Here is a 112099-nt window from a genome sequence, read left to right as displayed (position 1 = left end):
AGATCGGCTACAAGCGCCGACCGGGGAAGTATGGCGGCAAACCCTCGATGGTCATCGACAACACACTGGACCGGCAGTTTGAAGTGGCGACACCGGACAGCGTTTGGGTGACCGACATCACCTACATCCGCACGCAGGAAGGCTTTGCCTATCTCGCCGTGGCCATCGATCTGTTCTCGCGTCGTGTCGTCGGCTGGGCAATGCAGAGCCGCCAGACGACAGACGTTGTCCTGCAAGCGCTGCTGGTGGCGACGTGGCGAAGAAAGCCCAAGGAGAAGGTCCTGATACATTCGGACCAGGGCAGCCAGTTTACCAGCATGGACTGGGCGGCATTCCTGCGGGCCCACAATCTGGAGCACTCGATGAGCCGCCGAGGGAACTGTCATGACAACGCGGTCGCCGAGAGCTTCTTCAACCTATTGAAGCGTGAACGGATCAGGCGACGGACCTACCGAACACGCGAAGAAGCCAGGCAGGATGTGTTCGATTACATTGAGATGTTCTACAACCCGAAGCGCAAACACGCCCGGAACGGAATGCTGTCGCCCGTCGACTTCGAGCGGGAGCAGAAACTGAGACACGAAGGCGTCTAAGAAACGCGGGGCTATTCAGGGAGAAGGCGATGTTTGGTCCAGACAACATGGCACGGTTTTTTGCCGTCATTTAGGCGTCCCAGCACTAAAAGGGATCTCCTCGCCTGCGCTCTCATGGTGGAGGGCTCGATCTTCGGCTGCTTCTACGCCGCGAGACGCACGACATGCAGAGCCCGCAGGTGTCGTGGCGGGCCGCGTCATGACAGCGGCCCGCGACAGCGATGGTCAGCCGCCCTCTTCGGAGCGCATGTCCGCAACGGCGCCTGCCTCGACAGCTCCAGACGCTTCGTTGTTCCAGGCGCTCCGCAGGAAGGTGGCGAGGGTAGCCACCTCTTCGTCCGAAAGACGGTCGGCGAAGCCCGGCATGCGCAGAGCGTAGGGGCGCGCCTCGGTTGAGGGAAGAGCGCCACCGTGGAGGATCATCGAGATGAGGCCGGTGGGCTCTCCCGCCTGGACGATCGAGCTTCCATCAAGCTCGGGAAAGACCTCGTCCGCGCCCTTGCCGTCGACGAAATGGCAGGCCCCGCAATTGTCCAGGTAGAGCCGCGCGCCCTCGGGCATGCCCGGATCTGCAGACGCAAGTATCCGTTCGGTCTCGGTTGCCGGATCGTCGGAGAGGCGTTCGGCAAGGCCGCCCGACGGCGTTTCCTGCGTTTGTGCCGTTTCCGCGCCATTGTCGTCAAGACGGACGAGGTAGCGCGACATCGCCGTCATGTCGTCTTCGGTGAAGTACTGCGTGCTGTCCTCGACCACCAAGGCCATCTCACCGTTAATCGCGGCGTGGGCATTGCGTCCGGTGCCGAGGATCTGCGCCACCTCTTCGGCCGTCCAGCCGGCGATGGCGCTGTCCTCTCCGCGGAGGGCGGGCGCAGTCCAGCCCGCGATGACGCCACCGGTCAGGAAACCGGCATCATCGGCCGTGTAGCCGTCCTGCACGAAGAGCGTGTTGCGCGGGCTGTGGCAGGCGCCGCAATGACCCGGACCTTCGACAAGATACGCTCCGCGTTCGATCTGGTCGTCCGAGGCTGCGCCCGAGACAAAGCCGACGTCGGGCATCGCAACCCATTTCCACGCCCGCAGGCCCCAGCGTTGGTCGAAGGGGAAGGGCAGGTCGTTTGCGGGCACATCGTTGCGCACCGGCTCGAGGTCTTCGATGAAGTAGTGGTGCAGCCCGGCAATGTCGGTTTCGGTCAGCCCGCGGTAGTTTGTGTAGGGCATCGCCGGATAGAGATGGTGCCCCTCGTCGTCGAGCCCGTCGATCAGCGCCCCCCGGAACTCGGCCAGGGTCCAGCCGCCGATGCCGGTTTCGGAGTCCGGGGTGATGTTGGCCGAGTAGATGGTGCCTACCGGACTTTCGATGGGCCGCCCACCGGCGAAGGGCTCGCCGCCCTCGGCGGTATGGCAGGCCGCGCAATCAGCGAGGCGCATCGCGTATTCGCCATGTTCCGCCGGTTCCGGAGCGCTGGCGGCCACCTGCTGCGGAGCGCTGCGCGACACCGGCCAGAAGATGAACGCCAGAAGGGCGACGACGCCGACGATCACCAGCGCGCCGAGGATGCGAAGGAAGGTCTTCATGGTGTCATCTCCTCAGACCAGGGGCCCTGGGTTCGGCAGGTATTGGTTCACGATGGCGTCGGTCGTCCAGTAGGCCAGTGCCCCCACCGCGCCGGTCGGGTTGTACTGGATGTTCTGCGGGAAGGAGGACGCGCCAAGCACGAAGACGTTGTGTTGCCCCCACGCCTGCTGGAAGCGGTTGATCGAAGAGGTCTGCGGGTTCTCGCCCATGATCGCGCCGCCGACGTTGTGGGTCGTCTGGTAGGGACGCACGTCGTAGGTGGCCCCGTCTTCCTTGTAGCTCGACTGCCAGCTGTCAGGTTCCATGGCCTCTACGATCTCCTCGATGCGCTGGCGCATGAACTGGGTCATGCAGATGTCGTTGTCCTTCCAGTCGAAGGTCAGCCGCAGCAGTGGCCGACCATGCGGGTCCGTATAGGTCGGGTCGAGATCGAGGTAACAGTCGCGGTACGACATGTTCGACCCGTGCGAGCCGAGCGAGGTGGAATGGCCGTAATGTTCGCCGACCGCCTGCTTCCAACCCGCGCCCCAGTTCGGCGTGCCCTCGGGCACCGCGATGCCGCGAATGGGCTGGCCGTTGGAATGGCCGCAGGTCATGTAGCTGCCACCGATGAAGCCCTCTGCGGCGTAGTCGATCTGTTCCATGCCGAAATCGTTGATCGACATGCCAGACGAGCCCGCCGCCACGAAGGGATTGAACTGGCGGTCGTTGAAGAACATCGTGGTGCCGCCGTTCATCTGGTAGCTGTAGTTCTTGCCCGTCGTGCCGGTACCGGTCTGCGGGTTGTAGGGTTCGCCGATCCCCGACAGCAGCATCAGGTGGACGTTGTGGATCGAGTAGGCGGCGAGGATCACGATGTCGGCGGGCTGGGTCACCTCTTCCTCGGCCTCGGCATCCCAGTAGGTGACGCCGGTCGCGGTCTGCCCGTCCTCGGCCAGGTTAACGCGCAGCACCTCGGAATTCACCCGGTACTTGAAGTTCTCATACCGCTTCAGCGCATCCAAGACGCAGGTCTGCGGCGAGGATTTCGAATAGTTCAGGCAGCCGTAGCGCGCGCAGAACCCGCAGTAATTGCACGGTCCCAGCTGCATGCCGTATTCGTTCACATGCGGGGCCGAGGCATTGGCCGCCGGACGCGGGAAGGGGTGATAGCCCATCTGCCGCGCCACGTCGGCGAAATGCAGGCTGTCGGGCTGCTGGGCCAGCGGTGGTAGCGGGTAGTCGCGGGACCGGTTCGGCTCAAAGGGGTTACCGCCCTCGATCGTCTCGCCGTTCACCACGCCGGCCTGACCGGAAATCCCGGCCATGTATTCGAACCGATCATAGTAGGGTTCCAGCTCCTCGGCGGTGACGCCCCAGTCCTGAATGGTCATGTCCTCGGGGATGGCATCGGCGCCGAAGGTTTCCTCGACATAGGACCGCAGACGGTACTCCTGCGCCTGCGGGCGCCAGGTCTGGCCGTTCCAGTGGATGCCCGCGCCGCCCACGCCATCACCGGGCAGGAAGGAGCCGAGCCGCCGGTAGGGCATGGCTTCTTCGTCCAGGCTGCGGCGGATGGTCAGCGTGGATTTTTTGGGGCGCTGCATATAGCCGTAACGGATGCCGAAGCGCAGCTCGTCGATGACATCGGGATATTTGAAGTCGGGCACGGTGGATCGGTCCGGCCCGCGTTCCAGCGCGAGGATGTCGAGGCCTTCCTTGGCCAGCTCGATCCCGGCGATGGCGCCGGTCCAGCCGAGGCCGACGATGACCACATCGCGTTTCGTGTCGGTTCTTGCCATGGGTTACGCCCTTTCGCCGGAGATGGAGACGGGGCCGAGCGGGTAGTCTTCCTCGCGTCCGACCCATTCGGCATAGCTGCCCCGCGCACCGGGAAAGCCGATATAGCTCCAGGCGGCCATGCCCGCGTTGCCGCCGTACATGGGGTCGGCGAAATAGCCTTCCTTAGTGTTCTGCACGAGCAGCGAGAAGAATTCCTTCAACTCGGGCGTGAGGCCGAAGGCGGTGCTGCCGTCCGTGTTCGGGGCGGCGCCGCCGGCGTCCTCGGCCATGTCGGAGGTGTTGCCGCTGGTCGAGGGGCCTTCCTCGAGGGCGCTCAGCACCTCGTCCTGCTGGGTGGGGGCGAGATCGGCAAAGACGCTGCCATAGTCATCGGTGCAGGCGGCGTCGATGCGCTCGATGGCGCCACGGTAGATCTCGGCGGGGGTCAGCGGGCTTTGCGGACCCAGCGTGTCGGGGGCATCCGGTTTGAACGGGCCTTCCATGTAGAGATCGGCGGCATTGCCGAAATCCCCAGCCAGCTGCAGATCGATGAAGACCGGTACCCGCGTTTCGATCGCGCCGGGGCCGTCACCGTCCGAAGGGATAATCCGCGCCGTGGCGGCCATGACGAAGGCCCATTCGGCCGCGCTCAGGTACTCTGGGGTGTACTCTTCCAGCGCCGGCGCGTCTTGCGCTCGGGCGCGCGCTCCGAGGGCGAGTGCCGATGCTGCGGCAGTGCCGCCGAGAAAGCCCCGGCGCGTGGTGTTCAGATAGGTTGGATGGCTCATCGCGTCTGCCTCTCCCAAGGGGTTGGCAAGCACGGCGCGAGGGGTGCGTCCCCCCGGGGCCGGCACTTGCAAGCGAATGCTCTCTTGCGTGCCCTTTGACCCTAGGGTGGTGATATTGGTTATCAAATATATTCAGGGTTGTGAACCTGTGGTCCGGCGCGGTCAGGCTGCTTACTCCCTCGGGCCACGCCGGTCGATAAGAGCACGGATCTCCTGAAATTCCTCGGCGATCCCAAGAGGCAGAACGGCAACCTCTGTGGGCAGTGCCGCAGGGTCTTCCTGCCCGTCCCGCAGAATCTCTCGATCTTTGATCCAAGCCGTGAGCGAGCCCTTTTCCTCCGGCCCAAGCAATTCCACGAGCCGGGCGAGCAGCTTGCGATGGGCAATCAGGCGGGCCTCAATGGTGGTAAGGCGTGTTTCGATATCCGGCATGGGGACCTCCTGTCAGACAGGGACCGGACCGGGGGGAATGTCGGGATCGGGCGTCTCACCGGGCTGATCTGGCGGAAGCTCAGGGTCTGGCTCCGGCGGCGCTTCCGGGGGCAGGTCAGGCTCGGGAGCCATCTCGCGCGGCGGTTCGAGAGGGATGTCGGGGCCCGGCGTGGGTGGCACCTCGGCGGGAGGCATATCAGCCGGCGGCGTAGTCGGCGGTTCGGGAGGGGTTGCAGGGACAGGCATGGAACCTCCTTTCTGTCGAGTCCAACGCAAAGCGACGGGGGCAGTTCCCGCACCGGCAGCCGCGGGTGGGAACGTCTGCTGATGCAGTTTGTTGATGCCCTGAGGCAGCGGTTTTGCGACTGCGCGCCGAAGCTGACCTGATCTACACTGGAGGTCCCATGTCAAAGACCGAGGAAAGCAAAGAGCGTACGCTGTTCTCAGAGCGAGCAGAGCCGGATCGCCCGGGCGGTTTTCACGGGGTGAGGCAACCCATGGAGCCTGACCCCGCCGTGCCGGTCCCCGGTGGCGAGCCCGCCACCGACGCCGCTCTCGCCCAGGGCGTAGAACGTGCGCTTGGGGCAGACGGCAGGCTCGAGGATGAGCAAATCGCGGTTCGTGTGTCCGGCGGTGTCGTAGAAATGGACGGCGCGGTTGCGCTGGAATTCCAGCGGACACTCGCTGACGGCATCGCCCGTTCGGTGCCCGGCGTGCTTAGCGTTCAGAACCGCCTCGCCGTAGCCGAGCAATGACGCCGCGCCGACCGGCGCCGCGGGCCTGACCGGCGAAGGCTCGCGGGGGGATGGAAGTTTCATCTTCCGGATCAGCTGGTCAGCACCGCGAAGCTTTCATAGGGGGCGAGCCGCAGTTGCCGCGGCAGCTCACCGCGTTTGTCATGAGATGCGATAAGGCAGACGCCCGCTCCCGCCGCGATATCTTCGGGCAGCTCGACATCCTGCTCCTGGCCGGTGAAATTGCCCAGCACCACCAGCCTCTGCGCGCCAAGGCGGCGCTGGTAAGCCATGACCGAAGGACTGTTTGCAAGAAAGGACTCGGTCTCACCAAAGGCCACGATGTCGCGCTCTCGGCGCAGGGCGACCAGCTTGCGATAGTGAGCAAGGATACCGTCCGGCTGCGCACTGTCCTGTTCGACATTGATTTCTGAGGCGTTGGCGTTCACCTCGATCCACGGCGTGCCGGTGGTGAACCCGGCGTGCGGCCCTGGGCTCCATTGCATTGGAGTGCGGGAATTGTCGCGGCTGTTGCGCCGTGCCCCGGCGATAAACTCTTCAAGCGGCACGCCCGCCGCGATCTGTGCCTCGAAATGGTTCAGCGTCTCGAGATCGCGGTATTGGTCGATGCGCTCGAAGGCGGCATTCGTCATGCCGATCTCTTCGCCCTGGTAGACGAACGGGGTGCCCTTGAGCAGATGCAGCACGGTCGCAAGCATCTTTGCGGCCTCGCGGCGGTAGGGGCCGTCGTCGGCGTAGAAGGAGACTTGTCGCGGTAGGTCATGGTTGCTCAGGAACAGCGATGTCCAGCCGTCATGCCGCGTCAGATCCTGCCAAGCGAACAGCTCGCGCTTGAACCCGCGCAAGTCGAATGGTCGGGGTGCGAACTTGCCGCGTTCGGGGTCCCAGCCTTCCCGGATGTGGCTGAACTCGAAAACCATGTCGAGTTCCCTCCGGTCGCGACCGCAATAGAGCAAACCGGTTTCAGGAGACACCGACCAACTTTCGCCTATGGTCACGATGTCCCGGCCCGCCAGCACCTCGCGGTGCATTTCCTGAAGATGGTCGTGCAGGGTCGGGCCTTCTTCGTAGACGCGCGCATCGACATCTTTGCCGATGAGACTGATGACATCCATCCGGAACCCCGCGATGCCGCGATCCAGCCACCAGCGCATCATGTCGTAGATTTCGGTTCGAAGCGCCGGGTTGGCCCAGTTCAGGTCAGGCTGTGCAGGGCTGAAATAGTGGAAGTAATACTGGGCCACCTCTTCGACCCAAGACCAGGCCGGTCCACCGAAGGCAGCCTGCTGATCATCGGGAGGGCCGCCGTCCGGCGCTGCATCACGCCAGATATAATAATCGTGCTCGGGAGCCTCGCGGGAAGCGCGCGCCGCGCGGAACCAGTCATGCAGTGATGAGCTGTGGTTGACGACGAGATCCATGACGATGCCGATGCCGCGCTCCCGGGCCTCGGCGATCAGGCGGTCCATATCCTCCAGCGTGCCATATTCGGGGGCGATGGCACGGTAGTCGGCAATGTCATAGCCGTTGTCGACCATCGGCGAGGCGTAGACCGGCGAAAGCCAGATAAAGCCGATCCCGAGGTCTGCCAGATGCCCGAGCCGCGAGATGATCCCGGGAATGTCGCCGACACCGTCGCCATTGCTGTCGGCAAAGCTGCGTGGGTAGATCTGGTAGCCGGTGGCCCGGTGCCACCACATCTCGCGCTGCTCTCGGGCGGCTGCCGGCGCGGAGATCGAGCGTTGGGGAAGGGGCATGATGTCCTCTCCTTGTCTGTCGGCTTGGATGAGTCAGGCCAGCGCGACCGCGCCGAGACCGCCGAGGGTGAGCCTGTCACCCTCCACCGTCGCCGTACCAGTGGCAAACAGGGCTTTCAGCCCGGCTTGCGGAAGTGTGATCTTTTCGGAGCCGAGGCCGAAGTTGACGTAGCAATTCAGGTGCGTGTCGCCATACTCGCGGCGGTAGCCGATGACGTTCCCGGGCAGGTCCTGCAAAGTGACCTCGCGCGCGATGCGCAGCATGGGGAGGCTTCGTCGCCAAGCCAGCAGGTCTCGGGTGTAGCGCAGGACCGACGCGGGGTCTGCCTCCTGCACATCGACCGCCATGGCGCGTTGCCCGTCGCGGGCCCGTTTCCAGGGCGTGTCCGCGTCGGAAAATCCGGCGGAGGCAGCGTCCTCCTCCCACGGGATGGGGCATCGCACGCCGTCGCGTCCCTCGAAATCCGGCCAGAGCGCTTTCGCCCAAGGGTCGGTGATCTCGTCCGCTGACAGGTTGGGCTGCTCGAGCCCTAACTCTTCCCCTTGGAACAGGATCATACCCCCCGAGAGCGTGGCTTGCAGGAACAAAAGCATCTTCGCTGCCTCGGCGCTGCGTCCGGCGGCGCATGCCTCGGGCATCAGGTTCGAGACCGCGCGTGGGCTGTCATGGTTGGTGAAGACGTTCAGGCTCGCCCCCGGTACGAGGTAGCGCGAGCGGATGTCGAGCATGCGCCTCCAGTCCCAGATCGTCTCGCCACGATTGATGAGGTCGAAATCGTAGACCGCGTGCAGGCGGTCGTCGCCCACGGTGTATTTCGGCGCGAGGCGTGAGCTGTCCACGTCGGCCAACTCGCCGATGAGAGCGCGGGGCGGATCGTATTCGTCAGCGACACGGCGAATGTGATGCAGCAATGGGATGGCCTCAGGTACGTCGCGGTCGAATAGATGCATCTGTCCCTTGAAAGGGTTGTTCGGCCCGCCTCCTACCGAGGGGTTCTCGGCATCCCGCGCCGGCGGGTTGGACCGCAGCGCCCCGTCAAAGGAGAGGCACTGGATCGCGTCCAGTCGGAAGCCGTCAATACCGAGGTCCAGCCAGAAGCGCATCACGTCCAGCATCTCGGCCATCACCTGCTGGTTGGCGAGGTTGAGCGCTGGCTGGCTGCGCAGGAAGGGGCGATAGCAATACTGGGCCCGCCGCGGCTCCCACCTCCAGGCGCGGCCGCCGAACGAGCTGATCCAGTTGTTGGGCGGCCCGCCATCTGGGGCGGGGTCGGCCCAGACGTACCAGTCCGCCTTATCCCCGTCGCGTGATGCGGCGCTTTCCTCGAACCAAGCGTGCTGATCCGAGCTGTGCCCCAGAACGAGGTCGAGTAGGATGCGCAGCCCCCTGTCATGGCAGGCGGCAATCAGCTCGTTCATGTCGTCCATCGTGCCGAAGGGTGGATGGATTGCGCGAAAGTCTGACACGTCATACCCATTGTCATCCTGCGGCGAGGCGTAGGGCGGCGTGAGCCAGATCCCGTCGACACCGAGCGAGGTGATGTAATCCAGCCGCTCGGTCACGCCGCGAAGGTCGCCCAGCCCGTCACCAGACGCATCATTGAATGAGTGCAGGTACACTTCGTAGAAGGCCGCTCCGCGCCACCATTCCGGCGGGTCGGGCGGTGCCTCGAGGTGGGTAATCGCGTAGACGAGATCCGCATCGCCTTCCTGTCCGGACATCCAAAGGCCTCCTTCCCATGAGTGGATCATAAAGTGGAAGAACAACGTTTGGGTGATTAGGGTTCCGATCCGTGCAAGTTCCTGCGGGTGACGTCCCGGTGCGTGGTTTAGCTGTCGGGGGCCATCGTGTTTCTCAGTAGGGTCGGCTTGCTGACACCAACTTGAACCGAGGGATAGACCCGATGACCGGACCGATGATGACCTTCGCGCGCTCGTCGAGAAGAGCGGCGATGCGGACCTGATGCGCGAGATGATCGGCTTTGCCGCCGAGCAGCTGATGGAGCTGGAGGTCGGCGCCAAGAGCACCAAGCGGTTGGCGCAACGGAATGGCTACTGCGACAGGGATTGGCAAACCCGTGCGGACAGTGGCCAGTTACGCATCCGACTTCTGCGGACCGGCTCCTACGTGCCCTTGTTCCTCGAGCCCCGTCGCTCGGCGGAACAGGCGCTGACGGCCGTCATCCAAGAGGCCTAGGTCTATGGGGTTTCGACGCGGTCGATGCCTTCCTCACCCGACCGATCGAGGGAGAATGGCCCTGCCTATGGATCGAGGCGACCTATCTCAAGGTCCGCCAGGGCGGTCGGATCGTGTCCGTCGCTGTGACGATCGCGGTGTGCGTGAACACCGACGGCCGACGCGAAGTGATGGGCATCGCGATCAGTGCTTCCGAAGCCGAGCCCTTCTGGACAGAATTTTTGCGCGACCTCGTGCGCCGCTGCCTTTCCGGCGTGAAGCTGGTAATTAGCGATGCGCGTGCGGGCATCAAGGCGGTCACGGCGCGGGGGCTGGCGACCTCATGGCAGCGCTGCCGGGTTCATTTCCAATGCAATGCGCTCGCCCATGCAGGCAAGAGCAGCCGCAGGGTAGCCTCGGCTTTTATCACCACCGCCTTTGCTCAGCTCGACCACGACGCGGTAAGACCCGTCGCCAAGGCGACCCACTGGTAGCGGACGAGATGCGGTTCAAGCTGCTGAAACTGGCCATGCTCGTGGGTGCGGCGGAGGAAGACGTACTGTCCTACCTGACCTTCCCGGCCCAGCATTGCGCCAAATTGAATTCCACGAAACCAATTGAGCTCCTGAATGGTGAGATCAAGCGACGCACGTACGTCGTCGTGATCTTCCTTAACAAACCCTCGATCTGGATATTGGTAGGGGCAGTCCCGATGGAGCAGACTGAGGAATGCACAGTCCAGCGCGGGCGATACATGACACTTCCGTCTTGGGGCCCCTGCCGTCAATCCGGAATTTGCACGGCGAGGCAGCCGCAATTGCCGGGCTGGCTGCGGAACGCGAGGCGCGGGCGGCGCGGAGACATCAGATATCGGAGCGCCGCCCGCGCCGACAGCCGCGTTGGTCCTGGGCAAAACCATGTGCTCCTTCTGCAGCGCCATCGCCTCCACTCCCAGTCCCATACCGGTGTCATGCTTCCGTCCGTGGTCGGCGCGCTGGCCGCCTACATGATGTCGGTGAGATCGGTTCCCGGGCGCCCATCTGGAAAACGCGCTCGGATGGAACGTCCGGCGGCAGCGTCATATCCGGCGTCGCCGGGAACCGCGTCCCGGTGGGGACTTCTTCGTGGCGGGGCAGACCCTGCCAGAAGTTGATCTTCTCCTTCTTGCCGTGTCGATGATCGTCTCAGGCTGTAGTCGGGACCGGCTTGCGCTGCGGGCGGAAGTCGGTTCCGTCCAGCCACATCCGATGAAGCACGACGCCGATCCGCCGTGCGACGGCCACTGTGGCGCGCTTCGATCCGCGGCGTCTGGCAACCTGCATGCCCCATGCCTTGAGCCAGCATGGCCTCGCATTATGCATCATCACGGTGGCGGCATTGAAGAGCGCCGTCCGCAGCGCTGCATCTCCTGCCTTGGTGATCCTGCCGGTGACATCGCGCTCGCCTGACTGTTCCCGCCGCGGCGTCAGGCCGACCCATGGTCCTACATCCCGAGACGACCGGAACCGCGCCGGATCGTCGATCGCCGAGCGCACGGTCAATGCGACCACGGCGCCGACTCCGGGCATCGTCATCATCAGTCGGCAGGCATCGTCCTGCCGGGCAAGCTCGAGCACCCTGCGGACCAGCGCCGATAGCCTGTCGCGCAGCACCATCCGGGCATCGAGGATGGCCGAGGCTGCTGCCTCCAGCGCGGCATTCCCGGCAACCAGCTCTCGGACCCGTGATTCATAGCGCCCCTTGCCCTTGCCGACAGGACCGAGCTTCATCCCGAAATTGCGCAGGACCCCGCGCAAGGACTGCTCGATGTCCAGTGCCGCCTTCTGGACCGCCTTGCGGGCGCTCAGCAAAGCGCGCATCTCCTGAGCGGACACCGACTTGCAGTGGACCGGCCTGAACCAGCCCATGCGGAGCAGCCTGGCAATGCCCTCGGCATCGCGGCGGTCGGTTTTGACGGGCATGGCCTTCAGGACCGCCTTGACCTGCCGGGTCTCCATCAGGACCAGTTCGAAGCCCGCTTCACCCAGGCCGCGATGAAGCCACTGCGACAGCGGCCCTGCCTCCAGTCCGATTGCCTCGATGGTAAAGGGCAGGTCCCGCAGGAAGGCGATAAGCGCCTCGGGCTCGCTGTCGATCTGCGCCCGCTTCACGACCTGCCCATGTTCGTCTTGGTCATCGGGGTCTCCGTGTGATCCGTGGTTGAAGTCGCCAAACTCCACCTCGATCATACACCTCGGTGACCACCCGGGATTACACCTTCGACGGCGCTGAAATTACACCACGTGCGTGGACGCTACCTCTGGAAACGGTCACGCCGGTCTGCGATGAGGTCGTGGTCAGCCTACCTGCTGCGCAGCACGACCGAGCTGCTCGGCCTGACAGTGTGCGTGAGGCCCATGAGGAGCTACACCACTTGGGACATTATCTGGTTCTCGCATATTGAGGCATCGGTCTGCTGCTGCAGACGTCTTCCGGCATCCGTAAAAGGGGATGGTACGGTCTTACTACATCGGTTCCGGGGTGTGGTCGTCTGACGTTCCGGGTATCTCAACATCCACCTCCCCGAACTTCTTGCGCCAGCCTTCGGTGAACTGGGTGACTTCACCTTCCTCACCCGCGTTGACCAGGATGCCGCCGATCACCTCGGCAACGCTTCCATCCCGGAACGTTACCTGAATCGCTGATTTGTCCGAACGGCGCCAGCGCCAGCCACTGAAGCCCGCGTGAAGGAAACGGAGAAGCTGCCTGAGCTGCTGACCGAAGGTCAGTCGACCGGACTGAACATCAGGCCGTGGATCTCGGAGATCTGCTGCTTCAAGCTGCGGTTCTCCGCCCGAATCTCCTGAAGCTGCCCCGAGATGGCCTTGAGCATCTGTGACAGTGCGGCATTGGTCTCGCTCGCCTGATCCAAGCCTGCGCGGTGCTCTTCCCGGAGGCTTGTTGCTTGCCGTAGATCCTCCGAGATCCTCTGAAGCACCTCGATCAGGGCTTTGCCCAGTTCGGACATCGGGTGATCGGGGTCGTTCAGTAGATCGAGCAGCGGGAGCAGCTGATCCACCTTGTCGTCCATGGTGAGCATCGTTTTCAGCAACACTTCGTGTTCCTGAGGTGGGGTCAGGGTTGTCATCTTTTTTTGCATGTTCGAATTCCATGAGTGGTTTCGCGTGAGGCAGGAGGGCTGCGATAAAGATCTGGGTGCTCAGGCGCAGTCGAAGGCGGTGAAGGGCATTTGCATGAGCGAGGCGCCTCTCAAGGTGTCGCGGCTCCCAGGCTGGCCCCAACTCGCCTCCGAAGATTTTGGCTCCATCCAAGTTGAACAGGTGGCTCGTGGTCCCATGCGTATTCTGCGTCTTGGTGCGTCGGATGGCCGGGGATTGCCGCGCCAGAGCATCATCGAGGGCGTCGAGGGTTCTTGGGCGCTCGGTTGTGAAGATGGATCTGAGGGCCTCGCTCAGCCTTATCTTGGGCGCCGTGGTCAGCCGGCGGGAAATGACCGGTGGGTCGAGGCGCGGGATCTGAGCGTTGAAGTAGTCTGGTACGGGCAAGCCGAGGCGCCGGGCCAGCATCTGGTGATTGCGACTTGTCCTGATGTCGCCGGTCTCGGGGCGCAGGCGGGATCCGTCAAAGCCACGCAGGGCGATGGCAACATGCACATGGTCGCAGTTGGCATCCGTATGACGGGCCGCGACCCACGGAGTGCGCCTGGCGGGCAGGCCCATAAGGTGGAGCTGCGCCATGACAATCGCATGCCACGTTTCGCGACTGGCCCGCAGTCCTACGGGCAGCGACAATGTCATGTGCATCACTCCCGCACCATCCGCGAGGTTGTCCAAGCGGTCGCGCATGAAAACGGGATCTGCGCGGGGGATTGTGCCACCGATGAATTCCGCACCGTCGCGCAGGTCATAGTCGGGCAGGACGCCGGCCGTTTTGTGGAAGGTGTTATGCGCGCGCATCGATCAGCTTTTCTTAACCCTGCGGAGCTCTTGCGTGAGCCCGTCGAGGAGAAGCGCCAAGTGGTCGAGCTGTTTGGGAGCGATATCTTCGGTGTTCAGCGTCACACCGACCTGACCGATAAGATCCGCGATCGCCCGTGTGCCGATTTCGGGTTCCAGAGTCCGTCTGCGGATGAATACAGAGCGGCCCTCCGATCCCGCGGTCCGGCGCAGCGTTTCCAGCAGCGCAAACTCCTCCTGTGAGAAGCGCACCTTCACGAGCTTGTCCCGCCGGGCGGTCATGCGCGCCCCCCGTCAGGGTGACCGATGATCTGGGGGAACGTAGGGCCGGTGCGGGCGCAGATGATGGCCTGGTTGTCAGTCAACGTGGTTGTTCCTTTGGCAGCTATTCTGTCCGACATTGTAATTGCTGCAGGATTCCCCAGCACGCCCGAATGCTAGCACGAGGCCGTCTCATGTCGCTATTATGTGGATAACCGTGCGGGCCTGGTGCGCCGAGTGGACTGTGAAGCGCCTGCCAAGCACCGGCTGAGTTGACCTTGACGGGAATTCCGTACTTTCCGCCCAAGGGGCTCGGAGACCAGACTGGCCATGCCTAACATGTTTATCGGATCGCAATTGTCGCTTCGGGTCGAGCAAGGAACACTTGCGCGCGACCCACGGGAGACTTGCGCGCGAAAGAACCTAGGGCGGAGGGCCCCCCGGGCGGGCAATCACGAGCCGAAGCATCCGATATGTCGAAAATGGTTTTCTGATCCTGATGCGACGATCCGCGCCATTCGTAATCATGTTCGGTAGGCCCGCCAGGCAGTGATCTCGTCAGCGCGTCAGAACAATCGCGGAAGCTTCGCGACCACGCCACTCATCACGGTCATCGACGTGGCGACATCATATTGCTCGTCATGCACGTCACCGCCGCTGTGCCCGACCAGGTCACGGCGCTGCTTCTCGCTGACCTCGGGCAACTCCTTCAGGTGGGCAATGGCATAATGGCGGAACGAGTGGAAGCAGAGTTCCCTGGGGTTGCCGTCCAGCTGCAACACCAGCGCCTTCGCCCAGTTGTAATAGATCTTGTCACCGAAGGACTGGCTATCATTTGTCGCGATCAATTCGGGGAAGAGGGCCGTGGCACCGCGCATGCGCATGTCGTCGACATGCCTGAGAAAGCCCAGTTCGATCAGATGCGCGTGAATCGGAACCAGGCGCTCCGAACTGAAGGTCTTGACCCCGCGGTGCATGTTGTCGCGGATGTGGTAGCAGGGAATGCCGTCGACGGACACGACATCGCGGGGTTCCAGCCCGAGAACCTCCTCCCGCCGGGCGCCACTGTAGCCAGCCAGGATAGGTCCCCAGTAGAGCCCATCCGCCTTCACGATGTTGCCGCGCTCATGGCGCCGCGATGTTGACCTGCACCCCGTCCAGATCGGATGCCGGAAGACCTGCTGGAGTTCCGGCAGGGTGAAGGCTTCGCGCTTGTCGCGGTTGCGCTTTTCTTCCCGCACGCGGAGCAGGCCGAGTTCGATCGAGTCCGAAATCGCGATGCTTTCGCTTTTGGCGAACTGGAAGATGAGCTTGAACCGGTCCAGGTGGCCGTTGATCGTTCGAGGCGAGAGGCCGACTTTCTTTTCGGGAAGATCCTCGGCGCGTGCAAGAAGCTCATCGATAGTCCTGTCTGCATCCCTTGCGCTTTTCCCGTAGCTCGTCGGAAGGCGTTGCAGGACCGATTTGTAGAACTTGAGATGGCCCTGCGTAATATCCCGAACATCGGTGATGCCCGTAGCCTTGACGAAGAGGTGCGCCTGCGATGAAAGCTGCTTTCTGGTGTCTTCCTTGATATGCTCGCGGTCCTTCTCGGCGTTGATGCGCTCTACGAGCGCGACAATGTCCGGATCGAAACTGAAATCTGGCCTTTGGGCTGAGACTTGAGGTGGGGTAGGTGCCTCGATCAGTGTGGTTTCCCCGGAGATGTGAAGGGGCTCTCCGGGTTCGGTGTTCTCGGCAGGCGTACCGTCGAGGATTTCCCGCGCAAGGGCGCGCGCTTGTTCAAGGCTCGGATCTTCCCGACCTTCAGATGCGGACCAGGCCGCGGCCTTTCCGGCCAGCAGCAGTTGCCGAAGAGAGAGAATCGTCTCGGCCGTAGGGTTCAAGGTCTCGCCTGTAGCCGTTTGAATGCTGTCCCGCGCGGCGCGAAGCATCTTGTTGACGCCCGCTTCGGACAGCACATCGCGCGACAGGACGCCAAGCATGGTCTCTAGAGACGCGATATCTGCTTCGCTTGAACCTTCGTTAAGTACGGTGCGTCGGTCGTGAGCGGAGAGCTCCGGATGCAGTCCCTTGCTCGCCAGGTGGGACCAGGCGCGCGCCGTCGCCCAATCGAGACGCCGGTCCTCTTCGGATGAGCCCACCGGGTCCATCCGGCTGATCATGCGCTGACGCTCGATGCGGTCAAGCTCGCTGCGCACAACTGAGGTCAGCCAGGCCTTGGCCTGGGCGGTGGTCAGCTTTCCATCGGTGATTGCATCCAGCATCCGGTCGCACTCGTAGTTCAATCTGCGTGCGATGATACACGCGATCGACCGGTCCTTGGTGCGCAGAGACAGCTGCCAATGTCGGGTTTTTGTGGAAAACTCAGGCACACGCCGACGCCAGCTCCAGGTGGAGCCGCGTTGTAGGAGGTAAGGGGTGGTCGCCAAGATGGGGCCTCCAGGAGTGGAGACGAGCGACCCGCATTTCAGGAACTTGTGCTACAGTGCTGTGTGACACCGTACTTGCCAAATTCAGCCTATGCCTTGATTATCAACGGCTTAGTGGGTGAATTGGCTCCGGCGGTAGGGATCGAACCTACGACCAATTGATTAACAGTCAACTGCTCTACCGCTGAGCTACGCCGGAACTTTTGCGTTGGAGCGCTTTGCCGTGTGATCCGTGAGGGTCCGTGGCGCCGCGTCCTGCGGTGTGTGGGGCGTATAGCAATCGGGTTCAGGGGCGTCCAGAGGGTTTTCGAACTTTTTTGAATGTTTTTCGATTTTCCTCTCAAGTCACCGTAAAGCGGGCATTTTCTCCCAGTTGCTCAACGCAGCGGACGGCACCGCGGGCGTGCAGATCAAGCAGATGCGCCAAGACATTGCGGCTCGCGGCCGGCAGCAGGGCCGGGGGCGTTTCAGTGTAGATCGCAGTCGCGAGTTCGGAGGCGGTTGCTGGCCGCTCGGTCAGGGCCCTGAGTATCTGGGCACCGCGCTTCTCGCGGTGCAACAGCAGTTCGGTGATCCGGGCCCGGGGACGGGAGACCGGAGCGCCGTGGCCGGGGTGTAGGATGCGCCAGTTGCGCGACCGCAGGCGCTCGAGCGATGACATGAAGGCCGTGAGGTCTCCGTCCGGAGGCGATACCAGGGACGTGGCCCAGCCCATCACGAGATCTCCACAGAACAGGGTGTCGTTCCACGCAAAAGCCATGTGGTTGCCGAAGTGGCCAGGTGTGTACAGTGCTTCAAGGCACCAGCCATCTCCTTCGACGACCTGGCCATCAACGAGCAGCCGGTCAGGCGCGAATGCGTGATCGACGCCTTCGCCACCTCCGACAAGGCCGCTGCGGGACAGCTTCTCCATGGCCGCAGAGCGACCCGCGCGCGCATCGCCGTAGGCCAATACCGGCGCACCGGCGGCTTGCGACAGACGGGCGGCCAGCGGGGAATGGTCGAGATGGGCATGGCTGACGAAGATGTGGCTCACGTGCTGGCCCGGACCTAGGGCCGCGAGGATCGCGCCCAGATGCTCCGGCAGGTCGGGGCCGGGATCGATCACCGCGACGGCGCGCTCTCCGACAAGGTAGGTGTTGGTCCCGCGGAAGGTCATCGCCGACGGGTTCGGGGCCAGAATACGCCTCAGCCCGGGGGCAAGCTCTTGAGCAATGCCGGGCATGGGGGCGAAATCGGGTTGCGGGTCCTGCATCTTCGGGTCTTTCCTGCGTCCTGTCATCGAAGAGGTAGCCAACATGTTCCAATGGCTCAAACGCTATATGCCGCGCGGGCTCTATGGTCGGGCCGCGCTGATCCTGCTGCTGCCGGTCGTCACGCTGCAGCTCGTGGTGTCCGTGGTCTTCGTGCAGCGCCACTTCGAGGACGTCTCGAGCCAGATGAGCCGCGAGCTGGCGCGGGAGATCACCCTCGCGCTGTCGCGGCCCGAACTGGCACGGCCGCTCGACCTTGATGTCAGGCAGGTGACCGAAGCGGCGCTGCCCGCGGCGGACGAGCGGAGGTGGTACGATTTCTCGGGTCTCGTGGTACGGCGCACGCTGGATCGGTCCATTGCCGGAACCGAACGTATCATGTTGCCCGATGACACGGCACTTGCGGTTTACGTGCGCCGGGCGGACGGGATCTGGCTGGTCGAGACGGCGCGGCGCAGGGCGTCCCCCACCAATGCGCACCAGCTTTTCGTGAACATGATGGTGTTCGGCGTGGTGATGACGGTGATCGCCTTTCTCTACCTGCGCAACCAGCTGCGGCCCATAACCCGGCTTGCCGAAGCCGCCGAAGCCTTTGGACGGGGGCGGCAGATCCCCTATTCACCCTCGGGTGCGGTCGAAGTGCGGGCGGCGGGCAGTGCGTTTCTCGACATGCGCAACCGGATCGAGCGGCAGATTGAACAGCGCACGATGATGCTGTCCGGGGTAAGTCATGATCTGCGCACCCCGATCACCCGGCTGCGGCTGGGGCTGTCGATGCTCGACGACGAAGATCGCGAGCCGCTGGAGCGTGACGTGGAGGACATGCAGCGGCTGATCGACGCGTTTCTCGATTTCGCGCGTGGGGATGGTCAGTCGGGGCCGGCCGAAATGGTGTCTCCGGTGTCACTGGTCCAGGCGGTGGTCGAGGACCGCCAGCGCGCCGGGCAGGACGTGACGCTGGCGCAGGTGGAGGGCGAGGGGCAGGTGATGCTGAAGCCCACCTCCATGCGCCGGGCTCTCGACAACCTCATCGGCAATGCGGTGCGGTACGGCACACACTGCGAAGTGTCGGTGACACTCACCGACAAGAGCCTGCGCCTGAGGGTCGAGGATGACGGACCCGGCATTGCGCATGAACAGCGCGAGGACGCGTTGCGGCCATTCGTGCGGCTCGACCCGTCGCGCAATCAGGACAAGGGAAGCGGCGTGGGACTGGGGCTCGCCATCGCGGCGGACATCGCCCGCTCGCATGGCGGGGTTTTGCGGCTTGGACAAAGCGAGACACTGGGTGGGCTGCGCGCGGATATCGTCATGGCGGTATGACCGCCGCACAGGCCCCGGGCGATCAGGGGCTTCGCGCGCAATGCCAACCGGGTTTTGACTTAAATCGTCCGAGACGGTCATCCTTGTGCCAAGGTGCGACCGGATTTCCGGCACCGCCAGGACAGCAAGATCACTGCACCGGTACGATTGTGCAATGTTTCGGGCTGCCCTCAAGGAATGGCGCCCCGCTGCCTTTGGCCCGCCGCCGGGCGCCTTTCCCGTCTTTCCGCACGGAACGGGCCGGGGCTGCTGCCGTATCGCAAAGGCGTTCAGTCGTTGGCCCCGGCGGTGCGTCGCAGCCAGGCCATGGTGTAACGCCGTCCTCTTCCGCTCATACCGCCGCTTGCGAGCGCGCGAGCCATGATTTATAGGGCCGGTAAGGACGCCGGGCCGATTGCTCAGGCTGTTGCGAAAGGATTCTCATGGCACGCCGCAAGAAGATCTACGAAGGCAAGGCGAAGATTCTGTATGAAGGCCCCGAACCGGGGACCATCGTGCAGTACTTCAAGGACGATGCGACCGCCTTCAACGCCCAGAAGAAGGACGTGATCGAAGGCAAGGGCGTGCTCAACAACCGCCTGTCCGAGTTCTTCATGACCGGGCTGAACACCATCGGTGTTCCCACCCACTTCATCAAGCGCCTCAACATGCGCGAGCAGCTGGTCCGCGCCTGCGAGATCGTTCCGCTCGAGGTGATCGTGCGCAACATCGCGGCCGGTTCGATGGCCAAGCGCCTTGGGCTCGAGGAAGGCATGCCGCTGCCGCGTCCCATCGTGGAATACTGCTACAAGGACGACAAGCTGGGCGATCCGCTGGTCACCGAAGAGCATATCGCTGCCTTCGGCTGGGCCAGCCAGCAGGACATGGACGACATCCTGAGCCTGTCGCTGCGCGTCAACGACTATCTGTCGGGCCTGATGTATGGCGTCGGTATCAAGCTGGTGGACTTCAAGATCGAGATCGGCCGCGTCTACGATGGTGATTACCAGCGCCTGATCCTCGCGGACGAGATTTCGCCCGACTCCATGCGCCTTTGGGACATGGAAACCGGCCAGAAGCTCGACAAGGACGTGTTCCGCCGCGATCTGGGCTCGCTCACCGACGCCTATACGGAAGTGGCGCAGCGCCTTGGCGTGATGCCGAAACAGGCGACCCACGCGGTCAAGCCCAAGCTCATCAACTGACTTGAGGCCCGTTCGTCATTGATACGGCGGACGGGCAATTATCGGAAAGACGAGGGGCAGGGGTCCTTCGCAGGGATTACGGAGAGAACGCCATGAAGGCACGGGTGCATGTGATGCTCAAGGACGGGGTCCTCGATCCGCAGGGAGAGGCCGTGAAGCACGCCCTGCACGGGCTGGGCTTCGACGGCGTCAGCGGTGTTCGGCAGGGCAAGGTCATTGAGCTCGATCTTGCGGACGGCTCCAGCGAGGCGGACGTGGCCGAGATGTGCGAGAAGCTGCTCGCCAACACGGTCATCGAAAGCTACCGGATCGAATTGCTCTGATCCGTGCCGGATCGGACGGCTCCAATCTTCTGAAACGGCCCGCGCGCAGGTGCGGGCCGTTTTGCTCGTGGTGGCTAGTGGTAAAGCGGACGGAATTTTCCTTAGAAGGCTGAATCTTCAGCTTCCATTCATGGCTTGGCGTTACCCAGCAGGAAAACCACCTGCCCAGGAGCGCGCCAGCCCATGAAACTCCTCCGGACCTCCATCAAGGCAAGGCTTATGGCCAGCCTGACGTTTCTGTTGCTCGTGACCTGCCTGTCCTTGCTGTTCGTGTTCGACAGGGCCGAGCGGCAGGCAGCGTCGGAATCCGCACAAGCGCAACAGGATGTATCCCTTAGAATCCTGATCGATCAGTTCCAGTCGCAGTTCCCCGGGGTGGAGGTCGATTATGATGACGCTGGCCGGATCGAGGAGGTGCGTTGGAATGCCATTGCCGATCTGGCCGGCCATGCCCTGATCGACAGGGTGGGCCAGATCTCGGGTGAAACGGCAACGGTGTTCGGCTGGGTCCCCGAAGAAGGTGATTTCATCCGTCTTTCCACCAACATCATCAAGCCCGATGGCAACCGTGCCGTTGGAACTTGGCTTGGCACCTCCAACCCGGTCCACGCCTCGATGATGAACGAAGAAACCTTCCGCGGCGAAGCGGTGATCCTCGGCAATCCCTACTACACTGTGTACGAGCCGATCTTGTCGGGCAGCGGTGATGTCATTGGTATTTTCTATGTCGGCGTCGATCGCAGTGTCGTCGATGCACAGCTGTGGTCAACGCGGCTGACCGGCCTGATTGCCGCCGGCGTGGCGATGTTCCTTGGGGCAGCCATCCTTTGGTGGCTACTGAGCCGCAATGTCAGCCCTCTACACCAGATCTCAGAGCGTATCCGCGAGATGTCCGAGGGTGAGCTTATGGAGGACGTGCCTTGCCGCCACCGTGCCGACGAGCTCGGCACCGTGGCGCGGGCAGTGGACAGCTTTCGCTCCCAGTTGATCCAGTCGCGGCAGAAGGACGCGGAACTCGAACAGCGTCGTGCGTCGCAGGAAGTCGCCGTTCGGGTCCTTCGTGAAGGTCTCGAACAGCTGGCGGCCCGGGATCTGAGCGCGCGCATCGGCGAAGATGTCAGTCTGCCGCCCGAATATGCCGAACTGCGGGCCGACTTCAACGCTGGGGTGGAAAGCCTCCAACAGGCGATGGACGCGGTTGGCGCAGTTGCCTTCGGGGTGCGTGGGGCAGCCTCGGAAATCGGGTCTACCTCCGACGATCTTGCCCGCCGGGTCGAAGAGCAGGCTGCCACACTCGAGAAATCCGCCGGGTCTCTCGATGCGCTGGCAAGCACTGGCACCGAGATCGCCAACAATGCCGAAAAGGCGGACAAGGTTGCCACGAACAGCCGCCGGCTTTCTGCCGAAAGCGAACAGGTCCTCGGCCGTGCCATCGAAGCCATCGCCCGCATCGAAGATGCTTCGTCCAAGATCAACAATATCATCATCGCGATCGATGATATCGCATTCCAGACCAACCTTCTGGCGCTGAACGCCGGGGTCGAAGCGGCGCGTGCCGGCGACGCCGGGCGCGGTTTTGCAGTTGTGGCATCCGAAGTGCGAAGCCTCGCTCAGACCGCCGCCGAAGCGGCGCAGGAAATCAAGACCCTTATTCGCGCCAGCAACGACGAGGTACGGGAAGGCAGCAACCTCGTTCAGCAGACCGGCGCATCGCTCGGGCAGATGCTCGAACAGGTGGACCTTTTGGGCAGCCTTATTTCCCATATTGCGGTTTCGGTCCGCAGCCAGACCGACGGCCTGAGCGAGATCAACAGCGGGATGCAGCAGCTTGAAGCCATGACACAGCACAATGCGGCCGTGGTTGAAGAGCTGAATGCAGCCGGCCAGAGCCTCAACAGCGAAGCGCAGCGCCTGTCTGAAACGCTCGATGTGTTCGATAGCGCAGGGGGGGCTACCGGTCCGTCGGCAGAGGTTGCCACTTCGAAGAACCTGCTGGAACAGGCGCCCGTGGCAAGCTCCTGGTCGGATGAGATGAAGGCTTGGGACGCAAAGAGCGCCAAGGTCAGCCCCGGTCCGAAGGTCGCGGTCGCTGCAAACGGCGATGGCTGGGCAGACTTCTGAGATGGCAGCGCAGTGGGGGGGCTTGCGTGCAATAGAAGGTCCTGAGACGCCTTTCCGCAAGCCGCAAGCCGCAAGCCGCAAGCCGCAAGCCGCAAGCCGCAAGCCGCAAGCCGCAAGCCGCAAGCCGCAAGCCGCAAGCCGCAAGCCGCAAGCCGCAAGCCGCAAGCCCCATGATGCCAGTTGTGCAACCGAGCAGCCGACAGAAGAACGATGAAGGAGCTTGGCGACAGGGTACAAAGCTTGGATGCAAGATTGCACCGCAGATTGAAAGCCGCTATGCGATGCGGCGACACGCCTCTCCGCCAGCCTAGGGAGTTCCTCATGAAAGCTGCCGTCATCGTCTTCCCTGGTTCCAACTGCGACCGGGATCTCGCCGAAGGGTTCCGTAAAGCGGGTCTCGATGTAGAGATGGTCTGGCACAAGGATACGGCCCTGCCGTCCGGCATCGACATCGTGGGCATCCCCGGCGGCTTTTCCTTCGGAGATTACCTGCGCTGCGGCGCCATCGCTGCCAACTCCCCGATCTGTCACGAAGTGAAATCGCACGCTGAACGTGGCGGATATGTTCTTGGGATCTGCAATGGCTTCCAGGTTCTGACGGAAACCAAGATCCTGCCCGGCGCTTTGCTGCGCAACGGCGGGCTCAAGTACATCTGCCGGACCGTCGGCCTCGAGCTGCGCGAAAACCAGTCGATCTTTACCCGTGGCTACGAAGCGGGCGAGACCATCGGAATTCCGATCGCCCACCACGACGGCAACTACACTGCCGACGATGCGACGCTCGACATGCTTGAGGGCGAGGGCCGGGTGGCGTTCCGCTACACCGACAACCCCAACGGGTCCGACCGCGACATTGCCGGCATCCTGTCGGACAACCGCCGCGTGCTGGGTATGATGCCGCACCCGGAACGCGCCTGCGATCCGTCCCAGGGCAACGAGGACGGTGCGCGCCTTTTCGCCAATCTGACCTCGGCACTGGCAGAAGCTTGACTTGAGCCTCCGACACGTGGCGCGTAACCTGCGCCGCATGTCGGGAAAGAGCACAGAGACCTCAAGACACAATCGCAAATCCGGGCCATTGGGCTGGCGGGTTCGCGTTGCGCTTGGCGTCCTTGTCCTGCTCGCGGTGACCACGGTGTGGATCACCAACCTGATGCTCACCGACAGGTTTACCGAAAGTACACGAAACCGGGCCGAGCTGCGCCTTGCGCTGTACTCCGGCAATATCCTGTCGGAACTGCGCCGCAACGCCATCGTGCCTCAGCTCCTGTCGCGCGACCCGGCTTTGATCGGGGCCTTGAATTCAGGCGATTTCAGCCAGTCTTCTCAACGGCTTATCTCTTACGTGGATGAAATTGGTGCGGCCTCGTTGATCCTGCTGGATCGCGATGGGCGTATCGTTGCCGCCACCGACCGCAACCGGCTTGGCGAGCAGCATCGCAACGCACCGCATTTTGTTGACGCGCTGCGTTCGAACACGACGGTCTTCACCACGCAGGCCCGTGAGGCAGGCGGCTATAGCTTCACCTATTCACGCCGGCTCGAGGTGCAGAACTCCGTCATCGGCGTGATCGTCGTCGAGGTGGACCTGGCCAAGTTTGAACGGGCCTGGGCCGGCATCACGGACGCTGTCGCCGTGCTGAATTCCGAAGGTACGATCGTGCTTGCCACCGAGCCGCGCTGGCGCGGACGGACCATTGCCGAGGCGCTTGCCCGGCAAAGCCCCGAGGGTGCCATCGAGCGCGCCATCAAGGCAACCGCAGATTGGACTGCCTTGCCGCCCGACGCTTACGTGGCGGGCGAGGCGGTGATGCGCGTCGATGGCCGTATACCGTTCCGTGGCTGGACCATGGCGACCTTCACCACCTATGCCTCGGTGCGCGAGAAGGTGAACGCGGTGCTCGCGCTCGAGATCATGGGCTTTGCCCTGTTGGCCGCGCTGGCGTTTTACGCGCTATCGCGCCGGACCGCCCTGCGCATGGCGCTGTTCCAGCGGGAATCCCTTGAATTGCGCCGTCTCAACGCGCGGCTGCAGCGTGAGATCGCGGAACGCGAGAGGGTTCAGCAGAACCTTGCTTCCGCCGAGCAAACGCTTGAACAAAGTAGCAAACTTGCCGCCTTGGGTGAGATGTCAGCCGCCGTGAGCCACGAGCTGAACCAGCCGCTTGCGGCGATGAAGACCTATCTTGCGGGCGCGCGGCTCTTGTTGCGCCGCAACCGCCCGGAAGAGGCGATGACCGCCTTCCACCGCATCGATGACCTGATCGAACGCATGGGCGCCATCACCCGGCAGCTCAAATCCTATGCCCGCAAGGGGCAGGAGCAACTTAGCCCGGTGGACATGGCCGATGCGCTTGCCTCGGCGCTGTCGATGATGGAGCCGCAGCTGAAAACGCGTCGCGTGCGGATTTCCAAGATCCTGCCCGACGTGCCGGTGCGCGTGATGGGCGACCGTATGCGGATCGAACAGGTGCTCGTGAACCTGTTGCGCAATGCCATCGATGCCACGAAATCCGAAGCACACCCGGAGATCGAGATCATTCTCGCCAGCGGCGAAACCGCCGTTCTGAGCGTGCGCGACAACGGTCACGGCATCGAGGATCTCGATGAGTTGTTCGAACCGTTCTACACCACGAAGCAGCCCGGCGATGGCACGGGCCTCGGGCTTGCGATCAGTTCTGGCATCGTCGCGGACCTTGGCGGCAGGCTCACGGCGCGGAACGGAACCGACGGAGGGGCTGTTTTTGAGATGCAGCTCCCTATCTTGAATGAAAGCGCTGACGCCGCAGAATGACGGCGCGGCCATGCGAAGGCTTGGAAAAGGCGAAAGACACGAATGACAAAAGCCATGAAGATTGCCATCGTTGATGATGAAAAGGACATGCGCCAGTCCATCAGCCAGTGGCTAGCGCTGTCCGGTTACGACACCGAGAGCTTTGGCAGTGCCGAAGAGGCACTGTCCACCCTGAGCCCGGATTATCCCGGGATCGTCATTTCGGACATCCGCATGCCGGGCATGGACGGGATACAGTTTCTCAAGAAGCTCATGGGCAATGATAGCACGTTGCCGGTCATCATGATTACCGGCCATGGCGACGTTCCCATGGCGGTCGAGGCCATGCGCCTCGGCGCCTATGATTTCCTTGAAAAGCCGTTCAACCCCGACCGCATGTCCGAACTGGCCAAGAAGGCGACCAACGCGCGCCGCCTGACGCTGGACAACCGTGCCCTGCGCAAGGAGCTGTCGGACGGTGGCCAGATCATGTCAAAGCTGATCGGCCAGAGCCCGGCGATGGAGCGTCTGCGTGAAGATGTGCTGGACCTCGGCCAGGCGGACGGTCATGTGCTGATCGACGGTGAAACCGGCACCGGCAAGACGCTGATCGCCCATGCGCTGCACGCGGTCGGCAGCCGGGCAGGGAAGAAGTTCGTGCTGCTGTCCTGTGCCGCCATGGATGAGGACGCGCTGATGCAGCGCCTCTTTGGCCCGATGCAACCCGAGGACACGCGCCTTCCGGCCATGGAAGAGGCCCGCGGCGGTACGCTTGTTCTCGAGGACGTGGAGAGCCTTACCGACAGTGCGCAGGCGCGGTTGCTGTCGGTCATCAACGATCAGGGCAATCCGCCCGAAACCCGCATCGTCGCGATCTGCAACCTGCAGGACGAGGGCCGTACCTGTGAAAGCGCACTGCGCCCGGATCTCTATTACCGGCTTGCGGCGCTCAAGATCACCGTGCCGCCGCTGCGGTCGCGCGGCGAGGACATCCTGACGCTGTTCACACGTCTGTCCGAGGATTTCGCCGACGAATACGGCTGCGATGCACCGCAGGTCAGCGCGCAGGAGGCGGCTCAGCTGCTTCAGGCGCCGTGGCCCGGCAACGTGCGCCAGCTCATCAATCTTGCCGAGCGGGCGGTGCTGCAATCGCGGCGGGGGCAGGGTACTATCGCGTCCCTGCTGATGAACGACCACGAAGACATGCAGCCGGTGATGACCACCGAGGGCAAGCCGCTCAAGGAATATGTCGAGGCGTTTGAGCGCATGCTCATCGACAACACCATGCGGCGCCACAAGGGGGCGATTTCGTCGGTGATGGACGAGCTGTGCCTGCCGCGCCGGACCCTCAACGAGAAGATGGCCAAGTATGGCCTGCAGCGCGCCGATTACCTCTGATCCGCGCGCGGCTGCTGTCGCAAAGCTGTTGCAGAAGGTTCATGGAACCGAATCCGGTCTGACCTAATCCATGGGTCGGGCCGGGTTCTATGCCCTGCCGTCCACGGATCACGTGTCAAACGGAGAGTGCTGCGCCATGATGATCATCAACCCGCTCCGCTTCGTACTTGCCTGCTGCTTCCTACCGGCGCGCAATGGTCTGGTTCAGGAGATCTTGCGCCGTCGCAGTGTCTACTGAGACCGGCGCTGCGTTGGCCCTCGTGCACCCGTGGCGCTTACCTGTCAGAATGCTTCCCGAGGATTGTTGTTGTTGGAGCGAGGCCTGTCTGGTGTGACGGCGCCTTACAGCCGAGGCCCACGCGGGGAGCATAAGGCTCATCATCAACCGGCGCTGACACGCCTTCGGTCACCCAGCTGGCCGGCCTGCTGAAGCGCAAACCGCCGTGACTGGTACGCTTGACCTCTATCCCTTCCTTGCTCTCTGCGTATGTGCGACCAGGCAGCAATGGGGCGGATTGAGCGAGCCCTGCTATCGACCCACGCAAAGCCCTCTTATACCCAAAGAGGGAACGCAGCGGTAAGCATGATGGTGCACGAGGGCACCAAGCGTTGAACGGGCTCCCACACTCGGCGCCATGGAAGCCTCGCTATTTATCCGCGGCCGCGCATCGCGCGTGACAGGCGGCGGATGCGTATCGCCCGGTTGAGCTCTCCGCCAAAAATGAGAACCAGCGCAGCCAAATACATGAAGTACAGGGCCGCAATGATCCCCGCGAGGCCGCCGTAGTAGCTTGCGTAGGAGGCAAAATGCGCGAGGTAGAACGAGAAGGCGACTGTCAGCAGGATCCACGACGCAACCGTGAACAGCACGCCCGGATAGATCGACGAAAAGCGCGTGCGCCGGGCCGGGAGGAGCACGTGGGCCAGAAACAGGGACGCGATCAGAATGAGCGCGGCCGAAGGGTAGCGCACGAGGCTCACCGTCACGGAGGCCGGGTCGAAACTGGGGAACAGGACGTGCAGCCACGAGCCGGCGCGGGGGGCGAGCACAAGGAGGTAGCCCACCAGGACCAGGACCAGGCTGGCGATCAGCACCATCAGCGCCATCAGCGGATAGAGCACGTACCAGGGGCGCGTCTCGCGGATCCCGTAGGCCCGGTTGAGGCCCACCCGGATGCCGTCGACACCGCCCAGTGCAAACCAGATGGTAAGCAGGATGCCGAGCGACAGCACCCCGCCGCGCTGCACCGTCATCACCTGGCGGACCTCGGAGACGATGGGTTCGATCAAGGTATCCGGCACGATCGCGATCAGGAACGAGATCAGGTCTTCGGCCATGCTCTGATTTCCGAAGAAGGCGGTCAGGGAAGACGTGAAGATCAGGAACGGGAAGACGGCCATGAGGACGCGGAAGGCGACATTTCCGGCCAGCCCGAAGGCGTCATCGCTCCAGAGCCGCAAGCCGCCCTCGCGAAAGATCGCCCATACAACGCGCCATCCTGTGCCGCGAAGCAATGCTTCCGGGTTGTCTGTGACGATGCCTTGGGTGATGACGGCATCACGACCTGCTTCGGTCGGTGGGCGTTCGGCCATTCCGTGTCTCTCGTGTTGGACTCACGTCTTACTTAGGCGCTTATGCCGGCCCGGCCACACCGACCGGCGGGGGGACTCGTTGCTGCGGATCATTTGACCTTTAGTGGGTACCGCAGCTGGATCCCCATCGGCATTCCGGTGGCCAAGGACCTGATAATCCATGACGGTGTGGGCGGCCTCGTCTGTTGACGCCATCTTTCAGCGCCGCCGCCTGGTCTGGATTGACGGCGTCTGCGCCACAAAGAGACTGCGGATCGCAATGAACCTTTCCGAGACGCAACCTTGTCGCGTCAAAGGGGGGCCGGCTGGATCGCGGCTGCCACAAGCTGATGCACCCTTGGCATCATGCCGCTCGCACCTGCGCCGGAACCTGTTGTGAGCGAAGCCTGCCGCCAAAAAGGCGTGGCCTTTCGCATCAAGCTGACGGAGCTTGCTTTGGCTCGGGACCGCATGAGACATCCGAGGGAGGGACCGCCTTGTGACCACACAGCCTGGTGGTTGGTTTGTTCGGGACGGCCAGCCATATGAACAGCCGATGGCGCGTCTTAGCCCTCCATCTTGATGCCGGTGCTGACTGTCACCCGGCAGGGCATCCCGGAGTGATGTTCCGAGAGGGCGCAATCAGATTTGCAGCCGCTATACGAGACCGTCACGTTCAAGTTTTTCCGGACCCTCTCGGCTGCATCTTGCAATCGCGCCTGCCGGGCAGCGGACGTGACAGAGTGTTGACGTCCGTCCCGGACCAATCGAGCCCGGACGGTTCGGGCAGGCTCGCCACGAAACCGCGCCAGTGTCGAAGGACCAATGGCACGCCTTGGCGAAACGTCGGCCTCAAGAGGGCCTTGAAAATGAGGCATGCTTGGATCGCAGCGCCGGCACAGGCCTTCTGACGGGGGCGACGGCCCAACAGGATGGCGTCCCACTGCATTGAGGGATCGACCCAAACGATCAGTGGTCCGCGCGGCCTCGGCGGCTTGTCGTCAGTTTGCCAACTGGCCGTCTTGGAAGGCGTCTTTGGAGGTCTGCTCATACCTTGCGGTGACCATATTGGAGGCCCGGGGACCCCTCACCCTCGTGCGCGACAACGCCCATCATCTTCAATGAAGCCATCAAGCGCGCTGGCGTTGTCATGGTGGGCCGCCCGATCGGAACACCTTTTCCCGCGTGATAGGCCACAACTCAGACATGATTAAGGACCGCCTGCTCGGCGGCCACGGCCCGGCGGAGGCCGACGCCTTCAGCCATCATTAGGGCAGGGCGCTCAACGCGCTCATTGAGAGGCTGCAGGCGGCGGATGGGCCGGGCCTGAAGATCCTGGGCCACAACCAGCCCGCGGTGAAAGACGGTTCCAGGCTCTCGATGCCGGTGCGGCTTAGTGCGCACCGGGGCCAGCCCGCGGCCAGGGACGACCCGGCGACCATCACGACCCGCCACCGCTGGCGCTTTGCCCGAGCCCGCAACCGGACGGACGTCGTCCTCGTTCAGGCCTTAGGGTTAAAACTTTCCCACACCCCACGCGGACGCGTGCCGCTTAATTCTGGAAGGATGTGACCAAGAAAAAGGGTCACCGCTGTTGCGCCCGTTCATAATGCTGCCGCTTGCGGGCCTCGCCGTTACGCTGGTGCGGGCCTATGACAAGGCACAGGGCCTCGTCGCGAACGAGATCGGCAGCACCTCAAGCCTCAGCGGATTTTGCTCTATGGCCCTTGCAGCAGTGGCACCTTTGGGTGATCGCGTTGGGTGATGAGGCCTGGGAGGAGCATCTGAGAAATGATGCGCTTTGCTTGCATGCAATGCTGAGTTCTCGAAACAGCAATGCGACCTCCCCTTAAATCGGTTGCTTGAAAAGCCGGCGTGTATTATCTTAGGTTGTGTGGCATCCCAATGTCACCATCCTGATCACGTTGCGATGCTTGATCGGTTTGGCCGCAAAGCTCGACGGGGCTTTGCGGCCCTCTCTCTCGAAAGGCGTAGGTGTGAAGGTGCGATAGATTGCTCGCGTCTCTGTGGCGTGCTCGACGGAAAAGGGCCCGTTGCGATATCTCACCCATCGCAAGCAGCAAACTCACCACCATCGGTGGCAATGTCGCTTGCGAGATCCTGTGCTTGGGTGCGGTCGCCGGGCGCTTTTCCGAGAGGAACCGCAGCCCTTATCTGGGCCGCACAGCATAGCCCGGCACGCCGTTCAGATGCCGCAGTGTCCGACGGCTCAGAGATGGTCTGGGATACATCACGCCCCAATGGTCTGATAAATATAGATGGAATGGGAGGGATTGGAGCGGGTGAAGGGATACTGAAAATCCGGATTTTCGCCGGGAAATCAGTGAAGAGGTGTCCCACATGTCGGCATTTTGCGACTGAGCGAAATCAAGAGGTTAAGCGACAGGTGTCCCACGGAAAATGACGCTGGTCCGTTGCCTCGCTTATGACCTCGAGCCTGCGGATCTGACCCTCGATGAAGCGCCGTCCGATCGCCTCGAGCAGTTCAGCCCACCGATCCCCCGCAGCACCTATCCCTACCGTGACTTTGGCGTCGCGCAGCGCGAGCGGTTCCTCGACAAGGGCGGGCAGGTGGTCTTTGAGGTCGCGAAGGACGGCCTTGATACGCCGCTGGACGGCAAGGTGACTTGAGCCTCTTGGAATACGTCCGGCTCGTTTCAGGGAGACGAGCTCAGCGGGAAGGCTCTTTCGTCCGCTCAAACTCTACGCAGTCAGTAAATTCGGACATGGTGAGTGCCAAGCCCGAATTTCGGATACTTGGCATCTCTTGGGGCGTCCAAGCCTGTTGCAAAGGACGGATAGGGAAACGTCAGCTCACGGCGATTAGCGCGAGAAAGTCAGTCTCGCCGATGATTCTCAGCTCGCACCCTTTGGCAATTAGCGCCTCAGCCTTCCGATGCTTTGCGCTCTTGCTTTCATCCTCCGCCAGCGCTGAGAGGTCTTGGTCGCCAACGACCAGAAGATGAACGTTCTTCGACACGCTTTGCGCCGTGGTGATGCCCGCACGCGACGCGACCTCGGCAGTCTCCCGGCGAGTCATGGTGAGAGCCCCTGTAAATACCGCGATCTTGCCGGACAGCGGTGCGTCAGTGCAGCCGGTGCGTGCGACCGATGCCTTCCTGGTCGGCCGTGTTTGGCTTGGGCCGAGGATGTCCTGGTAAGGCATGCCCATCTGCGCCTCCGCCAGCAACACGATCTCGGCCGAAGCGCGGGCATCCTCGCCGGCGTCGTGATGCCGGAAATCCAGCCCCAGCGCAGTCTTGAGATGGCTGAGCCCATGCCCCCCGTTGCCCTTGAATTCAGGCCAGGCGCGTCGGGCGATCTTGACGCTGTCGTTCCATTGCAGGGGTGCGGAGATACGGTTGCAGGCCTCGGTCGCGCTTTTGATGGCCCGGGAGTCGAACGAGCTGTGCTGGAACAGGGCGTGCCGCTCGAGGAAGTCACCAACCGCGTCCAGGAAGTCCTCGAACAGGGGCTCACCCGAGACATGCTCGGGGCGGATGCCGTGGATCTGGATGTTCATTGCCCCGAAGTGGCACTGCGGATTGATCAGAAGCGTAACAACTTCTTCCACATAATTATCGCCGACGCAGGCGAGACCGATCTGGCAGATGCTGCCAGCGTCAGAGTTGGCTGTCTCAACATCGATCGCGATGAACCTGTAGCTCTTCGAAAGAACAGCCTCGAGGGCACTGAAGGCGTTCGATGTTGACGTGCGAAGAGTATGGTTGACCATGTTGGAGCCAGTCCGGAGGTAGTAGATTGCGGCTGCATTGCAGCGTTTTGGCTATGCAGAGTCAACCTGCTGCCATGGCTCAGCCATGCGGGGTAGGTCGGCGCACTGGGTTGCTGTCGGGGTGGCGGGATCCGTCCGACACAGCGGTTCTACAGACGCCGCCCGTTGGCGACATTCTTAAAGCGCTAAGCGTGACACCAGGCGCTGTCAGAAAGGGCGGGGAGCGGACCTTCGCTGCGGACGCCAAGGTGCCCCGGTCGACCCGAGGAAGCGGACATTCAGTGAGGAACATGGGGCAGTAGCCGCCTGGACGACACGAAGGGCGGAATACCGATCTTCGTTGCTATGACCCGCTAAGCGAGAAGGAACGACAAGCGGCCGACCTACTTCTTAGCTGCATCAAAGTTCTGGATGGGCGATCGGGCATAGGTAACCACTTGAAATACAGCTTCAAACCACCCTACGTCACTTAAAGTAAGATAGTTCAGCCTTGCGCGCGCACAAGGTAGTCCACTAGCTTGATCTGGAGGACGCGAAGAACTTGCGCTGAGAAAGCTCACAACGTACATGCCGCGCTGCACAACGTAACTTTTCAGTTGGCCGACTTATAGATGAAGAAGCTCACCCCTCGTTATAAGGCCATATTGGCGCATCGATCAGTGAGAGCGCAGAGACACCACGTTCGTCGGGCTCGTAGATTGACGGCCATTCGGAGTTTCTCGTCGCAAGGCGTCCCTAATCCCAAGGCCTTTAAGGTACGCATTTGGGACGGTCAGCAAGAGCGCACAGCACTCTGTATGAAACCTCCAATGAACCCGCCTCATCTCATAAATTTTGAGGATGGAATTGAAGATACTCTCCTCTTCCTAAAGTCTATTAGAGAAAAGATGGGGAGAAAAAGATCTCCATCATCTAATCGTGTAAATTGGGTGAAAGAGATTCCCAATCGCTTGCCACGTATTTCTACGTTCTATGATTTCTCTAAGATTGAATCTATATCTGTATCGGCTGCACTTGTCATCGCATCATGCTATGACCGAGCACGACGTATGTCCGGTATAACACCCCCAGCCATTAATTACGGTGAGTGGCCTCAAGACGTTTTTCAGGTTTTACATGATGTGGGATTCTTTGAGTTCGTTGGGCATGTGGGGGTTGGCTCTGGAATACCTGTCCACATTGGAGGTGTTTCTGGTCGAAAAGTGACTAGTGCTGTGTCCGGGACTAATGCAAATGGTCTGGAAGAATGTTCGGACCGTGTATTGGAACTGCTAAGGTTCCTTTCGGTTGATGACGAGTATGCTGAACAGCTGCTGATAGATATCAATAGCGTTGTTAGCGAAGCTATGATCAATGTCGCTCGTCATGCATACCCCAAAGAATTTGTCGAAAACTCAGAGTACGACACGATTGGACAGTGGTGGTTTGCGGCGCAAGCTGATCGCGATAAACGCGAAATTCGAGTGGTGGTATATGATCAAGGGGCTACAATCCCTGGAACTCTTCCACAGCGGGAATGGTTTAAACATGCAGTCGAAACCATAATGCGATCGGTAGTGCCAGATTTCGATTACGATCGCGATAAGGCTGAACGTATCGGCACGCACGATCAGCACTATATTAACTATTCTATGAAAAAAGGAAAAACTCAGACGCAAGATCCTCAGCGAGGTCTTGGCCTGCCGCAGATGCAATCTTTAATTGATCTTTGTGATGATGGGTCCATCAGCATCGTCAGTAGGTACGGCTTTTATCGATATAGTAAGGGAACTGGCATCACCAAGAGCGGGTTGTCTACCGAGCTAGAAGGCACTTTAGTGGAGTGGCGCCTGTCGCTCCCGGCTGGAGTTGAAACGAATGAGTGAAAATATTATGCTAAAGCTTTCCGACTTTTCAAAATTCCCGTCGGGGCGTGATGACAACGATGGGGATTACAACGGGCAGAAATATAGAGATTCTGTTCTGACCCCCGCATTTCAAACGGCAGTACGTGAGGATAGAATTGTTGAGATCTCTTTAGAAGGCGTTTTGAACTTTGGATCTTCCTTCCTTGAGGAAGCCTTCGGGGGGCTAGTGCGTAAGGGGATAATTCCAAAAAATGAAATTAAGAAGCGGCTGAGTTTAGTGCCTAAAACCCCCTACTATGATAGATATAGCGCTAGCATCTTTGAGCACATTGGGGACGCAAAGGTCGAAAGGTGAGTTCAGGGATATAAAGAGATTATTTCCGTATGCTTTCTATATTTCTGTGGTCCTCTGTCTCGCCTACACCAACTTACCACACATATCTAAGCGCGCTAGCAGCGGTTGGTTTCGGGGCGCTCCTCGCCTTTACTTACACACTGATATTGAACAAAAGGGTCTCGAAGAGAGAGGTTTTACTTGAATTCAGTTCTGACCTTAGGGAAGTTCTGGATCTTTGTGAAGCGTGTTGGCTCGGGAAGTGGGATGATCAAGGGAAGATTCATGAATTGAAGTCTGCAGAGCATAAGCTAGCAAGTAGATTGGCCGCAACAGCTGAGTACCGAGAGGTAATGGCGAAACTGCTCGGAAAAAGGTTTAGCGAGTTTGATAACTTGGATGTAAAACTTTTCACTCGGGCGACAGGTGGAAAATTTCAAACAAAAGATATGGAGGCATCTCCAGAAACGTTTCGAGAGATTTGTCACATTATTTTTAAAATCGAGGCAATCTTACGGCACACCCGTTGTGGGTATTGAAACATTTGTGGGCATTTGGAGAGTTGCCAAGGTCTAGTTCGAGATGCTGCAGTAAAGCTTTTACAAGGCTTGCGAACGGCAGCTTCGGGCCGAGAGCCACGGTCGCCGCTGCCTGCGTGGAGCAGGATTCGCCGCGGCACCGCATGTCTGCTCCGAGCCCCTCTTGCAGCTCGCTGCATATATTGCGGAGTACCGCAGTCCATCTCGCTCCACTTAGTGGCGACACTGGATCGGACAACTAACTCGCAGACCGTTTCGCCTGCATTTCCGCCAACATGCGAACGCGCGGTTCGTGTCGCTTGCGATACAGAAACCGCGCCCAGGCAGCGAAGACCCACGACATCCGGCCCGCGTCGATCTCAATAATGTCACGCAGCCGGGATCCTGATTGGTGCGGTTCAACGGTCAGAGTGTGGCGCCACGACTTGACTCCTGCGCCCTTTTCAAAAGACCGCAATATCATTGCGTCGTCGTCACATTCCAAGACTTCCATGAAATACGGCTGAGCCGGCAACCTTCCAAACAGCGATACCTGGACGGTCATCTTCTGGCCCCGATAGACGCGACCGTTCGGCAAGCCCTCGAAGGTGACAACGCCATCCATAATCTCCCTGAGAGCATCAAGGTCCGTTGCCAACGCCCAGACATCCTTTGCCGGTGAGGCATATTCGTGCTCCAGTTTCACGGTCTTCATGGAAAGTCCTTTGGCTCAAAAAGCTGTACCTGCTTGATTTACCAAACCAGACGTTGGCGCAACCTCAGCGAAAGCCCACTTTGTCCGCACTGCCGACATCGGATCGTAGGAAATGCTGCGCGAAGGCCTGAATGGCCGGTTCGGGCAAGCTGCAGCGCGGCGGGCCCCAACCTGGCGAATGTCCGGAGAGGGCCGGACGCGTGGGGCGAGGCCCCGGCGTAGTCTCGCGGGGCGACCATTCATTTTCTGCGCTAAATTGCTTGACCAAAGCCGAACCGAGGCCGAGCTGATAAACTCGCTTGCCCGAACACCTTGGAGCTCGCCCTCGTGTGATGTCGTCTTTCGGAAAAGACCGGACTATGCCACGATCCTGAGGGCTTCTGGCCTGAGGAATGGACGAAGGAGCAACCATGGGTCTCGATGCGGCAGGGGCGTTCCTGGACGGTGGTGGCAGGATGGGGCAACTCATCCGGGACTACGACTGGGCATCTACGCCTCTTGGCCCGGTGCAGACGTGGCCGCAGTCGCTCCGGTCGGCGCTGTCGATCAGCCTCAACTCCAGCTTCCCGACGGCAATCTACTGGGGGCCCGAGCTTCGGTTGCTCTACAACGATGCCTGGTCACCGATCCCCGCCGAGCGCCATCCCTGGGCGCTTGGCCGTCCGGCGGCGGAAGTCTGGGGTGACATCTGGGAGGTGGTGGGGCCGCAATTCGCGAAGGTACTCGAAACTGGCGAAGGATTCTCCGCCTACGATCAGATGTTGCCGATAAAGCGCGGCGGGATCGTTCAGGAAACCTATTGGAACTACAGCTTCACCGCAATCCGGGGCGAGGACAATCGCATTTCCGGAATATTCAACCAGGGGAACGAGACGACCCAGATCGTACAGGCGCGTCTGAACGCCGCGAAAGAAGTCTCCCGCCTGTCGAGAATGTTTCGGCAAGCCCCTGGCGCGATCGCCATCCTTCGGGGCCCCGACCATGTGTTCGACATTGCCAACCCGGCCTACCTTGATCTTGTTGGGAAGCAGGACCTTCTCGGCAAGGCGGTCAGGGATGTCTTGCCTGAGGTGGTCGATCAGGGCTTCACGGATCTGCTCGACCAAGTTTACTGCACCGGAGAACCCCATGTCGGGCGCGCCGTACCAGTCGCCTTCAACCGAAGCGGCCACACAGAGCAGCGACATGTCGATTTCGTGTTCCAGCCGATTTCTGATGAGGTTGGAGCGCGGCAGGGAATCTTTGTCCAGGCGACAGACGTTACCGAGACGATGCGCGCCCTGACGGCCGTGCGCGACAGCGAGCAGAAATACCATGCGATCGCGAACTCGATCGACCAGATGATCTGGTCGACACGGCCTGACGGGTATCATGACTACTTCAACGACCGGTGGTACGACTTCACGGGTGTTCCGCAGGGCTCGACCGACGGACAGGCATGGAAGGGGATGTTCCATCCCGAGGATCAGGACCGCACGACGGAAGTCTGGGCAGGCAGCTTGGCAACGGGCAAGCCCTACCACATCGAATACCGCCTGCGGCACCGCTCTGGAGAGTATCGCTGGATGATCGGGCGGGCTCAATGCGTGCGCGACGAGAGCGGCCAGATCGTCCGCTGGTACGGAACCTGTACGGATATTCACGCCATCAAGATGGCTGAGGAAAGTCGGCAACTGCTTCTTGACGAGTTGAACCACCGCGTGAAGAACCTGTTCACGCTCGTCGGTGGCATCGTGTCGATGGCGGCGCGCACGAGCGAAACCCCTGCGGAGATGGCCGCCTCGGTTCAGGGGCGCATGCAGGCGTTGGCGCAAGCCCACAACCTGATCCGGTTCAGCGGTCAGGGGACCATCACATCGGGCACCGTGTCGCTCAGCGATCTGGTCGACCAGATCCTGGCGCCGCACCTCGGTGGGGATCTCGTCGGTGCAAGTCTTTGTGACGGACCGCAGATGCAGCTTGGCGAACGGGCCGCGACCGGTATGGCCCTGATCTTGCACGAGCTTGCGACCAACGCTGCAAAGTATGGTGCGCTGCTCCAGCCGGGCGGCCACCTTACGATCCGCTGGACGGTCTCCGGGTCTACACTGACGATCACATGGGCCGAGGAATGCCCCACGCCGAAACCAGATGTGGTCTCGGGATCGGGTTTCGGCAGCCGTTTGATCAAGGCAACGGTCGAGGGGCAGTTCATGGGCCGGGTCGACTTTGCATCGACCGCATCCGGCTTCGTTATCCAGATGGAGCTGGAACTGGAGCAGCTTTTGGCCTGAAGGCGACGCGTGGGGTGTATCGGTTTCCTAGTCATTCAGCGTGGCCCTGATCGGCGCAAAATTGGCGGTCAGCAGTGCGGTTTCCTGCGAATGCTGCATGATGTCGCGAAGGCCGGTTCGGCGAAGCTGCGTCGCAGTGACGAGACCCACATGAAAGGCAGCTTTGGGCCGGAAGCGCCAACCCCCGAGCTTGGTACGAACGACAGCTCTGGGCTCGGACCAGCGGCACGCGATCTCTGGCTGAGGTCTCGGCCGCAGCGTTGCCGCAGGTCCCGCCCCCAGTGAGCTTAGGATTGCGAAGCAGGCCAAATCGCAGTGGTGTGGTGGGGGAGTGAGATGAGCAGTCGTTGCCGCACCGCGTATCTGCCGATCGCCCTCCTTCAGGTCTTGGCGCGTATCGCGCTGTGCGCGAAGGCGGCAATCAGGTCCGTTCGGGTGACGATGCCGACAATTTTGCCGTATTCAAGCACAGGCACGGCATCTGTCGCACCATCAGCCATCATCGGTAACAATGCGCCGATCGGTGTATTGCTTGTCGCCCGCGGAACCGCGACGTTCATGACGTCTCCGGCCCTGACTGGCTTCGTCCGCTCGCGATCCAGCAGCCTCTTAAGGGACGCAAGGTATCCCCGATCCAGCCGCAAGGCATCGGAGCGTGCTTGGGTGATGAGGTTCATCTGGAAGATAATACCGAGAAACGTCCTGTCGCTCGCAATCACCGGAATGGAGGTGAAGCGGTGCTGTCGAAACAGGTCCGCTATATCGCCCAGGGCCTTTTCCTGACCGACCGTCACGAGGTCACGGGACATGATATCCTTGGCCGTCAAGGGCCCGGAAGCCTGCGTGGCGGCCTGTAATTCAGCCGCGCCGATCAGTCTCGCCAGATCCTCGACACCAAGATTGAAAGACTGGCTGTAGCGTTTGAGAATATTGCTAAGCCCTTCTTCGGACAGTCCAAGGCGTTCGATCGGATTGCGATCCTCTGTCCCATGCGTGCTGGAGCTATCGAATTGCCGAAACGGATAGTGGCGGCCGGTCAGACGCGCGTAGACCGTGGCCAGCAGGACAAGCATCAAAGTGCCCACGGCTATCGGGCTCAGGGCAAACCAGAACCCGAGATGCGAGATGGCCTCGGGCGACATGGCCGCGGTCATCGCGACCGCGCCCGCCGGCGGGTGAACCGCGCGGCACAGGATGGTCGCCGTGATCGCGAGACCTACGGCGAGCGCGATCCGCAGGGTGGGATCTGAAACTGCAAGGCAGACAGCGACCCCGACGAGTGCCGCGACGGTGTTGCCGACGATGGCCGACCAAGGTTGCGCAAGCGGGCTGTTCGGCACCGCGAAAAGCAGCACAGAAGACGCGCCAAAGGGTGCGACAAGGTAAAGACCCAGCTGGGTGTCCATACTGGGCGACAGAAGGAACAGCCCGGTCGTTCCAAGGCCGATCAATGCGCCTAGTCCGGCGCGAAGGGCTTCCATCATTGAGACGCGTGCAACAGCGGGACCAAGTGACTTTAATATGTGCAAATCGATCTGCTCCGCCAATTTTTGCACGGTATTTCATCACTATGTGAACGATTCAAGTCCTGCCAGCTATGACGTCCAGACCGGCCCTCCACAGCCAAGGCCATCGTTGATCGCCTAATGGACCCGTTCAGAGACTTCGTGGCAGACATCCTACTGAGGTCTCTGGACATGGCGTCAGCTCTGACCTGCTCAAAGCTGATGATCAACGACAGCTTTGTTCGCGCCGAGGGCACTGGGCGGTTGGAACGGGCTGCGCGATACACGAATGGTCGGTTAAAGGAAGCTGCGCTGCAGCGCTGACCAGTCTGGCGAACGACGGCAATTGTCCGTCTCGGCCGGGAGCGCCGGTCCATCTGGCCATCCAGCAAGCGCGTCGCCCGATGTCCACACTGAGCCCGAACTGGCATGAGCTGCGGATAGAGTGAATAGCTGCTTGGCAGCGCCGCCTCCGCGGCATAACCTACAGGAGATAATCATCTTGGAAGATGAAGCTTCTGTCTGACGCAAAGCGTTATGTCTGGGAATGTCCTTCTTCAGTAAAACTGTGGAGGGACCAGATTTGGACCACGCGCTGCAAACTCGCTTTGTTCCCGGACGCTATGCTGTTTCTCGACTTCCAGCCGATGCGGACCTACCCGGCTGGATGAACGGCCCAGGCTTCAAAGCGGTCATCACCTCCGATGACGAAACAACCATAGTCTGCCTGGAAGACCGGGTTCCCGCTCACGTGACATCAGAAAGAGGTTGGGCCTGCCTGCGCACGATTGGGCCGTTCCCGTTCGATGCTTCTGGAATTGTCCTCTCCCTTATCGAACCTCTTTCAGCCAATGATATAGGTGTTTTTGTCGTCTGCACGTACGACGGCGAGCATGTGCTTGTATCTAACTCAGACGCTGAAAAAGCAGTGCAATGCCTAGAAGCCGCGGGACATGTTTGCATCGGGTAATGCCCGATGCACCTAAGGCATCCGCGCCATTCGCCACCTGACGAACCTAACCAACCGGGCGACCGCAGCGAAAGCTCACTTCAGTCCCCGCTATGGGTTTCGGGGCCCTGGACCATGGTGGCAGGTGCAGAAAGGTCCGGCATGGGGAAGCTGCTCTGAGGCAATTGAGATTCCGGCCAACAGCTCCTTTGGGCCGGAATGACCTCGCCAAACACAATAGGGCCGAGGGTCTTTGCCTGAACTTTCTGCCTCGCGGCCTTACCCCGTCACTTTCTTTACGAACTGGGATTTGAGGCCCATCTGGCCGACGCCGGGGATCTTGCAATCGATGTCGTGGTCGCCGTCGACCAACCGGATGCCGCGCACCTTGGTCCCGACCTTGACCACGAGGGAGGAGCCTTTGACCTTCAGGTCCTTGATCACGGTGACTGTGTCGCCGTCCTTGAGGACATTGCCGACGCTGTCACGCACGTCGGATGCGGTTTCGGTCGGCGCGTCGGACACCCATTCATGTCCGCATTCCGGGCAGTTGAAGAGGGCGCCAACCTGATAGGCATAGGGTGACGAGCATTCGGGGCATGGGGGTACAATATCGTTCATGGATGACACCGATAGTTAGAAGCGAGGTCGGGGGATAGCCTCGTTTTTTGCCGCGAGCAATTCGTGGCCCGAAGCTGCCTGTGACGCACGTTCCCAAGGATAACAGGGTCAGTCCGACAGCCCCTTGCTCGAAAGCTCGAAGCGGAGGAGGCCGGCCTCACCATTCCATGCCTTCCAGTGCCGCCATGGCTGCCTGCGCCATCTTCCAGCGCTCGACGCCTTTGGTGTAGATCTCGGAGGTCTGCGCCTGAGTGTGTCCATGGATCGTCATGATCTGGTATTGCGAGCAGCCTTCCTGTGCCAGGAGGTGACCCGCTGCCTTGCGGACACCATGGGCCGAGCGCCCTTCGAGGCCCGCCGCGATGCACCAGCGTCGGAACATGTTGCCCAGGGAGTCGGGGGACGAAAAGGCGCGGCCCTTCGCATTGAGAAGGTAGGTCTTTCCCCGGACCGGCGCCGCGCGTGTGGCGCGGTATAGGGGCGGCAGCATTGGAATGGTGACCTCGGCCGAGCCGCGCTTGGACGGTTGCCAGCGCAGCGCCTTGACGCCTTGCACCGTCGTTTCATTGCTGGGGCCAAGCCAGATTGCGTCGCCAATCCTGCAGGCCGTGAACATGAGCAGCGTCAGGCAGAGGTGGGGCGTAGTCCCGGCGGGATGCGCGGCCCGGAACCTTCGGAGATCATCCGCGGTCCAGGGCAGGGCGCCACCTCGGCCGGTGTCGATCCTGGCAATCCCGGCGGCCGGGTTGGTCTCGCACAGCCCGCGCTCACAGGCCCAGCGATACATCGAACGAATGCCCTCGATGATGCTGTCCGCCCGGGCGGGCGTCGCGATGAACTCGTCGCGCAGTTCGATCAGCTTGGCCTGCGGCATGACCATCGCGTAATCGGCGTAGCGCTCGGTCAGCACCTTCATCACGCCGACGCGCTTCTTGAGCGTGAGGGGCGAGGTCGCGCCTGCCTCCACGTCGCGTTCCATCGCGGCAAGGTGCTTGGCGGCGATCCAGCCGATGGAATAGCGGATGGCGCGGTCCTCGGGTGAGCTTTCCGGGGTTAGGACCAGCCCGGCCCGTGCGGCGCGGTAGATCTCCATGAACTGCGGGTGATCCGGCGCGACCGACAGCGGGATGCGCCGTGTCTTGTCGCCCTCGACGCGGACCCTGTAGCGAGTGGCGCCGGATGGTAGCTTCTCTGCCAGCAGGCCGGGAAATCTGATCTTCATGTCGTCACGTCCAAGCGATGGGTGCCCGCTTGTCTGTTGTCGTGGCCTGGCCGGGCGCGGCCGTTCCATCGGCATAGTCGAACTTCACGCCGTCAGGGCCGACCGAGACGATCCGCGCGCCGGGGTGGAGCGCTCTGACCGCCTCGAAGGCGTCCTGGATCTGGCGTGGCGTGGGCATGGATGGGGCGGTTGCTTTAGCCATGTCGAGCCTTCCTGTGGTGTTTCATCAGGCGATCTTCCAGACGATGAGCCCGGCGATCATGCAGGCTCCGGAGAGGATGCTCCACCTCACAGTGGTGCGGCACCGGTGAAGCCGCGCATCGGCAAGCCACCTGCGGAGTGGATCTCCGCTTTGATACGAGGTCAGGCTTTCGGCGGTGCGAGGCAGATTCTCAAGCTTCATGCCGCATCCCCGCCGCTGCGGCGCGCAGTGATGGCAGCGCGGATGAGGCGCGTGCGGCGCTGGAAGGCTGTTTCCGGCTCGGGCTGCGCGGGGGCAGGTGGCGTGGGGTCGGGATCGCCCTGCGGGTCCACCACCACGAAGTCCGACCGGCCGGTGATGCGCTGGTCGAGGTCATGCAGGCGGTTGCCTGCCTCGGCGGTGATGGGGTGCCCTTGGCGGGCCTTCGCCTGAAGCCAGATGTCCAAGCGTTTGACGTGGTCGGACGTGGCGGCATCCGGATCGGTCAGAAAGGCGGCTTCTTCGGGGTGGATGACTTTACGCGGCATGCTTGCCTCCATCGGTTTCGATAGAGGTAAGATTGTGGGAAAGTATTCCCATGTCAACCAAAAGTAGGAAAGTTTTCCGGTTACGTCCGGTGGTGCAGCCAGCACCGGTCTAGCTTGGGCCTTACGCGCTATCGGATTTGGGGCTGGGTTCTTGGTTGGCTTCGTCGCTTTTCACTGCCTGCACGCCAGTACGGGTCTTTATCCGCACCAGCTCGGCGGGCCAATGTAGTCGTATTCTCGACGTCCACTCTACGGCCTTGTCGAGCTCGTGCAGTGCATTCGGCGTTAGAGCGATGAGATTTACCCTTCCGGCGGTCTCGGTCGGTTTTATCTGGCGGATCGAAATCGCACCTTTTTCGTCTTTGACGACGCAGCGATGGCCAAACATCTCAGCAGGCGCTCCGCTGCTCGTGGATTTGTCGTAGAGCAGAATATCGCCCTTGCTGAATACCGGCTCACAACTCGTGTCAGCGACCTCGAGGGCTTCGAGCTTATCGAGCGCTAGTCCCGGCGGACACAGGACGCCAGGGGCTTGAAGTTTCTCATGATTGCTCAGCCACTCGACCGATCCGCCATTACGTATCCGCCCCATAAGTGGGAAAGTAGGCCGCAGACGGCTCAGGCCGGCAGGTGTGCTCGATGTCACCTCTTCAACGCTCATGCCAAGAACGCCGGAGATCTTCGTCGCTGTCGAGATCTTCGGCGAGGCTCCAGGGTTCTGGAACATCTTCCTGATTGCGGAGTCGCTGAGGCCTGCCTGTTTCGAGACTGAGGATGGCTTCAGTTGCGGGTTGCGCCTGAAGACCTCCATCAACCCCATCACGAACGGATCGCTTTCTGTCATGGGTATACTTTCCCACAAGGTGCCAGAACTGGCGACGGGAAAAAATTCCTAGTCATGTTCGGAAAACTTTCCTATATGTCCGGCATGGAGCAGTTAATCGCAGACGTGGAGGCTTACGCGGCCTCGGTAGACAGGAAGCCGCAAGCGGTCCTCAGGGCCGCCATCGGTGCTGGCTGGAATGAGTGGGACTCCTGGAAGGATGGCCGCTCGAGTCCAACCATGGCCCGAGCCGATCGCCTGCGTGATTTCATGAAGAAACATCCGGCCAAGGAGGACGCGGCATGAGCGATCATCTGAAACTGGTCGTATCGAATGGGTCATGCGCTGACCTTGCCGCGCCGAGGGCAGGGCGGTCGCGGTCCAAACTTCTGGACCGTTACCGCCTGCGCATGATCTCGGCCGAGCTCTGGGCCGCGTACCTTCGGCAGCATTTCCGCAACCCCGAGGACGTCGCCGCGCATTTCGAGGTGCGCTGCAGCACCGCGTGGAACTGGTGGGGTGCCGTGAGCCGCCCCAGCGCCGACAAGGTGATGTTGGCGCTGCTCGAGGATGACGGCTTTGCGCCCTGGCTGCACGCCGCAGTCCAGTGCGCGCAAAGGGGGGCCGCATGAGCTCCCGCGATGATATCCTTGGCCGTCCGCCCAAGATGCGCCGCCTGCCACGGCATGACCAGGACACGCGGGCGGGTCTCAGGCACGAGATCCGGGGCGGCAAGCATGTGGTCACCATGACCGTGTCGAGCGGCAAGGGCGACGTGCTGTCGCTGGCGCAGGTGAGCCTGCCCGCCGCACCTTGGGAGGCGCCGCGATGAGCGCCCCCGATCCCCATACCGGCCCATGTCCCTCGGGGCTGGTTCCGCGCGAGGCGGTTCATTCCAATCCGAAGCCCGGCCGTCTCGCGCGCCTTTCCAACACCAGCAAGCGGGGCAGGCGCACATGACCGCGACATCGACCATCACGCTGGCACGGGACAACACAAGCCTGCCGGAGTACCCGCTGCCGCACGGCACGCGGCTCGAGTCCCATTCCTACTTCAAGTTCCACTATGATCGCTGGCTCAACAGCGACTTCTACACCCGCGCTACCCAGCGCGGCGAATGGGCGGTCCTCGCCATCTCGCAGGCGCTGTGGTGCAAGTCGCGCTACCAGAACCCGGTGGGCACGCTGCCCAACGACGACAACCTGCTGGCCGGTCTCGTGGGCATGTCCGTCGAGACATGGCAGGGCTGGGCCCGGCGGGATCTGTCGCCGCTCTATGGCTGGCACCTGTGCCAGGTCCCCGACACCGGCGAGGTGCGCCTGATGCACGACGTGGTGGTCGAGGTGGTCCTCGATGCCATCGCCGCTCGCGACAAGAGCGATGACCGCGCAGCCGCAGAACGCGAGCGCACCGCCATCAATCGCCTGCGCAAGAGCGTGGCGGATCTCGGTGACGAGCGGATCGCGGGCAACCCGCAGTACATCGTGTCGCTGCACCGCTGGCTGACTGACGCCTACCCGACCGGCAACCGCACGGTTTCCCGCATTATCGAAGGCATGGAAGCGCTCGGCACGACTGCCTGGCGCCGCTGACGTTCTGTCCGTTTCCGTTCGTTTCTGTCCGCGGGACAGAACTGGACGCTTTCGGACAGAATGCGGACAGAACCGCCGACATTCTGTCGGCTGCATGAGAGGAAAGGAGAAAGAAATGAAAACGAGAAAGACAGGAGAGAACATTCTCGCCTCATTCCTCTTGTCCTGCTTGTGGATAAGTCGGCGCTCAGAAGGTGCTGAGAGGGGGGGGAGGGCATGACCGCCGAGCAGACCTCGACCACCGAGACCAAGCGGGATCGGGTGCGCCGGCTGCTGATCGCGCCGCTGACCGACTGGGGCTTTCGCAAGCCCGGCGACGTGCGCGAGGAGCGGCACAAGAAGTTCCTGACCGACCTAGCGGATGGGCTGGCCTACCTGAGCGACGAGCAGCTGGTCACGCTGCGCAACTTCCTGAAGTATCGGGGCGAGGGGAAGGACAAACGCGGTTGGCCGCGCATGGCCACCATCGTTCCACTGGCGGAAATCGTGGCGCCACGCTCGCTCGAGGAGATCCCGGTCATCGCGAGCTGGTTCGGCTCGGCGCGGGGTCCGAAGGCCTATGCCGAGGGCACGCTGGTCGCGGAGTTCCTGTACCTCGAGAAGTTCAAGCGCCCGCCGCACAAGGACGGTGAATGGCGCATGGTACGGAGCAAGGCGCAGTCGCTCGACAGCGACCGGCGCGTGCGCTCGGACCGGGAGCGCCGGGGCGTCGCCAGTGCTGATGACCTGCAATTCCTCACATGGATCAACGACCTGGAGGCGCGGGCCATGGCCCTGTTGCCGGAAGACTTCCGAGAAGGAACAGTATGATGAACATGGCGCACGAGTTCAGCGTTGCACGGGTTCGGCCCGGCCGGGCAGGCAAGACCCCGGTGTCAATCTGGGATCTGCTCACATGGGCCTTCCAGGTCGAGAAGGTGCAGCTGGACTTCGACGAGATGGGCAGCACCGCAGGGGAGCGCCCCGGCGTCAGCATGGAATACATCCTGATGAAGCGCGGAGATCTCGGCTGTTCGGTCGACGGTGGTGGTCGGTCTGAGCCGCACCCGGATGCTGATCTCGTGGCCTCGGCGTTGGCCGCGCTGCCCGAGGGCTGCGGCGGGCGGCGCACGGCGGTGTGGCTTGCGGATCTCGCGCGGCGCGGCAGCTGGCCGGACTGGGGGCAGGGCATCCGGCCTCGCTGTGAGCCGGTCGAGTGGCGGAACTGCAAGCACGGGCGGTACGCGGTGCGCGAAGTCTGGCGTGGTCCGGGTCGCTGGCCTGCACCCCTGCTGGGCAAGGGCGACGGCTATGCCTGCCGGGTGGTCTTTGAGGGCGGCGCGCGCGAGGTGGCGGCGGCCCGCAGGGCATGGCTCGGCTGGTGGTCGGCGCTGCTCGAGCTGCAGACCACCTTCCGGATCCGCTGCGATCTGACTGGCTTCGAGGTGACCGCCGACATGCCGCCGATGAAGCCCTGGCAGAAACCGGGTTGACGGATTCTCACTTCGTTGACAGATTGCAGGCGAACCGAACCACGCCCGGAGCAGAGATGCTACCGGGCGCTTTTCGTTGGGGCCACCGCCTGCGCCGCCGCTATCTCCGCAATCCAAGAGATTTACACTCTGGATTTCCAGGCAAACTCCACGCTGACAAAAAACCGACGGGTCCCTCCTGGGGTCTGACCGTATACGGGGCGGCTAAGCGCACAGGTTTTGGAACGCTAAACCATTCAGAAAGCCTAAACTTACGGGGCTAAACTTGGAGGGTCCGGTAAACATCACGGGCAAGGGCGCATGAACACCACCGAGCTTGCGAAGGAACTTGGCGTCACCAAGGGGCGGATCAGCCAGTACGTGTCGCAGGGCAAGCTTGATGGCTGTTACACCGGCGATGGCCGGGCCCGGCGCTTCAACGTCGAGAAGGTGCGGGCGGCGCTTGATCACCGCCTCGATCCCGGGCAGATGCTGGGCAACGGTGCTGGTACCAAGGAACGGATCCGCGATCCGCAGCCCGCAGCAGCATCGCCCCGCGAAGGCCAGCTGGCCCCGCGAGATCCGGACCGCTACGAGCTGGCCCGCATCCAGAAAGTCGAGGAGGAGGCGCGGCGTCTGCGCCGCCAGAACCAGCTCGAAGAGGGCAGCATGGTGCTGGCTGACAATGCTGCGCGCGAGGCTGCGCGGGCGCTGTCGAAAGAACTGGCACAGATCGAGGATCTGCTGAAACGCGGTGCCCGGTCTCTGGCAGACGAGTTGGGGGTGGACTTCAAGCAGGCGCGTAAGATCCTGCTAGATCATTGGCGTGAACATCGCACCCGGCGGGCGAGGGCGCTTCAGGACGAAGCTGATGCCGCCGACCTGAGCGACGACGATCGCGAGGCTGATTTCTGATGGGCTTCGTTGCGTCCGCGCAGCGGACCGTCTGCGCGGCGATGGCGCGGGCCATGGTGCCGCCGCCGCCGCCGAACATCACCCGCTGGTGTGAGGAGAACATCGAGTTCGACGAACGCTCGCCGATCTCGGGAGAATTCGACATCTCGCGCTTCGAGTTCCTGCGCGAGATCCACGAGGTGCTTTCGCCGGAGCATCCTTGCCGGGAGGTCACGCTGCGCGGTTCGGCGCAGTGGGGCAAGACGGTTTCGGTCATCCAGCCCACGCTGGGGGCCTGGCACGAATACACACCGCTGGATTCGCTGATTGTCCATCCGACGGGCAGCGCCGCCAGCGAGTGGGTCAACAACAAGTGGATGCCCATGCGCCGCCAAGCGCCGGGGCTCATCAAGGTTTTCGGCTCGGGCCGCGGTGAGAACCGCGACAACATCTTCAACCAGGAGACGCTGGACCTGAACGGCTCGCTGAAGGTGGCCTCGTCCGGGTCTCCGGCGGACCTGACCGGCACCAGCCGCCGCCTCGTCATCATGGATGACCTCTCGAAGTTCGAGACCTCGGACAAGGGCGACCCGGAGAAGCTGGCGGAAAGCCGGGCCTCGGGCTTCGATGATGCGAAGCTCCTTCGTGTCTCGACATCTTTGATCAAGGGCACCTGCCGGATCACCATCGCTTACGAGCGTAGCGACAAGCGGCTGTTCAACGTGCCGTGTCCGCACTGCGGCTTCATGCAGCCGCTGACCTGGGAGAACTTCAAGGCCAGCCTCGAGCCGGAGCGGCTTCACGCGGCACATTTCACCTGCGAGAGCTGCCGGTCGGCGATCCGGCACGCGGACAAGGAACGGATTGTCCGGCAGGGGCGCTGGGTGCCGGGGAACCCGCACGGGGACCATCCGGGCTTCCACCTGTGGCGGGCCTATGCACCGCAGCGGGACTGGGCCTCGATCGCGGTAGAATACGCGCAGATGATGGGCTGGACGCGGCTGGAAGCGGGCAGTTCGACGCTGACCGAGGCGGGCGGCGAGCAAAAGGACGCGGCCAAGGCGTCGAAGACCGCGACGGCCAAGCCGATCAAGGCGCAGGTTGAGCAGGTGTTCTGGAACGACGTACTCGGGCTGCCCTACGAGCAGGCGACGGACGCGCCGGATTGGGAAAAGCTGCGCGACCGGGCCGAGCTGGCCGAGCCGGGCACGGTGATGGATCTCGGTGTCCTGCCGGCCACGGGCTTCATCTTCGCCGCGGGTGTCGATTGCCAGGATGACCGGATCGAGGTGCAGCTGGTGGCCTTTGGTGCCAACCGGCGGCGCTGGGTGATCGATTACCGGGTGATCCCGCATCACATCGGTGATGATGAGGGCCGCGCCGCGCTGAATGCGCTGCTCAAGCAGGAATGGCGGACGCAGCTTGGCCTGCGCGTCGCGATCGACATCCTCGCGATCGACGGCGGGGCCTACACCGATGATGTTTGGAGCTGGGCAAAGTCCCATCCCTGGGGCCGGGTCATCATCGTGAAGGGCGGCTCGACCGAGAACGGGCCGCTGATGGCGCTGCAGAAGTTCGACCGCCGCAAGGATGGCAAGGTGAAGCGGGCGCAGAAGCGCGCCTTCAACCTCAATGTCTCGTCGCTCAAGGCGGGGCTCTATGCCCACCTCGGCAAGGAAGACCCCGAAGAGCGGGGCTATGCCCAGTTCGCCGTGGGGCTCGGGGATGAGTATTACCGCATGCTCACTTCCGAGCATCGGGTGCTGTCGCGCAACAAGGCGGGGGTGATGACCAGCCGCTGGGTGCTGGTCGAACCGACCCGGCGCAACGAAGCGCTCGATACGATGAACTATGCCGAGGCCGCGGCGCTCCGGGCCGGATGGGCCTCGAACACCGATGACCAGTGGGACGCCATTGCGGCGGAGCGGGGGGCCGCGCCGCCGGATGTGCAGCCCGATCTCTTCGACGGCGCGCTGGTCGCACCAGCCGCTGCCACTGAGCACAACGACACCAGGGCCGCACGCCCCGCCTCGAAGCGGAAGGCGGGGCGGCTCTCCGATCTCCTGAGGAAGCAGAATGGCTGATACCGCGACGCTCGAGGCCCGGCTGGAAGAGGCCGAAGAGGCCCTGCACCAGGTGCTGATCGGCCAGAGCGTGACCGTCACCGCCTATGACGGCCACCGCACCGAGTACGGCCCCGCCAAGGAAGGCGAGCTGCGCCGCTACATCGGGTCGCTGAAGCGCGAGCTTGGGCGCGGTCGCGGGCCGGGCTCGCGCCGGGTGGTGTTCTGATGACGGAACGCCTCGCCGACCTAACCCGTGTGCCGCTGGTCTCGCGCCGCAAACGTGGCGCCATGCGGGATGCAGGCTTCAATGGCAGCGCGCCCTACGTGGCCGCCGACACCGGTATCGACACACTGAGCGGGTTCCTTCCGTCGAACCGTGCGGCGGATGCCGAGATCCTGCCGGGCCGTGATCGGATCACGGCGCGGGCGCGGGATCTCGGGCGCAACAATGGCTGGGCGGCGGGGGCGATCTCGAAGGAGGTCGACGGCGTCATCGGCGCGAACTTCCGGCCGCTGCTGAAGCCGGACTGGCGCGCGCTGGGGCTGAGCTCGGACTGGGCGCAGGAGTTCAAGGAACAGGTCGAGGCGCGTTGGCGCCTGCATGCGGATGATCCGCGCCGCTATTGCGACACCACGCGGTCGCAGACCATGCCGCAACTCTTCGGCAGCGCCTACCGCACCTACCTGATCGAAGGCGAGGCACTGGGGCTGGTCAACTGGCGGGCGGCGCGGCCCTTCAAGACGACGCTGCGGCTGGTCGACCCGGACCTGCTGAGCAACCCCTATGACGCGGCGGACGAGCAGAGCCTGCGCGGTGGCGTCGAGGTGACGCGCGACGGCGTGGCCCGGGCCTACCACTTCCGGCAGGGGCACCAGGACAGCGCCTGGGCGAACGTGGCCGATGCGATGACCTGGAAGCGCATCGGGCGCGAAGGGGCGAACGGGCGCCCGCAGGTGATCCACTTCTTCGACAAGGCTCGAGATGGGCAGACACGCGGCGTGAGCCGCCTCGCACCGATCATCGAGCGCCTGAAGATGGAGGACCACTATTCGCGAGTGGAGCTGCAGGCAGCGGTCATCAACGCGATCCTCGCGGCCTTCATCAAGAGCCCGATGGGCCCGGAGGCCATGGATGAGATGTTCGGCGATGGTGACGCCTCAGCCTTCCTGAACTACCAGGAGGGCCGCAGCGAGTATTACAGTGGAAAGGGCGGTGTGAAGCTGGGCGGTGCCCGGATCCAGACGCTCTATCCCAATGACGAGATCGGCATGGTGTCGACCGCCCGGCCGGCGGCGCAGTTCGCGGACTTCGAGGCCGCGGTGCTGCGCAACATCGCCTCGGGCCTTGGCATCAGCTACGAGCAGCTCGCCTCGGACTGGTCGAAGACGAACTACTCGAGCGCCCGCGCGGCGATGATCGAGATTTGGCGCGGCTGGACCGCACGCCGGGTCGCCTTTTCGCAGGGCTTCTGCCAGCCGTACTTCATGGCATGGCTCGAAGAGCAGGTGCTTGACGGGCATATCCGCCTGCCGGGTAATGCGCCGGACTTCCACATGTATTGGCCGGCCTATGCCCGGGCCAAGTGGATCGGGCCGGGCAAGGGCTTCGTCGATCCGGTCAAGGAAGCGCAGGCGGCTGCGATGCGCGTGGCGCTGGGGCTTTCGACGCTCGAGGAAGAGGCGGCGGAGCTGACCGGCACCGACTACGCCGACAACATGGAGCAGATCGGGCGCGAGATCACGGCAATGCCCGATGGCATGCTGCACCCGGCGCAGGAAAGCTTCGCCAAACTGCTGGGCCCGGCGGCGGGCGGCCCGGCGCAGGTATCCGAGGACTGACAGAATGCGACATCCGCAGATCGCGGCGCGTGTGTTCCACACGCCGCTTCTTGCTGCGCCTGCGAAGGCGGCGGCATTCATCATGGGGCTTGGCCCGCGCATCACCGGCGGCGACGTCGAGGTGCTTGGCGCCGAGGTCTCACCGGAGGCCAGCCGCCGCGCCCGTGCCTCTCTGCTCGATGAGCGCCTCGAGGGCGACATCCGCTCTGGTGGCCGCGAGGGCTACCGGGTGCGTGACGGCGTCGCGGTGATCCCGGTCACCGGCACGCTGGTGCATCGTGGTGCCTGGCTCGGCCAGTCTTCTGGCGAAACCTCTTACGAGGGGCTTGCCGCGCAGATCGACACGGCGCGGCGGGACCGCATGGTGCGGGGCGTCGCGCTCGAGATCGACAGCTTCGGCGGCGAGGTGGCCGGGTGCTTTTCCCTGGCCGACCAGATCCGCGAGCTGCGCGAGGAAAAACCGGTCTGGGCCTTCGTGAGCGATCACGCCTATTCGGCGGGTTACGCGATCGCATCGCAGGCCACGCGCATCATCATGCCGCGCACCGCCGGGGCCGGGTCCATCGGCGTGATCTGCATGCACGCGGATTACTCGGCCCGTCTGGAAGCCATGGGCATGCAGGTGACGGTGATCGCTGCCGGCGCGCACAAGGCAGACGGCAACCCCTATGCGCCGCTGCCCGAGGCGGTGCGGGACGATCTGCAGGCCGAGATGGAGCAGCTGCGCGGGATCTTCGCCGAGACCGTGGGGCAGGGGCGCGGCACGCGCCTCAGCGCCGAGGCGGCGCTTGCCACCGAGGCCCGTTGCCTGATCGGCACAGATGCAATCGAGGCAGGGCTTGCCGATGAGATCGCCAACCCGCGCGAGGCCTTCGAGGCCTTTGCTGACGAAATCAATGGCCGCGCTCCGGCGCGGCAGTCCACCCCTGCAACAGGAGCCACCACCATGTCCGGACAGACCAAGACCACGCCGCCGGCGGCCACCATCCCGGCGCCCACGACCGACACCTCGGCCACCACGCCGGCGCCCGCGCCGCAGGCCGAAGCCTCCACACCGGAGGCCCCGGCGCCCACCGCGCCCGCCGCCGAAGATCCCAAGGCCCGTATCGCGGCGATCCTGCGCAGCCCCGAAGCAGAGGGCCGTGAGGATCTCGCGCGCAGCTTCGCCTTTGACAGCGACATGGCCTCGGCGGAGGCGATCAAGCACCTGGCGGCGGCGCCCAAGGGCGGCGCCGGGGCCTCGAGCCTGTCGGCGAGCATCGACGCGGAAGCCACCGAGCTCGAAACCCCCGGTGCCTCGGCCTCGGGCGGCGGCGCCCCGGCCGAGCCAGGCATCCAGTCCCGCGCTGCCGAGCGCTGGGGCGCGAAGTAACGCCCGGCACCGAGCCGGGCCTCGACTGACCTCACATCCGAAAGGACACGACAATGCCTCCCAAGATTGAAGGCCGGACGCCCGGCGATTTCATCCTCTATGACAAAGCGGAGTACAGCCGCGACGTCGAAACCATCGGCGCGGGTGCCGACCTCGAGCCGGGCACCGTCCTGGGCCGGGTGACCGCCTCGGGCAAGCTGATCCGCAGCGTGATGGGCGCGGCGGACGGCTCCGAGACCCCGGTGGCCGTGCTGCGCGGCGGTGCAGCTGCTGCAGAAGCGGACGTGAAGGCGCTGGTGCAGGCCCGCCATACCCGCTGCCGCCGGGGCGGCCTCGTCTTCGACGCAAGCTGGGCCACCGAAGCCAACCGTGACACCGCCTGCGCTGCCCTCAAGGCGGCGGGCATCGTCACCACCTGACCCTGCCGCGCCACGGCGGCGCGTCTCTTCCAGTCTCGCAGCGCGCCGCCCCTCGGGGCGGCGTTTGTCATTCCGCGCCGCGCGCGCAGTTCAGAACAGGAGGCCTGTGATGGCCCATATCAACATCTTCAAGGGCGACGGATTCTCGGCCATGGCGCTCGGCGAAGCCATCCGCATGATCCCCAACCAGTGGGGCACCATCGGGGCCATGGGCCTCTTCACTGCCAAGGCGATCCGCGGCACCGTGTTCTCGATCGAGAAGAAGGACGGTGTGCTGCAGCTGGTGCAGTCCTCCGAGCGTGGCTCGCCGCTGCCCGGCCAAGCGCGCGGCAAGCGCAAGATGGTGGACTTCCGCACCGAGCGCTTCGGCCTCAAGTCGCGCATCACCGCTGACGATATCGACAACATCCGCGCCTTCGGCTCCGAGACCGAGCTGAAGCAGGCGCAGGACGAGGTGATGGACCGGCAGGAAGAGCTGCGCGGGTCGATCGACATCACCCGCGAGTATCACCGCGCCGGGGCGCTGCAGGGGGTGGTCCTCGACGCTGATGGCTCCGAGCTGATGAACTTGTTCGACAAGTTCGAGATCAACCGCAAGTCGGTGGACTTCACCTTCGGCACCGCGACCACCGACCTTGCCGCGAAGTGCAAGGAAGTGACTCGCCACATCCGGCTGAACCTGATGGGTGACGTCATGGCCGGTGTCGGCTCGCTGATCCACCCCGACTTTACTGACAAGCTCATGGGCCACGCGGACTTCAAGGAGCGCTACAAGTATTACCAGAACGCCAATGGTGGCGATCCGCTGCGTGACGACACCTCGGACGGCTTCGAGTTCGGCGGCATCCGCTGGAAGGAATACCTAGCGGAGGCGCCGGTGCCGCAGGAAGACGGCACGACCGTCACCCGCAGCTTCATCGGTGAAGCCAAGGCGGCCTTCTTCCCGCTGGGCACACGCCAGACCTTCCGCACCTTCAACGGCTCGCCGGACTACGTGGGCATGGCCAACACGCCGGGCCGCGACTTCTACTCAGCAGTGTTCCCCGACCGGCAGGAGGATCGCTTCGTCGACGTCGAGGCGATGATGCAGAACATGCAGATCTGCATGCGTCCCGGGGTGCTGGTCGAAGGCCGCACCTCCAACTGATGACCTCGGCCCGGCCTTCGGGCCGGGTCGCCATGACGGGAGAGACAGCATGGCCAGAAAGACCAAGCAGAAGACCACAGGCTCGGATGTTCGGGTGAAGATGATCGCGCCGCATAGCTACAAGCTCGACACGCGCTCCAAGCGCCATCTGCCGAAAGGCTGGAGCGGGTTGGTGCCGGAAGCGATCGCGGACGAGATTGAGGCGGCAGGCACCGGCGCGCGTGACGAGCCGTTCGAGATCGTCGACAGCAAGGACACCGGCATGCGGGCGGCCAAGGGCGGCAAGGCTGCCGAGGGCAAGGGGATGGGCAATGCGATAGGCGCAGACGGTGCGACGGGCGGTGCGGCGGCCACAACCGCGCCCACTTCCGCCACGACCGACGCCGGGACCGGTGCAGCGTCCGCGACCGGGGGTGATACGGTCGCGGGTCAGGATGGCAGCGCCGACCTCCTTGGCCAGGGCGGCACCGGCGAAGACTGATGCCGCCTGATCCGTTCCTGCGCAGTGTCGAGGCCACCTTTCACCGTCACGGTGTCGCGGCGGTCCTCGACCCGGACGGGCTGGCGCGGCCTGTGAAGCTGCTGCCCACCCGGCCCGATGGTGCGCTCGAGTTCGGGCAGCTGCAGGTGCAGGACGCCACCGGCGTCTTCGAGATCCTCGCGGTGGCCTTCGCGGGCTTTGATCGGGGCACTGTGATCCAGATCGGCGGGGAGCGCCGCAAGGTGCAGCACCACAAGGTCACCGATCCGCGCCGCTACAAGGTGCGGCTCGACACCATTCCGACGACATGACGAGGCTCAACATGACCAGGAAGAAACCTGCCGCGGCTGATGTTGCGGTCACCCTCGGCGCTGCCGCCGAGATCGCATCCCGCCCCGGCCGCAAGCGCCATCTGCCTGCGGGCTGGTCGGGCGCGTTGCCACCGGCGGATCGTGATGCGCTCGCGGCACGCGGGGCGCTGGTCGAGGAGACGGCGCCTGCCGCCGCGCCCGAGATCACGGACGCATCCGAGGAATGAGCCGGACGCGCCTCGAGGCCGCCCTCGAAGGCAACCTCGAGCAATATATGCGCGAAGAGCTGGATCTCGCGGAGCGCGCGGTGACCAGGGGGGTGCATGGACGGGCGACGGCCCTGAAGCACGCCCTCAGGGCCGATGTCATCGCCGGGGGGCTGGGGCAGCGCCTGTCCAAGAGTTGGCGGCATGAGAGCTATCCTCGCAACGGGGCCAGCCTCGGGGCCGCATCCCTTGTCTTCACCAAGGCCGACAAGCTGATCAGAGCCTTCGATGAGGGCTCCGATGTCAAATCGAGCGAGGGCTTCTTCCTCGCGATCCCGACGCCATCGGCGCCGAAGCTCGGCATGGGCCGCAAGAGGATCAGCCCCTCGACGTTTCCGGAGCATCGCTTCGGGCGCCTGCGCTTCGTCTATGTCAAAGGCGGCACCTCGCTGCTGGTGGTGGACAATCAGCGGGCCACGAAGAAGGGCGGCTACGCCCTCTCGAAGAGCAAGCGCGCGCTGGCCAGCGGGACGGGGCTCCACACCGTGCCGATGTTCTGGCTGGTGCCCCGGGCGCGCCTGCGCAAGCGGCTCAACGTGGAGCGTGTCGAGCGGGCGGCCCTGAGTGGCCTTGCGGGCGACATCGACCGTGAATTTCAGACCCTGTCACGCCGGAGGCTGCGCTGATGCCAAGCACTCATGAAGCCGCGCTGCTGGCGCTGCAGGCCGCGCTGGCCGGACACGGCGCCACCATCCTGCGCGATCCTGATCTACCGCTGCACTATCCCGAGGGCGGCCTCGTAAACCTGGCCCCGGCAAACCCTGTCGAAGAGGGGGTGCGCCTCGGCACCGGCGTTCGCGAATGGAGCCGGGATGTCGACCTCGAGCACGTGGTGCAGGCCGCAGAGGCGGTGCAGCGCGATGCGGATCTCGACGCGGCAATGACGCGGACGGCGGCGCTGCTGCTGGCAGACCAAACCCTCGGCGGCGCAGTCGACTGGCTCGAGCTGTCTGCACCTAAGGAAAGCGAATCCGTGCCCATGCCCGGGGCGGAGACACTCAAGGGCGCGGTGCTGGTCGCCACGCTGTTTTACGAAACCACCCACAACCCAATGGAGTGACCCATGCCCAACGCACGCGGCGATCGCGCCAAGTTCCTCTCGCGCCGTCAGGCTGCCTTCGGTGCTGCCGAAGCGGCGGCGGCCGGCGGCTTCTACCTGATGCCGTTCTACAGCTACAACGTCGTGCCCTCGGGTGAGCTGGCCAATGACGAGGCGATCCGAGGCGATGCGTTCCCCGGTGACACCGTGGCAGGCCTGCGCAATCTCGCGGGCGGCATCGAGGTGCCCATGGGCCTCGACAGCATCGGCTGGCATCTAGCGCAGATCCTCGGGCTGCCGGAAACCAGTGGCACCGGCCCCTATACCCATGTGTTCACCGCCAAGGCGAACCCCGCCATCCTGCTGGCCACCCATGGCATCAGCCACACCGACACCGTCGCGCATTTTGTGCAGGACAGCCTGGCGATTGCCGGTCTCGAGATCACGGCGCAGAAGAACGGCACGCGCCAGCGCGTGACGCTGAACATGGTGGGCCGTGAAGAGGTCAAGGCGGGCGCAACACTCGACGCCTCGCCGGTGGCCTTCTCGCCTGATCCGGTGCCCGTTGGCTTCCAAGGGGGGCTGACCCTCGACGGCAACGACGCAGCAGTGACGCAGGTAAGCTTGACCCTCAACACCGGGCGCGAAGCGGACCAGGAAACCATGAACGGACTGGCCACCGCCGATGACATCAGCCCGGGCATGTGGGATTTGAGCGGCGCGCTCACCGGGAGGTTCCGCTCCACTACGCTTTATGACGCAGCCTCGGCGGGCACGCCCTTGTCCTTGGTCCTGTCCTGGCCAATGAACGCCAGTTACAGTCTTAGCCTGCGCGTGCCCTCGGTCACGCTTGAGCGAAACGGTCTGCCGATCGACGGGCGAGGGGTGATCTCGCAGAACTTCAACTGGCGCGCCAACCGTCCTGCCGTGGGGCAGGAACTGTTCGAGGTGACGCTGGTCAACAGCACCTCCGACTACGCGAACGCCGCCTGATGGTGCTGCGTCTGTCGCGGGCCCTGGCCGGGGCCCGCACCATCCCGCTCGGATATGGCGTCACCGTGTCCTTCCGGCAGTTCGGCTTTTCCGATTTGCGCGAGGCACAGGCTGCGGCCATGCGGCTCGCCCGCGAGACCTTGCCGCCGGCCCATGCCTTCGATGCGGCGGCGCTCGATGATGAGGATCTCGGGCCAGAGCACGAAGATGCTCTGCGCGGGCAGGCCGATAGGCACTTCGTCAAACTCCTTCTGGTCCGGTTCGGCACCGGCTGGGAGGGGCTTGAGGATGAAACAGGCGCGCCCGCGCCGTTTGAAGCTGCGACTATCGATATCTTCCTCGATCTCTTCCCTGGCACGGCCTCGGTGCTGCACCAAAGCCTGATGGCACCGGTCGTGGCTGTGGAGATGGAGGGAAACGTCTCCGCGCCCTCGCCGCATACCGCTACGGCGGAGGCCTGAGCTTCTGCGCTGACTGCCGGGCAACCCCCGGCTTTTCCTGCGCGAGGTTCGGGGGTGAGGGCGCCTGTCCCGAAGACACGCACGCGCCGCAGAGCGTCGAGGGCCGCGCCCTTGCCGCCATCGCTGCCAGCCTGGCGCATCAGCGCCGCATCGGGCCCGCCGGCTATGCCGGGCTCGACATGCCTGCCTGCCTCGCGATGACCGAGGCGCAGGGCATTCCGACATCCGTGGCGGCGCTGCTGCTGCCGTTCTGGGAACTGGGCCTGCTGCAGGCCGCTGCCCGCAACCGTGAGACCGAAGGCAAGTCATGAGCACCACGACGCGCAGCTACACGATCCGCCTCTCGGCAGCCGGCAAGCAGCAGCTCGAGGCGGACCTGAAGGCGCTTGGCCGGTCCGGTGAGCAAAGCCTGAAGCGCATCCAGTCCGCGGGGCGGCCGGCAAGCGCGGGCCTGCGTGAAACTGACGGCGCGGCGCGGCAGCTCAAGGGCTCGCTCCATTCCATGAGCCAGGAGTTGCCTGCCGTCCAGCGTCTCGCACGGTTCATGGGCACCACAGCGCTGGCCGGCGGTCTGGTGGCCTTCGGCAGGGGCGCGCTCGACGTGGGCCGCCAGTTCCAGGCAATGATGCAGCGGGTCGAGGCGGCGACGCAGGCCAGTGAAGGTGACCTCGACCGGCTCAGTGAAGCGGCCAAGCGTCTCGGTGAGACCACGGCCTTCAGCGCCATGCAGGCCGCCGAGGCCATCGAGGTGCTGGCGAAGAACGGGGTTTCAGTTACCAACATCCTCGGGGGCGCGCTCGACAGCTCGGTGATGCTGGCCAGCGCCCTTGGCGCTGAGATTGCGCCCTCGGCGGATCTGGTCACTGACGTGATGCAGCAGTTCGGGCTCACCGCTGCGGAGCTGCCTGAGATCGTCGACCGGCTCACCGGTGCTGCCTTCACCTCAAAGTTCGGTTTCGATGACCTGCGCCTCGCGATCGCGCAGGCGGGCGGCGTGGCCGGGACCACGGGCGTCGAGATCAATGACTTCCTGACGACGCTCTCCGCGACTGCCTCGAGCTTTGCCTCCGGCTCGGACGCCGGCACGTCCTACAAGACCTTCCTGCAGCGACTGGTGCCCGAGTCCGCCAAGGCCGCCGCGGTGATGTCTGATCTTGGCCTCGAGTTCTTCGACGCCAATGGCAACATGAAGGAGATGGCCGAGATTGCGCAGGAGCTTCAGGACGGGCTTGCGGGTCTGGACGAGGCCAGCCGCCTCGAGGCTCTGAAGACCGTGTTCGGCACCGACGCGATCCGCACGGCGGCAGCGCTGGCGGAGCAGGGGGCGGACGGCTTCCGCGATCTCGCCTCGGCCATCGGTGAGGTTTCGGCACAGGAACAGGCCGAAGTGCGGATGCGCGGCCTCGAGGGCGCGCTGAAGGAGTTGGCCGCCGCCTGGGAAGCGCTGCAGCTCGAGTCTGCGCAGAACGGTGGCCTCGAGATCGCGGAGAAGTTCACCCGCCGCCTGACCGAGGCGCTGCGCTATCTCACCGAGAACTTCCAAGAGGTCGAAGAGATCGTTGAGCGGGTGGCGCAGGCGCTCACCGTCTATCTGGTCGGCAAAGGGATGACGCTTGCCGTGGCGAAAGCTGTCGCCATGCGCGCGGCCTACATCGAGCTTGCCGGGTCGGTCTCTGGCGTGGGTACCGTTGCCGGCCGCGCCGTGGGGCCGGTGACGCGGCTCGGTGCGGCTGCGCGTGTTCTGACGGGGGTGCTTGGCGGACCGCTGTCGCTTGCGATCACAGCCGCGTCCCTGATCGCGTTCGGCCTTGATACGGACAAGGCGGCGGATGCGATCGACCGGGCAGATGTCGCCGCGAAGGCCGCCGCCAGTGCGCTCGACGAATACCAGGCCGCCTCGAAGCGGGCCGCGGATGAGCAGAAGGAACTTCGTGGGCAGGTGAGCGCTGCGACCGAGGCGATGCTGGTTCAGACCCGCGCCAACCTGGTGCAGGCGCTCGAGGATGCGCAGCGTGAGCTGAAGGCTGCGCAGGACAGCATGAGCGGGGCGTTCTGGGATGGAGATGGCTTCGATGACTTCGCGGCGCGCTATCGCATGCTGTTCCGGACCAACCTGCAGACCGGGGCGCCGGAGGGCCCGACCAACCGCTACCTCATGCAGATGGCGAAGATGGCCGAGCAGGCCGGCGCGCTCGAGATCTCGGCCACCGCCTTTATGGAGAGCTTCAGCGAGATCCAGGCCATCGGTCCTGCCTTCGAGGAAGCTGGTGCTGCACTCCAAACGATCCTCGACGGTGGCGGGCCGCTGGCAGGCAATGCTGCGCTTGAGAAACTGCGCGAAATGGCAGCAGCGGCGGGGATCTTCGGGGATGAGGTCGAAGCCATTGACGGCGCGGGGTCGGAGGCCGAGCTGCGCCGCGCCTACGGAGCGCTGGTCACCGCCATCAATGAGGCGGTCATCGCCGGGCGGCAGCTTCGGTCTGAGGATCTGGAACGGTTCCGCGAGAATGCCGCTGGTCTTGCAGACCTCGAAAAGAACGAGGAGCGCCTCCTCGAACGCCATCGGGAGGTACTCGACATCTCGCGGGACCTCTCCGAGGAACGGCCCTTTGACGCTACCGCTGACAGCGCCGGCCAGGCTGCTGACGAGATCGACCGCGCCGCGCGCGCCTTTGCTGACTACCAGAAGTCCCGGGTGCAGGGCGCGAGCCTTGAGAAAGATTTCCCCTCGACGCCGGCGGTTGCGCAGGACGGCATGCGATCCTTCATCGCGTGGCTTGAGGGCACTGCGCCCGGATCGCACCCGCGCGCGAAGGGCTACAACACCACCCTCGATTATGATCGCTACACGGGGCCGGTGAACCTCGAAGGCATGACCCTGAACCAGGTGCAGGCGCTTCAACGGCAGATGCTCGCGCACCCAGATAACCCGCACAACTCATCAGCGGTGGGCATGTACCAGATCGTCAGCACCACCCTGCGCGGCCTCATCAAGGAAATGGGCCTCACCGGCAATGAGCTGTTCACTGGAGATCTGCAGGATCAGATGGCGGATAGGCTCATTGCGCGGCGTGGCCGCAACCCCGCGGCGCTGCGCTCTGAATGGGAGGGGCTGAACCGCGCCGGAGATGCTGACATCCTCGCTGCATACGATTCCGACCGTGGCGCGCGGGCGCAATCTATGGCGGAGGCAGACACCAAATCCGCTGAAGCGGCACGGGAGCGCGCCGCGACGCTTCGTGAGGTGGTGGCCGTCGGTGAGCAGCAACTCGAGCAGCTGCGCCTCGAGGCAAGTCTAACGGGCCGGTCTGTCGAAGAGCAGGCGCGGCTCACGTTCGAGTATGAGGCGCTGAACCGCGCGAAACAGCAGGGCATCGACGTTGACAAGGCATCGGTCGAAGATGGTCGCACCTTGCGCCAAGTGATCCAAGAGAACGCTATCGAATATGCGCGCTTGGTCGCGGCCAAGGATGCCGATACCGAAGCGACTGAGCGCAACAAGGATGCGCAGGAAGACCGCGCTGAGCGCATTGACGGCTATAAGCAGCAGATCTCCGGACTCTTTGAGAACCTCAAGCCCGGCGGTGCCGGGATCGAAGGCTTCTGGGATGACATGACGTCGATGATCCTCGACAAGCTTTGGAGCCTCGCCTTGGATCCGGTTTGGCAGCAGCTCGCGATGCTGATGGATCAGGCCTTCTCGGGGCAGGGCCTTGGGGCGAAGTTCTCTGGCGTGGCGAGTGCTGGATATTCGGCTTCTCCCGGGACCATGGCGTCTGCCGGGCTCTATGCCGATGGTGGCGAGTTTCCGCGCCGGGCAGGGGGCGGCAGATTTCGCAAAGTACGGCGCGCCGTTGGCCAGCTTGAGGGGGCCGGTGGCAAGCGGCAGGACAACCTGCTGTTCTGGGGCTCGCGCGGGGAGTTCATGCAGCCGGCGGATGCGGTCGACCACTATGGCGTCGACTTCATGGAAGCGATCCGGACACGCCGGCTGCCGAAGTTCGCGGACGGTGGTTTCCTTGGCGGTGCGTCTGCGGGCGCGTCTTCAGCGTCGCTACAGCCTGTCGTCAACATGCCGGTGAAGATTGAAACCATCGAGGGCACCACCGCCGAGGTCACCCGGACCCCTGATGGCGGTATGAACATCCGCATGGTCCGGCAGGTCATGCGCGATGAACTCGCCAGCGGCAGCATGGATGGCGCGATGCGTCGTCGCTGGGGTGGTCGCCCTCTCCCGAAAGGACAATGACATGCCAATCTGGCCCGCCAGCCTTCCATTCTTCCAGTCTGCCCGCGGCGCGCGCCGGGACGTTCAGCCTGATGTGATCCGCACTCCGATGAGCAAGGGGCCGGCAAAGGTTCGGCGGCGGTCATCCTCAGCCCCGATGCAGCGCCAGGGGCGGATGTCGCAGCTGACCCTCGCGCAGCTCGACACCTTCGAGACGTTCTTCCGTGAGGAGCTGGGCGAGGGTGTCCTGGCCTTTACGGCAACCGACCCGCTGGACGGGCTTGAGCGCAGTTTCCGTTTCGTCGGTGGCTATTCGGTCGAGCCGAAAGGTGTGCGCCGTGAGGTCACTGCCACGCTTGAGATCCTGCCATGACGCACGAGATCAGCACGCGGCTGCGCACGGCGATCTACGCGCAGGAAAGCCCCGAGATCCTCACCACGATCCTGCGCCTGAGCCACCCGGCTTGGGAGGCCCCTGTCTGCCTCGTGAGCAACGGGGAGCCGCTGACCCACGGCGGGGAAACCTATCACCCGTTCCCCTTCACGCTCACCTTGCCGGAGAGCGAGGAGGGCGTGCTGCCGGTCCTCAACTGGTCGGCGCAGAACGTCACCCGCGAGCTTATCCCGCAGCTGCGTAGCATCACGGGCGAGATCTACGCCCGGGTTGCGTGGGTGCTGACCTCGACCCCGGACGTGATCGAACGCGGGCCGTTCGAGGTGCAGATTTATGGCGTCGAGTATGACGCGCTCAAGATCAGCGGGACCATGACCCTCGAGCCGGTGCTCGAGGAGCAATTCGGCTGGCTCACCATGACGCCGGGCAACACCCCGGCGCTGTTCTGATGGAGAACCCCACATGAAGCCCGAAGACGTACAAGGTGCCGGGGCCCGCAGGCGAAGGCCTGAGATTCAGACCAAGTCGCTTAGGTCAAAACCCAAGGCGTCAGCCAGCTTCTTGAGGGCGGTGGTTGAGCCAGGCTTTTTGCGGGCCTCGATTTCGGCAATGTAGGCGCGGTTCACACCGGAAGCATCAGCAAGAGCCTGCTGGGTCAGGCCACGCAAGTCGCGGAAGACGCGTACAGGGCTTTCCCCGTCCAGTATGCGCCCGACATAGGCGTCAGGGATGCTGTCACCGCCATCAGCCTTGGCCTTGTCATAGGCGGCAATGTCTTCGAGGTCTTCACGGGCGGCAAGAAGCGCCTCGTATTCTTCACGGGGGATAGTAACCATGTCCTTCATGGTGTGCCTCCTTCAGTCGTAAACGCCGCCGCGCGGCCCGATCTTGAGAACGTCCAGAACTTCGCCCTGATCGTCCATGATGACGCGCCAATCTCCAACGCGAAGCCGGATGCCTTCACGGCCTTTCAGCGCTTTGACGTTGTTCGTCTGCGCGTCCGGGTCGGCGGCGTATTGGCTGACCTTGGAGCGGATGCGCTCTGCTTCGTTGCGCGGCATCTTGCGCAGGCTTTTCAGAGCGGCGGGCTTGTAGGTCACGTTCTTCATTGTTGTAGCTATAAGCTGCAATGATCCTTCTGTCAATTGATGGGTAGCTCATAGCTACATCTGAAAGGCATTCCCAATGTGGACCGATGACTGGATCGGCCTGCCTTACGCGGAGCGTGGGCGGGGGCCGGTGGCGTTCGACTGCCTCGGGCTGTGGCTCGCGCTGCAGCGCCTGCGGTTCGGGCGCGAGATCACGGATCCGGCCTGTGACATGGCCGGCGCCGTGCGCCTCGGGGTGGTGGATCGCTACCGCACCGACTTCACGACAGTGGAGCGGGCCCAAGAGGGGGACGTGCTTCTCTTCGTGATGCGGGGGCGCCCGCTGCACCTTGGCTATGCCCTGAGCGATCGGGACATGCTCCACACGCTCGATGACCACGAGCACTGCAGCCGCATCGAGCGGTGGCGCGGCACCGAATGGGGTGGCCGCCTGGAAGGGATTTACAGAATTGCTGGATGATCAGACCATGATCGAGGTGGCGGGCAACCGTCACCCGCTGCGCCGTGACCTGATCTCGGCCTATGCCCCTCTTGGCACTTCCGTGGCTGAGATTGTGCGTCAGCTGAACATGGATATGCGCCGGTACGGCCCGCCGGTGGTGTGCCTGATCCGCGGCGCGAATGCCTCGATCGTCCCGCTCGACATGTGGGCCAGGACCCGCCCGACCATCGGCACCCGCGTGGAAGCCTACTATCCGCCGCAGGAGGGCGGTGCGCTTGTCGGCATGATCGCCTCGGCTGCCCTGCCGCATGCCGCGACGTGGCTTGCTGGCACGGCGTTGGGTCTTTCCGCGACCTCAACAGCCTACGCCCTGACCGTGGGCGCGGTCACCGTTGTCGGCGCGCTTGCGATCAACAGCCTGATCCCGCCGGCACAGCAGGGCGGGGCAGGCGGGCCGCAGAACTACGCGATCACCGGCACCGCCAACGCAGCCAATCCCTATGGCGTCTATCCGACCGTCCTCGGCCGTCACCGCATGTATCCGACGCTCACGGCCTCGGGCTATTCCGAGACGGTCGGCAAAGACATCTATTACCGCGCCCGTATGACCTTCGGCTGGGGTGGAGATGCGGGGGTGATGCTTGAGGATCTGCGCATCGGCAATACCCCGATCTGGGAGTTCAAGGGGGTCGAGCTCGAGATGCTCAACATCGACCGCGAGCGCACCCTCGCGGCGATGCCCGACCTTGCGGATCTGGTGCCGACCCGGAATGAGGAGGCGCACACGCCGCGCGCCCGGCTGCAGGATGTGGGCGACAGCTATATCTTCGAGCCTGCGGATGCAGTGAGCCGCGCGCGCATCTTGGCGGACGTGACCTGCGGCGATGCGGGCGGCTCCTTCGATCTCGCGCTGGATGTGTCCGAAGACGGCGGCGCATGGACACAGGTGCAGACCTGGCCGGGCCAGACCACGGGCATCGAGTGGGCCTCTGATGACTTCGGCGGGGATGGTGTGTCCCGCCGCTGGCGGCTGCGCATTGCCGGCGCCGTTGCAGCACCGCCGCTTGAGAACCCGCCGCCGCTGTATCTCCTTGCCGGGGACCGCCGCGACTTCGTGGCAATCACCGAGACCAGCGGCACCTACCAGCAGCCGCAGCCCGGCTGGCGGCAGGGGGCCGAGACCATGCGGCTCTACCCGAGCGACGTGGCCGAGGACAGCTACAACGATCTTCCGGACCGCGATGCGCCGGTGGTGCGCTACACCCGCGAGCAGACCGTCTCGGCCAGCGTCGACATCAGCTTCACAAGCGGCCTCTACGACACCAATGACGGCGAGGTGGGCAAGCACGAGGCCAGCTTCCGCTTCAGCTACCAGCCCATCGCAAGCGGCGTGGACGAGGGGGCGTGGATCTCGGCGGGGCAGAAGACCTACAAGGCCAAATCCACCACCCTGCGCCGCTACAGCTATGACATCACGTTCCCGGAGCCGGGCGAATATGCCATCCGCGTCGAGCGGCTGGACCGTATCGACGACGACACCGGAGACCAGAACGCGGGCTATCTGACCGCGATCCGGTCCTTCCGCGATGGCAAGCTGCCGAGCCACGAGGGCATTGCCGAGATCGCCCTGCGCATCAAGGCCAACGACCAGCTCAACGGGCGGATCGACAGCCTCAACGCCATCGTGCAGCAGCTGGCGCCGGAACTCGACGGCAACCTGCAGTGGACCGAACCGCGCCCGGTGCGCCACCCGGCATGGCTCTACGCGCAGGCCCTGCGCGGCCCGCATCTGCGCCGCCCGGTGACGGATGATCGGATCGACCTCGCAGCGCTCTATGCCTGGGCCGCAGAGGAGCCGCACTGGACCTGCGATTACGTGGTGGATACCGCGACCCAGCTGGCGGACGTGCTCGACATTATCTGCGCCGCCGGGCGGGCCCGCCGTACCCTGGCTGACCTGCATTACAGCGTGGTGCGCGACGGGGCGGCGGGGCCGGTGCGCCAGGTGTTCACCCCGCGCAACAGCTGGGACTACCGCTCGAAACTGACCTTCCCACGCGAGATCCACGGCTTCCGCGCCATGGTTCGCTCCGAGCGGCTGGACTGGCAGGAGGACGAGGTGCTGGTGCTGATGGACGGCTACACCCGCCAGACCGCCACCGAGCTCGAGACCCTGCAGCTGCCCGGCACGGTCGTGACGGCCGAGGACGAGGACGAGGGCAACACCTATCGGCTTGGCCGCTACCACCTCGCCACGGCGCTGCATCGCCCGGAGACCCATTCGTTCAAGGCGGACTGGGAAAGCATCCACATCCAGCAGGGCGACAAGATCCGGCTGGTGCATGACGTGCCCCTGATTGGCGTGGGCGAAGCGCGTGTGAAGGCGCTGACGATCGAGGGCGGGCTTATCACCAGCATCACGTTGGATGACGTGTTCGACTTCGATCAGGCCAGCTTCCGCATGGTGGTGCGCAATGTCAGCGGGGGCATTCATGCCTTTGCGGTGGCCTCGCCGGTGGACCCGCAGGCCCGCGTCTGGAACCCGTCGGTGGGGGTGGTCGAGGGTGACATCGACGTTGGTGACCTCGTCGCCATCGAGGAGACCGAGCAGCGCAGCGCCGACATGCTGGTGATGGCGGTGCGCCCTGAGGCGGACGAGACCGCGCTGATCGAGGTGGTGGATGCCGCGCCTTGGGTGCTGGACGCGGCCACCTCCGAGATCCCGCCCTACAACCCGGTCATCACTCTGCCGCGCCCCGCGACCTCGGACCTGCCGCCGGCGCCGGTCATCACCGCGGCCTATTCGTCGGACCGCACCCAGATTGTGCTACCAGACCTGTCGGTGCGCCCGCGCATCGCGGTGCAGTTGGCCCCCGTTGCGTCCCGCGCGGACATCGACGGGGTGACGGTGCAGCTGCGCTGGCGCGAGGCGGATGAGGACGAGACGCCTTGGACCTACGGCGAGACCGTTCCGGCGGGCGAGTACAGCCTGCTCACCGGCGCGCTGGATGAGGGTGTGAGCTACAGCGTTGAGGCCCGGACCACCGGGCGCGAGGGCAAGACACGCGGCTGGGTTGCCGCGCCCGCCGATGTTACGGCGACGACAGCCGCACCGGCCCCGCCCGCGATTGTTGCGTCCGCCGTGCCGGCCAGCATCGCCGATGCTGATGGCACCGCCCGCCGCCCGGCCATCCGCCTGTCGTGGGTCGCGCCCGCCAACCGCACCGTTCGCGTGACGTGGCAGCTGCGCGTGGCCGCGACCGGCGAGGTGATCCACCAGGGGCGCTTTGCCGAGGCGTCGGAAACCCCGATCACCCTCTCGGACGGCCTGCTGCCTGATGTCGCCTATGAGGTTCGTGCCAGCTTTGTCACCGGCGCGCCGGACCTGCGCCGCTGGTCGGGCTGGATGGCGGTGACGACGCCGGATCTGCGCCTTACGGGGGACGACATCGCGGATGAGCTGCGCGAGCGGATCGACACGGCCTTTGATCGGCACGACGTGGCTATTGAGGATGCTACAGGAACCGTCGCGGAGCTAATTGCAACGGTGCAGAGCACATTCGGGGCCTTTGGCGACTTCGGCGGGCTGCCGCTGGCGGAGGCCATCGAGCGCTCTATTGGCCCGCTCACCGCGCCGGTGCCGCTGTCCACGCGCATCGAGGCCGAAGAGCAGCGCCTCACCGACACCCTGCCGCGCATCCGGTCCGTCGAGCAGACCGGGCGTGATCTGATGCAGCGCATGATGGCGCTGGCAGACCTGCAGTGGTCCACCGACCAGCGCCTGACTGGCGCCGGGATCTACGTTAATCCCGAGGACGGCACGGTCAAAATCGAGGCCTTCGAGTACCTGCAAGATCAGGTCTCTGAGGTTCGAGTGAACCTCGATGCAGCCACGGCGAAACTCGAGCTGTCAGCGACCCAGGCCTATGTGAATCAGGAGGTGTTCCGGGCCATCACGGACCCGTCGCAGCTTCACTACCTTGATGATCTGATCGCAGATGTGCGGGAGGTCGGGATTACCCTCGATGGGGTCAATGGAACCCTCGAGGAGCATGCCTCGGCACTGAGAGTTGACGGCGGCCTCGTCACCATGACGAGCGTCACCAGCACGCTCGAAAGCCTGCAGGGGCAGATCACCGAACGCGTAACGAAAGTTGAGTTTGGCCCGTACACGGCTCGCCTCACCGCCGCCGAGCAGGTGATCGAGGCCCTGCCGGATGGGGCGACGATCCGCCAGTCGGTCGAGGCGTCTCGCATCATCTCCCGAGACCTGAACGATCTGACCGCGCGGTCCATCGCGGATATGTGGGGGCGCTACGAGGCGGAGGAAGCTATCCGCGTGTCCGAGGCGCAGGCGCGCTCGGAACAGCAGGCGTATATCGACGAGCAGGACCGGGCCATTGCTTCAGATGTGACCGAGCTGCGCGCTGCAGTGGACACATCGAACGCGCAGATCCGCAATGAGCTGCGCGTGCGTGCCGCCGAGGACGAGGCCCTTGGGGAGTCGATCACGCAGATCAGCGCCGACCTCGATGGTGTCAGTGGGCAGGCCGAGGGCACCGCAGACGCTGTCACCGAGTTGACGGGCCGCGTGGCGCGGAACGAGGAGGGCCTGACTGCAGAGGCCGCGAGCCGCACGCTGATCGTGTCGTCCGTCCGGGAGCTACAGGGCGAGCAGCGTGCGAGCACCGCGCGCAGCATCGTGGACATGTGGAACGCATTCACCGCGGAAGAGAACGCCCGCGATGCGGTGGCCGTCTCGCTGGAAGAGGTGCGCACATGGGTCGAAGAGGGTCTTCTGGCCGAGGCCACCGCGCGCGAGCTTCTCGGGGCGGCGCTCGGTGAGGCGCAAGCCAGCATTGTGTCCGAGCGCACTGCGCGCGCCACGGCGGACGAAGCATTGGCTCAGCAGGCCAGTCAGCTGTCGGCGGGTCTTGGCGAAGCGCAAGCGGCGATCAACGAGGAGCAGACCACCCGGGCCACGGCTGATGAGGCGCTGTCACAACAGATCACGCAGACCGAGACGGTACTTGGTCAGACCATCGCCACGGCGACGGAGGAACTTGGCGGCCGCGTGACGCAGACCGAACAGAGTGTGGATGCGGTGGCACAGGACATCAGTGGCCTCGAAGTGCGCGTGGACACGACCGAGACCGAGATTGAAGCGCAGGGCACGGCGCTCGGCGGTATCACCACGCGGATGACGCAGGCTGAGAACGGGCTCGACATCGTCTCTGCCGACCTGTCCGAACTCGGCGTGCGGATGACGGATGCCGAGACCGGCGTCTCGGCCAATGGCAGTGCGATCTCGCAGCACGGCACCCGTCTGACCAGCGCCGAGAACAGCATCACCCTGCAAGGCCAGTCGCTGGCGCAGCTCAGTAATCAGCTCGAGGATGTCGATGCCGGCGTGGTCGTGAATGCCGATGGTATCGCGGGTCTGAACACCGAGGTGTCACTGATTGGCGATGACCTCGATGCTGTCTCTCAGGATGTCAGCGTACTCGAAGTGCGGATGGGCGCGACCGAGGGCGAAACTGAGGCGCAAGGCAATGCCATCGGCGGGCTGACCACGCGGATGACGCAGACCGAGCAGGGGCTCGATGTCGTCAGCGGTGATGTGTCGGATCTTGGTGTGCGCCTGACAGATGCCGAGGCTGGGGTGTCGGCCAATGGGAGTGCGATCACGCAGACCAACACCCGCGTGACCAACGTCGAGGGCACGGTGAGCTCGCAGGGGCAGTCTATTGTTGCCCTGCAAAACAGCGTCTCGACCGCGCAGGGCGCGGCGGACGCCAACGCCAGCGCCATCGATGGCGTGCAGACGCAGGTCGATGCACAAGATGATGACCTGTCCGCGCTGGCGCAGCGCACCACCGAACTCGAGACCGACATAATCGAGGCGAATGGCGAGATTGCAGGAAATGCGCAGGTCACGTCCACACTCGGCACACAGGTGGAGCGCATCGACGGCGAGGTGCATGCCCTCTCGACGCAGTATGACATCGTTTCGGCGGCTGTAGCAGATAACAACGCGTGGATCTCCAACGTCGCCGCAACGCGCGTCACCGCTGCCGGGGCCGTCGCCGCAGTCAACCAGCAGATCTCGGCCAGCTACGGCAATCTGACGGCGATGGCAGCGGCCACCGCTTTCGCTCAGGCCAGCGTTAATGGGATCTCCGCAGGGTATGTCTTCCGTCTGAACGGTCAGAACGTCTTCGAAATGGTGAGCGTCACAGACGGTGTTAGCGGTCCAGTGACCACGGCTCGACTTGCGCCGGATTACGTGCAGATCACCGGCATTGCCCAGATCAACACCGCCGTGGTCGACCAGCTCTTTGCGGAAGAGATCATTACGGATCGGCTATTCGTCGGTGGTCGTCAGATCATCCCCGGCGCCGTGTCGTCGTTGTCTCACGAGTTTGCTCAACCCTACGTCTCGACGAACGACGCGGATTTCGTCCTCGTGACCACCACCGACTACACGACGATCGTCACGCTGGACCCGCTGGATGTCGAGGCGGGGTCGCGCGTGCGGCTTGAGGCCAGCTGCAACATCGACGCCCCTCTCAGCGAGGCATGGGGACTGGTTGCCTTCGAGATGCAATATCGCGCCAACGAACAGGCACCCTGGAGCGCGTGGGAGGGCATCCGCTTCTCGGCGACCGGGATTATCCCCGGCAAGGCAGCTGACGGTCAGATGAGCCCGTTCACGCACGCCACGGCGGACACCCGCAGCGCCACCGAACAGCGGCGCTATCGCCTCCGGGCGCGGCTCCAACCGGGCAGTCCGCGCATGCGTATCTGCCGGGTCGATTTCTTCGCACAACAGATCAAGAGGTAAGAACATGCCGACATGGTATAGCGACGGCACTGTGTCCGTCACGAACGGCAACACGACAGTGACCGGCTCCGGCACTGCATGGGTGGCGAGCGTCAAGCTCGGACAGGCGATCTACCTGCCGGATGGTCGGCTCTATGAGATCGCGGTCGTGGTCAGCAACACGCAGATCACGCTCGCCACGCCCTATCAGGGGTCCACCCAGACGGGCGCAGTTTACCAGATCCTTCCCATCGATGGTCTTCTGGAAGAGGCCAGCAATGCGCTCTTCTCGGCTATTGACACCATGCGTGGCCACAACGAGGGCACCTTGGCTGGGCGCTTCCCGGTGGGGACGAATGCACAGCCGTCTGTTCGTGGTGCGTCGGACGGCAACACTGGGGTGAACCTGCCCGGTGGCGACGTTCTGGACTTTGTCACGAACGCCATCCGCAGGGCGCGGCTGTCGAGTGCCGGGTTGCAACTCGACGCGCCTCTGATCGGCACCGCCGTCATGGCGAGCCTGACCGATACCACCGGGGGGAAGGTGGTCACAAATGGTGGTCATGGGCTGGGGACGCTTACGCCCCCGGCGGTGACCGATCTGGACGCATTCGACACCCCGAACGGGTGGTATCGCACCATCAGCCCCTCATTGGCTGGGGTCCGTCCCACACACAGCGGTGCGGCGCTGTCCAGCGTGTATGGGTTCCTTCATGTGCAGCGTTACGACAACGGAGGTATCAAGCAAGTCTACACCTCTGTGGCCAACGCAGGCTTCGCTTCCATGCGCACCTGGGAGCGTGAGGGCACCATAGGCGGGGGATGGAACCCTTGGCGCGAGAATTACTCCACCCGCAACGTTCTTGGTGCCGTCAGTCAGTCTGGGGGCTCTCCGACAGGAGGGCTGTTTGAATACGGAAGCAACGCCAACGGATCGTATCTGCGGCTCGCGGACGGCACTCAGATTTGCTGGGGGTCGCAATCGCTGTCGTCTATCGCGATAGGCGTTGCATACGCTGGTGGGTTCAGATCCGGATCAGTCGCCTCGGCGAACTTTCCTGCGCCGTTTGCTGCTTCACCCAACGTCAATAGTGACACTAACGACATCGCCACGGGGGACGCGATCCCGGTCAGTGCAGTGCGAACGTCCACCACGGTGCAATTCCGCTGGTGGCGCGCCGAAGCTGGGACCGTGGACGTGAATGCTTCCTACACCGCCATTGGCCGCTGGTTCTAAGGAGACCACCAGATGAACATCATCCTCTCCCCCGTTCGTCTCGACACGCAGCTTGAACTGTTCAAGAGCGGCGACACCCTGACCATCAATGGCGAGGCCTTCGACTTCTCGGCCCTCCCTGCGGGTGCGACGTTGCCCCGCGCCGCGATCAACTGCGACTGGATTGCCGGTGACGTGACCCGTGACGAGGCTGGCGTGCTGACGGTGCCGGTCGTCCTGCCGCACGGCGGCAATGCGCCCGAAGAAACCTGCTTCCCCGAGCCGCTGGTCGACGTGCCTGACGGTCCGGTCGAGCTGCCGCCCTACAACACCGAGGAGATCCTGGAATGAGCAATATCGACATGAGCCAGATCATCACCGCCGAGGACCTGAAAGCGGACGCAATGACTGCGATGAGGGCCCGGCGAGATCAGTTGTTGTTGGAAAGTGACTGGTCCGTGCTTCCTGATGTCTCGCCGCCGGGCGGCGTGACCGCATGGAAGCAGTACCGTCAGGCGCTGCGGAACATGCCGGAGACGGTTGAGGACCCAGCCGCGCCTGTCTGGCCGCCGATGCCGATGCCGAGCTGAGGAGAGGAGGCAGAGATCATGGCTTGGTGGTTGCTTCCTCGCATGACGCTGACCATCGCCCGCCTCGCGCGGGCTTTTCTATGACCTCGGACCATCGGAGGCCGAATGGGAGACAAACATATGACCGGTGACGAGTTTCCGCGCAGCTGGCGGGGCCGGCTGATCGAGGCGGGCAAGATCATGGGCGCCATCGCGGCGATCTTCGGCGGGTGCAGCCTGATCTGGGGGATGACGCTCGGCCCGCTACGGGACATCTATGGCATGGCCTCCGGTTTCGTGGATGACTTCCGCCGTCTCGAGGCGACGGTGCAGCAGCTGCAGGTGGACGTTGCGCGCGCGAACGGCGAGGACCGGGTGATCCGCCAGCCGGACGGGCTCAGCTACATCCAGGAGCCGGTGACGCAGGGCGACAACGTGGTGATGATCCTGGTCATCGCCAGAACGCGGCTGGGAGAGGGGTGCCGTCTCATCGACTGGGTGCCGATCTTCACCGATGAGCTCAACATTCCGACGCCGGGCGAGCGGTCGCGCAAGGGACCAGTGAGCCGCCAGATCGACACCAACACCCAGCGCCTGCGGGTCGAGATGATCCCACCGAAGGTGCTGCGGCCCGGCCGCATCGTGGTCTACCTGACCCTGACCTACCGCTGTCCCGGTGCTGACGGGGAAGCGACGCTTGAGGACCGCACGGCGGGCCTCCCGTACCGGCTGCTGCCGGCCAGCTGAACCTTCCGACATTTCAATCACCACACCCCGCGAGCGGGGTCTTTCGGCATGGGAGAAAATCATGCGCACCATCACTGAAATCATTGTCCATTGCAGCGCCACTCACCCGGGCTGGCTTGCCGCCGCGCCGCTGGCGGCCAAGATCCGGGCCATCCGGTCCTGGCACGTCGATGGCAACGGCTGGAACGACATAGGCTATCACTACCTGGTCGACCGCGACGGCGCTGTCGCGGCGGGCCGTCCGGTCGAGACACCCGGCGCCCATGTCATCGGCCACAACGCGGACACGATCGGGGTCTGCCTGCTCGGCGGTCACGGCTCAGCCGAAACCGACGCCTTCTCCGATCACTTCACCGTTGAACAGGGCGGGGCGCTGACCGCGCTGCTCGAACAGCTGCAGGCGGCGCATGGACCCGGCCTGAAGATCTCAGGCCACAACCAGTACGCGGCCAAGGCCTGCCCGGGGTTCTCTGTGCCTGCATGGCTCGGAGCGCGCCAGGGCCAGCCCATCGCTGCCACCGATCCGGCCACCGAGGTGACGCGCTACCGCTGGCGCCTTGCCGAGATCCGCGACCTGGCGGGCGCCGCCCTCAAGGGCGCCTGAGCGCCGCGAACACTTCCATCTCAATGCGGCCGCGCGCCGCTCATCTCTGAAAGGACTTTACCATGACCGGACATATCGCCCTGCTGCTGCGGGTGTTCATCCTGCTGCCCCTGGCGGGCCTCGCCGCTGCGCTGCCCTTCGTGGCCTATGACAAGGCGGCCGGCCTCGTCACCATCGACATCAATACCGCATCGACCATGCTGGCGGTGCTGCTCTACGGCCTCTTCAGCGGCGGCACATTCGCCTGGTCGCGCTGGGTGAAGAGGCTGGGCGGCAGGACGTAAATGACGCGCTTGGTATGAGCGCGATCCGAAGTCGACGTTAAATCGGCGCTCAGATGTCGCTATTCTGGTTGATTGGTTAAATTCGGTGTGTACTCTGGGTTGTGTGGCATTTCCCGATGTCACCTTTCTGGTCACGTTGCGATGCTTGATCAGATCTACCGCGGAGCCCGACGGGGCTTCGCGGTACTCTCTCAATAAACGCCGTCAATGGTGCGCGTTCAGTTGCTCACTGTTCTGCAGCGGGCCCTTCCAGACAGGGCCCGCTGCCATATCGCTACCCAAGACAACACTAAGCTACCCTCCTGCAACGATACCGTTGGACCTGAAGCGGTTCGCCTGCGCTGCTGTCCCCGCGCGCGGCTGATCAAGATCCTTACAGGGTAGAACGGCATCTCCTCGGCTCCGGTCGATGCGCATCGGGCCACCGCTTGTTCAGGAGACGCAGCGCCGGAACAGGGCGCTTTCGCCACCGCCTGGCACAAGGGGCAGATGCCCAAGTGTCCCACGCCCCATTTTTGCATGGGACACATCACACTCTAAGAGTCTGATAAATATATATGAAATGAGGGGGATTGGAGCGGGTGAAGGGAATCGAACCCTCGTCATCAGCTTGGGAAGCTGCTGCTCTACCATTGAGCTACACCCGCGACGCCTTGCTGATTACGCCAGCGTGCCGCCCCTGACAAGTGCCATCTGCAGTCGGCTGCGCAACCTGCGCGGCGGCGGCGAAATGCGCCTTGCACAGAAGGACACGGACGCATAGAAGACCGCAAATTCTACAGTGCAGAGGGGCGCCGTGCGGCGTGCCCTGCAAGAAGCATAGGGAAATGGTATGCAGGTCACCGAGACGCTGAACGAAGGGCTCAAGCGCGCTTACGAGCTGGTCCTCACCGCCGAGGAACTGGACGCGAAGGTCAACGCCAAGCTGAAGGAAGCGCAACCCGACATCGAGATGAAGGGCTTCCGCAAGGGCAAGGTTCCCATGCCGCTTCTCAAGAAGCAGTTCGGCCAGCGCATCATGGGCGAGTCGATGCAGGAATCCATCGACGAAGCAATGTCCAAGCACTTTGAGGACAGCGGCGACCGTCCCGCGCTCCAGCCGCAGGTCAAGATGACCAACGATGACTGGAAAGAGGGCGACGACGTCAACGTCGAAATGTCCTACGAGAAGCTCCCCGAGGTTCCCGAAGTCGATTTCTCCGGCGTTGAAGTCGAGAAGCTGGTCGTGAAGGCCGAGGATTCGGCCGTTGACGAAGCGCTCGCATCGCTCGCGGAAACTGCGCAGGACTTCAACGACCGCGCCGAAGGTGCAGCTGCGGAAGATGGCGATCAAGTCGTGATCGACTTCGTGGGCAAGGTCGACGGCGAAGCCTTCGAAGGCGGCGCTGCAGAAGACTACCCGCTGGTTCTCGGCTCCAACTCCTTCATCCCCGGCTTCGAAGAGCAGCTGGTCGGCGTGAAAGTCGGTGACGAGAAGGCCGTCGAGGTTTCCTTCCCCGAGGAATACGGCGCTGAGCATCTTGCCGGCAAGGCAGCTGTCTTCGACGTGACCGTCAAGGCCGTGAAAGAGCCCGTCGCCGCCGAAATCGACGATGAGATGGCCAAGAAGTTCGGTGCAGAGGATCTGGCCGGCCTGAAGGCACAGATCGCCGAGCGTCTCGAAGCAGAATACTCCGGCGCCGCGCGCCAGGTGATGAAGCGTGACCTGCTCGACAAGCTCGACGGTCTGGTCAGCTTTGACCTGCCGCCGTCGCTGGTCGAGGCAGAGGCCAAGCAGATCGCGCATCAGCTGTGGCACGAAGAGAACCCCGAGGTTCAGGGTCACGACCACGGTGAGATCGAGACCACTGAAGAGCACAACACCCTTGCCGAGCGCCGGGTGCGCCTCGGCCTGCTGCTCGCCGAGATTGGCCAGAAGGCAGAGGTCGAAGTGACCGACGCCGAGATGACCCAGGCGATCATGTCCCAGGCGCGTCAGTACCCCGGCCAGGAGCGTGCGTTCTTCGACTTCGTTCGTCAGAACCAGCAGATGCAGCAGCAGCTGCGCGCGCCGATCTTCGAAGACAAGGTCATCGACCACATCGTCGAGCAGGCCAAGGTCTCCGAGAAGGAAGTGACCAAGGAAGAGCTGCAGAAGGCTGTCGAAGAGCTCGACGAAGCCTGATCCGGCGCGGGACCGGCCTGTCCGGTTGCGGAAAGAGGAAAGGCCGCCTGCGAGGGCGGCCTTTTTCCATTCTTGAAGACCGCGGTGCAGGCCTGCCAGATGGCTGCTTTTCGGTTGGTCAGGCCGAGCCGGTTGCTTGGGGAGTCGCCATGGCCCTGAGCAGGTCGATGACCGCTTGCCGGCGCTCGGCGGGGAGGCCGCGCACGAGGCTGGCCACCACGCGCAGATCGCGCATCACGTCCTCGTCGTCATGAGACATGGGCTGACCTTCCTGATAGAAGTCTTCCAGGGGGCGTCCGAGGGACTGTGAAATCTGCACCAAATGCGCCGCCGGAATGCGGCTGCCGCCGGATTCATAGCGATATATCTGCTGCGTATGCGCGCCAACGCGATTGGCCAGTTCGGTCTGGGTCAGCCCTGAGGCCTGCCGGTATTGACGGAGTCGCGATGCGATACGTTCTTCCAGAGTCACTTCGTCATCCTCGTTACATGGCTAGCAGCGCTATCGCTGGCGTTTGCTTTGTCCGCGGCTCTATTTCAATTGGAACCACTTTAGACGGTTAAGATCTTGCCATTGGCTGGTGTCCCCAATTCAGCATGCTTAATCTGAAAAACCGTTTAATACTAGCATAGCAAATTCCATAAAGTGAATATCATATAGATCACAAAAAAAGCCGCGCCCGTGAGGGGCGCGGCTTGTGTTGGCTTCGAGGCTGTCCCGGGTAGGGATCAGTCTTCGGAATTGCCTTCGGGGGTCTCGACGATGTCCGAGTCCTCGTCCGCGGCGCTGCCCATGTCGTCGAACAGCTGGGACACTTCGAATTCGGCCTGGGCCTCTTCTTCAGCGGCCAGGTCCTGGATCGACTTGCCGGATGCCTGCAGTTCGGCCTCTTCGGGCGAACGTGCGACGTTCAGTTCGACCACGCACATGACTTCGGGGTGCAGGTGCACCTCGACTTCGTGCAGGCCGAGAACCTTGATCGGCTGGCGGATGATGACCTGCTTGCGGTCGATCGAGAAGCCTTCCTCGGTGGCAAGGTCAGCCGCGTCGCGGGTGGTGACCGAACCGTAGAGGTTGCCGCCGTCGGATGCCTGACGGATCACGACGAACTGCTGGCCGTCAAGTTTCTCGGCGAGCGCTTCGGCTTCTTTCTTGGACTCGAGGTTGCGCGCCTCGAGCTGGGCTTTCTGGTCTTCGAAGGAAGAGATGTTCTCTTTCGAAGCGGTCAGCGCCTTGCCCTGCAGAAGCAGGTAGTTGCGAGCATATCCGGGCTTGACGTCCACGACATCGCCCATCTGGCCAAGCTTGGCCACGCGTTCCAGAAGGATGACTTGCATGTGCCTGGCTCCTTATTTCACGACGTAGGGCAGAAGGGCGAGGAAGCGGGCGCGCTTGATTGCGCGGGCCAGCTCACGCTGCTTCTTGGCGGACACGGCGGTGATGCGCGAGGGCACGATCTTGCCGCGTTCGGACACGTAACGCTGCAGCAGCTTGGTGTCCTTGTAGTCGATTTTGGGTGCATTGTCGCCCGAGAAGGGGCAGACCTTGCGACGGCGGAAAAACGGTTTTGCAGCCATTGGTACGTCCTTTCGTTCAGGCGATCAGTTACGGCGCTCGCGGCGGCCTTCGCGCTCGTCGCGCTTCTGCATCTGGATCGACGGGCCTTCGGCGTGTTCGTCGACCCGGATGGTCAGAACGCGCATGACGTCATCGTGCAGGCGCATCAGGCGTTCCATTTCCTGGACAGCCGTTGCCGGTGCATCGGTGCGCAGGAAGGCGTAGTGGCCCTTGCGGTTCTTGTTGATCTTGAACGCCATGGTCTTGACGCCCCAGTACTCGGAATCGACGACCTTGCCGCCGTTATCCGAAAGGACGGTGCCGAAATGTTCGACGAGACCTTCGGCCTGCGCGTTGGAAAGATCCTGGCGCGAGATGAATACATGCTCGTAAAGCGGCATGTGAGCTCCATTTCTGTCTGGGCGCATTTCATAGGGCAGGGCATTGTCTCCGCCCCTGTCCACGAGAGTCTGCGCGGGTCGCTGTATTGCGCGGAGAGAGGTGCCGTATACACGCTTTGGCGCGGGGATCAAGGGCCCGTGGCGCGCCATGTGGGGCAGGGCCCGTGGGCGGACATGTGCCGGTGCAGCGTGGCTGCCTGTAGTTTTCCCGCATCCTGTCGCATTCTTGCCCTGATCCGACCTGATGAAAGATAAAACACAGAATGCATGGCCCGTGGTCCCCCGCGAGGCGCATCAACGAAAGAGCAGACGATCATGAGCGCGACCTACACCAACATCCCGTCCTTCGTCCGATGTGCCGGCCCCCGGTCTGCAAGCGAAGCGGCAACATTGGCCGCGCGCGTGGCCCTGGCGGTGGTCGGCCTTGCCATGACGCTGTCGGCTTTCGCGCTCTGGCTGGTTCCGGGATCGACCCCTGTGCCGGACGTAATGTTCATCAAGCTGGGCTCGTCGCTGTTCCTGCTGATCGGTGGCCTCAGTGCGCTGGTGGGCGCGCGCAGCCAACACCGCTGAACCGGCCTTTCTAACGCCCCTGAACGCACGACACGCCTGGGCGCATCGGGTCGGGCTGTATTGTCTCCCCTCCGAAAGGCCGGGTCCGACACCGTCGGGGTCGGCCTTTTCGTATGCGGTGGGCACCCGAGGCGGGGAGGGTCCGGCCTGTTGGCATTGCGTCGAGCCGGGCCGGAAAGCTTTCGTCGCGGTTGGTCCATTTCAAGCCACCCGCCTGTTCATTTGCGCACGGAACCTGTTGGGGGACCGCCAATTGCCGGAATGCCCAGACATGCCATCTTAGGCCCATACACGAAACACAGCCCCTATGGAGCCTGACAATGAAATCCCTCCTCCTCGCCGGTCTCGTCGCCGCCGCCCCCCTTGCCGCCAATGCCGCCGCAGAAAGCTACACGCTCGACAGCAGCCACAGCCAGATCGTGTTCTCCTACAACCACCTCGGCTACTCCACCGGCTTCGGCATGTACTCGGGCTTCGAGGGCGATATCTCCTACGATGCCGAAGATCCCGCAGCGTCGTCCGTCGAAGTGTCCTTCCCGGTCAACTCGATGATCACCGGCTGGGAGCCGCGCAAGGAACACTTCATGGGCGACGATTTCTTCGGCGCCTCCGATGAGGACATGGTTACCTTCACCTCCACCTCGATCAACGTCACCGGCGAGAACACCGCCGAGATCACCGGCGATCTGACCCTCAACGGCACCACCAAGGAAGTCGTGCTCGACACTCAGCTGACCCAGGCCGGCGAGCACCCGATGGAAGGCAAGCCGTGGCTTGGCTTCTTCGCCACCACCACGCTGCTGCGGTCTGATTATGGCGTCGACATGTTCGCCCCCTACGTGAGCGACGAAGTCGAGGTGCAGATCTCGATCGAGGCCATGAAGGCCGAGTGATTTGCACGTCCCTCATGTGAGTGGCGAGTGACCGTTTCCCAGTGCTTTACCTGGTCGCCCCAGCGCAATTCGTTGCGCCGGGGCTTTTTTGGGCCTGCCCCAAGGGGCTGATATCTTGATGGGCGCAGGGCCGGTCGTTGGCCGCGCGAAACTTCCCTTAACGGCCCCATGGCGGCTGACAGCTCTCAGCGGTTGTGGGCCAACCATGGATCGAGCGCCCGCTTCGCGGCGCCGGTGCCGTCCTTGCCCCAGACGAACACCATAGTGTCATTTACTCCGCGCGTCTCCCTTGTGACGGCGATCATGGTGCCGCCATCGTAGAAGCACGTGAAGCCCTCAGGCATGGAGTTGCGGCCGCCTCCGGGCAGGCCTTTATCGTTGATGTGCTTATGTCCCAGCACAATGAGTGGGCGTTGAGACACGCCTCGAAGACTGCACGTAGGGGACCGGATCATGCGGGGTACGGACGAGGCGCGCGTTCGGCGGGGCCTGGTAAAGGCTGAACTTGCCCCTGCAGTTCGCACCGTTCTGCAGGTCCTTGCCGTAGCTTCAGCACATCATGTGATCCACGCTTTTGGCCTGTCCGGCGGAGTTCTGGCTGATGGTCTTCATGCCGTCGCTGATCCGCCCGTCCGCGTAAGGGGCTATATCGGCCATGTCCGCCATGTCGGTTATGGAAGCGGGACGCTGATGATCAGCATGAACTGCGAGGGGGGGAAGGGCCGGTCTGGGCAACAGTGGTTGAGCCGCGCAGCATCGTGCTCGCGATCAGAACGCCCCGTGCCTCCGCGCGTTTGTCCTCGCTGGTGGCGAAGGGCATGCCCGGAAGACATACGGTCGGCGTCGCCAGGTTGATAGCTGTTTCGGGCTGCACGCCTTGGTCGTCAGATTTTGTAGAATGGCAATCACGCAGAAGCACCCCGACACCGACCTCGGCCATCTCGGAGGCCAGCTCGTCCGAACCCACCTGCCATGCCCACCGCATTCGGATCGACGCCGTTGAAATCGCAAGTATGCCTTGCCCTCGGGCTTTCGTCGGCGCGGCTCGCCCTTTCGTCGGTGTCGAGGCCACGAGCATCCCTGCAAAGGTGACGTCGAACACCGCCCCCTGACCAGAGGTGTAGACGCCTGGGAAGGGGCATTCCACGCTCGATGCGGACTGGGTGAGCTGCTGTATCAGAATGGTCAGATCGCCCCGGCGCACCTTGTGACAGGCGTCATGGGTCAGCCCTCGGAACATGCGCCGCGCCCCCTGCAACGGTATCTTCGTCCGCCCCTAGGGGCGCAGACGCCTCGCCGTTCTTGGCTTGCTGAAACGCCGGGTACTGGTTGGTCACATCAAGCGCCGTTTGCCGAACGCGGTCCGCGATCTCGCAGTGGGGGAGTGTGGTTCGAAATGGCTCAAGCCGTGCCAAGGTCTCTCTGCTGTTCCTACGGAGCTTACTGACCCTAAGCAAGGCCAACCCTCCTAGCGGGATTTCACCGCTATGAAATCTACCAATGGAAGAGGTGACGGAGCGGCGAGCTTTGGCTAACGTGCCGAAAAACAAAACCGACAGTGGAGCGTTCCAGAATGTCCTTTTCCTCGATCCTGCAGACTCAACAGACGCAGCAGACCCAACAAACTCAACAAACTCAACAGACTCAGCAAACCCAGCAGACCCAGACCGCCGGGGGTGGTGGCGGTGCCAGCCCCGCGCAGCTGGCCCACGCGCTCGACGCAGTGGCGCTGACCCTGCCGAATGCAATTCCCGATGATGTCTCGGCCATCGCTCCCGAACAGACGCCCGAGCGCATCCTGTCCCGCCTGATCCCGCTGCACCGTCACATCATGATGACCGAGGCGCTGTCTGCCGGCCTTGCGGTCCAGCCTGCCAAGACCGATGGGCATGTCGAGGTGCTGCTGGATGGCGAGGTGCTCTGCACCCTCACGTCACCTTTCGTCGACGCAAAGGGCAAGCCGGTGTCGCCAAAACCCGCGCTCGAAGGGATCAATGCGCGGCGCTGGCTGCGAGCCGAGCGGATCTCGGAAATCACCATCCAGAAATCCGACATCCTGAGCTTTCTCGGGCTGGCTTACCCGATGACCCGCGCCAGCCACCCGATGACACTGGCGGTGCTAGACGCGGTGCTGGCAGCGGCGGGCAAGGTGGTGGTGCAGGCCAAGTTCCTGCTGAACGTGCCACGGCCCAGTGACCTCACTTCCGCAGTCAACCCGGTGATCGCGGTGCCTGCCCACGCCTCCTGTCCCAGTGGCCACGCCAGCGAAGCCCACGCGCTGGCCTTTGCCATGGAGGCGATGATCTTCGGCCAACCCTCGCAGGAACTGCGCCTTGTCGCCGCCCGGATAGAAGAGAACCGCGTGGTCGCGGGGGTCCATTATGAACATGATGGCCACATGGGGCGGGTGCTGGCGGCAGCGCTGGCACCGGTCTTTGCCGCGCGGCTGGGGGTGCCCTCGACGGCACCCGCCTCGGCAGACGTGGCCTCGGGATGGGCAGGCTCGGGGGAGGGCGGTCTCTATGACGCCCTGCCGCCGGTCAGCGGGTCCGAAGGCATGGCCCCCGCGGGCCTTGAGGCCAAGGGGGCGAGCGGCATCCTTGCCACGGCCATGCGCGTGGTGGCCTCCGAAACCGGGGTGCGCTGATGCTGAGCTACACGCACGCCTTCAGCCCGGATTGGGCGCCCGACAACCTTCTGCCGGCAGCCTTGCCCGAATTCCTTGGAGATGCGGCGCCGCCGCTGCCGGTGCTGTTCCGGCGCGCTGATGATGGCGCCCTGACGTTGGCACGGCCGGAGGGCGGGATTGCAGTGTCGTCCAAAAGCCTCGCTGGGCTGTGCGCAGCGCTGGGGGCCGATGCGCGGGCATCAGTGGTGTTTGGGCCGCGCACCATCGACGCGGGGGGCGATCAGGGGCCGGACCTGCTCAGCGAAGGGGGTGCCAGTGAACGCGGCACGCATGGCAAACCTCAGACCGCGCATGGCACCGCGCCGGGGGCCGATCCTGCGGAGATCGCCGTGATCGATGCCGGGATCGCCTTCTGGAACCCGGCGTTCCGCGATGGATCGGGGCGGGCGCGCTTTGCCTCCTGCGGCGGGCTTGTGCTGCGCAGCGGAGCGGAGGTGTCGCATGAAGTGCTCGGGTCGCAGAGTCTGGCGGCCCTCCAAAGCCGTGGCGGCACCCGTGCCGGGGACCGTGCCAACCGCGCCCGGCTGGCGCTCGAGCTGCCGTCAAGCGTGTTCGCAGCCGGGCGGGGCGGACGACCGCTCTTTGGGGCAGACGCTCAGGCCCATGGCACCGCCATGGCGGACATGGTGCTGTCGACCGCGCCCCGGAACGCGCGCCTGCACGCGGTGGAGCTGCCTGCAGCGGCGGTCACGGATATCACTGGCGGGCTCATGCGGGGGCTGCTGGTGCCTGCGGTCCGTGGAGCCGTGGGGCAGGTCGACGCGCTACGCCGGGCGGAAGGGCGAAGCGGGCGCTACGCGCTGACCCTGCTGCTCGCCTTCGGCTTCTACGGCGGGCCGGGGGGCGGCGCTGATGGATCGGCTAAAGTGTTGGACCAGCTTCGGGGCGCCCTGACCGAGATCCGGTCGCAGGGCGTCGATGTCACGCTGGTGCTGCCCATGGGCAACCACCGACAGGCGCAAGGCCATGCCATCCTCGGCGCGGATGAGCCGCTGGGCTGGAGGCTGGTGCCGGACGACCATTCCCCGAACACGGCCGAGCTGATCCACCCCGCGGGGGGCGGGCCGCTGACCCTGACCGCGCCGGACGGCAGCAGCGTGACGGTGCCAGTGTCGCAGGGGCTCGGGCGGCTCGAGGTCAATGGCCGGGCGGCGGGTGCGATCTGGACGCGCTCGCTTCATGGCGGTCTGATGTGCACTCGGGTGACGCTGTGCGCCACGGCGGCGCGCAAGGCCCGCGTGGCTCGGGCTCCGTTCGGGCTGTGGCAGATCTCTCTGCCGGGGGCGGAGGCGTGGATCCTGCGAGACGAGACCGGGTTCGAGCCCGATCCCGCCGCACCCGCACGCGGCAGCCGGTTCGAAAGCCGCGGCTACCGGCCACGGGACCGACTTGGCCTGTTCGAGCTCGGCGATCCCGGCGGCGCATCGGTACAGGTGCTCCGGGCTGGGACGGCCTCCATGCTGACGGTGGCAGAAACCGCCGCCATTGCGCGGGTCGGCGCGGGGTGGCGCGATGGGGCCACTTTGCGTGAAGCGCCTTATAGTGGTGGCGCAAAGCCGCAAAATCCCCAGCCCGTGCTGGTGGATCTGGCCACAGGGGCAGGGCTTGCGGAGCGCCCAATTGGTCCGTTCGGAGCGCGCGCGGCGCTTGGCAATGGGGGCGCGCAGCGGTTCCGCATCGCGGGAACGTCCGTGGCAGCAGCGCTTCGGGCAGGAATTGTCGCGGGCGGTGTGCCTGATCAGGCCGGCAGTGCGCTGGCATAGCCCAGCTTGCGCAGGGTCAGCATCGGGTAGTCGCACCGCGATAGGTCCGATGTCCTGAAACCCGGCTCGAACCGGCGCAGGTGATCCGTCGCCCGCGCAGCCCCCTCGGTGTCACCGCTCAGCAAGTCCAGCGCCACGAGGTAGCGCAGCGCAGCGCGGTATTGCGGGTTCTGCTGGTGCGCCGCTTTGGCCGCGGCCCGCGCCTCATCCAGCGCTCCGATCCCAAGCGCGGTGAGGCACAGCTCCATGTCCCAGGCAAAAGCGTGGGGCAGGCCCTGCGCGGCACGGCGTCCTTCCTGCGCGCGGGCAAATGCGTCATCTGCCCGCCCCTCCAGCATCGCCACCCGGCTGGCCGCCTGTAGTGCGTAGGGGTTGCGGTCGTCTCCGTCGAGCGCGGCCCGGGCCCACCAGGCGGCGCGTTCGCCGTCCCCCGTCAGGTCCAGCGCAATGCGCGAGGTGAGTGCCGCCACCAGCGGGTTGCCTGGCTGCCGTGCCGCTGCCTCCTGGCACAGCGCCTCTGCCTCGGCCCCCAGGTCGCGATCCGCAACGCCGAACTCCAGCCGCCCCACGAGCCGGGCAAAGCCCTGCCAGGCCAGCGCCACGGGCGCACTGTCGCCTCCGCCCAGAGACTGCAGGTCGGTGCGGGCGCGCTGGAACTGATCGGGGTCCGAGGAATAAAGCTGTGCCGCCGCCCGCTGCATCACCAGCAACGACGACGGGTTGCGGGGGCTGGTGGCCTGGGATTTCAGCTGGATTTGATGCAGCGCCCGGCTGGCGAACGCCTCAACTTCGAAGCCCTGCGCCAGCTGTGCCACGTCGGCGGCGAGGCGCAGACGGCCCGACCACAAAAACCGCCGGTTGTGGTCGGCCAGCGCGCGCAGGAGAACATTCCAAAGTCCCCCTGCCACCACGGAAGTGATCTCGAGGTGAATGATGGTCGCCGCCCGATCGAGCAGGTCTTTACCGGGATCGCTGTCGACGTAGATCGCGTCCGCACCCTCTGCCTCGAGCCGCGAGGACAGGGTGTCGATAAGGAGTACCTCAAGGAAGCGCGCATCATCTGCATGGCTGCGCTCTTTCGATTTGATGGTGATCACGGTCCCGGTGCGCCCCGCGTGCCCACATGGCGTATCGGCCGCAGGGGCCCGCAAGGGCCCTCCCGTCAGTTCGGCAGGATCGTGATCCGTGACATCTCCGGCACGAAGATCACGGAGCCATTCATCGAAGGCGGGATCCGGCGCCTCGATTTGCGCCAGAAGCTCCTGCGGGCCGGAACCGACCGGGGTGCTGTCCACGGTGACGCTGTCATCGAGCCAGATGTCGATGCGGCTGGCCTTCAGCGCCGCTTCGGCAGGCCCGAGGGCCAGGCGCAGGTTGGCCAGTGCCCGCCGCAGGTTCGCCGACGCCTTGTCCGCCGGCTTCTCGGACCAGAGCATTGCCTGAAGCCACGCCCGCGCGCACCGCCGGCCGGGGGCCAGGGCCAGCAGGGCAAGCAGGGCCCGTTCCTTGCGATAGCCAGGAGTGAGGTCACGGCCATCGGCCGAGGACACGGCAAAGCGACCGCGCACGGTGATCGTGATCGCCGCCGGGCCAAAGAGCTGGCTGGAGGCCGGCAAGATAGCGCGGTGATTGGTCATGGTACGGATCCTTGGAAGCCCGAAAGAAGGGGCAGGACACATCTACAGCGCGCAGACGTTAGCACATCTTATCGGCGAGATATCGCCCAAAAAGGATTGCAGGCAATCGTCTAGGCCCTCCCTTCACAACCGCATGGCGAATATTTGACCGGCTGCGCGTCTGCACCTGCGGCGGATCCTGCATTGCAAAGGGTAGGGCGCTTGACACGGAATTATGAAAGTTCCCCTAATGTTCTTGCTTTCCCATTGGATCGGTCAAGACTTTACCCTATGTATCCGCCATCCGAACTCGGAGGTCCCATGCCGGAGCTGAAACAGATCGAGGTGCGCGGTGCCCGCGAGCACAACCTCAAGTCCATTGACGTGGATATCCCGCGCGACGAGCTGGTGGTGATCACCGGCTTGTCGGGATCGGGCAAATCCTCGCTTGCCTTCGATACCGTATATGCCGAAGGCCAGCGCCGCTACGTGGAATCCCTGTCCGCCTATGCGCGGCAGTTCCTCGACATGATGGAAAAGCCCGACGTGGATCATATTGCGGGCCTTTCGCCTGCGATCTCCATCGAGCAGAAGACCACGTCGAAGAACCCGCGCTCCACCGTTGGCACGGTGACCGAGATCTACGATTATATGCGCCTGCTCTTCGCCCGTGTCGGCACGCCCTACTCCCCCGCGACCGGCATGCCCATCGAAGCGCAGCAGGTGCAGGACATGGTCGACCGCGTGATGGCGATGGAAGAGGGCACCCGCGGCTACCTGCTGGCCCCCATCGTGCGCGACCGCAAGGGCGAGTACCGCAAGGAAATGCTGGAGCTGCGCAAGCAGGGCTTCCAGAGGGTCAAGGTGGACGGAGAGTTCCACGAGCTCGACACCCCGCCGATGCTCGACAAGAAGTTTCGCCATGACATTGACGTGGTGGTGGACCGCATCGTGGTGCGCGAGGGGCTGGAGACACGACTGGCGGACAGCTTCCGCACGGCGCTGGACCTAGCAAGCGGCATCGCCATTCTTGAGACTGCGCCGAAGGAAGGTGAGCCCGAACGCATCACCTTCAGCGAAAACTTCGCCTGCCCGGTCAGCGGCTTCACCATCCCCGAGATCGAGCCGCGCCTGTTCTCGTTCAACGCGCCCTTCGGTGCCTGTCCAGATTGCGACGGCCTCGGGGTCGAGCTGTTCTTTGATGAACGGCTGGTCGTCCCCGACGCGGCGCTCAAGATCGCCGATGGGGCCATTGCGCCGTGGCGCAAGGGCAAGTCGCCGTATTTCCTCCAGACCATCGAAAGCCTTGCCAAGCACTACGGTTTCAAGCGCTCGACTCCTTGGAAGGACCTCGACGCCCATGTGAAGCAGGTGTTCCTCTACGGCTCCGGCGACGAGGAGATCGAGTTCCGATATGACGAGGGCGGCCGCGTCTACCAGGTGGAGCGGGTGTTCGAGGGCGTCATTCCCAACATGGAACGTCGCTACCGCGAGACCGACAGCAACTGGGTGCGCGAGGAATTCGAGCGCTACCAGAACAACCGCCCCTGCGGTACTTGCGATGGCTATCGCCTCCGTGAAGAGGCACTGGCGGTCAAGATCGGCACGCCCGGCAACCTGCTGCACATCGGGCAGGTGGTGGAGATGTCCATCAAGGAAGCCTATGCCTGGATCGACACCGTCCCCGAAGCGCTGACCAAGCAGAAGAATGAGATCGCCCGCGCCATCCTCAAGGAAATCCGCGAGCGTCTCGGCTTCCTCAACAACGTGGGCCTCGAGTACCTTACCATGTCCCGCGCCGCCGGCACGCTTTCGGGCGGTGAAAGCCAGCGGATCCGGCTGGCCTCGCAGATCGGCTCGGGACTGACGGGCGTACTTTACGTGCTCGACGAGCCCTCCATCGGCCTGCACCAGCGTGACAACGACCGTCTCATCGGCACGCTGAAATCCCTGCGCGATCAGGGCAACACGGTGATCGTGGTGGAGCACGACGAGGACATGATCCGTCAGGCGGATTACGTCTTCGATATCGGCCCCGGCGCCGGCGTGCATGGCGGGCAGGTGGTCTCCAAGGGTACCCCCCAGGAGATCAGCGACGATCCCGCCTCGCTCACCGGCCAGTACCTTGCCGGAACGCGCGAGATCGCCGTCCCCAAGACCCGGCGCAAGGGCAACGGCAAGAAGCTGAAGGTGGTGAAGGCGACGGGCAACAACCTCAAGAACGTCTCCGCCGAATTTCCCTTGGGCAAGTTCGTCTGCGTGTCGGGGGTCTCGGGCGGCGGCAAGTCCACCCTGACCATCGAAACGCTCTACAAGAACGCCGCGATGAAGCTTAACGGCGCGCGCGAGACGCCTGCGCCCTGCGAGACCATCAAGGGGTTCGAGCATCTCGACAAGGTCATCGACATCGACCAGCGCCCCATCGGGCGCACGCCCCGGTCGAACCCTGCCACTTACACCGGCGCCTTCACGCCCATCCGGGACTGGTTCGCGGGGCTCCCCGAGGCCAAGGCGCGCGGCTACAAACCGGGCCGGTTCAGCTTCAACGTCAAGGGGGGCCGCTGCGAGGCCTGTCAGGGCGACGGCGTCATCAAGATCGAGATGCACTTCCTGCCGGACGTCTATGTCGAATGCGAGACCTGCAAGGGCAAGCGCTACAACCGCGAGACGCTCGAGGTGCAGTTCAAGGGCAAGTCCATCGCCGACGTGCTCGACATGACCGTCGAAGAGGCGCAGACCTTCTTCCAGGCGGTGCCCTCGATCCGTGAAAAGATGGATGCGCTGATGCGCGTGGGCCTCGGCTACGTGAAGGTCGGCCAGCAGGCCACGACCCTATCGGGCGGCGAAGCGCAGCGGGTCAAGCTGTCGAAGGAGCTTGCGCGCCGATCCACGGGCCGCACGCTCTACATCCTCGACGAGCCCACCACGGGCCTGCATTTCGAGGATGTCCGTAAATTGCTGGAAGTGCTGCACGAATTGGTGGAACAGGGCAATTCGGTCGTGGTGATCGAACACAACCTCGACGTCATCAAGACCGCCGACCACATCATCGACATTGGCCCCGAAGGTGGTGATGGCGGCGGCGAGATCGTGGTGACCGGCACCCCCGAAGAGGTCGCCGAAGAGCCGCGCAGCCACACCGGCCACTACCTCAAGCAGCTGCTCAAGCCGCGCAAGCTTGCCGCGGAATGACCGGTTTGGGGTGGCGCCATTTCTGGCGTTGCCCCGCAATGGCCCTCACCGGTGAGGGCCATGCACAGGTTGCGGATGGCGGCACTCCCGCGGTTGGTGATATTCGCCATTTCGCGGCAGTGTTCGCCACCACTTGCTTGTCGACCTTGGGCAGGTGCTGCGTTGCCTCCGGCGTCAGTGCCGACACAAATGCAAAGACCGACGCTCACTGCCATGACATAGGCCTTGCGGCGGTCGATATGCTGTTTTGCAAGGGAAGCGGCGCCCCGACACCGCGATGGTTCCGATCAGTTTCAGTGCAGGCAGTTTTCGGATTCACTGAGCGCAGCTGTGCCTCGCGGGGATTATGCCCCGGAAGCACGAGGAAAACGGCGATATAGTGCCCCACATGACGGCTTGCGACGCCGGTCATCTGGATGACGCCGCTGTTTTGCAAAAACGTTATGTTCGGTAGTGTTTTGAACAGCGCGGCCAGCCCAGAGTTGATGCCATCCGCGAGGATGCCGCCCTTGATGCGCGGCGAATACACCAGTTCCCTCACTGGTTGGTCAGAGATCACGGGATTCGCCGTCAGGTTGCCCGAGGTCTTGTTCGTGGTCACCACGGCGATGAAGGCGATGTGGATCAACACCGCTAGGTCAAAATCAACCCCGTACTGCATAGGTGCGGGATTGCGAGCAGCTTGCCCGCCCCGGCGAGGCTAAAATCACCTCGCCCAGCAGTATGGCGACGAGGGAGTCCACGATCAGCGCTACCAAGATGGCCGCGATCCACAGCATCGCGCCCCCATGGCGGTCAGCAAAAGGGTCACCGCTAGAACGATACATCAAAGGGCAAGGCTCATCCGCTCCACCAGGCTGTCGCCCGTCTGTGCGCCGCCCGCGAGATCGGGAAAGCTAGCTTGAACAGTGACAGGCCGACCACGGTGAGGGCGATGCCTGTCGCAGTCAGGGTGATGAAGTTGCCCAACTTGACGATGACGCGGCTCAGGACCAGCTGCGATGACGCAGCCCGCAAGGCAGAGGACGAAGATCATCGGCGAGATGTCATTTTGGGTGCCGCCGTCGTTCTTCGCCGCAAAGTCTGCGGCCAGCACCGCCCTGAAGCATACAAAGCTGGTGCCCTGAACGCTCAGCAGCTTCACCCCCACAGGCGCGATGGTATTGCACTGGAGGAAGTTCGCCACGCTGCGAAAAGCGACATGGCGATGAGATGGGGATGTGCATCCCGAGGCCCGGGACACCACCATTCACCAGCGTCGGGATTAAGATGCCGATGATGTAGGGAAAGTATGCTGAATAGCTGCAGGGGACGAGGCCGAGCTTTCGTCGAGGCCGTAGATAAGCGATCCGCCAGTCGGAGCAGCGGGGGAGGTGCCTGGTGCTATGACTGTTTCCGTGTGCCGTTTTTCTGGCCCGAGGGACAGTTCCGCCGATACGATGCGCTCGTGCGGAGGAGGCAGGCCCGTTTGCAGGCACCGGGGTCGCGCTTGTAACCGTCACTGGTCCTTGGAACTGGGCGGAGGTGGATTTATTTCAGGCCGATGCCACCGGATCAGCAGTGGAAAGAGCGACCCAAAACGGCGCGTTCTTCGGTTGACCCCGAAATTAGGCAACGCGACCCTTTTGGGTGAGGCTGGTGAGGCTGGTGAGGCTGGTGAGGCTGGTGAGGCTGGTGAGGCTGGTGAGGCTGGTGAGGCTGGTGAGGCTGGTGAGGCTGGTGAGGCTGGTGAGGCTGGTGAGGCTGGTGAGGCTGGTGAGGCTGGTGAGGCTGGTGAGGCTGGTGAGGCTGGTGAGGCTGGTGAGGCTGATGAGGCTGCGCGGAACGACATAAGGGGGCCGCCAAGGCGATCCACTTTGCAAGTCCAATCTCAGGACAGCTGCTTCGGGGACGTCCGAAACAGCCACCGAACGCGGTCAGTTGTTGGTCAGTGCTGCCACTGCGCCGATCACGTCAAGGATGCGGCGGGTGTCAGGATCAACGCGGAAGACCTCGCCGCCACTGCGATAATAGGTGCCGTCACGCAGGCCATAGCGCTGCGGGTCGCGGATGATGACGTAGTCACCGGTCAGCCGATCACCTGTGCGCCAGCGATGTTCCCCGCGGTCATCGGAGCGATCCTTGTACATCTTCTTGGCCTGTCCCGGCGGCACGCAGCCCTTGGAAGCAAGCCCCGGCGGGCAGCCCTTGGGGGCGGCGTTGGCGGTTGTTGCGGCAAGGGGCATGGCGATGGCGGATGCCGACAGGGCGGCAAGTGCAAGTTTGCGGAACATGGAAACACTCCTTTCGTTAGCGAGTTTGTCTCTATAACGCGCGACGGCCCGGTTTCCGTTCCGCCCTAGCCTCGGTAGGTGTGTTTCCGCCGACACAGGCGGCTTTTCCGCCTATCCTACTGCGTCCAGGCCGGGCTGCGCTTTTCAAGGAATGCCGAAATCCCCTCATCGGTGTCACGCCACAGCATGTTTTCAACCATCACGTCAGCGGCGTAGGCATAGGCGTCATCAACACTCATGACCGCTTGCTCGTAGAACGCCTCCTTGCCGATCCGCACGGCCGATCCCAGCTTGCCGGCCACTCGCTGTGCCAGCTCTTCGGTTGCCGTGTCCAGCATGTCATGGGGGACCACGCGGTTGACCAGCCCGAGGCGCAGCGCCTCCTCCGCCTCGACGAAGCGCCCGGTGGTGAGCATCTCAAACGCCTGCTTGGCGGGGATGTTGCGGGTCAGGGCGACCATGGGCGTTGAACAGAAAAGGCCGATGTTCACGCCGTTGACCCCGAATTTCGTGCCCTCGGCCGCTACAGCCATGTCGCAGCTGGCCACCAGCTGGCAGCCGGCGGCGGTGGCGATGCCATGGACCTTCGCGATCACAGGCTGGGGCAGGTGCTGGAGACCCGTCATCACCTTTGAACAGCGCGCGAAGAGGTCGGCAAAATAGGCGCGGCCCTTGTCTTCGGACTGGCGGCCCTGCTGCATCTCCTTGAGATCATGCCCGGCGCAGAACACCTTTCCGGCGCCTTCGATGGTTACCACCCGGATCGACTGATCCGATTGCAGCGCCTCGATCTGGGCCTGCAGCGCCGCAAGCATGTCGTCGGACAGTGCATTGAGCCGCTCGGGCGCGTTCAGTGTCAGGTTGGCGATTGCGTCAGTGTCGTGACGTTCCAGCAGGTCCATCTTGTCCTCTCCTCCGCTTTCCGGGCAGCCTAGACGCCTATTGCAAGGGAGGAAAGCATGAGACTGAAATTCACGGTTCCCGAGATGGAAGCGTTCCTGGCGGATGTCTTTCCGCAGGTCGATGGGATGTTCGGGATCGACCGCATGGACGAGGAATTGCTGGTGATGCGGATGATCGTGTCTGAAAGCCACCTGCGTCCCGGTGGCACGGTGTCGGGGCCTTCGATGTTTGCGCTGGCGGATGTGGCGGCCTATGTCGCGACGCTGGCGCGGATCGGGCCGCAGGCGCTGACGGTCACCACCCATTGCTCCATCGATTTCATGCGCAAGCCCGAAGCGGCGACTGACCTGCTGGCCGAGGCGCGCCTGCTGAAACTCGGGCGGACCCTGAGCGTAACCGATGTCCTGCTTTATTCGGAAGGATCCGAAAAGGCAGTGGCGCATGCATCGTTGACCTATTCCATCCCACCTGCGCCGATGATGCCGACCCCCTGATGAGCCAGTGCCGAAGCGAAGGGCGTCAACGGAAAAAGGCCCGCAGATACTGCGGGCCTTTCCAAATCGTAGCAAGTTCCGCCGAAGCGGACCGTATCAGCGCTTCGAGAACTGGAAGCTGCGGCGTGCCTTGCGCTTACCGAACTTCTTACGTTCCACCACGCGGCTGTCGCGGGTCAGGAAGCCTGCGGCCTTCAGGGCCGAACGCAGCGAGGGATCGTACAGCTGCAGCGCCTTCGAGATGCCGTGCTTGACCGCACCAGCCTGACCCGAGAGGCCGCCGCCCTTGACGGTGGCATAGACGTCGAACTGGTCTTCCACACCGGCAATGGTGAAGGGCTGACGCAGGATCATCTGCAGCACGGGACGTGCGAAGTAGGCGTTCTGTTCCTTGCCGTTCACGACGACCTTGCCGGAGCCGGGCTTGATCCAGACGCGTGCGACGGCGTCCTTCCGCTTGCCGGTGGCGTAGGAACGGCCCAGCTCGTCACGGACGGGCTCGCGGGGCTCTTCAACGACTTCCGGAGCGGCATCGATGCCGGCTGCGGTGCCGAGTTCTTCCAGGGAATTGATCTGTTCGGCCATGATTACACCCGGGTGTTTTTCTTGTTCATCGACTTGACGTCGAGCACTTCGGGCGACTGCGCCTCGTGGGGGTGCTCGGCGGAAGCGTAAATACGCAGGTTGGTCAGCTGCTCGCGCGCCAGGCGGTTGCCCGGCAGCATGCGCTTGACGGCCTGGAAGACCACGCGCTCGGGGTGTGCACCCTCGAGGATCTGGGCCTTGGTGCGGGATTTGATGCCGCCCGGGTGACCGGTGTGCCAGTAGAAGTTTTCTTCACGCTTCTTGCCGGTCATCTGCACCTTGTCGGCGTTGATGACGATGACATTGTCGCCCATATCCATGTGCGGGGTGAAGGTGGCCTTGTGCTTGCCACGCAGACGCATGGCGACGATCGAGGCGAGACGACCGAGAACGACGCCTTCGGCGTCGATCACGATCCACTGCTTCTCGATGTCTGCCGGTGTCGCAGAGTAGGTTTTCATCGCGTTGCCCTTAGAGCTTGAACGTTGTCTGAGGTCCGGGGACGGCGCGGGGGCTGCCCTGAACTGATTGCGCGGTTATAGAGATCCCGCAGAACAGGTCAAGCGCCATAGATCTTGATTATATGAGTGAAATCAGAGACTTAAAATTATGGTATTATAATACCCCAATTTAATGAGGAAAACGGCGGTTGTGGCCCATCAAAATCTTGGAGCTGCTCATGGATACGGTCGGCTTGGCTGATTGTCAGCGCACTGGTGGCGGCATGACCGGCGCCGGTGCGGTCGTCGCTCAAGTCGGGGTTGGTTGCCAACCTAGGATCACGGGGCGTGCCCACGTCCATCAACGCGCCAAGGGGGCCCCGCACCAACTCGCGGTCGCCTCCACAGTCTGACGTCAGGCCTGCATGCGTTCGGGGGGATTGTCGAGAAGCTCGCGCAGGCGCTGCAGGGCGGCCTGGAAGTCAGGCATGGGGACCTGGGCGTTCATGCCGATGCGGATCGCATGGGGGGCGTAGGCATGGCGCGAGGCGAAATCCTCGGCCGGGCGCACCTGCACACCGCGGGCTTCAGCCGCAAGGCAGAAGGCAGCGGCGCGCCAGCCTTCGGGCAGCCGCAACCAGGCGAAAGGCGAATGTTCGTTCCAGCCAAGGTCGAAGCCGCCCAGCACGTTCACTGTCTCACGCACATATGCGGCGTTGCGCTGGCGTACCGCGCCGACGATGGCCTCGGTGTCCGGCAGGGTCAGAAGGTAGCGGGTGAGGTCCGCCAATGGACGGGAGAGGCCGAAAAAGCCGTTCTCGGCGGTGCGGCGCAGATCGGTCCGGCGGGCCTGCGGTGCGACGGCAAAGCCGATGCGCAGCGCGGGGGTGAGGGTCTTGGAGATCGAGCTTACGAACCAGCCGGTATCAGGCAGAAGGGCACGGTAGCTTTCCGCGCGGCTGGCACCGAGGAATGTGCTGTCATCCTCGAGAATGTCGAAGCCACACTTGAGCGAAACGTCCGCGATCTCGCGCCGGCGCTCGGGAGAGGTGACGATGGAGGTGGGGTTGTGCAGTTCGGGCGAGGTGCACAGCAGCTGTCCCTCGTGGCGCTGCGCCAGTTCCGCGAGCGCGCCCGGTACAATCCCATGCTGGTCCATGGGAACCGAGACAATGTCGGCGCGAAGCAATTCGGCGGCGCGGCGATAGCCGGGATAGGCCAGTTCCTCGACCATGACCACCGGACGGCGGCCGCGCAGAACCGCCTGCATGACCAGTGACAGCCCGCTTTGCGCGCCATGGCTGAGCACGACGTCCTCGTGGTGCAGCGCCCCGAGAGGGACATGCGCCAGCCAGTCGACCACCGCCTGTCGCGCGGGGGCGTAGGAGGCCGCCGAGGGGTAGTCCAGCAACGAGGTGGCGGGGGTCTGAGAGATCTGCTCGAACCCCTTCTGGATCAACGCAACCTGGCCCAGATCGGGCAGGCGGGCGGTGAACAGGCTGACCATCTCGTGGCCATCTTCCGTAATGGATTTCGCGGTCGAGAAATATAGCGACGGCTTGGTGTCGGGCCTGCCGCTCACGAAGGTGCCGCGGCCCACTTCAGCCACAAGCACCGCTTCGTCGGTGAGCGCGGTGTAGGCGCGGGCCACGGTGCCGGGGGTCATGCCCAGTCGCCAGGCCAGTTCACGCACCGGGGGCAGGCGGGTGCCCTTCGGCAACTTGCCCTCATCGATGCCCTGCCGCAGCGCCGCAGAGAGGGCACGATACTTCGGCCCGCCCGATTGCAACGCGAAGAGATCGCTTATTGTATCGGTGACAATGTTTTTCTCGACGTTCATTTTGGCACAATGTACCAACTATTCACGCTAATCAAGGAAATTGTACCAGTACAAAATCGGAGACATCGAATGGCACAATCCGCACACGCCCCGCTTCTCGCCTATCTCGACGCACAGCATCCGCTGCCTGCCGTCTCGGCAGCTGCCCTGCGTTTCGCGGTAACCTTTGCCAAGTGGTCCGAGCGCCGGCGTACACGACTGGCGCTGTCGAAGCTCGAACCACATCTGCTTCGCGATGTCGGACTGGAACGTCACGTGGCTTACAAAGAGGCACGTCGCGTGTTCTGGCGGGGCTGAATCCCCGGACCTGCCGGAACATCTTCCACTGGGCGCGGGCATTGGCTCCGCGCCTTTTTTTAGGTCAATCAGCTCGTTGCCAGAAGGTGCGCGTGGGGCCATAGGGTTTCGGCCTGGGGCAAGCGTCCAAGAACAACCTCGTAATCCCGGGCAAAGCAGGGGAAGACCTCTTCTGCCACGCCCTGCGGCAGGCCACTGCGGTCGCCTGCGGCGTTCACCGGGGCCGCGCCCGCATCGGGCCAGGCCGGGATGCCAGCGAAGTCCGACAGGCGGCTGATTGTCGCCGGGACGAACAGATCTTCGTAGAGCGTGAGAAACTGGCGCTCGGGGCCGAAGACCTCGCCGAGGCGCGACAGGGTGACATGATAGTTGGGATCTGTGCTGCCGCGCCCGCCGGGGCCGAAGATCTGGACGAAAGCCTCGGCATCGCTCAGGCTGTCATCGAGCTTGGCCTTGCGGCGGTACATCTTGATCAGAGACCACGCCCGTTCGATCGGATCGCGCATCGTGAAGACGGTTTTCACGGTGATCCCGCGCTCGGCGAAGGCGCTGTCGATGCGCCGGAAGCTGTCGGTGCTCAGTGCGGCATACCCCGGGGTCACGTCTCCGGTCAGATGTATGCCCGGCCGGTCGAGCCGCGCGGCGAACCACGGCACATAGCGGGACAGGTCCTGTTGCAGGTGCCAGCGCAGCACCTTGCCGCGGGGCTTCACCCCCAGCGCGCGATGCAGGCGAAATTCGGCGCGGCGGTAGGCGGGCGGCCTTGGCATCAGGAAATGCGCCTTTTCCGGGACTGTCGCCGCGTCCCAGACCTGCATTTCCCCCAAGGGTCCCATGTCAGCGCCGGGCGCGCGCCCAAGGTAGGTGCGGATCCACGTGGTTCCCGATTTCGAGGCACCGGGGCACAGAAGGAAGGTCTTTTCGGTCATCGCGATAGCCTAGATCTGGAGCCGGGATGGGGCGCTGCCCCGCCGCGGCTGCGCCGCGACCCCCCGGGATACTTGTCGGTCAAAGGAAACACTTGGGCGTTTTCTGTGGGGCGTTTGCTATGGGCGTCAGCTGTCTGGGGGCAGGATGCCAAGGCCGCGCAGGTAGATCCCGATGCCAGATTCCAGAAGCGCCTCGGGCGGGAAGGGGGATTGAGTGCCGGGCGAATTGCGGGCAAAGAGCTCGACCACGCCGTGAGACAGCGCCCAGATATGGGCAGAAACCATGCTGGTGGGGGGGCGCTTTTCGGGGGGGATGTGCTGCGACAGCTCCTGTGCTGCGCGTTCTTGAACGCCTCGGGCGCGGGCGCTGATGCGGGCGAGCTCGGGCGAGCTGTTCACCGAGATTCCGCTTTCGAACATGGCGATGTAGTGGCCGGGATATTTGCGCGCGAAGGCAAGGTAGGCGCGGCCCGTTGCCTCGAAGGCGGCAAGCGCGGAGGGCTGGTGGGTGTCATAGGCGTATTGCATGACATCGGCGAAGATCTCGTAGCCTTCGCGTGCGGCCTCGGCGATGAGATCCTCGCGTCCGGAGAAATGCCTGTAGACCGCGGCGGGGGTAACGCCGGCCTGCTTGGCGGTCTCGGACAGGGTGAAGCCGGTGGGGCCCTTGGCCTCGATCAGCTGGAGGGCCGCATCCACTAGGGCGCGGCGCAGGTTGCCGTGATGGTAGCCGCGTTTAGGCATTCCAGATCTCGGGGCCTCCGGTGATCTTCGGGTCGGGGGTGCCAACCACCGCGTGATCCTTGCGGTCATATTCGAGTTGCGAGAGCACGTGGCGAATGGCAGCGAGCCGGGCGCGTTTCTTGTCGTCCGAGCGCACGATGGTCCACGGGGCCACGTCGGTGTGGCTGCGCGACAAGGTTTCCTCGATCGCCGCGGAATAGTCATGCCAGCGCTCGAGGCCCTTCACGTCGATGGCGCTGAGCTTCCATTGCTTGAGCGGATCGGCCTCGCGCTTGAGGAAGCGCCGCAGCTGTTCTGCGCGTCCCACGTTGAGCCAGAACTTGATGAGCACGATGCCCTCGTCCACCAGCAGCTGTTCGAAGGCGGGCACCTGGTCGAAAAACGCTTCGCGCTGCGCGTCGGTGCAAAAGCCGAAGACCTTTTCGACCACGCCGCGATTGTACCACGAGCGGTCGTAGAACACGATCTCGCCACCCGCGGGCAGGTGATCCACGTAGCGCTGGAAATACCATTGCGTCGCCTCGGCATCCGAGGGGGCGGGCAGGGCGACCACGCGGGCGCCGCGAGGGTTGAGGTTCTCGCGGAAGCGTTTGATGGTGCCGCCCTTGCCGGCGGCATCGCGTCCCTCGAAAAGGCAGGCGATGCGTTTGCCGGTCTTTCGGGCCCAGGCCTGCATTTTGACGAGCTCGACTTGCAGCGCCTTGATCTCGCGGTCGTAGTCCTTCGTCTTGATCTCTTCGTCGTAGGGATAGCTGGGTGAGAGGATGTCGTCTTTTCCCGCGCTCGCGATGGCCTCGCGGACGTGGTCCGGTGCTCCAGTCTCGTAGAAGGCGCTGATGGCGCCGTCGAAGGGAAGGGTCACTGGCGGCTGCTCCTTGCTTGGCTGTGAATGCGTGGCGTGCGGGGAGGTGGCATGCAGGGCCCGGTTGCGGACTCGGTGACGGCGTTGTGCTGCAGACCAATATGGAATGTTAACGGGATTAACGCAAACCTCGCCCCGGGGGCAATCCCGTCACTGTTCAGATTTCGCTGTTCCGCGAAAGGGGCGCTGGTTATAAGGGCCATCCTTGACACAAACCTCATGGGGTAAACGCGATGAAAGACATGGACGACATCCACGCCGTCATGACCGAAATCGGCCGTCGTGCGAAAGCGGCCGCAGCCGAGCTCGCCTTTGCCCCGCCAGAGGCGAAGGAGCGCGCGCTGAGTGCCGCCGCCGACGCGGTCTGGGCGCGCCGGGCCGAGATCGTCGAGGCCAATGCCCGCGATCTCGACTTCGGGCGCGACAAGGGCCTTTCGGATGCCATGATGGACCGGCTTCTGCTGACCGAGGACCGCATTTCCGGCATCGTCGAGGGGCTGCGCGCCATCGCCGCTCAGGATGATCCGGTGGGCAAGGTCATCGCGGAATGGGACCGGCCCACGGGCCTGAAGATCAAACGCGTCCGCACGCCGCTTGGCGTCATCGGGGTGATCTACGAAAGCCGGCCCAACGTGACCGCCGACGCGGGCGCGCTGTGCCTGAAGTCGGGCAATGCGGTAATCCTGCGCGGTGGCTCGGAGAGCTTCCATTCCAGCGGCGCGATCTACGCCTGCCTCGTCGAGGGGCTGCGCGCGGCCGGTTTGCCTGAGGATGCGGTGCAGCTGGTGCCGACCCGCGACCGCGCGGCGGTGGCCGAGCTGCTGACCATGACCGACTACGTGGACGTGATCGTGCCGCGTGGCGGCAAAGGTCTTGTCGGGCTGGTGCAGCGCGAGGCGCGGGTGCCGGTGTTCGCCCATCTCGAGGGCATCGTGCACATCTACATCGATCCCAGCGCCGACCCGGTGACCGCGCTCAAGGTGGTGATGAACGCTAAGACCCGGCGCACCGGTGTCTGCGGTTCGGCCGAGTGTCTGCTGATCCATCGTGATGCGGTGGACACCATCGGGCAGGGGGTCATCAAGGCGCTGCTCGAGGCCGGGGTCGAGGTCCGCGCGGACGAGACCCTGCAGGCCATCGAGGGTACCAAGCAAGCCAGCGCCGAGGATTGGGGATGCGAGTACCTCGACAGCATCATCGCCGCGAAGGTGGTCGATGACGTGGATGGGGCGATTTCCCATATCCGTCAGTTCGGCTCCAACCACACCGACGGCATCCTCGCCGAAGATCCGGCGGCGATCGAGCGTTTCGTCGAGCGGGTGGACAGCGCCATCGTGATGATCAACGCCTCGACCCAGTTCGCCGACGGCGGCGAGTTCGGGATGGGTGCTGAGATTGGTATCGCCACCGGAAAGATGCACGCCCGCGGCCCCGTGGGGGCCGAGCAGCTGACCTCTTTCAAGTACGTGGTGCGCGGCGAAGGGACCGTCCGGGCCTGAAATACGGCCCAAGCCTTGCCTGATCGGCGCGGCGCGTCAGACGATCTCGAGCGAGGCGCCCGCCTCCCCGGCATGGGAGATCAACTTGCGTCCCCTTCGGGGCGCAAGCATCGCCAGCAGGGCGAACTGCACCCTTGCAGGGGCCAGATCATCGTCGTAGCTGGCGGTGGACAGGGCCGACCACAGGTGCTCCTCGGGGGCGACCCGCTGGCCCGTTCCGCTGATGTGCCAGGTCTCACCATCCAGCCCCACCTTCACCTTGCCCCCCATGGGGAGGGCACTTTCGCAGCAAAGCGCCGCGAGAAAGGCCAGCTGCACCTCGGTTCGGGGAGCATCGGTCGTGAGGGTCCATTCCATGACGAGCCGGCTGCCTGCGCTGTAGTTGGCCAGCAGCTTGGCCGCCTCGCGATAGCCTACGTCCTGTTCAGTCGAGGCATTGCCAAAGGCCACGCGGAAGAAATTCAGCCGGGCGGTGGCCGAGGTGCAGCTTTGTTCGATAAGCTCCATCTCCTCGGGACCGGGAGTCCCTGCGAGCGCGATGAGTTCGAGCCCGTTCGAGATCGCGCCCACCGGGCTGACCAGGTCATGGCACAGGCGCGAGGCTACCAAGGTGGCGAGTTTCGCGGTATCGATGGGCATGGAAGGCTCCTTGAGGGGACAGGCTGAAGGTGACAGGCACATGAACGACATCAACGCATTGCTCGAACCGGGCATGCTGGTAAGCCACCCGGACCGCCCCGACTGGGGCATTGGGCAGGTTCAATCCAACATCGGTGGCCGCATCACGGTCAACTTTCGCGATCAGGGCAAGGTTGTCATCGACGGCAGCCGCGTGACCCTGACCCCGATCTTCGGAGACTAGGCTAACGCCGCAAGTGTTTATCAAACGTTAACCATACGGTGCCCGGTTTTGCTGACGGCGGGTTGTCGCCGATGACACGATGCTGGCGAAATCGGTTTTCCTTTGGTGACACGCGCAGTAGAAAACGCCCAACGGCGAGGGGCGGCGGATGGCGCTGGACGACAGGAACTTCACCGTGCGGCTGGCACGGGACACTCAGGACATCACTGCGGCGCAGCGGTTGCGTTACGAGGTTTTCGTACGCGAGCTGGGCGGCAGCGGCACGCTGGTGGACCACGACGCGCGACTTGAAAGAGACCGCTTCGATCCGTTTTTCGATCATCTGATTCTGGCTGACGAGAGCCGTGGCGGCGTGGTGGTCGGTGTCTACCGCCTGCTGCGCGACGACCAGGCCCGGGCCGCCGGCCAGTTCTACTCGGAGGATGAATACGACCTCGAGCCGCTGCGCGCTTCGGGGCGGCGTCTGCTGGAACTGGGGCGGTCCTGTCTGCACCCCGATTACCGCGGTGGCACGGCGATGATGCATCTGTGGAACGCGCTGGCCGAGTACGTGGCCGAACATGGCATCGAAATCCTTTTCGGCACCGCCTCGTTCCATGGCACCGACGTAGCGCGGCTGGCCGAGCCTTTGTCGCTGCTGCACCACCGTCATCTGGCCGTGCCGGAGTTGCGGGTGCGGTCGCGCCGCTACCAGCGGATGGACCTCGTGCGAGAGGCGGAGATTGACCGGCGCCGCGCGATGCTCGAGGTGCCCAGCCTCATCAAGGGCTACCTACGGCTTGGCGGCGCGGTGGGCGACGGCGCCTTCGTGGATGAGGCGTTCAACACCACCGATATCTGCCTCATCATGGACACCGCCCACCTCAACGCCAAGGCGGCCGGGATCTACACGAAGGGCCGGGGATGAGCCTCGGCGGCCCCACCTGGCGCGGCGAGGAGCCGGTTCTGCGGCCACTCGGGCCGCTTGAATGGGGGCTGGCGGTCATGCGCGGGATACTGCTCGGTACGCTGATCTGCCTCGGGCTGGTGGTCAAGCTGGTGCTGCGGCTTGGAGAGCGGATGTTCTGCGGCACGCGGCGTCCGCTCAGTCCATGGGTGACGCTGGCGGTCAGCCGTGCGGCAGTGGCGATCATCGGCCTGCAGCTGACGCATTCCGGTCCGGCGATGCACGGGCGGGGAGGGCTGGTGGCAAACCACTCGTCGTGGCTAGATATCTTCGTATTGAACGCCTGTCGGCCAGTGCGCTTCGTCTCGAAGTCCGAGGTGGCGGGCTGGCCCTTCATCGGCTTTCTGGCACGGGTGACGGGGACGGTCTTCATCACCCGTGATCCGCGTGAGGCGGCAGCGCAGCGGGACGCGTTCGAAGCCCGGCTGCTGGAGGGCGCACCGCTGCTGTTCTTCCCCGAGGGCACCTCGACCGACGGGCAGCGGGTGCTGCCCTTCAAGCCGACGCTGTTCGCCGCGTTCTTCGGTGACCGGCTGCGGCATCAGACGCAGGTTCAGGCGGTGACGCTGATTTACCACGCGCCCCGGGGCCGCGATGCGCGGGCCTATGGCTGGTGGGGGGGGATGGACTTCGGGCCTCACCTGCTGCGGGTGTTGGGCGAGCCGCGCCGCGGCAAGGTAGAGGTGGTGTTCCATTCACCGCTGCGCGTGGACGACTACCCCAACCGCAAGACCCTTGCAGCACGGCTCGAGGCGCAGGTGCGCGGGACCCATCCGCAAGGTGAGGCTCCGGCGGTCGCCACTGGCCCGGAGGCCTGATGCGTCAGGCCTAAGCGTTCTGCCCTAAGCGTTCTGGCCTGATCGCTCAGTCCTGCTCGGCGGACTGCCTGAGCTGGTCCGCCGGCATTGGCTGCCCAGATCACATGGCGGCGGTGAGCGCCTTGAGCGCGGCCACCGGATCCTCCGCGGACCAGATCTCCTCGCCGATGCCGAAGAAGTCGGTGATCGGCGCAAGCTGCGCGATGATCTCCGGGGTCAGGCCACCTTCGGCCACGACCGGCACCTCGATCATCTCGGACCACCAGCCGAAAAGCTCCTGCTCGGCCAGCGTCCCGTCCCCGAGAGCGTCACCGGCGCAGGGCCCGAACGAGACGTAATCAGCGCCGCCTTCGCCTGCGGACAGGCCGTCGTGGCGCGAGGCACCGCAGAACGCACCGACGATGGCGTCCGGGCCGAGTTCCTTGCGGGCGTGGCGGACGGTACGCGCCCCGTCGGTGAGGTGCACACCGTCGAGCCCGAGCCGCTGCGCCAGCACCACGTGGGTGTCGATCACCAGCGCCACATCATGAGCATGGGCCACCTCGCGCACCGCGTCTGCGGCGCGGGTGATGCGGTCCTCGTCCCGGGTGGCGAGGGCAAGCCGGATGCAGGCGATCTCTTCGGCCTCCAGCACGGCGGAGAGTTTCGCCGGGAAATCCGAGAGGTCGAACTCGGGGGGCGTGACGAGGTACAGCTGGGGGCGTTCGGTGTCGGCCATGTCTTCGGCTCCTGCTCAAGTTCGGGGTGCTATATCCTGCGCGGGCGGGCGGTGCCAAGGGGGTGCGTTGGCGCGTTTGCCGATGAGTTGCGCCAGCGGTGGGGTTGGATGCCTCCGGCGGGGATATTTGTCGTCAAAGGAAGCAGGCTCGTCGCGAGGCTTGCCCTTGGGGGGGGAGAGGCTTATCGAGGCCGCGCAACACGACGGAGGGGCCATGCCCAGCGAAACCAGACAGCCCAGCTTTGTCCTCGTGCGGCCGCAGATGGCCCAGAACATCGGGTCGGCGGCGCGCGCCATGTGGAATTTCGGGCTTGACCGGATGCGGCTCGTGAGCCCGCGCGACGGCTGGCCCAACGCCGACAGCGTGGCCATGGCCTCGGGGGCGGGGCGGCTTCTGGACGAGGCGGTGTTGAGCGAAGATGTGGCGGGCGCGGTCGGCGACTGCGACCTGGTCTTTGCCACCACCGCGCGGTCGCGGGGCCTGACCAAGCCGGTCTATTCGCCGGAAGAAGCCATGCGGGTGGCCGCCGAGCGCATCGCGCAGGGTGGCAAGGTCGCGGTGATGTTCGGGCCCGAGCGCGCGGGCCTCGAGAACGCGGACGTGGCGCAGGCCAACGCTCTGATCTCGGTGCCGGTGAACCCGGAGTTCCCGTCGCTGAATCTCGCCCAATGCGTGCTGCTGTGCTCCTATGAATGGCGCCGCGCCAGCGGGGCGGTCGAGGCGCGGCGCGACGAGCTGGCGGGCGCGGCCTGGGCCAGCGCCATCGAGGTCGAGAAGCTGGCCGAGCATTACGAGGAGCGGCTCGAGGAGGCGGGGTTCTTCTTCCCAGAGCACAAGGCGCCGGCGATGAAGCTGACCCTGCGCAACCTCTGGAGCCGCATGCCCTTTACCAGCGAGGACGTGCGGACCCTGCACGGGGTGATGCGGCAGATGGTCCGCTGGAAAGAGCGCGGATAGACCTGACATCGGGGCCTCGGGCAAATTCCTTGCAAGGAATTTGCACTGTGGTCCCGGCGTGCGGGTCTTGAAGGCGGATCGCAGCACTTCTATCGTCCGCCACGAACTACGGAGTGAGACATGTCCCAGAAGCGCAAGCTGTTTGAAGAGGTGGGCGACAGCGCCCCGAGGGTTCAGCCCGAGGGTGGCATGATCGACCGCGGACGGGGCGGCGCGCGCGGCGCGATCCGGGTCTGGCTGATGGTGATCTTTGCCCTTGTCATGGCGATGATCGTGGTGGGCGGCCTCACCCGGCTGACCGAGAGCGGGCTTTCGATCACCGAGTGGAAGCCGCTTACCGGCGCGATCCCGCCCCTGAACGAGGCGGATTGGGAGGCGGAATTCGCGCTCTACCAGCAGATCCCGCAGTTCGAGATCCTCAACAACCAGATGAGCTTGCAGGAGTTCAAGGGCATCTACTGGTGGGAATGGGGGCATCGTCAGCTGGGCCGGGTGATCGGCCTTGTCTGGGCGCTTGGCTTCTTTGGGTTCCTCGTGGCGCGCAAGATCCCCAAGGGCTGGACGCCGCGGCTGCTGGGCCTTGGGGCGCTTGGCGGTCTTCAGGGGGCGATTGGCTGGTGGATGGTGGCCTCGGGGCTTGGGGCCGAGATGATCAGCGTCGCCTCGTACCGGCTGGCGATCCACCTTGGCCTTGCCTTCATCATCCTCGGCTTCACCGCATGGTACATCTTTGCCCTTAAGCGGCCCGAGCGGGATCTCATGCAGGCCCGTCGCGGGCGCGAGGCCAAGCTGTTTTCCATGGGCACCGGCCTCATGCATTTTGCCTTCCTGCAGATCCTGCTGGGGGCGCTGGTGGCCGGAATCGACGCGGGCCGCAGCTACACCGACTGGCCGCTGATGGCGGGTGGGTTCTTCCCGCCGCAGCCCTTCGATCTGCAGCCCGTCTGGCGCAACTTCTTCGAGGATCCCGGCCTCGTGCAGTTCATGCACCGCATGGCGGGCTACCTGCTCTTCGTCTTCGGCATCATCACGTGGCTCCGGGCACGCAAGTCGGCCAATCCCGACACCCGTTTCCGCTTCAACGCGGTGATGGCGGTCATGCTGCTGCAGGTGATCCTCGGCATCGCCACGGTGCTCTACATGGCGCAGCTGCATATCGCGATCACCCACCAGATCGGGGCCGTCGTGCTTTGGGTGCTGATCCTGCGCGCCCGCTTCGGAGCGCAATATCCCAAGGCACATTCCATCCGGGGGACCCTTAAATGACCGCGTACGATGATCTCATGAGCTTCATCCGTGAAACTGGAGCCCTCGGGCAGGTGGCGGCTCGTCTGGCCTGGGACCAGGAGGTGATGATGCCCCACGGCGCCGGCGATCAGCGGGCCGAGGAAATGGCGGCGATGGAGTCCGTCCTGCATGCCCGCCGCACCGATCAGCGCATCGGCGGCTGGCTGGCCGACCTGGAGGGCGGGGCGCTGGACGAGGAAGCGAACGCCCAGTTGCGTCACATAAGGCGTAGCTATGACCGCGCCCGCAAGGTGCCCGCGGATCTTGCCACGGCGCTTGCCCGAGCCACGAGCCGGTCGCACAGGGCCTGGGCCGAGGCCCGCGCCGACGATGATTTCGGCGCATTCGCTCCGGTTCTGCGCGAGGTCGTGGCACTCAAGCGCGAGGAGGGCGCGGCGCTTTCTTCGGGGGGGGATGTCTACGACGCGATGCTGAGCGACTATGAGCCCGGCGCTACCGCTGCGCAGCTGTCGCAGATGTTCGGCGCCTTGCGCCCGCGCCTCGTGGCCCTGCGTGAGGCGGTGCTGGAACGGCCCCAGCCCCAGCCGCCCACTGGTCCCTTCGACGAGCAGGCGCAACTGCGCCTTGCCCATCTCGTGGCCAAGACCTTCGGTTACGAGATGGCGCGCGGACGGCTCGATAAGTCCGTGCACCCGTTCAGCTCGGGCTCAGGCGATGACGTGCGCATCACCACCCGGACCAGTGCGCTCGACCCGTTCAACTGTCTTTACTCGACCATCCACGAGGTCGGTCACGCCACCTATGAACAGCGCATCCGCCCCGAGTACCGGTTCACCCCGCTGGGCGAGGGCGTTTCCATGGGCGTGCACGAAAGCCAGAGCCGGATCTACGAGAACCAGCTGGGCCGCAGCCGCGCCTTCACCCGCTGGCTCTATGCCCGGATGACCGAGCATTTCGGCGACATCGGCCTTGATGGTCCCGATGCCTTCTATGCTGCCGTAAACCACGTGCAGAACGGTTACATCCGCACCGAGGCGGACGAGGTGCAGTACAACCTGCATGTCCTGCTGCGCTTCGATCTGGAGCGGGCCATCGTGTCCGGAGAACTTGAGGTCGACGATCTCGAGGCTGCGTGGAACGAACGCTTCCGCGCCGATTTCGGGTACGCGGTGGACAAGCCCTCGGACGGTGTGTTGCAGGACGTGCACTGGTCGGCGGGGCTGTTCGGCTATTTCCCGACCTACACGCTGGGCAACGTCTATGCTGGCTGCCTGCACAAGGCACTGCGCACGGCTGTGCCGGATCTCGATGCGCAGCTCGAGGAAGGCAATCTTGTCCCGGCCACCGGCTGGCTGGCCGAGAACGTGCAGCAATATGGCGGTCTTTATGAGCCGCGCGAGGTGATCAGCCGGGCCTGTGGGGGCGAGACGCCCTCGGAAGAGCCTTTGCTGGATTACCTCGAGGCAAAGTTCGGTGCCATCTACAGCCTTTGACCCATCATGACACGACCGGGGGCGGCCGTTGAAGGCCGCCCTCGGTCGTGTCATTCACGGTGGTCTGGTCAGATTTTGCCGTGCTGCGGCGTTTCGAGCGACGGAACCGTGTCGAAACAGCGGATGATCCAATCCAGCGCGCGACGGATGCCGGGATCGTTGCGCCGACTCTCATGGTAGAACACCCAGCATTCCTCGACCTGGGACGGCATGTCATCGGAGATGGGAATGAGGTTGGGATCGCGCTGCACGAGGATCTCGGGAACCGGGCCGGGCAGGCGGGTCACCTGCATGAGGCCGTGGAGCGCCGTGAGGTTATCGACCCGCACCTTCGGAGGTCGATTGAAATGCTCGTGGCCAAAGCGCATCAATGTCGAGCCGTCATGGGCCTCGCCAAGACCGACCCATTCCGTTGCATCAGGCGCGTCCCGGAACTTGCAGAAGCGATAGCACATGGTGCCCACCTTGCGGGCCACGATGCGACCCTGTGCGGGGCGATGGTACTGGATGACCAGATCGTGGTCCCCCAGCCCTTCCTTGAAGAACCGGTCCGAGAAGGTAAGCTTGACCCCGCCCAGAAGATCCTGGTGTTCGGTCAGCCCGGGAACGAGGATCAGGTTGGTCAGGATGGGGAAACAGCCGATGTTGATCGTCACCGCCTCGGCCTCGGTGTCCCCGGCGTGTTCGTTCAGCGCGCTTTGCAACTGGCCATCAAAGGATTGCGCCAGCTGGATGAGCGAGCTGATCGCCGTCGAGGGCCGCCAGCCATCTGCAGTCTTGATGAAGGCTGGTTGGCCAAGGGTCTCGGACAGGCGCTCGATACGGCGCGACACCGTGGCTGTGTTGGTGCCAAGGCTCTTGGCTGCGGCTGTCATCGTCCCGGTCTTGGATAGGGCGACAAGAAACCTGAGATCGTCCCAATTGTTCATGTTTCGAGGTCAGCTTGTTGGCACTGCGGCGCTGGCCGCAACGGATGAGGGGAAAACAGGCGATACGAAACACGGTATACCAGCGATGGCGGCGCAAGCGACCATCCAACTTTCAATTGAAGATGATATAAATTTAATCATCCATTAGTAAACCCGGTTTTGCAGAAATAACGGTATTTTCCGCATTCGACGGCCACTGGAACGCGGTGGTTGCGATTAAAGTCTGTGTTCAAACGGGAACGGGCGCGGCCAGCGATGGCGCGCGCCCGTGGGTTTCGAAGCTGGCTGGAAGTTCAGCCGAAATGATCGCCGAAGCTGGAGCGGTAGACCGCCGACAGCTCGTCCAGGGCCACGTCAGACCCACCCAGCTTGACCGATGTGCCGCCGAAACGGCCCACGGTGTGGATGGTAACGCCGGCCTGACCGGCAGCGATCATCAGCGCCTCGGCGGCGTCGTAGCTGCAGGCCACGAGGTAGCGGCCCTGATCCTCGCCGAACAGTTCAGCCTGATCGGCGCTGTCGAGGGTGACGCCGACGCCGGAGGCCTCGGCCATCTCGAACGCGGCAAGCGCAAGGCCGCCATCGCTGAGGTCGGTACAGCACTTGATCCATTCGCGGTTGGCGCGAATGAATTCACCGTTGCGCCTTTCCTCGTCCAGATCGACCGCGGGGGCGTCACCCTCTTCACGGTTGAAGACCTCCGCAAGCAGGGCCGACTGCCCCAGGTGGCTGCCCGGCGCACCCACGAGGATGGCCACGTGGCCGTCACGCGCATAGCCTAGGATCGGCTCTTCATCGGCGGCGATGAGGCCCACGGCACCAATGGTCGGAGTCGGCAGGATGCCAACGCCGTCGGTCTCGTTGTAGAGCGACACGTTGCCCGACACGATCGGCATATCGAGCGCTTCGCAGGCTTCGCCGATGCCCTTCAGCGCGCCGACGAACTGGCCCATGATCTCGGGCTTTTCGGGATTTCCGAAGTTGAGGTTGTCGGTGGTGGCCAGCGGCAGGGCGCCCACGGCGGTGAGGTTCCGATAGGCCTCTGCCACCGCCTGGCGGCCACCCATCTGAGGGTTGGCCTTGACATAGCGAGGCGTGACATCGCTGGTGAAAGCCAGCTTCTTGTCGGTGCCATGAACGCGGATCACGCCCGAGCCGAAGCCCGGGATGCGCACGGTGTCGGCCATCACTTGGCTGTCGTACTGCTCGTAGACCCACTGGCGCGAGCTGTAGTTGGGGCTGGCGATCAGCGCCTTCAGACCGTCGATCGGGTCCACGGCGGGCACGTCATCGAGCTGGGCAGCGGCCTCGGTCGGGGTCCAGGGACGGTCATACTCCGGTGCCGAGGAGGACAGTTTGGACAGCGGCATGTCCGCCTTGACCTCGCCGTTGTGCACCACGAGGAAACGGTCCTCGTCAATGGTCTCACCGACGATGGCGAAGTCGAGGTCCCACTTGACGAACACTGCCTTGGCCTCTGCTTCCTTGGCCGGGTCGAGCACCATGAGCATGCGCTCCTGGCTTTCGGAGAGCATCATCTCGTAGGCGGTCATGCCGTCTTCGCGCTGTGGCACCTTCTCGAGGTCGAGCCGGATGCCAAGGCCACCCTTGTCGCCCATTTCCACGGCCGAGCAGGTGAGGCCCGCCGCGCCCATGTCCTGGATCGAGATCACGGCGCCGGTCTGCATCAGCTCCAGAGTGGCTTCCATCAGGCGTTTTTCGGTGAAGGGATCGCCCACCTGAACCGTGGGGCGCTTTTCCTCGATGGTTTCGTCGAATTCCGCCGAGGCCATGGTCGCGCCGCCGACGCCGTCACGGCCCGTCTTCGCGCCAAGGTACACCACCGGGCGGCCAACGCCGCTTGCGGCCGAATAGAAGATCTTGTCGGTGTCCGCGAGGCCCGCCGCAAAGGCGTTGACGAGGCAGTTGCCGTTGTAGGCCGGGTGGAAGCGCACTTCGCCGCCCACGGTCGGCACGCCGAAGCAATTGCCGTAGCCGCCCACGCCTTCGACCACGCCATGCACCAGCTGACGGGTCTTGTGGTGGGCCTTTTCACCAAAGGACAGCGAGTTCATCGCCGCGACCGGGCGCGCGCCCATGGTGAACACGTCCCGCAGAATGCCGCCGACGCCGGTGGCCGCGCCTTGATAGGGTTCGATGTAGGAGGGGTGGTTGTGGCTTTCCATCTTGAAGACCACGGCCTGACCGTCACCGATATCGACAACGCCGGCATTCTCACCGGGTCCGCAGATCACCTGCGGGCCCTTGGTGGGCAGACCCTTGAGGTGAAGCTTGGACGATTTGTACGAGCAGTGCTCGTTCCACATGGCCGAAAAAATGCCAAGCTCGGTGAAGGTCGGCTCGCGGTCCATGATCTGAAGAATGCGCGCATACTCGTCCGGCTTGATGCCGTGTGCCGCGATCAGCTCTTCGGTGATTGCCGGTTCCTGCATGAACTTTCCCCTCTGGAAGACTTGCGCGCTCTTTAGTGCATGGTTCACGCCGGGGGAAGAGGGGCGCGGCCCAAAGCTGTGGCTTTGCGCCGTGAATTGTCAGGTGTGACCCATCCGGAGCAACCGGGCCAGCCGGCGCACCTGGGTTTCATCTAGCCCGTGGCTCCGGTCATGCGTTTGCCCGCTGCGTTCCAGCCTGTAGAATCGCACGGCAATGCGCAGGCGGTCTCAGGTCGCGCTCTTTCCGACGATGCCGTGCCGCATGCCAAAGTTTGCGCGTGAAAAAGGGCTTCTGTTGCGCGCCGGCCAAACGGCACAGCTGTGTCAGCGTCGCCACCGTGCCTCTGCTTGGGCCAGCCGCTTGTCTTCGTCCCCCAGCGGGCGCTTGAGAAGAGAGTTCAGCGCGGACCGACATTTTCCCGGCCTCTTCGAGGCTCCCTGGACTGTGTGATTACAGAGATTTTTGTCCTTGGAGGTTCTGGAGGCTTTCAGAGAGATGACATGCCGTCCGAGCAACGTATCCGACGAACGCACCGGCGGCGGGGGCACCGCCGTTCATGATATGGGCATGCGTATCGATGTGTCGGATGTCTCCGGTCCGGGGCGATCCGCTCCCTGTTCCGCGGCAAGGTCATGTCACAAAGCGCGCGGACCCGGTCCGTGGGCTCAGGTGCAGTATCTGGGTGCAGGCGGTCAGGGCATTGGAGAAGCCTGCCTCAGAAAGAACCGTCGGGACGAAAACGACGCGATGAAAGCCACCACCTGAAAGCCCCCTGAAGAGCCCTGAGGTTGAGTCGAGCGACCAGCCAAGCGCGGAAGCCGTTATGTGAGGATAGCATCGAGGTTGCAGAACCGCCTGAGCAAAAAAGCTGGCCAGAGCAAGCACCTAAAAAAAAGGCCGAGCACAAAGCTCGGCCGTAGTCCAACAGGGAGGTATGAAGATGATGCGCCGAAGGGCGCTTCAACCTTCATCTGCCGAATATGTTATCAGTATTGAGTCGTTCAAGGATTAAGAGGGCGCAACCGTAGCATTCCCGCTATGCATGTGGCGCATGTCTCACGCTTTAAGCAGTATCTTAGTCTGCGCCCATTGCTCTCAATTGACGCCTGTGGGCGAAGATTTCGTCCTGAACGAAGTCGCGGAACGCGGCTACGCGCTTGGAATGACGCAGTTCTTCCGGGTATGCGAGGAACACGGGCACCTCGTTGCTTTCCACCTCGGGCAGTACGCGGACCACTTTTGGGAAATCTTCGATGATGTAGTCCGGCAGCACGCCGATCCCGAGGCCCGCAACCACCGCCTGCAGAACGCCGAAATAGTTGTTCACCGTAAGCGCGGTCTGGATGTCGTAGGTCAGCAGTTCCTGCACCAGCAGCTTGCCGGCGGCCACCTGCGCCGAGGCGGGGTTCTGGCAAATCAGACGGTGTTTCCCAAGATCGTCGAGTGACAGCGGCTCGCCCCGTTCAGCAAGGTAGTCGGGCGAG

General features: G+C 63.8%; 108 protein-coding genes, 2 tRNA genes and 2 pseudogenes (2 of these 112 running past the window's edge). 62 read left to right on the top strand and 50 right to left on the bottom strand.

Annotated elements, in window-relative coordinates; all coding sequences use genetic code 11:
* The gene (locus IEX41_RS01335; protein ID WP_373285601.1) for an IS3 family transposase occupies positions 1-593 on the top strand (it extends 549 nt beyond the left edge of the window). Within the gene, positions 1-593 belong to an annotated coding region that runs on past the window's edge; the region does not span the whole gene.
* Positions 594-818: 225 nt separating this feature from the next.
* On the opposite strand, the gene IEX41_RS01330 is transcribed toward IEX41_RS01335, so the two are convergent.
* From IEX41_RS01330 to IEX41_RS01315, 4 genes are all read right to left on the bottom strand, one after another.
* Positions 819-2168, bottom strand: a complete 1350-nt coding sequence (locus IEX41_RS01330; RefSeq protein WP_188788076.1) for a cytochrome c — start codon at positions 2166-2168, stop codon at positions 819-821.
* Positions 2169-2180: 12 nt separating this feature from the next.
* Positions 2181-3950 (bottom strand): GMC family oxidoreductase, encoded by a 1770-nt coding sequence (locus IEX41_RS01325; RefSeq protein ID WP_188788074.1) that lies wholly within the window; start codon positions 3948-3950, stop codon positions 2181-2183.
* Positions 3951-3953: 3 nt separating this feature from the next.
* Positions 3954-4718, bottom strand: coding sequence for a gluconate 2-dehydrogenase subunit 3 family protein (locus IEX41_RS01320; protein ID WP_188788072.1), 765 nt, complete (start codon positions 4716-4718; stop codon positions 3954-3956).
* Between the two features lie 171 nt (positions 4719-4889).
* Positions 4890-5150 carry a hypothetical protein gene (locus tag IEX41_RS01315; protein WP_188788070.1) on the bottom strand — a complete coding sequence of 87 codons (261 nt, stop codon included), beginning with the start codon at positions 5148-5150 and terminating at the stop codon, positions 4890-4892.
* 497 nt (positions 5151-5647) lie between these two features.
* Between IEX41_RS01315 and IEX41_RS01310 the strand changes: the two genes are divergently transcribed.
* A complete protein-coding gene (locus IEX41_RS01310) occupies positions 5648-5905 on the top strand; it encodes a BON domain-containing protein (RefSeq protein ID WP_188788068.1) in 258 nt (85 codons plus the stop codon).
* A gap of 71 nt (positions 5906-5976) precedes the next feature.
* Here IEX41_RS01310 and IEX41_RS01305 read toward each other — a convergent pair whose 3' ends face one another.
* Together IEX41_RS01305 and IEX41_RS01300 are read right to left on the bottom strand one after the other, a co-directional pair.
* Entirely contained in the window at positions 5977-7662 is a 1686-nt protein-coding gene (locus IEX41_RS01305) for a glycoside hydrolase family 13 protein (RefSeq protein WP_229672868.1), read from the bottom strand.
* A gap of 33 nt (positions 7663-7695) precedes the next feature.
* Positions 7696-9384, bottom strand: a complete 1689-nt coding sequence (locus tag IEX41_RS01300; protein ID WP_188788065.1) for an alpha-amylase family glycosyl hydrolase — start codon at positions 9382-9384, stop codon at positions 7696-7698.
* Positions 9385-9566: 182 nt separating this feature from the next.
* Between IEX41_RS01300 and IEX41_RS01295 the strand changes: the two are divergent.
* A pseudogene (locus tag IEX41_RS01295) lies at positions 9567-10634 on the top strand (IS256 family transposase); the annotation flags it as partial.
* A 388-nt stretch (positions 10635-11022) separates the two neighbouring features.
* Here the strand turns inward: IEX41_RS01295 and IEX41_RS01290 are convergent.
* From IEX41_RS01290 to IEX41_RS01260, 8 genes and pseudogenes are all read right to left on the bottom strand, one after another.
* Positions 11023-12066: an IS110 family RNA-guided transposase gene (locus tag IEX41_RS01290; RefSeq protein ID WP_188788063.1), complete on the bottom strand. Its 1044-nt coding sequence runs from the start codon at positions 12064-12066 to the stop codon at positions 11023-11025.
* Positions 12067-12342: 276 nt separating this feature from the next.
* The gene (locus IEX41_RS01285; RefSeq protein ID WP_188788060.1) at positions 12343-12480 is read right to left on the bottom strand and encodes a hypothetical protein; all 138 of its coding nucleotides are present in this window, start codon (positions 12478-12480) and stop codon (positions 12343-12345) included.
* A gap of 122 nt (positions 12481-12602) precedes the next feature.
* Positions 12603-12965 (bottom strand): hypothetical protein, encoded by a 363-nt coding sequence (locus tag IEX41_RS01280; protein WP_188788059.1) that lies wholly within the window; start codon positions 12963-12965, stop codon positions 12603-12605.
* A 505-nt stretch (positions 12966-13470) separates the two neighbouring features.
* Positions 13471-13635: pseudogene (locus IEX41_RS21805) on the bottom strand (relaxase/mobilization nuclease domain-containing protein); the annotation flags it as partial.
* A 162-nt stretch (positions 13636-13797) separates the two neighbouring features.
* Positions 13798-14076, bottom strand: coding sequence for a hypothetical protein (locus IEX41_RS21800; protein WP_373285600.1), 279 nt, complete (start codon positions 14074-14076; stop codon positions 13798-13800).
* 545 nt (positions 14077-14621) lie between these two features.
* The gene (locus tag IEX41_RS01270) at positions 14622-16487 is read right to left on the bottom strand and encodes a site-specific integrase (protein WP_188788055.1); all 1866 of its coding nucleotides are present in this window, start codon (positions 16485-16487) and stop codon (positions 14622-14624) included.
* 124 nt (positions 16488-16611) lie between these two features.
* Positions 16612-16686: transfer RNA gene (locus IEX41_RS01265), tRNA-Asn, on the bottom strand.
* Positions 16687-16827: 141 nt separating this feature from the next.
* On the bottom strand, positions 16828-17742 hold the full coding sequence (locus IEX41_RS01260; protein ID WP_188788053.1) for an MBL fold metallo-hydrolase: 915 nt from the start codon (positions 17740-17742) through the stop codon (positions 16828-16830).
* A gap of 43 nt (positions 17743-17785) precedes the next feature.
* Here IEX41_RS01260 and IEX41_RS01255 point away from each other — a divergent pair, with 43 nt between their 5' ends.
* From IEX41_RS01255 to IEX41_RS01225, 7 genes are all read left to right on the top strand, one after another.
* Positions 17786-19063 carry an ATP-binding protein gene (locus IEX41_RS01255; RefSeq protein ID WP_188788051.1) on the top strand — a complete coding sequence of 426 codons (1278 nt, stop codon included), beginning with the start codon at positions 17786-17788 and terminating at the stop codon, positions 19061-19063.
* A 422-nt stretch (positions 19064-19485) separates the two neighbouring features.
* Complete coding sequence (gene purC / locus IEX41_RS01250; RefSeq protein WP_188788049.1) at positions 19486-20247, top strand: phosphoribosylaminoimidazolesuccinocarboxamide synthase; 762 nt, start codon at positions 19486-19488, stop codon at positions 20245-20247.
* 92 nt (positions 20248-20339) lie between these two features.
* Positions 20340-20570, top strand: coding sequence for a phosphoribosylformylglycinamidine synthase subunit PurS (purS, locus tag IEX41_RS01245; RefSeq protein WP_188788047.1), 231 nt, complete (start codon positions 20340-20342; stop codon positions 20568-20570).
* Between the two features lie 183 nt (positions 20571-20753).
* On the top strand, positions 20754-22691 hold the full coding sequence (locus tag IEX41_RS01240; protein ID WP_229672866.1) for a methyl-accepting chemotaxis protein: 1938 nt from the start codon (positions 20754-20756) through the stop codon (positions 22689-22691).
* A 321-nt stretch (positions 22692-23012) separates the two neighbouring features.
* Positions 23013-23681 (top strand): phosphoribosylformylglycinamidine synthase subunit PurQ, encoded by a 669-nt coding sequence (purQ, locus tag IEX41_RS01235; RefSeq protein ID WP_188788045.1) that lies wholly within the window; start codon positions 23013-23015, stop codon positions 23679-23681.
* Between the two features lie 37 nt (positions 23682-23718).
* The gene (locus IEX41_RS01230) at positions 23719-25485 is read left to right on the top strand and encodes a sensor histidine kinase (protein ID WP_188789204.1); all 1767 of its coding nucleotides are present in this window, start codon (positions 23719-23721) and stop codon (positions 25483-25485) included.
* A gap of 42 nt (positions 25486-25527) precedes the next feature.
* Positions 25528-26862 carry a sigma-54-dependent transcriptional regulator gene (locus IEX41_RS01225; RefSeq protein ID WP_188788043.1) on the top strand — a complete coding sequence of 445 codons (1335 nt, stop codon included), beginning with the start codon at positions 25528-25530 and terminating at the stop codon, positions 26860-26862.
* Between the two features lie 651 nt (positions 26863-27513).
* On the opposite strand, the gene IEX41_RS01220 is transcribed toward IEX41_RS01225, so the two are convergent.
* Both IEX41_RS01220 and IEX41_RS21795 read right to left on the bottom strand, forming a co-directional pair.
* A complete protein-coding gene (locus tag IEX41_RS01220; RefSeq protein ID WP_188788041.1) occupies positions 27514-28455 on the bottom strand; it encodes a YihY/virulence factor BrkB family protein in 942 nt (313 codons plus the stop codon).
* Positions 28456-29110: 655 nt separating this feature from the next.
* Positions 29111-29485, bottom strand: coding sequence for a transposase (locus IEX41_RS21795; protein ID WP_373285599.1), 375 nt, complete (start codon positions 29483-29485; stop codon positions 29111-29113).
* A 1370-nt stretch (positions 29486-30855) separates the two neighbouring features.
* Between IEX41_RS21795 and IEX41_RS01210 the strand changes: the two genes are divergently transcribed.
* On the top strand, positions 30856-31086 hold the full coding sequence (locus IEX41_RS01210) for a hypothetical protein (protein ID WP_188788038.1): 231 nt from the start codon (positions 30856-30858) through the stop codon (positions 31084-31086).
* Between the two features lie 178 nt (positions 31087-31264).
* Here IEX41_RS01210 and IEX41_RS01205 read toward each other — a convergent pair whose 3' ends face one another.
* On the bottom strand, positions 31265-32191 hold the full coding sequence (locus IEX41_RS01205; RefSeq protein WP_188788036.1) for an exonuclease domain-containing protein: 927 nt from the start codon (positions 32189-32191) through the stop codon (positions 31265-31267).
* 809 nt (positions 32192-33000) lie between these two features.
* Here IEX41_RS01205 and IEX41_RS01200 point away from each other — a divergent pair.
* Both IEX41_RS01200 and IEX41_RS01195 read left to right on the top strand, forming a co-directional pair.
* Positions 33001-34056: an ATP-binding protein gene (locus tag IEX41_RS01200; protein WP_188788034.1), complete on the top strand. Its 1056-nt coding sequence runs from the start codon at positions 33001-33003 to the stop codon at positions 34054-34056.
* Positions 34049-34393, top strand: coding sequence for an STAS-like domain-containing protein (locus IEX41_RS01195; RefSeq protein ID WP_188788033.1), 345 nt, complete (start codon positions 34049-34051; stop codon positions 34391-34393). The genes IEX41_RS01200 and IEX41_RS01195 overlap by 8 nt, the downstream gene beginning before the upstream one ends.
* Positions 34394-35149: 756 nt before the next feature.
* On the opposite strand, the gene IEX41_RS01190 is transcribed toward IEX41_RS01195, so the two are convergent.
* Positions 35150-35605, bottom strand: coding sequence for an SRPBCC family protein (locus IEX41_RS01190; RefSeq protein ID WP_188788030.1), 456 nt, complete (start codon positions 35603-35605; stop codon positions 35150-35152).
* A gap of 410 nt (positions 35606-36015) precedes the next feature.
* On the opposite strand from IEX41_RS01190, the gene IEX41_RS01185 reads away from it, so the two are divergent.
* The gene (locus tag IEX41_RS01185; RefSeq protein WP_188788029.1) at positions 36016-37878 is read left to right on the top strand and encodes a sensor histidine kinase; all 1863 of its coding nucleotides are present in this window, start codon (positions 36016-36018) and stop codon (positions 37876-37878) included.
* A gap of 380 nt (positions 37879-38258) precedes the next feature.
* On the opposite strand, the gene IEX41_RS01180 is transcribed toward IEX41_RS01185, so the two are convergent.
* A complete protein-coding gene (locus tag IEX41_RS01180) occupies positions 38259-39362 on the bottom strand; it encodes an HPP family protein (protein WP_188788027.1) in 1104 nt (367 codons plus the stop codon).
* Positions 39363-39966: 604 nt separating this feature from the next.
* On the opposite strand from IEX41_RS01180, the gene IEX41_RS01175 reads away from it, so the two are divergent.
* A complete protein-coding gene (locus IEX41_RS01175; protein WP_188788025.1) occupies positions 39967-40353 on the top strand; it encodes an ACT domain-containing protein in 387 nt (128 codons plus the stop codon).
* Between the two features lie 258 nt (positions 40354-40611).
* Here IEX41_RS01175 and IEX41_RS01170 read toward each other — a convergent pair whose 3' ends face one another.
* The 5 genes from IEX41_RS01170 to IEX41_RS01150 all read right to left on the bottom strand — a co-directional run bounded on the left by IEX41_RS01170 (position 40612) and on the right by IEX41_RS01150 (position 43748).
* Complete coding sequence (locus IEX41_RS01170; protein WP_188788023.1) at positions 40612-40953, bottom strand: zinc ribbon domain-containing protein YjdM; 342 nt, start codon at positions 40951-40953, stop codon at positions 40612-40614.
* 157 nt (positions 40954-41110) lie between these two features.
* Entirely contained in the window at positions 41111-42175 is a 1065-nt protein-coding gene (locus IEX41_RS01165) for a tyrosine-type recombinase/integrase (protein ID WP_188788020.1), read from the bottom strand.
* Between the two features lie 4 nt (positions 42176-42179).
* Positions 42180-42377 carry a hypothetical protein gene (locus IEX41_RS01160; protein ID WP_188788018.1) on the bottom strand — a complete coding sequence of 66 codons (198 nt, stop codon included), beginning with the start codon at positions 42375-42377 and terminating at the stop codon, positions 42180-42182.
* Between the two features lie 197 nt (positions 42378-42574).
* Positions 42575-42904: a hypothetical protein gene (locus IEX41_RS01155; protein WP_188788016.1), complete on the bottom strand. Its 330-nt coding sequence runs from the start codon at positions 42902-42904 to the stop codon at positions 42575-42577.
* Positions 42905-43025: 121 nt separating this feature from the next.
* The gene (locus IEX41_RS01150) at positions 43026-43748 is read right to left on the bottom strand and encodes a S24 family peptidase (RefSeq protein ID WP_188788014.1); all 723 of its coding nucleotides are present in this window, start codon (positions 43746-43748) and stop codon (positions 43026-43028) included.
* Between the two features lie 54 nt (positions 43749-43802).
* Here IEX41_RS01150 and IEX41_RS01145 point away from each other — a divergent pair, with 54 nt between their 5' ends.
* The 24 genes from IEX41_RS01145 (at position 43803) to IEX41_RS01035 (ending at position 63129) form a co-directional block, all read left to right on the top strand.
* Positions 43803-44033 carry a hypothetical protein gene (locus IEX41_RS01145; RefSeq protein WP_229672865.1) on the top strand — a complete coding sequence of 77 codons (231 nt, stop codon included), beginning with the start codon at positions 43803-43805 and terminating at the stop codon, positions 44031-44033.
* Positions 44030-44359 (top strand): hypothetical protein, encoded by a 330-nt coding sequence (locus IEX41_RS01140; RefSeq protein ID WP_188788012.1) that lies wholly within the window; start codon positions 44030-44032, stop codon positions 44357-44359. Before IEX41_RS01145 ends, IEX41_RS01140 begins: the two co-directional genes overlap by 4 nt.
* Positions 44356-44559: a hypothetical protein gene (locus IEX41_RS01135; RefSeq protein WP_188788010.1), complete on the top strand. Its 204-nt coding sequence runs from the start codon at positions 44356-44358 to the stop codon at positions 44557-44559. The genes IEX41_RS01140 and IEX41_RS01135 overlap by 4 nt, the downstream gene beginning before the upstream one ends.
* A gap of 124 nt (positions 44560-44683) precedes the next feature.
* Positions 44684-45319, top strand: a complete 636-nt coding sequence (locus IEX41_RS01130) for a hypothetical protein (RefSeq protein ID WP_188788008.1) — start codon at positions 44684-44686, stop codon at positions 45317-45319.
* A 216-nt stretch (positions 45320-45535) separates the two neighbouring features.
* Entirely contained in the window at positions 45536-46129 is a 594-nt protein-coding gene (locus tag IEX41_RS01125) for a hypothetical protein (RefSeq protein ID WP_188788006.1), read from the top strand.
* Positions 46126-46791: a hypothetical protein gene (locus IEX41_RS01120; RefSeq protein ID WP_229672864.1), complete on the top strand. Its 666-nt coding sequence runs from the start codon at positions 46126-46128 to the stop codon at positions 46789-46791. Before IEX41_RS01125 ends, IEX41_RS01120 begins: the two co-directional genes overlap by 4 nt.
* Positions 46792-47091: 300 nt before the next feature.
* The gene (locus IEX41_RS01115; protein ID WP_188788004.1) at positions 47092-47685 is read left to right on the top strand and encodes a hypothetical protein; all 594 of its coding nucleotides are present in this window, start codon (positions 47092-47094) and stop codon (positions 47683-47685) included.
* On the top strand, positions 47685-49748 hold the full coding sequence (locus IEX41_RS01110) for a phage terminase large subunit family protein (RefSeq protein ID WP_188788002.1): 2064 nt from the start codon (positions 47685-47687) through the stop codon (positions 49746-49748). The genes IEX41_RS01115 and IEX41_RS01110 overlap by 1 nt, the downstream gene beginning before the upstream one ends.
* Positions 49741-49956 (top strand): gpW family head-tail joining protein, encoded by a 216-nt coding sequence (gene gpW / locus IEX41_RS01105; protein ID WP_188787999.1) that lies wholly within the window; start codon positions 49741-49743, stop codon positions 49954-49956. The genes IEX41_RS01110 and gpW overlap by 8 nt, the downstream gene beginning before the upstream one ends.
* Complete coding sequence (locus IEX41_RS01100) at positions 49956-51569, top strand: phage portal protein (RefSeq protein WP_188787996.1); 1614 nt, start codon at positions 49956-49958, stop codon at positions 51567-51569. Before gpW ends, IEX41_RS01100 begins: the two co-directional genes overlap by 1 nt.
* Positions 51570-51573: 4 nt before the next feature.
* Positions 51574-52941 (top strand): S49 family peptidase, encoded by a 1368-nt coding sequence (locus IEX41_RS01095; RefSeq protein ID WP_188787994.1) that lies wholly within the window; start codon positions 51574-51576, stop codon positions 52939-52941.
* Between the two features lie 53 nt (positions 52942-52994).
* Positions 52995-53360, top strand: a complete 366-nt coding sequence (locus IEX41_RS01090; RefSeq protein WP_188787992.1) for a head decoration protein — start codon at positions 52995-52997, stop codon at positions 53358-53360.
* Between the two features lie 109 nt (positions 53361-53469).
* Positions 53470-54507, top strand: coding sequence for a major capsid protein (locus tag IEX41_RS01085; protein WP_188787990.1), 1038 nt, complete (start codon positions 53470-53472; stop codon positions 54505-54507).
* 49 nt (positions 54508-54556) lie between these two features.
* Positions 54557-54988: a hypothetical protein gene (locus IEX41_RS01080; RefSeq protein WP_188787988.1), complete on the top strand. Its 432-nt coding sequence runs from the start codon at positions 54557-54559 to the stop codon at positions 54986-54988.
* Positions 54988-55299: a head-tail joining protein gene (locus IEX41_RS01075; RefSeq protein ID WP_188787986.1), complete on the top strand. Its 312-nt coding sequence runs from the start codon at positions 54988-54990 to the stop codon at positions 55297-55299. The genes IEX41_RS01080 and IEX41_RS01075 overlap by 1 nt, the downstream gene beginning before the upstream one ends.
* An 11-nt stretch (positions 55300-55310) precedes the next feature.
* The gene (locus IEX41_RS01070) at positions 55311-55526 is read left to right on the top strand and encodes a hypothetical protein (protein WP_188787984.1); all 216 of its coding nucleotides are present in this window, start codon (positions 55311-55313) and stop codon (positions 55524-55526) included.
* Positions 55523-56191, top strand: a complete 669-nt coding sequence (locus tag IEX41_RS01065) for a DUF6441 family protein (protein ID WP_188787982.1) — start codon at positions 55523-55525, stop codon at positions 56189-56191. Before IEX41_RS01070 ends, IEX41_RS01065 begins: the two co-directional genes overlap by 4 nt.
* On the top strand, positions 56191-56625 hold the full coding sequence (locus IEX41_RS01060; protein ID WP_188787981.1) for a hypothetical protein: 435 nt from the start codon (positions 56191-56193) through the stop codon (positions 56623-56625). Before IEX41_RS01065 ends, IEX41_RS01060 begins: the two co-directional genes overlap by 1 nt.
* A 3-nt stretch (positions 56626-56628) precedes the next feature.
* Complete coding sequence (locus tag IEX41_RS01055) at positions 56629-57597, top strand: phage tail tube protein (protein WP_188787979.1); 969 nt, start codon at positions 56629-56631, stop codon at positions 57595-57597.
* Positions 57597-58058, top strand: a complete 462-nt coding sequence (locus IEX41_RS01050) for a hypothetical protein (protein ID WP_188787977.1) — start codon at positions 57597-57599, stop codon at positions 58056-58058. Before IEX41_RS01055 ends, IEX41_RS01050 begins: the two co-directional genes overlap by 1 nt.
* Entirely contained in the window at positions 58055-58369 is a 315-nt protein-coding gene (locus IEX41_RS22015; RefSeq protein ID WP_444544444.1) for a DUF7697 family protein, read from the top strand. Before IEX41_RS01050 ends, IEX41_RS22015 begins: the two co-directional genes overlap by 4 nt.
* The gene (locus IEX41_RS01045; RefSeq protein ID WP_188787974.1) at positions 58366-62307 is read left to right on the top strand and encodes a phage tail tape measure protein; all 3942 of its coding nucleotides are present in this window, start codon (positions 58366-58368) and stop codon (positions 62305-62307) included. Before IEX41_RS22015 ends, IEX41_RS01045 begins: the two co-directional genes overlap by 4 nt.
* 1 nt (position 62308) lies before the next feature.
* Positions 62309-62659 carry a hypothetical protein gene (locus IEX41_RS01040; protein ID WP_188787972.1) on the top strand — a complete coding sequence of 117 codons (351 nt, stop codon included), beginning with the start codon at positions 62309-62311 and terminating at the stop codon, positions 62657-62659.
* On the top strand, positions 62656-63129 hold the full coding sequence (locus IEX41_RS01035) for a DUF1833 family protein (RefSeq protein ID WP_188787970.1): 474 nt from the start codon (positions 62656-62658) through the stop codon (positions 63127-63129). Before IEX41_RS01040 ends, IEX41_RS01035 begins: the two co-directional genes overlap by 4 nt.
* A gap of 66 nt (positions 63130-63195) precedes the next feature.
* Here IEX41_RS01035 and IEX41_RS01030 read toward each other — a convergent pair whose 3' ends face one another.
* Both IEX41_RS01030 and IEX41_RS01025 read right to left on the bottom strand, forming a co-directional pair.
* The gene (locus IEX41_RS01030) at positions 63196-63525 is read right to left on the bottom strand and encodes a helix-turn-helix transcriptional regulator (protein WP_188787968.1); all 330 of its coding nucleotides are present in this window, start codon (positions 63523-63525) and stop codon (positions 63196-63198) included.
* A gap of 12 nt (positions 63526-63537) precedes the next feature.
* Positions 63538-63789, bottom strand: a complete 252-nt coding sequence (locus IEX41_RS01025) for a type II toxin-antitoxin system RelE family toxin (RefSeq protein ID WP_188787967.1) — start codon at positions 63787-63789, stop codon at positions 63538-63540.
* A 76-nt stretch (positions 63790-63865) separates the two neighbouring features.
* Here IEX41_RS01025 and IEX41_RS01020 point away from each other — a divergent pair, with 76 nt between their 5' ends.
* The 8 genes from IEX41_RS01020 (at position 63866) to IEX41_RS00985 (ending at position 74474) form a co-directional block, all read left to right on the top strand.
* Complete coding sequence (locus tag IEX41_RS01020; RefSeq protein WP_188787965.1) at positions 63866-64249, top strand: NlpC/P60 family protein; 384 nt, start codon at positions 63866-63868, stop codon at positions 64247-64249.
* The gene (locus IEX41_RS01015; RefSeq protein ID WP_188787963.1) at positions 64239-71075 is read left to right on the top strand and encodes a host specificity factor TipJ family phage tail protein; all 6837 of its coding nucleotides are present in this window, start codon (positions 64239-64241) and stop codon (positions 71073-71075) included. The genes IEX41_RS01020 and IEX41_RS01015 overlap by 11 nt, the downstream gene beginning before the upstream one ends.
* A gap of 4 nt (positions 71076-71079) precedes the next feature.
* On the top strand, positions 71080-72291 hold the full coding sequence (locus tag IEX41_RS01010) for a pyocin knob domain-containing protein (protein WP_188787961.1): 1212 nt from the start codon (positions 71080-71082) through the stop codon (positions 72289-72291).
* Between the two features lie 12 nt (positions 72292-72303).
* Positions 72304-72621, top strand: coding sequence for a hypothetical protein (locus tag IEX41_RS01005; protein ID WP_188787959.1), 318 nt, complete (start codon positions 72304-72306; stop codon positions 72619-72621).
* The gene (locus IEX41_RS01000; protein ID WP_188787957.1) at positions 72618-72860 is read left to right on the top strand and encodes a phage tail assembly chaperone; all 243 of its coding nucleotides are present in this window, start codon (positions 72618-72620) and stop codon (positions 72858-72860) included. Before IEX41_RS01005 ends, IEX41_RS01000 begins: the two co-directional genes overlap by 4 nt.
* A gap of 105 nt (positions 72861-72965) precedes the next feature.
* Positions 72966-73586, top strand: a complete 621-nt coding sequence (locus IEX41_RS00995) for a hypothetical protein (protein WP_188787955.1) — start codon at positions 72966-72968, stop codon at positions 73584-73586.
* A 61-nt stretch (positions 73587-73647) separates the two neighbouring features.
* The gene (locus tag IEX41_RS00990) at positions 73648-74190 is read left to right on the top strand and encodes an N-acetylmuramoyl-L-alanine amidase (protein WP_188787953.1); all 543 of its coding nucleotides are present in this window, start codon (positions 73648-73650) and stop codon (positions 74188-74190) included.
* Positions 74191-74252: 62 nt separating this feature from the next.
* Positions 74253-74474, top strand: a complete 222-nt coding sequence (locus tag IEX41_RS00985) for a hypothetical protein (protein WP_188787951.1) — start codon at positions 74253-74255, stop codon at positions 74472-74474.
* Between the two features lie 573 nt (positions 74475-75047).
* Here IEX41_RS00985 and IEX41_RS00980 read toward each other — a convergent pair.
* Positions 75048-75121, bottom strand: a tRNA-Gly gene (locus tag IEX41_RS00980).
* Positions 75122-75306: 185 nt separating this feature from the next.
* On the opposite strand from IEX41_RS00980, the gene tig reads away from it, so the two are divergent.
* The gene (tig, locus tag IEX41_RS00975; protein WP_188787949.1) at positions 75307-76638 is read left to right on the top strand and encodes a trigger factor; all 1332 of its coding nucleotides are present in this window, start codon (positions 75307-75309) and stop codon (positions 76636-76638) included.
* Positions 76639-76756: 118 nt separating this feature from the next.
* Here tig and IEX41_RS00970 read toward each other — a convergent pair whose 3' ends face one another.
* The 4 genes from IEX41_RS00970 to rpsF all read right to left on the bottom strand — a co-directional run bounded on the left by IEX41_RS00970 (position 76757) and on the right by rpsF (position 78597).
* Complete coding sequence (locus IEX41_RS00970; protein WP_229672862.1) at positions 76757-77110, bottom strand: helix-turn-helix domain-containing protein; 354 nt, start codon at positions 77108-77110, stop codon at positions 76757-76759.
* A 257-nt stretch (positions 77111-77367) separates the two neighbouring features.
* Entirely contained in the window at positions 77368-77976 is a 609-nt protein-coding gene (gene rplI / locus IEX41_RS00965) for a 50S ribosomal protein L9 (RefSeq protein WP_188787947.1), read from the bottom strand.
* A gap of 12 nt (positions 77977-77988) precedes the next feature.
* Complete coding sequence (rpsR, locus tag IEX41_RS00960) at positions 77989-78216, bottom strand: 30S ribosomal protein S18 (protein ID WP_188787945.1); 228 nt, start codon at positions 78214-78216, stop codon at positions 77989-77991.
* Between the two features lie 24 nt (positions 78217-78240).
* Positions 78241-78597 carry a 30S ribosomal protein S6 gene (gene rpsF, locus IEX41_RS00955; RefSeq protein WP_188787943.1) on the bottom strand — a complete coding sequence of 119 codons (357 nt, stop codon included), beginning with the start codon at positions 78595-78597 and terminating at the stop codon, positions 78241-78243.
* A 315-nt stretch (positions 78598-78912) separates the two neighbouring features.
* Here rpsF and IEX41_RS00950 point away from each other — a divergent pair, with 315 nt between their 5' ends.
* Complete coding sequence (locus tag IEX41_RS00950; RefSeq protein ID WP_188787941.1) at positions 78913-79170, top strand: hypothetical protein; 258 nt, start codon at positions 78913-78915, stop codon at positions 79168-79170.
* A gap of 320 nt (positions 79171-79490) precedes the next feature.
* Positions 79491-80063: a YceI family protein gene (locus IEX41_RS00945; protein WP_188787940.1), complete on the top strand. Its 573-nt coding sequence runs from the start codon at positions 79491-79493 to the stop codon at positions 80061-80063.
* A 185-nt stretch (positions 80064-80248) separates the two neighbouring features.
* Here IEX41_RS00945 and IEX41_RS00940 read toward each other — a convergent pair whose 3' ends face one another.
* Positions 80249-80407, bottom strand: coding sequence for a hypothetical protein (locus IEX41_RS00940; RefSeq protein WP_188787938.1), 159 nt, complete (start codon positions 80405-80407; stop codon positions 80249-80251).
* Between the two features lie 350 nt (positions 80408-80757).
* Positions 80758-81303, bottom strand: coding sequence for a hypothetical protein (locus tag IEX41_RS00935; RefSeq protein ID WP_188787936.1), 546 nt, complete (start codon positions 81301-81303; stop codon positions 80758-80760).
* 333 nt (positions 81304-81636) lie between these two features.
* Here IEX41_RS00935 and IEX41_RS00930 point away from each other — a divergent pair, with 333 nt between their 5' ends.
* Positions 81637-82710 carry a phosphatase PAP2 family protein gene (locus tag IEX41_RS00930; protein ID WP_188787934.1) on the top strand — a complete coding sequence of 358 codons (1074 nt, stop codon included), beginning with the start codon at positions 81637-81639 and terminating at the stop codon, positions 82708-82710.
* Complete coding sequence (locus IEX41_RS00925; protein WP_188787932.1) at positions 82710-84515, top strand: hypothetical protein; 1806 nt, start codon at positions 82710-82712, stop codon at positions 84513-84515. The genes IEX41_RS00930 and IEX41_RS00925 overlap by 1 nt, the downstream gene beginning before the upstream one ends.
* Here IEX41_RS00925 and IEX41_RS00920 read toward each other — a convergent pair.
* Positions 84491-86152 carry an AfsR/SARP family transcriptional regulator gene (locus IEX41_RS00920; protein ID WP_188787930.1) on the bottom strand — a complete coding sequence of 554 codons (1662 nt, stop codon included), beginning with the start codon at positions 86150-86152 and terminating at the stop codon, positions 84491-84493. The genes IEX41_RS00925 and IEX41_RS00920 overlap by 25 nt on opposite strands.
* A 300-nt stretch (positions 86153-86452) precedes the next feature.
* Between IEX41_RS00920 and uvrA the strand changes: the two genes are divergently transcribed.
* Entirely contained in the window at positions 86453-89323 is a 2871-nt protein-coding gene (gene uvrA / locus IEX41_RS00915; protein ID WP_188787928.1) for an excinuclease ABC subunit UvrA, read from the top strand.
* A 205-nt stretch (positions 89324-89528) separates the two neighbouring features.
* Here uvrA and IEX41_RS00910 read toward each other — a convergent pair whose 3' ends face one another.
* From IEX41_RS00910 to IEX41_RS00890, 5 genes are all read right to left on the bottom strand, one after another.
* Entirely contained in the window at positions 89529-89984 is a 456-nt protein-coding gene (locus tag IEX41_RS00910) for a solute carrier family 23 protein (protein WP_277874155.1), read from the bottom strand.
* 165 nt (positions 89985-90149) lie between these two features.
* Entirely contained in the window at positions 90150-90509 is a 360-nt protein-coding gene (locus IEX41_RS00905; RefSeq protein ID WP_188787924.1) for a hypothetical protein, read from the bottom strand.
* A gap of 421 nt (positions 90510-90930) precedes the next feature.
* A complete protein-coding gene (locus IEX41_RS21360) occupies positions 90931-91185 on the bottom strand; it encodes a hypothetical protein (protein ID WP_229672859.1) in 255 nt (84 codons plus the stop codon).
* Between the two features lie 54 nt (positions 91186-91239).
* Positions 91240-91596: an excinuclease ABC subunit A gene (locus IEX41_RS00895; RefSeq protein ID WP_188787922.1), complete on the bottom strand. Its 357-nt coding sequence runs from the start codon at positions 91594-91596 to the stop codon at positions 91240-91242.
* Positions 91597-91712: 116 nt separating this feature from the next.
* The gene (locus IEX41_RS00890; protein WP_188787920.1) at positions 91713-92498 is read right to left on the bottom strand and encodes an enoyl-CoA hydratase; all 786 of its coding nucleotides are present in this window, start codon (positions 92496-92498) and stop codon (positions 91713-91715) included.
* Positions 92499-92555: 57 nt separating this feature from the next.
* On the opposite strand from IEX41_RS00890, the gene IEX41_RS00885 reads away from it, so the two are divergent.
* Positions 92556-92993 (top strand): PaaI family thioesterase, encoded by a 438-nt coding sequence (locus IEX41_RS00885; protein ID WP_188787919.1) that lies wholly within the window; start codon positions 92556-92558, stop codon positions 92991-92993.
* Positions 92994-93089: 96 nt separating this feature from the next.
* Here the strand turns inward: IEX41_RS00885 and rpsI are convergent, their stop codons facing one another.
* From rpsI to IEX41_RS00870, 3 genes are all read right to left on the bottom strand, one after another.
* Complete coding sequence (gene rpsI, locus IEX41_RS00880) at positions 93090-93578, bottom strand: 30S ribosomal protein S9 (protein ID WP_188787917.1); 489 nt, start codon at positions 93576-93578, stop codon at positions 93090-93092.
* A gap of 2 nt (positions 93579-93580) precedes the next feature.
* Positions 93581-94039 carry a 50S ribosomal protein L13 gene (gene rplM / locus IEX41_RS00875; protein ID WP_188787915.1) on the bottom strand — a complete coding sequence of 153 codons (459 nt, stop codon included), beginning with the start codon at positions 94037-94039 and terminating at the stop codon, positions 93581-93583.
* A 394-nt stretch (positions 94040-94433) separates the two neighbouring features.
* Complete coding sequence (locus tag IEX41_RS00870; protein ID WP_188787913.1) at positions 94434-95858, bottom strand: aminotransferase-like domain-containing protein; 1425 nt, start codon at positions 95856-95858, stop codon at positions 94434-94436.
* A 69-nt stretch (positions 95859-95927) separates the two neighbouring features.
* Between IEX41_RS00870 and IEX41_RS00865 the strand changes: the two genes are divergently transcribed.
* Entirely contained in the window at positions 95928-96155 is a 228-nt protein-coding gene (locus tag IEX41_RS00865) for a DUF1127 domain-containing protein (RefSeq protein WP_188787912.1), read from the top strand.
* A 68-nt stretch (positions 96156-96223) separates the two neighbouring features.
* Here the strand turns inward: IEX41_RS00865 and IEX41_RS00860 are convergent, their stop codons facing one another.
* From IEX41_RS00860 to ppk2, 3 genes are all read right to left on the bottom strand, one after another.
* Positions 96224-97084 (bottom strand): sulfotransferase family protein, encoded by an 861-nt coding sequence (locus IEX41_RS00860; protein WP_188787910.1) that lies wholly within the window; start codon positions 97082-97084, stop codon positions 96224-96226.
* A gap of 126 nt (positions 97085-97210) precedes the next feature.
* Positions 97211-97828: a TetR/AcrR family transcriptional regulator gene (locus tag IEX41_RS00855; protein ID WP_188787908.1), complete on the bottom strand. Its 618-nt coding sequence runs from the start codon at positions 97826-97828 to the stop codon at positions 97211-97213.
* Positions 97821-98690 carry a polyphosphate kinase 2 gene (gene ppk2 / locus IEX41_RS00850; RefSeq protein WP_188787907.1) on the bottom strand — a complete coding sequence of 290 codons (870 nt, stop codon included), beginning with the start codon at positions 98688-98690 and terminating at the stop codon, positions 97821-97823. Before ppk2 ends, IEX41_RS00855 begins: the two co-directional genes overlap by 8 nt.
* Positions 98691-98923: 233 nt before the next feature.
* Here ppk2 and IEX41_RS00845 point away from each other — a divergent pair, with 233 nt between their 5' ends.
* The gene (locus IEX41_RS00845; protein WP_188787905.1) at positions 98924-100189 is read left to right on the top strand and encodes a glutamate-5-semialdehyde dehydrogenase; all 1266 of its coding nucleotides are present in this window, start codon (positions 98924-98926) and stop codon (positions 100187-100189) included.
* 36 nt (positions 100190-100225) lie between these two features.
* Here IEX41_RS00845 and IEX41_RS00840 read toward each other — a convergent pair whose 3' ends face one another.
* Positions 100226-100828, bottom strand: coding sequence for a histidine phosphotransferase family protein (locus tag IEX41_RS00840; RefSeq protein ID WP_188787903.1), 603 nt, complete (start codon positions 100826-100828; stop codon positions 100226-100228).
* A gap of 40 nt (positions 100829-100868) precedes the next feature.
* On the opposite strand from IEX41_RS00840, the gene IEX41_RS00835 reads away from it, so the two are divergent.
* The 3 genes from IEX41_RS00835 (at position 100869) to olsA (ending at position 102815) form a co-directional block, all read left to right on the top strand.
* Complete coding sequence (locus tag IEX41_RS00835) at positions 100869-101051, top strand: DUF3553 domain-containing protein (protein ID WP_188787901.1); 183 nt, start codon at positions 100869-100871, stop codon at positions 101049-101051.
* Between the two features lie 148 nt (positions 101052-101199).
* On the top strand, positions 101200-101958 hold the full coding sequence (gene olsB, locus IEX41_RS00830) for an L-ornithine N(alpha)-acyltransferase (protein WP_188787899.1): 759 nt from the start codon (positions 101200-101202) through the stop codon (positions 101956-101958).
* Complete coding sequence (olsA, locus tag IEX41_RS00825; RefSeq protein WP_188787897.1) at positions 101955-102815, top strand: lyso-ornithine lipid O-acyltransferase; 861 nt, start codon at positions 101955-101957, stop codon at positions 102813-102815. Before olsB ends, olsA begins: the two co-directional genes overlap by 4 nt.
* 100 nt (positions 102816-102915) lie before the next feature.
* Here olsA and IEX41_RS00820 read toward each other — a convergent pair whose 3' ends face one another.
* Complete coding sequence (locus tag IEX41_RS00820) at positions 102916-103533, bottom strand: thiamine phosphate synthase (RefSeq protein ID WP_188787894.1); 618 nt, start codon at positions 103531-103533, stop codon at positions 102916-102918.
* 214 nt (positions 103534-103747) lie between these two features.
* Between IEX41_RS00820 and IEX41_RS00815 the strand changes: the two genes are divergently transcribed.
* From IEX41_RS00815 to IEX41_RS00805, 3 genes are all read left to right on the top strand, one after another.
* Positions 103748-104491 (top strand): RNA methyltransferase, encoded by a 744-nt coding sequence (locus tag IEX41_RS00815; RefSeq protein ID WP_188787892.1) that lies wholly within the window; start codon positions 103748-103750, stop codon positions 104489-104491.
* A gap of 120 nt (positions 104492-104611) precedes the next feature.
* Positions 104612-105757, top strand: coding sequence for a heme A synthase (gene ctaA / locus IEX41_RS00810; RefSeq protein ID WP_188787890.1), 1146 nt, complete (start codon positions 104612-104614; stop codon positions 105755-105757).
* Entirely contained in the window at positions 105754-107232 is a 1479-nt protein-coding gene (locus tag IEX41_RS00805; protein ID WP_188787888.1) for a carboxypeptidase M32, read from the top strand. Before ctaA ends, IEX41_RS00805 begins: the two co-directional genes overlap by 4 nt.
* 68 nt (positions 107233-107300) lie before the next feature.
* Here IEX41_RS00805 and IEX41_RS00800 read toward each other — a convergent pair whose 3' ends face one another.
* From IEX41_RS00800 to IEX41_RS00790, 3 genes are all read right to left on the bottom strand, one after another.
* Positions 107301-108161 carry a LysR family transcriptional regulator gene (locus IEX41_RS00800; protein ID WP_188787886.1) on the bottom strand — a complete coding sequence of 287 codons (861 nt, stop codon included), beginning with the start codon at positions 108159-108161 and terminating at the stop codon, positions 107301-107303.
* Between the two features lie 293 nt (positions 108162-108454).
* A complete protein-coding gene (gene purL, locus IEX41_RS00795) occupies positions 108455-110614 on the bottom strand; it encodes a phosphoribosylformylglycinamidine synthase subunit PurL (RefSeq protein ID WP_188787884.1) in 2160 nt (719 codons plus the stop codon).
* A gap of 1076 nt (positions 110615-111690) precedes the next feature.
* On the bottom strand, positions 111691-112099 hold the final stretch of the coding sequence (locus IEX41_RS00790; RefSeq protein ID WP_188787882.1) for a LysR family transcriptional regulator. The gene runs 497 nt beyond the window's last position; the window shows 409 of its 906 coding nt (coding positions 498-906); its start codon lies off the right edge, out of view; its stop codon occupies positions 111691-111693.

The organism is Salipiger pallidus (genome assembly GCF_014643635.1).
Lineage (GTDB): Bacteria > Pseudomonadota > Alphaproteobacteria > Rhodobacterales > Rhodobacteraceae > Salipiger > Salipiger pallidus.
Note: the sequence above shows the minus strand (reverse complement) of the source record. Positions and strands in the feature narration are given on the sequence as shown.

Bases quoted from the DNA above. Each gene is read 5' to 3' on its own strand.
- IEX41_RS01330 (WP_188788076.1), bottom strand. From the start codon at position 2,168: ATGAAGACCTTCCTTCGCATCCTCGGCGCGCTGGTGATCGTCGGCGTC.
- IEX41_RS01325 (WP_188788074.1), bottom strand. From the start codon at position 3,950: ATGGCAAGAACCGACACGAAACGCGATGTGGTCATCGTCGGCCTCGGC.
- IEX41_RS01320 (WP_188788072.1), bottom strand. From the start codon at position 4,718: ATGAGCCATCCAACCTATCTGAACACCACGCGCCGGGGCTTTCTCGGC.
- IEX41_RS01315 (WP_188788070.1), bottom strand. From the start codon at position 5,150: ATGCCGGATATCGAAACACGCCTTACCACCATTGAGGCCCGCCTGATT.
- IEX41_RS01310 (WP_188788068.1), top strand. From the start codon at position 5,648: ATGGAGCCTGACCCCGCCGTGCCGGTCCCCGGTGGCGAGCCCGCCACC.
- IEX41_RS01305 (WP_229672868.1), bottom strand. From the start codon at position 7,662: ATGCCCCTTCCCCAACGCTCGATCTCCGCGCCGGCAGCCGCCCGAGAG.
- IEX41_RS01300 (WP_188788065.1), bottom strand. From the start codon at position 9,384: ATGTCCGGACAGGAAGGCGATGCGGATCTCGTCTACGCGATTACCCAC.
- IEX41_RS01290 (WP_188788063.1), bottom strand. From the start codon at position 12,066: ATGATCGAGGTGGAGTTTGGCGACTTCAACCACGGATCACACGGAGAC.
- IEX41_RS01280 (WP_188788059.1), bottom strand. From the start codon at position 12,965: ATGACAACCCTGACCCCACCTCAGGAACACGAAGTGTTGCTGAAAACG.
- IEX41_RS21800 (WP_373285600.1), bottom strand. From the start codon at position 14,076: ATGACCGCCCGGCGGGACAAGCTCGTGAAGGTGCGCTTCTCACAGGAG.
- IEX41_RS01260 (WP_188788053.1), bottom strand. From the start codon at position 17,742: ATGCAGGACCCGCAACCCGATTTCGCCCCCATGCCCGGCATTGCTCAA.
- IEX41_RS01255 (WP_188788051.1), top strand. From the start codon at position 17,786: ATGTTCCAATGGCTCAAACGCTATATGCCGCGCGGGCTCTATGGTCGG.
- purC (WP_188788049.1), top strand. From the start codon at position 19,486: ATGGCACGCCGCAAGAAGATCTACGAAGGCAAGGCGAAGATTCTGTAT.
- purS (WP_188788047.1), top strand. From the start codon at position 20,340: ATGAAGGCACGGGTGCATGTGATGCTCAAGGACGGGGTCCTCGATCCG.
- IEX41_RS01240 (WP_229672866.1), top strand. From the start codon at position 20,754: ATGAAACTCCTCCGGACCTCCATCAAGGCAAGGCTTATGGCCAGCCTG.
- purQ (WP_188788045.1), top strand. From the start codon at position 23,013: ATGAAAGCTGCCGTCATCGTCTTCCCTGGTTCCAACTGCGACCGGGAT.
- IEX41_RS01230 (WP_188789204.1), top strand. From the start codon at position 23,719: ATGTCGGGAAAGAGCACAGAGACCTCAAGACACAATCGCAAATCCGGG.
- IEX41_RS01225 (WP_188788043.1), top strand. From the start codon at position 25,528: ATGACAAAAGCCATGAAGATTGCCATCGTTGATGATGAAAAGGACATG.
- IEX41_RS01220 (WP_188788041.1), bottom strand. From the start codon at position 28,455: ATGGCCGAACGCCCACCGACCGAAGCAGGTCGTGATGCCGTCATCACC.
- IEX41_RS21795 (WP_373285599.1), bottom strand. From the start codon at position 29,485: ATGAGCAGACCTCCAAAGACGCCTTCCAAGACGGCCAGTTGGCAAACT.
- IEX41_RS01210 (WP_188788038.1), top strand. From the start codon at position 30,856: ATGACGCTGGTCCGTTGCCTCGCTTATGACCTCGAGCCTGCGGATCTG.
- IEX41_RS01205 (WP_188788036.1), bottom strand. From the start codon at position 32,191: ATGGTCAACCATACTCTTCGCACGTCAACATCGAACGCCTTCAGTGCC.
- IEX41_RS01200 (WP_188788034.1), top strand. From the start codon at position 33,001: ATGAACCCGCCTCATCTCATAAATTTTGAGGATGGAATTGAAGATACT.
- IEX41_RS01195 (WP_188788033.1), top strand. From the start codon at position 34,049: ATGAGTGAAAATATTATGCTAAAGCTTTCCGACTTTTCAAAATTCCCG.
- IEX41_RS01190 (WP_188788030.1), bottom strand. From the start codon at position 35,605: ATGAAGACCGTGAAACTGGAGCACGAATATGCCTCACCGGCAAAGGAT.
- IEX41_RS01185 (WP_188788029.1), top strand. From the start codon at position 36,016: ATGGGTCTCGATGCGGCAGGGGCGTTCCTGGACGGTGGTGGCAGGATG.
- IEX41_RS01180 (WP_188788027.1), bottom strand. From the start codon at position 39,362: ATGATGGAAGCCCTTCGCGCCGGACTAGGCGCATTGATCGGCCTTGGA.
- IEX41_RS01170 (WP_188788023.1), bottom strand. From the start codon at position 40,953: ATGAACGATATTGTACCCCCATGCCCCGAATGCTCGTCACCCTATGCC.
- IEX41_RS01165 (WP_188788020.1), bottom strand. From the start codon at position 42,175: ATGAAGATCAGATTTCCCGGCCTGCTGGCAGAGAAGCTACCATCCGGC.
- IEX41_RS01160 (WP_188788018.1), bottom strand. From the start codon at position 42,377: ATGGCTAAAGCAACCGCCCCATCCATGCCCACGCCACGCCAGATCCAG.
- IEX41_RS01155 (WP_188788016.1), bottom strand. From the start codon at position 42,904: ATGCCGCGTAAAGTCATCCACCCCGAAGAAGCCGCCTTTCTGACCGAT.
- IEX41_RS01150 (WP_188788014.1), bottom strand. From the start codon at position 43,748: ATGACAGAAAGCGATCCGTTCGTGATGGGGTTGATGGAGGTCTTCAGG.
- IEX41_RS01145 (WP_229672865.1), top strand. From the start codon at position 43,803: ATGTTCGGAAAACTTTCCTATATGTCCGGCATGGAGCAGTTAATCGCA.
- IEX41_RS01140 (WP_188788012.1), top strand. From the start codon at position 44,030: ATGAGCGATCATCTGAAACTGGTCGTATCGAATGGGTCATGCGCTGAC.
- IEX41_RS01135 (WP_188788010.1), top strand. From the start codon at position 44,356: ATGAGCTCCCGCGATGATATCCTTGGCCGTCCGCCCAAGATGCGCCGC.
- IEX41_RS01130 (WP_188788008.1), top strand. From the start codon at position 44,684: ATGACCGCGACATCGACCATCACGCTGGCACGGGACAACACAAGCCTG.
- IEX41_RS01125 (WP_188788006.1), top strand. From the start codon at position 45,536: ATGACCGCCGAGCAGACCTCGACCACCGAGACCAAGCGGGATCGGGTG.
- IEX41_RS01120 (WP_229672864.1), top strand. From the start codon at position 46,126: ATGATGAACATGGCGCACGAGTTCAGCGTTGCACGGGTTCGGCCCGGC.
- IEX41_RS01115 (WP_188788004.1), top strand. From the start codon at position 47,092: ATGAACACCACCGAGCTTGCGAAGGAACTTGGCGTCACCAAGGGGCGG.
- IEX41_RS01110 (WP_188788002.1), top strand. From the start codon at position 47,685: ATGGGCTTCGTTGCGTCCGCGCAGCGGACCGTCTGCGCGGCGATGGCG.
- gpW (WP_188787999.1), top strand. From the start codon at position 49,741: ATGGCTGATACCGCGACGCTCGAGGCCCGGCTGGAAGAGGCCGAAGAG.
- IEX41_RS01100 (WP_188787996.1), top strand. From the start codon at position 49,956: ATGACGGAACGCCTCGCCGACCTAACCCGTGTGCCGCTGGTCTCGCGC.
- IEX41_RS01095 (WP_188787994.1), top strand. From the start codon at position 51,574: ATGCGACATCCGCAGATCGCGGCGCGTGTGTTCCACACGCCGCTTCTT.
- IEX41_RS01090 (WP_188787992.1), top strand. From the start codon at position 52,995: ATGCCTCCCAAGATTGAAGGCCGGACGCCCGGCGATTTCATCCTCTAT.
- IEX41_RS01085 (WP_188787990.1), top strand. From the start codon at position 53,470: ATGGCCCATATCAACATCTTCAAGGGCGACGGATTCTCGGCCATGGCG.
- IEX41_RS01080 (WP_188787988.1), top strand. From the start codon at position 54,557: ATGGCCAGAAAGACCAAGCAGAAGACCACAGGCTCGGATGTTCGGGTG.
- IEX41_RS01075 (WP_188787986.1), top strand. From the start codon at position 54,988: ATGCCGCCTGATCCGTTCCTGCGCAGTGTCGAGGCCACCTTTCACCGT.
- IEX41_RS01070 (WP_188787984.1), top strand. From the start codon at position 55,311: ATGACCAGGAAGAAACCTGCCGCGGCTGATGTTGCGGTCACCCTCGGC.
- IEX41_RS01065 (WP_188787982.1), top strand. From the start codon at position 55,523: ATGAGCCGGACGCGCCTCGAGGCCGCCCTCGAAGGCAACCTCGAGCAA.
- IEX41_RS01060 (WP_188787981.1), top strand. From the start codon at position 56,191: ATGCCAAGCACTCATGAAGCCGCGCTGCTGGCGCTGCAGGCCGCGCTG.
- IEX41_RS01055 (WP_188787979.1), top strand. From the start codon at position 56,629: ATGCCCAACGCACGCGGCGATCGCGCCAAGTTCCTCTCGCGCCGTCAG.
- IEX41_RS01050 (WP_188787977.1), top strand. From the start codon at position 57,597: ATGGTGCTGCGTCTGTCGCGGGCCCTGGCCGGGGCCCGCACCATCCCG.
- IEX41_RS01045 (WP_188787974.1), top strand. From the start codon at position 58,366: ATGAGCACCACGACGCGCAGCTACACGATCCGCCTCTCGGCAGCCGGC.
- IEX41_RS01040 (WP_188787972.1), top strand. From the start codon at position 62,309: ATGCCAATCTGGCCCGCCAGCCTTCCATTCTTCCAGTCTGCCCGCGGC.
- IEX41_RS01035 (WP_188787970.1), top strand. From the start codon at position 62,656: ATGACGCACGAGATCAGCACGCGGCTGCGCACGGCGATCTACGCGCAG.
- IEX41_RS01030 (WP_188787968.1), bottom strand. From the start codon at position 63,525: ATGAAGGACATGGTTACTATCCCCCGTGAAGAATACGAGGCGCTTCTT.
- IEX41_RS01025 (WP_188787967.1), bottom strand. From the start codon at position 63,789: ATGAAGAACGTGACCTACAAGCCCGCCGCTCTGAAAAGCCTGCGCAAG.
- IEX41_RS01020 (WP_188787965.1), top strand. From the start codon at position 63,866: ATGTGGACCGATGACTGGATCGGCCTGCCTTACGCGGAGCGTGGGCGG.
- IEX41_RS01010 (WP_188787961.1), top strand. From the start codon at position 71,080: ATGCCGACATGGTATAGCGACGGCACTGTGTCCGTCACGAACGGCAAC.
- IEX41_RS01005 (WP_188787959.1), top strand. From the start codon at position 72,304: ATGAACATCATCCTCTCCCCCGTTCGTCTCGACACGCAGCTTGAACTG.
- IEX41_RS01000 (WP_188787957.1), top strand. From the start codon at position 72,618: ATGAGCAATATCGACATGAGCCAGATCATCACCGCCGAGGACCTGAAA.
- IEX41_RS00995 (WP_188787955.1), top strand. From the start codon at position 72,966: ATGGGAGACAAACATATGACCGGTGACGAGTTTCCGCGCAGCTGGCGG.
- IEX41_RS00990 (WP_188787953.1), top strand. From the start codon at position 73,648: ATGCGCACCATCACTGAAATCATTGTCCATTGCAGCGCCACTCACCCG.
- IEX41_RS00985 (WP_188787951.1), top strand. From the start codon at position 74,253: ATGACCGGACATATCGCCCTGCTGCTGCGGGTGTTCATCCTGCTGCCC.
- tig (WP_188787949.1), top strand. From the start codon at position 75,307: ATGCAGGTCACCGAGACGCTGAACGAAGGGCTCAAGCGCGCTTACGAG.
- rplI (WP_188787947.1), bottom strand. From the start codon at position 77,976: ATGCAAGTCATCCTTCTGGAACGCGTGGCCAAGCTTGGCCAGATGGGC.
- rpsR (WP_188787945.1), bottom strand. From the start codon at position 78,216: ATGGCTGCAAAACCGTTTTTCCGCCGTCGCAAGGTCTGCCCCTTCTCG.
- rpsF (WP_188787943.1), bottom strand. From the start codon at position 78,597: ATGCCGCTTTACGAGCATGTATTCATCTCGCGCCAGGATCTTTCCAAC.
- IEX41_RS00950 (WP_188787941.1), top strand. From the start codon at position 78,913: ATGAGCGCGACCTACACCAACATCCCGTCCTTCGTCCGATGTGCCGGC.
- IEX41_RS00945 (WP_188787940.1), top strand. From the start codon at position 79,491: ATGAAATCCCTCCTCCTCGCCGGTCTCGTCGCCGCCGCCCCCCTTGCC.
- IEX41_RS00940 (WP_188787938.1), bottom strand. From the start codon at position 80,407: ATGCCTGAGGGCTTCACGTGCTTCTACGATGGCGGCACCATGATCGCC.
- IEX41_RS00935 (WP_188787936.1), bottom strand. From the start codon at position 81,303: ATGTTCCGAGGGCTGACCCATGACGCCTGTCACAAGGTGCGCCGGGGC.
- IEX41_RS00930 (WP_188787934.1), top strand. From the start codon at position 81,637: ATGTCCTTTTCCTCGATCCTGCAGACTCAACAGACGCAGCAGACCCAA.
- IEX41_RS00925 (WP_188787932.1), top strand. From the start codon at position 82,710: ATGCTGAGCTACACGCACGCCTTCAGCCCGGATTGGGCGCCCGACAAC.
- IEX41_RS00920 (WP_188787930.1), bottom strand. From the start codon at position 86,152: ATGACCAATCACCGCGCTATCTTGCCGGCCTCCAGCCAGCTCTTTGGC.
- uvrA (WP_188787928.1), top strand. From the start codon at position 86,453: ATGCCGGAGCTGAAACAGATCGAGGTGCGCGGTGCCCGCGAGCACAAC.
- IEX41_RS00910 (WP_277874155.1), bottom strand. From the start codon at position 89,984: ATGCAGTACGGGGTTGATTTTGACCTAGCGGTGTTGATCCACATCGCC.
- IEX41_RS00895 (WP_188787922.1), bottom strand. From the start codon at position 91,596: ATGTTCCGCAAACTTGCACTTGCCGCCCTGTCGGCATCCGCCATCGCC.
- IEX41_RS00890 (WP_188787920.1), bottom strand. From the start codon at position 92,498: ATGGACCTGCTGGAACGTCACGACACTGACGCAATCGCCAACCTGACA.
- IEX41_RS00885 (WP_188787919.1), top strand. From the start codon at position 92,556: ATGAGACTGAAATTCACGGTTCCCGAGATGGAAGCGTTCCTGGCGGAT.
- rpsI (WP_188787917.1), bottom strand. From the start codon at position 93,578: ATGGCCGAACAGATCAATTCCCTGGAAGAACTCGGCACCGCAGCCGGC.
- rplM (WP_188787915.1), bottom strand. From the start codon at position 94,039: ATGAAAACCTACTCTGCGACACCGGCAGACATCGAGAAGCAGTGGATC.
- IEX41_RS00870 (WP_188787913.1), bottom strand. From the start codon at position 95,858: ATGAACGTCGAGAAAAACATTGTCACCGATACAATAAGCGATCTCTTC.
- IEX41_RS00865 (WP_188787912.1), top strand. From the start codon at position 95,928: ATGGCACAATCCGCACACGCCCCGCTTCTCGCCTATCTCGACGCACAG.
- IEX41_RS00860 (WP_188787910.1), bottom strand. From the start codon at position 97,084: ATGACCGAAAAGACCTTCCTTCTGTGCCCCGGTGCCTCGAAATCGGGA.
- IEX41_RS00855 (WP_188787908.1), bottom strand. From the start codon at position 97,828: ATGCCTAAACGCGGCTACCATCACGGCAACCTGCGCCGCGCCCTAGTG.
- IEX41_RS00845 (WP_188787905.1), top strand. From the start codon at position 98,924: ATGAAAGACATGGACGACATCCACGCCGTCATGACCGAAATCGGCCGT.
- IEX41_RS00840 (WP_188787903.1), bottom strand. From the start codon at position 100,828: ATGCCCATCGATACCGCGAAACTCGCCACCTTGGTAGCCTCGCGCCTG.
- IEX41_RS00835 (WP_188787901.1), top strand. From the start codon at position 100,869: ATGAACGACATCAACGCATTGCTCGAACCGGGCATGCTGGTAAGCCAC.
- olsB (WP_188787899.1), top strand. From the start codon at position 101,200: ATGGCGCTGGACGACAGGAACTTCACCGTGCGGCTGGCACGGGACACT.
- olsA (WP_188787897.1), top strand. From the start codon at position 101,955: ATGAGCCTCGGCGGCCCCACCTGGCGCGGCGAGGAGCCGGTTCTGCGG.
- IEX41_RS00820 (WP_188787894.1), bottom strand. From the start codon at position 103,533: ATGGCCGACACCGAACGCCCCCAGCTGTACCTCGTCACGCCCCCCGAG.
- IEX41_RS00815 (WP_188787892.1), top strand. From the start codon at position 103,748: ATGCCCAGCGAAACCAGACAGCCCAGCTTTGTCCTCGTGCGGCCGCAG.
- ctaA (WP_188787890.1), top strand. From the start codon at position 104,612: ATGTCCCAGAAGCGCAAGCTGTTTGAAGAGGTGGGCGACAGCGCCCCG.
- IEX41_RS00805 (WP_188787888.1), top strand. From the start codon at position 105,754: ATGACCGCGTACGATGATCTCATGAGCTTCATCCGTGAAACTGGAGCC.
- IEX41_RS00800 (WP_188787886.1), bottom strand. From the start codon at position 108,161: ATGAACAATTGGGACGATCTCAGGTTTCTTGTCGCCCTATCCAAGACC.
- purL (WP_188787884.1), bottom strand. From the start codon at position 110,614: ATGCAGGAACCGGCAATCACCGAAGAGCTGATCGCGGCACACGGCATC.